We start from the raw sequence: 110,976 nt of genomic DNA, 5'->3' as shown, positions 1-110,976 counted from the left end.
CGTTCTGGGGTGCCGCGCGCCAGGATCCGGCCCTGATGAGCATGGCGCCCGCGGCCGCCCTCGGCCAGTTCCTTTTTGTCTCAATGGCCTTCCTGGCCCTGATCTATGCCCACGTGACCTCGGATTTTTCGGTCCTCAACGTCGTCGAAAACTCCAGCACCATGAAACCACTCATCTACAAGATCAGTGGTGTCTGGGGGAATCACGAAGGCTCGTTGGTCCTTTGGGTCTGGATCCTTTGCCTCTTTGGTGCCGCCGTGGCGGCGCGCGGCCATAACCTGCCCGATAGCTTCAAGGCCAGGGTGCTAGCCATTCAAGGGCTGATCGGCGTCGCTTTCCTGGCCTTCATCCTCTTCACCTCCAACCCCTTCGCCAGGCTCACACCGGCGCCGTTCGAAGGAAACGGGCTGAACCCCATCCTGCAAGACCCCGGCCTCGCGATCCACCCGCCCATGCTCTATCTGGGCTATGTCGGCTTCTCGATGGCCTATTCCTTTGCGATGGCGGCGCTGATCGAGGGCCGGGTCGACCCCGCCTGGGCCAGATGGCTGCGGCCATGGACGCTCGCTGCGTGGACCGCGTTGACGCTCGGCATCGCGCTGGGCTCCTGGTGGGCCTATTATGAACTCGGCTGGGGCGGCTTCTGGTTCTGGGATCCCGTCGAGAATGCCTCATTCATGCCCTGGCTGGCGGGTACGGCATTGCTGCACTCGGCCATCGTCGTCGAGAAGCGCGATGCCTTGAAGAGCTGGACGATCCTGCTCGCGATTTTGACCTTCTCGCTCTCGCTGCTCGGCACGTTTCTCGTCCGCTCGGGCGTCCTCACCTCGGTCCATGCCTTTGCCACCGATCCGTCGCGCGGCCTGTTCATCCTCCTCATCCTCATCGTGGCGATCGGCGGCTCGCTCGCTCTCTACGCCTGGCGGGCGCCAACCATGGAAGGCGGCGGGATGTTCGCGCCGATCAGCCGTGAAAGCGGCCTCGTCCTCAATAATCTCCTCCTGGCCGCTGCCACTGCCACTGTTCTTTTGGGCACGCTCTATCCGCTCATCCTGGAGACGACGACTGGCGCCAAGATCTCGGTGGGCGGCCCATATTTCCAGGCGACCTTCATTCCCTTGATGGTGCCCCTCATTGCGGCCGTCCCCATAGGCGCGATGCTGGCCTGGAAACGGGCGGACCTACCGGGCGTGCTGGCCAGACTTAAGCTGGCCGCCGCGGCCTCGCTCCTCGTGCTCTTGGGTGTCTGGGCAGTGCGGGACGGCAGCAGCGTCATGGGACTGCTGGGCTTTCTCATGGCGGCTTGGCTGGTCCTGGGCAGCCTGACGGAGCTGGGCCAACGCATCGGCCTTGGCACCTTGCCGCCCGGCCGCGTTCTCGGGCGGCTTCGCGGCCTGCCTCGCTCCGCCTTTGCCATGGTGATCGCGCATGCCGGCCTTGGCGTCCTGATAGCCGGCATGACGGCCGTGTCGACCGGCCAGACCCAGCGGATCTTGACGATGAGCGCTGGCCAGACCGTCGATCTTGCGGGCTATCAGGTGCGGTTCGATGGCGTCGAGGATGTGGCCGGTGCTAATTACCGCGCTCAGCGCGGCCAGTTTACGTTGCTCTCGGCGAGCCGTGTGGTGGCGACGATCAATTCCGAAAAGCGTACCTATCTAGTCGAGCGCATGCCCACGACCGAGGCCGGCATTCGCACGACCCTCCTGGGTGATACTTATCTCGTCCTCGGCGACGCGCTCTCTGCCGGACGCTGGAATGTGCGTATGTACTATAATCCCCTGGCCGTCTGGATGTGGCTCGGCGCCGGCATCATGGGCGTGGGTGGCCTCGTCTCCTTGAGCGACCGAAGACTTCGCGTCGGCGCGCCCCAGCCAGCGGCCAAGCCCTCGACCGCCGCGCCGGCCCGGGCCTGACTGGAAATTCGATGGCCATCACGCATCGACCGGAAGCGACGGATTTGGATCGCACCCCGAAGTCGCGCTGGCGCTGGCTCTTCCTGCTGCCGCTTTTCGTTTTCGTTGGCGTCGGTGGCTTCCTGGCGGTCGGACTGACGCGCGATCCAGAGAAGCTGCCCTCAGCGCTGATCGACAAGCCGGTCCCGGCCTTCGACCTGCCGCCGCTGGCCGGACGAGAAGATGGCGGCTTGAAGACCGCTGATCTCGGCCATGGCCAGGTCATGCTGGTCAACGTCTTTGCCTCCTGGTGCATCCCCTGCAAGGTCGAGCATCCCATGCTCATGCGGCTGGCTAAGGAAGGCATCCCCGTCGTCGGCATTAACTACAAGGACAAGCCCGAGGACGTGGCGCGCTTTTTGGCCGAGATGGGCTCGCCTTATCAAAAGATCGGTGCTGACCGCGACGGCCGGGCAGCGATTGACTTTGGCGTCTATGGCGTGCCCGAGACCTTCATCATCGGCAAGGACGGCAAGATCGCTTATCGCCTGGCCGGCGCCATTCAGGAGCGTGAGCTGGAGGAGAACATCCGGCCGGTCCTGAAGGCATTGACGCGATGAGCCGGCTTCTGCGGGCCGTCCTCCTGGTCCTGGCCCTCTGGCCCATCGGCGCGGCCTTGGCGATCGACGCCGACGAACTTCTGCCCGACCGCGTCCAGGAGGCGCGTGCGGAGAGGTTGGGTCAGGAATTTCGCTGCCTTGTCTGCCAGAACGAATCGATCGAGGAATCAGGTGCCGATCTGGCACGTGATCTTCGGCGCATCGTGCGCCAGCGCATCGTGGCGGGCGACAGCGACCAGGCCATCCGCGACTTCCTCGTTGCCCGCTATGGCGACTTCGTCCTCTTGAAGCCACCTTTTCGGCTGGCAACCATCTTCCTCTGGCTCGGCCCCTTCATTCTCGTCGCATTGGGCGCGGCCCTGGCATTCGTCGCGCTGCGCCGGCGTCAAGGCGCGACATTGCAGACGCAGCCTCTCGACCCAGCGGAGCAGGCTGAGCTCGATCGACTCGTCCATGCCGGCGGTGAGACCAGGACCTCATGACGCCGCTCATCTTGACCCTAATCGCCCTCAGCCTCGTTGCCGGTGGCCTGCTGCTGCTCCCCTTCTGGCGCCAACGCATCCATCTCTCGACGAGGGAAAGCGAACTTTCGATTTATCGCGACCAGCTCCGCGAGATCGAGCGCGACCTCGAGCGTGGCGTTCTGCAGCCGACCGAGGCGGAGGCGGCACGGATCGAGGTCGAGCGCCGCCTTTTGAAGGCTGGACGTCGGGCGTCTGCTCCCGAACCGGCAAGTCCGAGCCGATCGAGAGGCAGCCTTGGCGTCGGGCTGGCCCTGGCCGCAGCGGTGCCGGTGCTGGCGGCCCTCCTTTACGCCGATATCGGTCATCCCGACCTTCCCGACCAGCCGATCGCCAGCCGCGGACGACCGATCGAGGATCCGCAGCTGGCCCAGATCAAGGGCATGGTCGCCGGATTGGAACAACGGTTGCAGGCCAAGCCCGACGATCTTGATGGCTGGCTGAGGCTCGGCCGCTCGAAGATGGTCCTTGCCGACCTTGAAGGAGCGATTGCGGCTTACCGCCGGGCACAGAGCCTGTCGCCCGACCAGCCTGACATGCTGGCGGGGCTGGGCGAGGCGCTGGCCAGGCGCGCCAACAGCGTAACCCCGGAAGCCCAGGCGACTTTCGAGCATCTCCTCGTCGTCCAGCCGGGCGACCCGCGCGCACTCTATTTTATCGGGCTGGCGCACGCCGAAAGCGGCGATCGCCCGGGGGCCGTTGAGCGCTGGCGGCAGCTCTTGGCGGCAGCGCCGGCCGGAGCATCCTGGCGTGCCGACATGGAGGCGTCGATCCGCAACGCCGCCACGCAATATGGGATCGCGCCCGACACCATCCTGGCCAACCTGCCCGCGCCCCCGCCGCCGAGTACGCCCTCACCGGATGACGAAGCGCGACGGCTGGCTTCCTTGCCGCCCGATCAGCGCAACGCCGCCATACGAGGCATGGTGGACCGCCTACAGGCGCGACTGGAGCGGGAGGGCGGGGATGCGACCGGCTGGCAGCGACTAGGGCAGGCTCGGGCGATGATGGGCGACAAGGAGGCGGCCAGCGCCGCGTTCGCCAAGGCCATGGCCCTGGCACCCGACGACCCGACTATTCCTTTGGACTACGCGCAGTCGCTGGTTGGGCCGATCTCGGCACAAACCAAGCTCCCTGAGGTTGGTGACGAGGCCGCCCAGCTGTTCTCAAAGGCGATATCGCTCAATCCCGACCAGCCGGCGGCACTCTGGTTCCTGGGTGTGCATGCCTTGCAAGAGGGCGATCAGGCCGAGGCCCGGCGCAAATGGGAGAAAACGCTCTCGCTGCTCGATCCGAAAGCGGCAGACTATGCCGCGGTCAAACAGCGATTGGACGCCTTGGGCGGCTAGGCGCCGCGCGCTAACGTTCTTTTAGGCGCGGCAGCAGCTCGGCGAAATTGCAGGGCCGATGGCGGATGTCGAGCTGGCTGCGAAGAATGCCGTCCCAGCCATCCTTCACCGCACCAGTTGAACCGGGCAGACAGAAAATATAGGTCCCGCCGGCAACCCCGGCATCCGCCCGACTCTGAACGGCGGAGGTGCCGATCTTGGCATAGCTCAGCATACGGAAGAGCTCGCCAAAGCCGGCGATCTTCTTTTCAGCCACGTGGTCCAGCGCCTCCGGCGTAACGTCACGCCCCGTGACGCCCGTCCCGCCGGTGGTGATCACCACCTCGACCATGGGATCATCGATCCAGCGCCTCAGCTGCGCTTCGATCAGGACCGCATCATCCTTCACGATCGCGCGCGCGGCCAACTGGTGGCCATCCCCCTCAAGACGGGCGACGAGCGTGTCGCCGGAGCGATCGTCAGTCAGACCGCGCGTATCGGAAACGGTCAGGATGGCAATCCTGACCGGTCGGAACGGCCGGCTCTTATCGATAGGATCCGATGCTGGTGTCGACATTCTGTATCCGATAGCCACCGCCGCCGCTGTAGCCGGCCATCTGCGTTGCCGGCTGCGTCACATCGGGCTCGGGCCATTTATTCTCAGCAAGTGCCCGCAAGGAAGGATGCGGCTGGCCCATCTGCTCACTATAGGTCCAAAGATTGAGCAGCACCTTTTTTACGTACTGCCTCGTCTCGGCATAGGGAATAGCCTCGATGAAAAGCAACGGATCGTCGCTTGCGTCGGCAAGCGGGCCGTCCATCCAATTGCCGACCGCCCCGTCTCCGGCATTGTAGGATGCCAGGAGATGGATGAGGCTAACCCCTGCCGTCGGGCTCTCCAGCAGGCGCTGAACATAGGCCTGGCCAAGATCGAGATTCTTGCCAGGATCACGCAGGGACTTGGCTCCCTTGTAGCTGATGCCGGCCCATTGGGCGACACTGCGCGCCGTTGCAGGCATCAGCTGCATGAGCCCCCGCGCACCTGCCCGGCTGCCGGCATTGGGCCGAAAGCCGCTCTCCGCGCGCATGATGGCAAAAAGCAGCGCCCGATCGATGGCAAAGCCCGAATCCGGGACATAATCCGGCATCGGGAACGCGCTGGGATCGGACCGGACCGCAACATGCTCGAGCGTCACCTGGTTGACCCGGCTGCGGGCACCCGGCAGTTGCAGCGTTTCGGCCAGCGCCGCAACGGCTGGCGCACGATCCGACGGCAAATGGGCGGCAAGGCCGCGCAGCTCTTCATCGGCCAGATCCGGAAGCCCCAATTTGGCCAGGGCCACGGCCCGCTGCGCGGCAGGCTCATGCGTCACGCCCGCCAACGCATTGCTTCCGGGTAGTCCGGCCTGGCCCGCGGGCGAGAGAACGGGGCCGCCCAGGAGAGCCTGGGCCACCATCCCGTAAAAGTCCTGGCTGGCGCCGACGGCAATGTCGAGCAACCTTACGACCTGCTGCGGCCTGCCCGAACGCATGTCGGCGCGCGCCGCCCACACCGCCGAGGCCGCCCGCTCCTCGCCACCGAGGTCGGTACGCTGAGCCATGGCGCTGAAGAGTTGCGCGGCGCTCTGGTAGTTACGGGCGCGCCACGCATCAAGGCCCGCCTTGAAGGCGGCCCGGACCTCTCGATCCCTACTGTCTAGCGGTCCGGGCAGGTAGGCACCGCTATTCGTCACGGTATTGGCGACATTGTTGCTCAGAGGGGCTGGCGGCGCCATGGCGCCACGCGGCCGCATCTGCAAAGCGCTTTGATAGACGGCACCTGCCTCTGGCAGATCGCCATATCGTTGCAGCCAGGAGACGAGTTCGTCGTAGCTGGGCTTGTAGCCGCGGCTGACGAAGACCATGGCCTGGACATGGCCTTCCAGCAGGCGGTTCTGGATGCCTGCCATTAAGGGAGCAACGCGAGACACCTGTCCGGCGTCGAGGAGGGCGAAGATATCGCGATACCGCGCCAGATCGGCATCGCTCAAGGGCGACGTCAAGCGATCGAGGCCGCGCGTGACGACGACGCTTTGAACACGCGCCGCCGGTCGGGCATCAGCGGCGAATGCGTGATCGATGGGGCCAGCAGCCTGCCAGACGAGCAATCCGGTCGCGGCCATCAACATCCTGGCACCCCATCTAGGGCTGTCGGCTCTTTGCATGGGTGTCGGTGTTTCTCTTTTGTATTCTCTTCCGGGATCATGGCTCGGGATCTTCGGTCCCGCTCGGTCAGGAAAGCGTCGGACCTCCCTCCGGCTCGGTGTCGTGCGACGGCCGGGGCAACGGCCGAGCATGCCGGGGCGATGTCTTTTGCATCCCCTCCTGGCGATGGCTGAGCAGGCGGGCGACCTCTTGGAGATCCCGCCAGGCAAGGCGTTTCTTCAGCGGCTCGCGAAGCAGAGTCGCTGGGTGAAAGGTGGCGCGGGCGGCTATATCGAGTCCGCCTGTGCCATAGCGATAGGCCCGACCGCGCAGGCGGCTCTCGCCACCCTCGGCCGCCAGCAGGGCACGGGTTGCCGGGCCGCCCAAGGTCAAAATGAGATCTGGGGAGAGCAACTCGATCTGACGCTCGACGAACGGCCTGCAGATTTCTATCTCAACGGCCGACGCGGGCCGGTTGCCGGGAGGCCGCCAAAAGACGGTATTGGTGGCCCAGACATTCTCGGGCGAGAGACCGATCGAGGCCAGCATGCGCGTCAGGAGGAGGCCGACGTCGCCGGCAAAGGGCCGCCCTTCGAGATCGTCCTCGGTGGTGGGCGTGTCGCCAACGATCATCAAGCGCGCGCGCGGCGTGCCGATGGCGTAGCAAAGATGCGAGGCGGTGGATTTCAAGCCGCAGCCGTCAAACTCGGCAAGAAGATGGCCGAGTTCGTCCAGATCGCGCGCGCGGGCAGCCCGATCCCTTGCCTCTTCGATAGCAGCGGATGCAAGGACGGGCGCGGCCGGTCGGACGGGTGCCGGTGCCGGCCGCAGGGGGACATGGGGATCGAGGAGACAATCATCGACGCCCGCGATCGCCTGCCATTCGAGCCAGGCGGCAAATCCTGCGGTCGTTTGAAAGGAGGTGGGGTCGAGCGGATCGGCGACCAGCAGACCGACCAAGCCTTGCAGGCTGTCGACACTGGCGAACCCTTCCGTGAGCGCGGGCGGCATCATCGCGTCCGTGGCACGGCTTTGTGCTTCCCCCTTGCATGACACCATCGATTCCCCATCGCGAAGCCTCTTCTGGCATCAAACGATTGTGGTCGATGACTGTCCTGGACGATTAGCGCGCGACGGGCCTACGTCGCCGCACCTCCGAATGGTGGCACCCGGCAGCCCCATGCTGCCGGACACAGGAAACAAGACAAACAGCGCCCGAAAAGGGCGCTGCTTTCCACGCCGCTTAGATATCGCGATAGGCGAGCGGACGGCCTTCGCGATCGGTGATCAGCTTACCACCCTCGTCCTGCGCAGCGATGTAGCGGCCGTGACCAACCGCGGTGCCCACATAAAGAGCGGGCTTGACCTTCTTGCCGTCGAACATCTTGGCCTGCTGAGCGGGACCGCGCGCCGAGGGATCGTTCTTGCTCTTTGACGTCTTCAACATGATCTTTAAACAACTCCGAAACGCACGCCATCGAATTGCCGGCGGATCCGTCGGCCCAAGGCCGGCTCCGTGCGCTCAAGGCGGCTCTGCTGGTACTCACCGTCGTTTGACCAAAAGCGGCTTCTGGGTCAAGTCTTTAAGAGCGTCGGTGCGCGATGCGCTTTTGCAACAAGCTCGCCGCAAGCGCCGCTTCCGGTGCTATCTCTGACCTATTTGATCGCGAGTGAAGCAACCGGCATGGCTCCCCTTCTCAAGCGTCCCGACGTTGCCTTCCGATCCCCGGCCCATACGGGTGCGCTCGGGCGTGACGGATTCCAGGCAACGACAACAGGGCGGCGGCGATCCGTGGCGCTCAGCCTGGCACTTGCCTGCCTGCTCGTCGTGGGCGTGGGCTGTACCGACGGACAATCGGCCGGATTGCAGCTGATCTCGACCGGCGACACCAGCAAGCCCTGGCCGGACTCCACCGCCGGCAACTACCTGGTCGGCCAGTTCGCGATGGAGCATGGCGACCTTGTGACGGCGAGAGAGTCGCTGGACAGGGCGCTGACGGCCGATCCCGATAATCAGGAATTGCGGCATCAGGTCTTCGCGGTGGGGCTGGCCCAGGGCAGCTACGACGAAAAGGCGGCATCCTCGCTCCTGGCCCTCGATCCGAATGCCGAGGAGGCAAGGCTCGTTCTCGCTCTCGGCAACGTCAAGCGGGGGCAGTTCGCCGCCGCGGCTACGATCTTCGAAGCGATCGGCAATCGGGGCGTTGCCGCCATCGCGGCACCGGTCATGCGCGCCTGGGCTCTTTATGGCGCCGGCCAGAAAGACGCCGCTCGAGCACTGCTTCGCGAGACCAAGCCCGACGACGGCTTCGAGGGACTGCGTGCCTACCACCTGGCGATGATGGACGCGCTGGACGGCAAGGTCGATGCCGCGCGCGACCAGCTGAAGGCGCTGCTCGTCGGCGACCGTCCATCGCCGCTGCGAATCGCCATGAGCCTGACCGGCCTTGATGTGCGGCGAGGCGATAAAGGCGGGGCCCTCCAGGCGCTCCAGGGCCAGATGCAATTCTATGAGGAGAACTCGGCGATCGAGGAGGCGATGGCACGCGTACGCGAAGGTCAGGAGCCGCCCGTCGCCATCAGGGACGCGACCTCGGGCATCGCCGATACGTTGATGAGCCTGGCTGCGGCACTGCAGGACCAGCAAGCGGTCGGCCAAGCCCTCATCTATGCGCGATTCTCGGCCTATCTCGACCCCAAGGCGGGCGATACGCTGGCTTTGATCGGTCGAGCTCTGCTGGCGCGCAATGACGGCGACGGCGCGATCGCCGCCTTTGATCGCGTGCCCAAGGAGTCGCCCTTCGCCTGGGATGTCGAACTCTTGAAGGTGGCGACGCTCGACCAGATCGGCCAGAGCGACAAGGCGGAAGCGATGCTGCGGCAGATGGCGCAGGACCGTCCCGAGCGGCTGGACGCGCTGATCACGCTGGGCGACATGCTGCGCCAGAAGGAAAAATTCACCGAGGCCGAGCAGGCTTACACGCAGGCAGTCCAGCGACTGCACGACCCGAACGCGCAGGACTGGCGCCTCTTCTATGCCCGCGGGATCACCTACGAGCGCACGGACCGCTGGCCCCAGGCCGAGGCGGATTTCAAGAAGGCACTCAAGCTTCAGCCCGACCAGCCCTATGTCCTGAACTATCTGGGCTATAGCTGGGTCGACAAGGGCATCCATCTGGAGGAGGGGCGCCAGATGCTGCGCAAGGCCGTCGAATTGCGGCCCGATGACGGATTCGTCGTCGACAGCCTGGGCTGGGCCTATTTTCGACTGGGCGACATCCCCCGCTCGGTTGCCTATCTGGAACGCGCTGTCGAGTTGCAGCCGGGCGATGCCACGATCAACGACCATCTGGGTGACGCCTATTGGCGGGCCGGACGCGAGCGGGAAGCCCGCTTCCAATGGCATCGCAGCCTGTCGCTCAATCCGACCGCCGAACAGACGGCCGACATCGAGAAGAAGCTCAATGACGGTCTGCCCCGGCTGCCGGACAACAAATCCTCGCGCGGCTGAGACAGGGGCTGGCCGTGATCCGCGAAACCGCGCGCGCAAAGATCAATCTCGACCTCCACGTCCTGGGCCGGCGACCGGATGGGCGGCACGATCTCGACAGTATCACCGTCTTCACGGCCCTGGGCGACGACATGACCTTCGAGCCCGCGGCCGACTACCGTCTGCAGATCGACGGTCCCTTCGCCCCTAGTCTTTCGCCCGGCGCCGAGAATCTCGTCACCCGTGCAGCGTTGGCCCTTGCGGCATCGGTCTCCCGTGCCCCGGCCGTGCGGATCGGCCTCCTGAAGCATTTGCCCGTGGCATCGGGCATCGGCGGCGGCTCCGCCGATGCGGCCGCCACGCTGCGCGGCCTTCAGGCCCTCTGGGGCGTCGAGGCGCCGGCTCTTCACGATCTGGCCCAGGGGCTAGGCGCGGACGTGCCAGTCTGTCTATCCCAGCGGCCCGCTCGCATGGAGGGCGCAGGCGAACGCTTGACCCCCATAGCGGCCCCTTCGCTTCCCATCGTCCTCGCCAACCCGGGACTAGGCGTCGCGACCGGGCGCGTCTTTGCGGCGCGGCGGCCCGCAGAGGGCGGTCCGCGACCCCAGGCCACGCCTCCGCCGGATGATGCCGCCGGCTTCGTGCGCTGGCTCCAGGCCGGACGCAATGACTTGGCGGCGCCAGCCATACGGCTAGCCCCCGCGATCGCCGACGTCCTGACGGAAATCCAGGAGCTCCCCGGCTGCGCGCTCGCCCGCATGTCCGGCAGTGGTGCCACCTGTTTTGGTCTCTTCCCGACGCCGCGGGCTGCCTCGGCCGCTGCCATGCGTCTTGCCACGCGCCACCCCGAATGGTGGGTCCAGGCGACGCGAACACTGGCCGAATGATCCACACCTTCACCGATTTCGGCCCGAACGGCCCCTATCTGGGTCAGATGATCGCCGTGCTTCGCCGGCTGGCGCCGGAAGTTCCGGTGATCGATCTTTTAAACGACGCGCCGGCCTTCGAGTCGCGCCTCTCGGCCTATCTCCTGGCCGCCCTCATGGCCCGGATCGAGCCGTCCGACATCGTGCTGGCGATCGTCGATCCGGGCGTTGGGACGGCGCGACAGCCGCTGGCCATCGAGGTGGACGGACGCTGGCTGGTCGGGCCGGACAATGGCCTCTTCGAACTCGTGCTCCGTCGCGCAGAGAGCGCTCGGACGCACGCCATCGCCTGGCGGCCGGTGGAGCTTTCGCCAAGCTTCCATGGCCGGGATCTGTTTGCGCCGGTCGCAGCCGATCTTGCGCGCGGGCAGACCGCCAAGCTCGCACCGGCCAGCCCCAGGCGCTTTGCCGACTGGCCCGACGATCTGGCGGCCATCGTCTATGTCGATCGCTATGGCAATGCCATGACGGGCATGCGGGCCGAGGCCATGCCGGAGGATGGCACGCTTCGCGTGGGCGCGGACTGCCTGGCCAGGGCACGTGTCTTCGGCGAGGTGCCGCCGGGTCAGGCCTTTTGCTACGTCAACGCGCTGGGTCTGATCGAGATCGCCATGAATGGTGCCTCCGCCGCCGAGCGGCTGGGCCTCTCGCTCGGCATGAGCGTGACGCCAGGGCACCAGGCGAGAGCTTGACCGACCAGCCGCATTGCCTGCCACAGCAGACGGGCCGGTTGCTGGTCCGGCCCGGGATCGTGCTGGGTGACGATGCCACGGGCGCTCAAAGCGAGCGTCGCGAGGTGAAGGCAGGCTCGAGCTCAAGGATTAGGCCGGCAGCACCGAGCCGGTGATCAGGAAGAAGCCCTAGGCTACCCGGAGTTCTGCCGTATTCAGTGCCATGAAACGTGCGAACTCAGGGCTGTGCTGCAACCTCGCCGAAGCGCTTCCAGCGATAGACAAGTGCTGAGATCGCCCAGGCGAGCACAAAGATGCCTGCCATGAGGAAGCCGAAATCGGCGAGATCGTCCGACAATCCGGCGATCATTGCCCAAAAACCGCCCTCAAGGCCGAAATAGTCGGCCAGCAGGGAGAAGCCCTGGATGAGGCCGATGACGAGGGCGACCACGACCGACACGGCGGTGATCGTCAGATTGTACCAAAGCTTGCGCATCGGGTTGACGAAGGCCCAGCCATAGGCCTCGACCATCAAGATGCTGTCCAGGCTGTCGACGAGGGCCATGCCGGCTGTGAAAAGACAGGGAAAGATCAGGATGTCGAGGGGCGAGAGCCCGGCCGAGCCCTGCGTCGCGGCGATGCTCAAGAGACCGATCTCGGTCGCCGTGTCAAAGCCCAGCCCGAAGAGAAAGCCCAAGGGATACATGTGCCAGCTTTTCCGGATCGCGCGAAAAAGCGGCCGGAGCAGCCGGGCCAGGAAGCCCCGCCCGGAGAGCAGCATGTCGAGGCTTTCCTCATCGACCGCGCGACCCGCCGCCGCCTGCTGGAAATTGCGCCAGACGCCCTTCAGAATAACGAGATTGGCAAAGCCGATCATGAGGAGAAAGAACGTCGAGACCGTCCCGCCAATGAAGCCGCCAAGGCTGCCGAAGCTCAAGACCTGATCCTTGAAGGTGGCGGCCGTCAGGGCGATCACGAGGCAGGCGAGGACGACCACGCTCGAATGGCCAAGCGAGAAGAAGAAGCCGACGCCGATCGGCCGCCGGCCTTCCTGCATCAGCTTGCGGACGACATTATCGATGGCGGCAATGTGATCGGCGTCCATGGCGTGCCGCAGGCCGAAAACCCAGGCGAGGAGGGCGGTGCCCATCAAGGCCGGCTGGTCGGCGAAGGCCGCATAGGCCCAAAGCCAGGTCAGAAGGTTGGCTGGGACCAACGCGGTGATCATGAAGGCGGCCCGCCAGCGGGTCGCGGCCACCCTTTCGGCACCAGCTATCCGGGCGGCGCACTTCATGCGGAACTCCGTTTCCCCGCGCCTGAAGGCCCGGTTTCATACGATTTGATCGTTTCCTCATAAAGGCAAGTGCCATGCCAAGACGGTTGCGGCAAGCGTGGTTGACCGATGGTCGCCCAAGCCTGATGGATGTCGGCTGATCATCGCCGCAAGGAGGCCATCGGATGCAGCGGATAACGGTCAGCCTCGACGATGAGACCGCGGCAATCCTGGATCGTCACGTAGCCGCCAGGGGCTATGCCAGCCGCTCGGAGGCTGTGCGCGATCTCGTGCGCGACCATGTCGGCCGTGACGAAGCCTCCGGCCAACGGCCGGCGATCGGCATCTTGAGTTACATGTTTGATCATGAGCGGCGCGATCTGGCGCGCAAGCTGACCCACACGCACCACGACCACCATGTGCTCAACCTCTCGACCCTGCATCTCCATCTTGACCATCATCTCTGCCTGGAAGTGGCAGTGCTGCGCGGTGCCGCCATGGAGATCCAGAATCTCGCCGACCAGGTCAGCAGCGAGCGCGGCGTGCAATTCGGCGACTTGCGGCTGATCGCGCGCGATCCGGCTGGCGATCGATCGACGATCCTGGAACCTGTGAACGCCCCTCGGCCGGGCGATTTTAAGAGAGCGACATGAGCCTTTCATCCGTGCGCGATTTCCTGAGCGAGCGAGCCCCGGACCTCGCAATCATCGAACTCCCCGTCTCGACGGCGACCGTGGCCGAGGCGGCGTCCGGCCACGGCGTGGCGCCGGCGCAGATCGCCAAGACCCTCTCGCTTCGCATCGGCGAGAAGGTCATCCTCGTCGTGACGCGTGGCGACGCCAGGCTGGACAACCGCAAGATCAAGGACGCCTTCGGCGGCAAGCCCAGGATGTTGGCAGCGGACGAGGTTGCGATCCTGACGGGCCACCCGGTGGGCGGCGTCTGTCCCTTTGGGCTGGCAAGCCCCCTGCCCGTCTATTGCGATGTCTCGCTCAAGTCATTCGACGAAGTCATTCCGGCGGCGGGTTCGACCAATAGCGCCGTCCGTCTCTCGCCCATACGGCTGGCCGCCCTATGCGAGGCTAGCTGGGTCGATGTCTGTCAGACCCCGGTCTGAGATACCCGACCGCCGTCTTGTACGTGGCCGGGCGACCAGCGCGTCCAATGCATCCGCGTTCGCCCGCGCCCAGCCATAGAGGAGGTCGATCGGCTGGACGAACCGGCGGCCGAGATCGGTCAGGCTGTAGTTCACGGCCGGGGGCACAGTCCCATGCACGTGCCGCAGGACCAAGCCGCCTGCCTCCATATCGCGCAGGGTCTGGGTAAGCATCTTCTTGGAAATGCCCGGCAGGCTGCGCAGGAGAACGCCCGTCCGCGCTTCGCCCGCCAGCTCTTTGTCCAGGACGTGGAGGATCATGCTGGTCCATTTGCTGGCGAAGATCTCGAGGACGCGGCGCGGCGCACAGTCTTCGCGCCATTCATGGTCCGGTGAGCCTGCCTGCATGGTGGTTACCCGATGGTGTCTATGATCCGTTCGGGTGCCTTCTAGATCCAGCGGGCCGCAAGCACTACGTCGTAGCCTCAATCGAAGCGGAGGAATGCGCATGGCAGAGAATGCCCTGATCATCGGCGCCAGCGGTATCATCGGCAGCGCTGCCGCCAAGGTGCTGACGGAAGCGGGCCTTGAGGTGACTGGGCTGGCGCGGCGGCCCGTGCCGCAGGCGGGCGTGACACCGGTTGCGGCCGACCTGCTCGATCCGGACGGTCTGAAGTTGGCCCTCCAGGGGGTCAAGCCATCGCTCGTCATCCTGGCAAGCTGGCTGCGGCAGCCAACCGAGGCCGAAAATATCCGCGTCAACGCCGCCATGGTGCGGAACGCCCTTCAAGCCCTTCGCCCCGCGGGCTCGGTCCGCCATGTGGCCCTGGTGACGGGCCTGAAACACTATCTCGGCCCCTTCGAGGCCTATGGTAAGGGGACCTTGCCGCAGACGCCCTTCCGCGAGGAGCAGGGCCGGCTTGCCATCGACAATTTCTACTATGCCCAGGAGGACGAGGTTTTCGCTGCCGCCAAGGAGGACGGTTTTGCCTGGAGCGTGCACCGGCCGCATACGGTGATCGGCAAGGCCGTCGGCAATGCCATGAACATGGGCACGACGCTTGCGGTCTATGCCACGATCTGCCGCGAGACCGGACGGCCGTTCCGTTTTCCCGGCGTGGCTACACAATGGACGAGCCTCGTCGACATGACAGATGCGCGGCTTTTGGGCCAGCATATGCTCTGGGCGGCAACAACCCCGGCAGCGGCGAACGAGGCCTTCAACGTCGTGAACGGCGACGTCTTTCGCTGGCAATGGATGTGGGAGCGGCTGGCCGGCTGGTTCGGCATCAAGGCCGAGCCCTTCGACGGGACGGTACGGCCGCTCGAGCAGGTGATGGCCGAGGATGGCCCCATCTGGCGCGATATTGCCCGGCGCTACGACCTGGCCGAGCCCGCTTTGGACCGGCTGGCCTCGCCCTGGCACACGGACGCCGATCTCGGCCGGCCGATCGAAGTGGTAACCGACATGTCGAAGAGCCGCCGACTCGGATGGACGGGCTACCAGTCGACCGACGATGCGTTTTTTGCCTTGTTCGAACAACTGCGCCGCGACCGGCTGATCCCTTGAGCTCCTCCCGATGACGGCCCGACCGATCGTCCTCCATCCCGACCCCCGCCTGCGTCAGCCCTGTGCGCCCGTAACAGCGTTCGACCCCGAACTTCAGGCCCTCTCGGACGACCTCCTCGAGAGCATGCGCGCCGCCGAAGGGGTTGGGATCACCGGCCCGCATGTAGGCGTGCTGCAGCGAATCACCGTGATTGACCTGGGTCAGGGGCCTGTCACCTACGTCAACCCGGCGATCCTTGAAGCCAGCGCCGACAGCGCACGGTTCGAGGAGGGCAGCATCTCGATGCCGGGCGTGCGGGAAACCATTCTGCGCCCTGCCCGCGTCCTTATTGCCTATCAGGATCTGAGCGGGGCGACTCACCGATTGGAGGCCGAAGGTTTTCTCGCCTGCTGCCTTCAGCATGAGATCGATCAGTTGGACGGCGTCTTCTGGCTGGAGCGGCTCTCAAAGCTCAGGCGTGATCGCCTCATTAAGCGCTATGAGAAAATAGCGCGTCGGGGCCCGCCCTAGGCGCTCCTCTTGCCGCGCCTGCCCTTCTTCAAGATCGGCAGCATGCGCGCCAGATAGAGGCCCGTATGACTGGCTTCGGCGAGAGCAATGTCCTCGGGCGTGCCCTCCGCAACGATGCGGCCGCCGCCCGAGCCGCCCTCGGGACCGATGTCGATGAGCCAGTCCGCCGTCTTGATCACTTCGAGATTATGCTCAATCACAACCACTGTGTTGCCCTGGTCGACCAGGGCATGCAGTACTTCGAGCAGCTTGCGGACGTCCTCGAAATGCAGCCCCGTCGTGGGTTCGTCCAGGATGTAGATGGTTTGACCGGTGGCCCGCCGCGCCAACTCCTTGGCGAGCTTGACGCGTTGCGCCTCGCCGCCCGAGAGCGTCGTCGCCTGCTGGCCGATCTTGACGTAGCCAAGGCCCACCTTGAGGAGCGTCTCGATACGGTTACGCACCGACGGCACGGCCTTGAAGAACTCGACGGCGTCCTCGACGGTCATGTCGAGCACGTCGGCGATTGACTTGTCGCGATATTTGACCTCGAGCGTCTCACGGTTGAAGCGCTTGCCCTTGCAGACGTCGCAAGTGACGAAGACGTCGGGAAGGAAATGCATCTCGATCTTGATGACGCCATCGCCCTGGCAGGCCTCGCAGCGGCCCCCCTTGACGTTGAAGCTGAAGCGGCCGGCCTTGTAGCCGCGCGCTTTCGATTCCGGCAGCTCGGTGAACCAGTCGCGGATCGGCGTGAAGGCGCCCGTATAGGTCGCGGGGTTGGAGCGCGGTGTGCGGCCGATGGGCGACTGGTCGATGTCGACAACCTTGTCCAGGAACTCGACGCCTTCGAGCGCGTCGTGCGGACCCGGTAAAGCACGGGCACCGTTCAATTTCCTGGCCAGGGCCGGATAGAGCGTGTCCAGGACGAGCGAACTCTTGCCGGAGCCGGAGACGCCGGTGACGCAGGTGAAGGTGCCGAGCGGAAAGCGCGTCGAAACGCCTTGGAGATTGTTGGCGGTGGCGTTCGTGATTTCCAGCCACCGACCCTGCTTGGCGGTTCGCCGCTTGGCCGGAATGGGCACCTCGCGCCGGCCGGTCAAATACTGGCCGGTCAGGCTCTCGGACTTGGCCATCACCTCTTCGGGCGTGCCCTCGGCCACGACCAGGCCACCATGCACGCCGGCGCCAGGCCCCATGTCGATCAGATGATCGGCCATGCGGATGGCGTCCTCGTCATGCTCGACGACGATGACCGTGTTGCCGATGTCGCGCAGGTTGCGCAACGTCTCGAGCAGCCGGTCATTGTCGCGCTGATGCAGGCCGATCGAGGGCTCATCCAGCACATAAAGGACGCCTGTCAGGCCCGAGCCGATCTGCGAGGCCAGGCGGATGCGCTGGCTCTCGCCGCCGGAGAGCGTGCCCGAATCGCGCGCGAGCGTCAGGTATGAAAGGCCCACATTGTTAAGGAAGCCCAGGCGCTCGCGGATCTCCTTGAGCACGCGCGTGGCGATCTCGTTCTGCTTGGCCGAGAGCTTGGCCGGCAGCGCCTCGAACCAGTCGGCCGCATCGCGGATCGACATCCCCGTCACTTCGCCCACATGCAGCCTGTCGATCTTGACGCAAAGCGCCTCCGGCTTCAGGCGGTAGCCGCTGCAGGCCTCGCAGGAGGAGGAACTCTGATACTTGGAGAGTTCCTCGCGCATCCAGACCGAGTCGGTCTCGCGCCAGCGCCGCTGCAGGTTGGGGAGCACGCCCTCGAAGGGCTTGTCGGTCTTGAGCCGCCGGAGCCCGTCCTCAAACTCCAGCGGCACGGGCTCCTTGCCCGACCCATGCAGGATGACGTCCCGCACCTTCTCCGGCAGCGCTCGCCAGGGCGTGGTCGTGTCGGCGCCGTAATGCTTGGCGATCGACGCCAGGGCCTGCGGGTAATACATCATCGTCTGCGACGCCCAGGGCTCCACCGCGCCCTGGTCGAGGCTCTTGTCCTGGTCGGGTACAACGAGCTCGGGATCCATCAGGAGTTTGCGGCCCAGGCCGTCACAGACCGGGCAGGCGCCATAGGGATTGTTGAACGAGAAAAGCCGGGGCTCGATCTCGGGCAAGGTGAAGCCCGAGACCGGACATGCGAACTTTGCCGACATGACCGTGCGCTCGCCCGAGCCCGCATCCATGATGACGAGCTGCTGGTCGGCAAGGTTCAGCGCCGTCTCGATGCTCTCGGCCAGACGCTGCGCGCTGTCCTTGTCGGTGACGAGGCGGTCGACCACGACCTCGATCTCGTGCTTCTTCTTCTTGTCGAGGGCCGGGACGTCCTCGACATCGTAGAGCTCGCCATCGACGCGCACCCGCTGGAAGCCCTGGCGCTGCAGGTCGCGCAATTCCTTGCGGTACTCGCCCTTCCGGCCACGCACGATGGGCGCCAGAATATAGAGGCGCGAGCCTTTGGGGAGCGCCATGACGCGGTCCACCATCTGCGAGACCGTCTGCGCTTCGATCGGCAAGCCCGTGGCCGGCGAATAGGGGATGCCGATACGCGCCCAGAGCAGGCGCATATAGTCGTAGATCTCGGTCACCGTGGCGACGGTGGAGCGCGGGTTCTTCGAGGTCGTCTTCTGCTCGATGGAGATTGCGGGCGAGAGGCCCGTGATCAGATCGACATCCGGCTTTTGCATCAGTTCGAGAAACTGGCGCGCATAGGCCGAGAGGCTCTCGACATAGCGGCGCTGGCCCTCGGCATAGATCGTATCGAACGCCAGGCTCGATTTGCCCGACCCCGACAAGCCGGTGATGACGACGAGCTTGTGCCGCGGAATGTCGACGTCGACACCCTTAAGGTTATGCTCGCGCGCGCCGCGGATGCGGATAAAGTCGTCCATGGGCAGGTCCGGCGATGATCGGGATAGCCGGAGCAGACCGGCATCGGGGCAACCCATAGATGCGCCCGAGGGCGGGCGAGAACAAGGCCGCCCAGCCGCATCGCTCGCAACCTGGCCCAAGCCTCGCCGTTAGGAAGACCCAAAGCAAGGAGTCAGGTCCATGGGTTTGATTAGTTTCATCGAGAGTGCCGGTCGCCTTTTGAGCGCGGGGCATGAAAGTAAGCCCGACGCCGTGCAGGACGAGAGCAAGCCGGCACCGCCGCCGCCGGAAGCCAGCTCCATCACCGAGGAACTGATCCGACTGGGCCTGAAACTCACCGGACTGAACGTCACCGTCGATGGCAAGACCGCCAAGGTGACGGGCGAGGCCGCCGACGCCGAGACGCGCGACAAGGCGATCCTGGCAGCGGGCAATGTAGCCGGCATCGCCGCCGTCGATTCCAACATCAAAACAGCGGACAATGCGCCCGAGGGCAGCTTTTATACGGTCAAGAAGGGCGATACGCTCTCCGCCATCGCGAAGTCGGTTTATGGCAAGGCCAGCCTCTACCCCAAGATCTTCGAGGCGAATCGGCCGATGCTGAAGGATGCCGATCACATCTATCCCGGCCAGTCCCTGCGCATACCGCCCGAAGCTTGATTTGGAGCCGGCCCCTCGAGCGCGAGATCGAGGGGCCGGCCGCCATTAGAAGGCCAGCTGCACGCCGCCGATACCGAACACGCCACCATTGTCGGAGGTGTTGTCGCGGTTGTTGAAATAGCCGACCTCGGTACCGACCGTGAGGCCCGGTGCCACCGGCACGGAAGCCGCGCCATAGACAGCCAGCGGCTCGGGATCTCTACCGTTAGGCGTGCCGTTGGGATCGCCAACGCTGCTCGAGATCACCTGACCATAGACGAGCGAGAGATTGACCGGCCCGACATCCGTCGTGGCGCCCAGATTGTAGAAGGTCTGCTTGGCACCTGGCTCGAAGACGAAGGTGCCGATGTAGCCACCATCATTAAGGTCGCCATCATCGCCTGCCGCCGTCGAGAACGGCCGGGCACCCTTCGTGTGACCGATCGCACCGCCGAATGTGACGCCGTAGAGGCTGAGATCAATGCCGCCCGCGATCTGGTTATAGTCGCGGCTCCGTCCGTCATCCGAGGAGAAGCGGCCGACGGCACCGGTCACTGAAGTCTTGATGCCCAGGGCGCCGAACTGATTGGTGTAGGCAAGGCCGCCTTCAACCACGTCCTGCACGTCGCCTTCGTCATTGGTGGTCTTGATGTCCTGGCCGCCGCTATTGGTGCTGGGGGTCAAGCTGACGCCCAGTTGGAAACCGCTGAACGACGGCGAATAATAGACGAGCTTGGTCGCATCGGAGGTGTTCGTGCCGAAGGCCAGGACACCCTGATCATCCGCCGAGCCGATGCCGTCGAGGCCGCCGGTGAAGCTGTTGAGGGGCTGTGCGCCGGTCACCATCTGCTCGACGACGCCGTTGCCGTCGCCTACGCGCACCTCACCGAACTTGCCTTTGACGAAGACATAGGTCTCATCGGCATTGTTGTTGGTATTGGTGTCGGACTCGAGCTGGACGACGGCACCGTATTCCAGACCTGTATTGGCGTCCTTGTAGGTCGGATAAATGTAGATCTCGTTATCGGTGAAGAAGTCGTAGGTGCCGTTCTTGCCGCCACCTGCCTTGTTACCGATGTTGCCAAAAATGCTATACCAATTGGAATAGCCGCCGACGCCAATATCCAGGGCACCCAGCGGCTTGACCTCGGCTGCCTTCACCGTCGCGGTCGACGCGACAATCGCGGCGCAGACAATAGCCGAATGGCGAAGAAGCGCGCTCTTCATTCTCATCGTTTGATCCTATGCCGTCCGCTATCGGACCTTCCGGCGTCCAGGGACAATGGTCAGCCGTCATTCTGGCCGGGCGGGCTTAAGGGTTACGGTTACTTGGTTAAAACCTGGACACGACATGCTCTCTCACATCGCATGCTCGCTCCGCTCTGCATGATCGCTCACAAAGCCTTCGCATCAAGATGCCAGCCGGCCGTTGGCCTACGTTCGATGGCAAGTGTTACGCAGACGCAACGACTAGTATGAGGAACCGACCAGCTCGCGCGCCGGGCGAGGTTGCCAAATTCGTAACCTTGCGCCATCTCCCGAGCCGCCGGCCCTTCGGGACTAGGCATTGCCCATGTATTGGAGTTAAGGATCCGTCATGCACCGCATGCTAGTTGCCTTGGCTATCCTGCCGCTGCTTGCCGCCTGCAGCGGCGATCGTACGCCCGCGGGCGACGGCGGCCCGGTGCAGGCGGCGCCAGAGGGCGAGCGTGCCGCCCGCTTCGCCTGTGACGACGGCAGCTCCCTGAACGTGCAGTTCGAGAATAATCGAGCGCAGGTGACAACGTCGTCCGGCAACGAGCTCGTCCTCCCCGAGCAGGTCACCTCGTCTGGCTTCCGGTACTCCTCCGGCCAGCACGAATTACAGGGCAAGGGCGACAATGCGACCTGGACCATAGCCGCCCAGAAGACGACGAATTGCCGGGTGGTGAAATCAGGCTGAGGCTTTTGTTAGCATCGTGAGGAGGGACAAGCAGCGACACTGCGGTCTATAAGTGTCAGACCTTTAAGCGATCGTTGGGAACAGCCATGGCAGGCAGCGTCAACAAGGTGATCCTTGTCGGAAATCTCGGACGTGATCCTGAGATCCGCTACACGCAGAGCAACCAGAAAATCGTCCATCTCTCGATCGCGACGTCGGAGAATTGGAAGGACCGCCAGTCAGGCGAGCGGCGCGAGAAAACCGAGTGGCACCGCGTCGTGATCTTCAACGAGAATCTGGCGGACATCGCCGAGCGCTTTTTGCAAAAGGGCCGGACCGTTTATGTCGAGGGTCAGCTCCAGACCCGCAAATGGCAGGACCAGAACGGCCAGGACCGCTATTCGACCGAGATCGTGCTCTCGCGCTTCCGAGGCGAACTGACGCTTCTCGGCGGCGGCCGCGGCGATGAGGGCGGTGGCCCAATGGGTGACGACATGGGCGGCTTTGGTGGTGACTACGACGATGCCGGCCCGAGCGGCGGGGGTTATGCGGGTGGTCGTAGCCAGCCGGCACGCGGCGGCGCGCAGCCAGCGGGTGGAAGCCAATCAAGGCGGCCCAGCGTGGCCGACGACCTTGACGACGACATCCCGTTCTAGGCAGGCCGGACCCGCGCCGTCCACCCGTCGGCTTCAGCCTTGCATGTTTTCGGAGTTGCCCTGCCTTGAGCCTGTCGCCCGCCAAGCCCGTGCCCGTCTTCGATGGTCACAATGACCTGCTCTACCGGCTGTTCATCAGCGAAGCCGAGGACCCTGTCAGCGTGTTCCTGCAGGGCAATGGCGAGGGCCATCTCGACCTGCCGCGCTGCCGGCAGGGCGGTTTTGCCGGAGGCATGTTCGCGATCTTCGTCCCTTCGACGGTCTTTACCGATCCCGCCGAACTGACGAAGGACAAGTCTGCTCGCCTGCCGCCGACTCCGGAATTGCCGGCGGCACAGCAGGCAACGATCAAGATGGCGGCCCTGCTGCTCCGCATTGAGGAGCGGGCACCTGAGGATTTCAAGGTTTGCCGCAGCGCGGCCGATATCGAAACGGCGATGCAGAGCGGCAAGATCGCCGCCGTCATGCATGTCGAGGGCCTGGAGGCGGTGGGGCCCGATCTCTTCATGCTCGATGTTCTTCATGCCGCCGGCCTGCGGTCACTCGGCCCCGTCTGGAGCCGCCCCAACATCTTCGGCCATGGCGTCCCGTTCCGCTTCAACAGCACGCCCGACACGGGCGAAGGGCTGACGGAAGTCGGCAAGGCTCTGATCCGCCGCTGCAACCAGCTCAAGATCCTGATCGATCTCTCGCATCTGAACGAACGCGGTTTTTGGGACGTCGCTGCCTTAAGCGACGCGCCCTTGGTTGCAACCCACTCCAACGTCCATGCGCTCTGCCCCCATGCCCGAAACCTCACGCCCCGGCAGTTGGCGGCCATCCGCGAGAGCCGCGGCATGGTCGGTGTCAACTTCGCTACCGCGTTCCTGCGCGACGACGGCCGGACCGAGCCTGAAACGCCGCTTGAGGACATTGTTCGTCATTTGGCTGCCCTGATCGAAGCCTTGGGCGAGGACCATGTGGGTCTGGGTTCCGACTTCGACGGTGCGGCCATTCCCCGGCCTTTGCGCGATGCGGCCGGGCTGCCGGCGCTTTTGGAGGCCTGCAGCAACGCCGGCTTCGGCGCGGCGCTTATCGAGAAAATCGCGCACCGGAACTGGCTGAACCTCCTGCGCCGCACCTGGGGCGAAGCCGCCTGAGGAATCAGGCGCGGTCCTGGAAGAAGGCGGCGATCAGCCGGGCCGCCTCGTCGGGATTTTCGCGATGCGCGAAATGGCCCACGTCGGCGATCGGGGCCAGATCGAGGTCGGTAAAGATCTCGCCCAGGCGATCGGTCCAGGCATAAGGGAAAATCGGGTCGTTCATGGCCCAGCGCACGCAAGTAGGCAGCGTGATCGGCGGCAGAACCGGGCCGTCGCCTCGCATGGCGGCGATTCGGCTCGCATGCGCCGCCTGATAATAGGCAAAGCCGCCCGCGAGGTTGCCCGGCTCCATGTAATTGTCGACGAAAGCCTCGAGGACGTCGTCAAAGGCATCCTTGCGATGGGCCCAGTGCCTGAGAAAATGGCCGATATAGAGGCGACAGGACTCACGCGAGGCACCGACAAGGGCCGGCGCCATGGGCATCTGATGAAAGGATTGATACCAGATCTCGTTCAGCCGATCGGGGGTGCCGGCGCGCGCGCCGATGCCCGGATGAAAGAAGCCGAAAAAGAACAGCCCGTTGAACCGCTCGGGCGCGAGCCTCGCCAGCGGCAGCATCACGGCGCCGCCGACATCGTGGCCAACGATACCCGGCCGCTCGATGCCCATGGCCTCCAGAAGAGCCAACATGTCAGCCGCATGCTCGGCCGCACCCCAGGGACCGGCCGGCTTGCTGCTGGCGCCAAATCCCCGCAGGTCGGGGGCGATCACCCGGAACCGGTCACCCAGCCTCTGCATGACCGGTTCCCAGGTGAGCCAGAATTCCGGCCATCCATGAAGGAGGAGCAAAGGCGCTCCCTCCCCCGCCTCGGTCACATGAAAACGACCATCCCTGACCGCGATCTCGGCGTGGCGAATGGCGATGCTGCTCATGAGGCTGCCCCTTCTAGGGAGGTGGCGACGAAGTGGACGGCGGCGCTGGCGGTGACGATGGGGCCGCCGCGCCTGGCAGATTCCCAGGCGAGAACACATTGGCATAGGGATTGGTCGGCTGGCCAGCGGCCGACGGCGAGGACGTGGCACTTGGGGATGGCGGCGTTGCGGGCGGCGCCGGGTTGGCCGGCCCCGGGAGGCTGCCGCCGCCAAACACGCCGCTGTAGGGATTAAGTCCCCCGCCTGTCGAGGGCGGGCTCGTTGGCGGCGGGGGTGGGGCGGGCGTGGTCTCTGACGCGGGAGCGGCAGGGGTCATCTGCTGCATCAACTTTTCCTGCAAGGCACGCTTTTCCTCCAGGATCCGCGCCGTGCAGACCGATGAATCGTATCGTCCGCCGGCGACGACGGCAGCGGCGATCGCCACCAGGAGGATAAGGGCGACGAAGGCCGGATGGCCGGCGATGCACAGAATGGGATTACCCATGATGCGAGCGCGGGCACGGCCACCCGAGAGGAGAGCGTGACGGCGTCGCCCATGGACTTCGTTGATGATGGCGGCGACGAGCGTGATGGCGATGATGATGACCGCCACGGCCGAGATCGAGGGGTTGATGCCGTAGCGCACCTTCGAGGCCAGGACGGTCGTGAAGGTGCTTTGCGCCCCGATCGTGAATGCCGTGGTATTGTAGTTCTCGGCCGAGGACAGGAAGGCCAGCACCGCCGCCGACGCGATGGCGGGGCGCAGGAAGGGAAGGAGTACCTTTCGGAAGGCTTGGCCCGGCGTGGCGCCAAGATCGAGTGCGGCTTCGGTGAGGCCGAAATCATAGCGCTGCAGCCGGCTTGTGAAGACCAGCATCGAGTAGGCGGCGATGAAGGTCACCTGGCCCAAGATCGACAGGAAAATGCCGTCGGTCAGGAATTCCAGGTCGCCCAGGCGATAAGAGAGCCAGTTCCAGAAGATGATCGTCGAGATGCCGATGACGACCCCCGGCAGCAGGATCGGCACGATCATTACCGTATAGAGGATCGAGCGCAGGCGGTCGGAAGCCTCCGCCAGCGCCAATGCGCCGGCAAGGCCGACCGGCACGGCCACGATGATGACGCCCGCGCCGATGATCATGGTGTTGAGCAGGCCGCTCAGCAGCATGCGGTCGCCGGCCAATGTCCGAAACCAGTCCGTGGTGAAGCAATCCCAGGGCGAGATCCTCGGAAAGACGGACGAGTTGAAGGCGGTGATCACCATGATCACCAGCGGGCCGAAGAGAAAGGCGAAGAAAAGGGTGATGAACAGTGCCGTAAGCAGCACATTCAGGCCTTTGCCGACATTCATTTGCCGATCGCCCCGAACGGCACCTTGAAGACCCGCATGCCCAAAAGGACGAGCGCCATGCAGACGACGAGGAGGATGATCGCGTAGGCGGAACCGCGCGGCCAGTTGAGCGCGTCATTGAACCATTGATAGACGAGCTGCGTGAACCACAAGGACGAGGGACCGCCCAGGATCTGCGGTGCCGCCAGCGCACCGGCCGTCAGCATGAAGACCATGGTAGCGCCGGAGGCGAGGCCGCCTTTGGCGAACGGAAGGACCACGCGACGATGCACCTGCAGCCAGGAAGCCCCCATGTCGCGTGCCGCTTCGATCTGGTTGTGGTCGAGCGCCTCGACGGCGTTGTAGATCGGGAAGATCATCAAGAGGATGTAGGCATAGGCGAGGCCCGCATAGAGGGCGACGTTGGCGCGGATGAAATCGAAGGGAACGTCCCAAAGACCCAGCGCCATGCCTGTCTCGTTGATCATGCCGGTCGTGCCGAAGAGAATGCGAAAGGCGAAGGCGCGCAGGATCTCGTTGACCCAGAAGGGGACGATCAGTCCTAAGACTATGAGCCGCGCCGACATGCCCTTGGCCGAATGGGCCAGGATGAAGGCGATCGGATAGCAGATGCAAAGGTCGATGATGGTGACGAAGAGGGCGACGCCGATCGTGCGCGCCAGCACCCAGAGATCGACGCTGTTCAGGCCGTCGCCGTTGCCGAAAATGAAATAGGCATAGTTTGAGAGGGTCCAGACGTCCGCCGGGCCGCCCTGCTCGGCTGGAGGCAGGTTGAAGCGGAAAGATTGGGTGACCATCGCGATCTGCGGCAGGACGACCAGGACGAAGAGCCAGAGCGTCATCGCACTGCCGATGAAGATTGCCACGCCTAGACCATGCCGATGAGCGACCCCGGCGAAGAGCTTGCCCATCGAGCTAGGCCTTTGCCATCGGACCGCTCGGCAGGACCGATGCGATCTCGGGATCGAAGCTGAGTTCCAGTCGGTCGCCCGGCGCGAGGCTGGCGGGCGTGCCCTCGTTCATGAGCGTCAGACGGAGCTGCGCCTCCTCCGCCTCCAGGCGGATATGACGGGTGCTGCCTTCGAACTCGATGTCGATGACGCTGGCTGGAAGACGATTAAAGCTCTCGGCGGTAGCGAGCTTGAGCTGCTCGGGCCGGATGAAGATCGTGCACGCGTCGCCTGGACGGTAACGGCGATTACCGCCGGCCAGGCCGAAGACCCGCCGCCCGGATGGCAGGTCGAGGGCGACGACGTCATCTTCCTGCGCTCCGACCTTGCCATGCAACGCATTGGTCTCGCCCACGAAGGAGGCAACAAAGCTCGTGCGCGGCCGGTCATAGATGGCAGCCGGTACATCGATCTGCTCGATCACGCCAGCGCTCATGACGGCCACGCGGTCGGACATGATGAGCGCCTCGCCCTGGTCGTGCGTGATGTAGATGAAGGTCAGTCCGACCTGCTTTTGAATGGCGCGCAACTCCGTGCGCATGTGCTGGCGGAGCTTGAGGTCGAGGGCTGAGAGCGGCTCGTCGAGCAGGAGGATATCGGGCTCGACGGCTAGGGCTCGGGCGATCGCCACACGCTGGCGCTGGCCGCCGGAGAGCTCCTGGACTTTCTTGTCGCCCTGGCCGGCCAAGGCGATCAGTTCCAGAAGCTGGTCGGCACGCCGGCGGCGATCGCGCTTCGATACACCCCTGACCTCAAGGGGAAAGGCGATGTTGTCGGCCACGGACATCAGGGGAAATAGGGCGAGGTTTTGGAAGATCAGCGCGGTCGGGCGCTTGTTGGGGCCGATCCCGCGCATGTCCTTGCCGCCGATCAGGACACGGCCGGCCGTCGGCTCGACAAAGCCCGAGATACAGCGGAGCAACGTGGTCTTGCCACAACCTGAAGGGCCCAGAAAGGAGAAGAATTCGCCCCCAGCAATCGAGAGGTCGACATTGTCGACAGCGGTATAGGAGCCGAAGCGGATGGTGACGTGGTCGAGATTGACGGTTTTTGTCATGCGGCCTTGCGTCTAGGGAGGGCTCAGCAATCAAGGCGGCGCGCTACGTACCAGGCGCCTATGCCGCAGCACCGGAGCGCTGCGGCATGTCTCACCAGGGACGCTGGCTCAGGCGGAGAGGAACGAGTTGACGAACTCGGTGCGCGCGTCGGCGAACCAGGGGGCGGCCGGCGGCCAGGGATTGAGCTTGGCGAGCGCGTCACCCGGATAGGCGTCGGCGAAGTTCTTGGCATAGGCCTCGCCGGCGTATTTCTCCGCCCCGAGGACGGGCGAATTATAGCCGTGATGCTGGATCGCCTCGCCCGCCAGAGCCGAATCGTAGGATGCCTCGATGAAGGCGTAGATCTGGTCGATGTTCTTGGCCTCCTTCGGTATGGCCATGCCATCGACCCAGGCCAGGGCACCTTCGACCGGCGCCCGGTACATGACGGGCTCGCCCTGCGTCTTTAGCGCCAGAGGCGGGCCGTCCCATGTCTGGGCAACGATGACACCCTCGTTCAAGAGCCCGTTCTTCTGCGCGTCGGCGTCGTTCCAGAGCACCTTGATGTTCTTCTTCTTGGAAATGCAGAACTTCGTCACCTCGCTCCAGACCTGCTTCATCTTGTCCTGGTCCTGGAAGGCGGCCCACATCGAGCCCGGCGCCAGCTTGCCCAGCCGTTCGAGGCCGAGCCCGGCACCCACGAGGCCGGACTGGGCGCGGACCATGGCCTTGCCGGCGTTCTTGTCATCCCAGGGATCGAAGAACGAGGGGAACTGGCCGTCGGGCTTGAACTGGTCGATGCGCCAGGCGATGCCCTCGGTGCCCCACATGTTGGGCAGCCAGTGCGTGCCGCTCTTGTCGAAATTCCAGGCATTCTCGCCGATCTTGGCCATGGCCGGGTTAACGTGATCGATCGGCACGCGCTTCATGTCGAAGGGCTGGAGCACGCCCAAAGGTTGATAGAGGAGAGCGCGGTCGCCGGTGGGCGAGACCAGGTCGAAGCCGCGACCGCCATCGGCCTTGAGCTTGTTGATGACCTCCTCGTTGGAGCCGATGCCGGTATGGTTGATCTTGATGCCGGTCTTCTTGAGGAACGCGTCCTTGAAGCTGTCCGGCAGATAGTCCGACCACATCAGAATGTTGATCTCGCCCGACGAGGCAAGGGCCGCGGGGCTGACGATCGCGGGCATCGACAGGCCCGCGCCCAGCGCTGCCGCACCCTTCAGGACCTGGCGGCGCGAAGCCCCCGCACCCGCGCTTGGGGAAACCCGGCTGGCACTGGCCGCCGACGGTTGGTTGGTCGACATCTTGAACGCGTCTCCTTCGCTTCCCTTAGCCCCCGCGGCAGCCGGGCTCTTATCGATTATATCCGCCATGACCGTGGAGCAAGAAAGATACCACAGGCCTACCGCTTGACCCGGTCGGCGTCATGAAGGACAGGAAGTGGTGCGGATCGCGGAGGGACGGGACAGGCCGATGAAAAGCTACGATGTAGCGATCGTCGGAGCCGGCATTCTCGGCCTCGCCCACGCCTATGCGGCGGCGAGGCGGGGTCAGCGGGTCGTCGTCCTGGAGCGCGATGCGCAGGCAAACGGCGCCTCAATACGCAATTTCGGTTTCGTGACGGTCACCGGCCAAGAAGCGGGCGATTGCTGGGAGATGGCAAGGCGCGCGCGTCGGGTCTGGGGCGAGCTTTGCGCGCAGGCCCGCATCCCCATCCTGCAGGAAGGGCTCGTCGTCGCGGCAAGACTGGAGGAAAGCCTCCCGGTCCTGGATGCGTTCTTGGCCGGTCCGATGGGCGAAGGCTGCCGCCGGATCGGCCATGCCGAGGCGGCGGCCATGATCCCCGCCCTTAGGCCCGAGGCCGTGCGCGCAGCCCTCTTCAGCCCGCACGAGGTGCGCGTGGAATCGCGCGAGGCCATCCCGCGCCTCGCCGCCTTCCTGGCCGAGCGGCTGGGCGTCGACTTCAAGTGGCGCACCGCCGTGCAGGCGGTTGAGACCGGCAGGCTCTGGACATCGGCCGGCGAGATCGCGGCCGCGCGCATCGTCGTCTGCCCGGGCGACGATTTCAGCTCGCTCTTCGCCGATCGGCTGCAAGCCTACAATCTCACCCGCTGCAAGCTGCATATGCTGCGTCTGGAGCCACAGCGCCCCGTCCGCTTCCAGACAGCACTCATGTCCGATCAGGGCCTCGGACGCTATCTAGGCTATGCCGACCTGCCGGAGGCGACCCCGCTCAAGGCACGCCTCGATCGCGAGTTCGCCGCCTTGCGGGCCAATGGCGTGCATCTGATCGTCACCCAGTCGGCCGATGGCAGCCTCGTCGTCGGCGACAGCCATCATTACGCGCCGACACCGGATCCCTTCGCGCCGGAAGCGGTCGATCGGCTGATTCTCGACGAATTCGAGGCCGTGCTCGACCTTGAGGGCTGGAGCGTGCGCGAACGCTGGGTTGGCACCTATGCCTCGGCCAAGGACAGCTGGCGGCTGACCGACAGGCCGATGGACGGTGTGCGGATCGTCATCGTCACGGCCGGGTGTGGCGCCTCGACGGCCTTTGGCATCGGCGAGGAAACGATCGCGGCCCTCCTCGACTAGGAACCGGCTGCCTCAGGCGGTGCTGCTGTCGGACAACGCCGCCAGCCGGGCCTTGATCCAGGCACGCACGAAGGCGTTGGTGCGCTGGGCCGGTCGGCCACCCAGGCGGTTAAAGGCATGCGGTGCGTCCGGTGCCGTCACCAGGAGGGCATTGCCCGACTGGCTTTGCCATTTGGTGTGCAAAAAGAACGTGTCGTCCTGCAAGGGATCGTTGGTGCCGACAATCATGAGGGCGGGGGGCAGTCCGTGCAGGTCGGCGTAGAGCGGCGAGATGGCGGGATCGCGCAAACGGTCGAGGTCGCGCAGCCCGGTAACGGCGGGCACCAGGTCGGCCAGGGTCGGACCATGGAGGATCAGCGTCTCGGGGCCGGCCCGCCGGGCACTGGGCGTGCCGGAGAGATCATAGGCGCCATAAAAGAGGACGAGACCGGCCAGCCGCTCGATAGCGGCCTTGTCGCGCAGGCGAAGCGCTGTCGAGAGGGCCAGATGGGCGCCGGCGGATTCGCCGCCCAGCGTCAAGGGGAGGCCCGCGAAGTCCGGCGAGGCCAGGACCCAGGCCAGGGCCGTCTCGCAATCGTCGATGACTTCTGGCAGGCGCACGCGCGTGGCCAGCCGGTAATCGACCGAAACGACGGCCACGCCGCATTCCTTGACGATCGGCAGGTTGATCGGATCGTCCATGGCGGCCGAACCGATCGTCCAGCCGCCGCCATGGATGTCGACATGCACGCCCTGCAATGGACCCGGGGCCTTGAGAATGCGCACGCGCGCCTGGCGCCCGGCGATCGTCACCACACGCGTCTCGACACTGACGCCGGTCGGGCGCACCCGACGATCGGCCACCAGGGTGCGCAACCGGACCAAAGCCTGCGTCCAGGCACGTCGCCAGCCGGTCAGGCGCACGCGCGGCGCACGGCGCAGGATTTGGTTCAGCCGGTGAAACGCTTCGCGATCCGCTTCATCGAACGTAAGCGCCACCGCACCGCGCGTCTCGGCTGCCAGGGCCGCGGGCGCCCCCTTCAGCGACGCAGCCTCATCCATCGAGGAGATGCCGCCTGAGGGCCGGGACCTTGAGGGCCGAAGCAATGGTCGCCCAAAGGGTCAGCTCTGTCGGGCCCTCCGTCGCCCTGGGCTCGCCAGGAACGGCAGCGGCCGGTTCCGGGCCGGGATCGATCCCTGCATGACCCTTAAAGCCTCGTCCCATTCAAGCCCTCATACCCATCCGCCATCGACGATATAGCTTTGATTGGTACAGGCCGATGCCTCGTCGGAGGAAAGGAACAGCGCCACTCTGGCGACCTCGGCCGGCAGCAGCCGGCGCTTTAGGCATTGGCGTTGCATCAGTTCCTCTTCGCCTGCGGGCGTCAGCCATTTCCCAAGCTGCCGCTCGGTCATGATCCAGCCGGGAGCGATCGAGTTCACCCTAATATTATAGGGGCCGAAGTCCCGCGCAAGCGAGCGTGTCAGGCCCAGGACCGCAGACTTGGCGGCCGTGTAGGCAGCCATGCCGCCTTGCCCGATCATCCAGGAGACCGAGCCGAAATTGATGATCGACCCGGCCTTTGCCGCCTGCATGTCGGGCAGGACGGCCTGGGCCGCGAAGAACTGATGGCGGAGATTGACGGCGATCCGATCGTCCCAGAACTGGGGCGTCACCTCGAGAGTCGCGTGGCGCTCGTCATGCGCGGCATTGTTGATCAGGATCTGGATCGGCCCGAAGGCGGCCCTGATGTTGGCGATCGCCTGCTTCAGCGCATCGATGTCCTTCAGATCCGCATGCTCGAAACGGACCCGGCCGCCGCTGGAGGTCAGCTTGGCGGCCAGCGCCTCGGACGGCGCGTCCGCGATGTCGATGAACCCGACATTGGCGCCCTGGCCCGAAAACGCCTCGACGATCGCAGCGCCGATGCCTGAGCCGCCACCCGTGACCACGACCGTCTTGCCCTTGAGGTCGTCATATGTCGCCGCCATACTGATCTTTCCCTTGATTGGCGCGGCCTTATGTCTGCCGCTCGCAGGACCTCCTAGCAGGTTTATCCGAGGCGGCGGAGAGGGATTGACGAGGGGCAACGGCGCACGATCCGCCGACCCGGAACGCAGGAGGAGGCGCGCATGGCATGGGACGACAAAGGCCGCAAGCTTGTCGCCCGTATCACCGCAGCCGGCCTTGCAGGGGCGGTGGAAACCGAACTCCTCAAGAAGTTCTGCGCCTATGCGGTCGATCTCGGCATTCCGCTCAGCCGCGCGCATCTGGTGGTCGACACGCTGCACCCGATCTATGAGGGCCGCATCTTTCGCTGGAGCCGGGAGGAAGGCCTGGGTCCCATCAGCGAGTATGGTCGCACCGACGACGATCCGGAGATCCTGGAACGGTGGCAGAAGAGCCCGCTCTACCACCTCATCGAGACTGGCCAGACCAGCCTGCGCCTCGATCTTTCGGGCGACGATCCGAACGGGTTCTCGATGATCGACGAGCTCCGCGACGGCGGCCATACCGAATATGCGGCCCTCTGCCACCGCTTTGCGGCCGAGCGCGCCATCGGCGAGATGGATTGCATCCTCTCCTCCTGGTGCACCGATGCCGAAGGCGGCTTCACCGCCGAGCAGTATGACGCGCTGGAATCGGCGACAGCCTCCCTGGCGCTGGCCATCAAGAGCGCATCGCTTGCAAGGATCGCCGATACGCTGGTCGAGACCTATCTCGGCCGCGATGCCGGCCACCGGGTGCTGGCCGGGCGCATCAGCCGGGGCGTGGCAGACAAGATCTTCGCGGCCTTGTGGTTCTCCGATCTTCGCGGCTTCACGGCGATCAGCGATTCCTATCCACCTGAGGCGCTCATCCCGCTCTTGAATGACTATGCGGACGCCGTCGTCTCCTCAATCCACGAGGCAGGAGGCGACGTTTTGAAGCTGATCGGCGACGGCACGCTCGCGATCTTCACGCATCCCGACCCGGCCGCCGCCTGCAAGGCGGCCCTGGTGGCCGAGGACCTGGCGCAGGAGCGGGTGCAGAACCTGAACGCACGCCGGGCCGCGGCCGGTCTGCCCTGGACGGAACTCTATGTCGGGCTGCACGTGGGCGAGGTCTTCTACGGCAATATCGGCAGTGCCGAGCGGCTGGACTTCACGGTGGTCGGTCCGGCGGTGAACGAGGCCAGCCGGATCGCCACCATGTGCCGCTCGGCGGAGCGCAACCTCCTCCTCTCCTCCGCCTTCCAGACGGCGGCGCGCGAGGCCGACCGGGCGACCCTGGTCTCCGTCGGCCGCTATGCGCTTCGTGGCGTCGAGCGCCCCCAGGAGCTCTTCACCCGTGACCGATCACCGAAGTCCTTGCCCCGGGACTGAGCCACTCAACCGGCCGCCAGTTCGCCAAGCGCCAACTCGGCGATCTGGCGCTCCAAGGAAGATTGGCCGCCCTCGATCAAGCTTCAGGCCGCGAAGAAGCCCATGCCCCGCTTCAATCTATCGCAACAGATGGACGCGATCGAGCGACGCCATGCGGCTGACCTGTGCTAAGCGCCGGACCGGACAAAATGCCGGGGCAGTGTCGCCACAGGTGACGACGACAGGTCGACGTCCGGATTACCGAAGATATCGAGGATGTCGGCATGGTCGATGTCGCCACGTAGCGCGACCTCCTGGCCGGACTCCCCAGGAGTTGCCGGGCCAGCAGGGCCGCCTGCGACATCCAGAAATCCCCGTGATCGGCTACGGCATCGAGATCGGCGAATCAGGTCGGAGCGGTGGCAGGAAAGCAGGTGCCGGACCTTGCCCGTGCAGCCTTTGTACGACCTCGACGATCGCTGCCGTGGCATGCTCCAGGAGCAGGACATCGCCGTCGATCGCCAGAACCGGAGCGGCACCCTGCCCAGCAGTCCATCAGCTTCCCGCCCCGCCGCTCCTCCGCCACGCAGGCGACCTTGAGCATGGCGGGTCGGCCGGCGCGCCGCACGGGTTGGAGCAGACTGGTCCGCGTGGCCCGGGCCGGGCCACCGGCCGCCAGGTTCCAGCGCAGTCGATGCCGCTCCGGGACGAGTTCGGGCGAGGCATCAACGCACAAGAGCGTGCTGCCCGTGACGAAGCATCATCCGCTCGATGTTTAAAAGAACGCAATCACGGGGGGCCAGTCTTTCCCTTGGTTGACGAACCCGCCGTCGGGACAAAAACGGCCAGGCCGGCAATGGATGCCGGCGCGTCCGCAACCTGACGAGCTATCCTTGCTCTTTGTTCGGCCCATTTCCTTCATCGCCGCGCCGCTTGCCGGGACCGGCCATGCTATCTCTTGGCGAGGTCTTCCGGTTTTGCCACCCTGCGGTTGCAGCCGGCACGATTTCAGGTCCGCCCCGGACACGAGCGAGGATGGTGGTCTTATGAACGATTGGGTGGATGGCGATTCGGCGGCCGAGGATCCGTTCGCCGGAGGGAAGGCGCTGCCCCGGCGCCCAGCGCGACTGGAGTTTCCGGCCTGGCGCTGGGACGGACGCGCTCTGGCCGAGCGGCCGGAGCTGGTGGGCGAGGAATGCGCGACCGCCCTCGTCTTCAACGGCGTCAACTATGCGGTGATGATGATGACGCCGGCCGACTTCGAGGATTTCGGCCTGGGCTTCGCGCTGGCCGAGGCCGTGGTCGGTCGCCAGCAGGACGTGCTGGCCCTGGAAGTCCAGGACGTCTCCTTGGGTGTGGAAGTGCATGTAACGATCCCCGAGGCACGCATGAGCGTCCTCGAACAGCGCCAGCGGAGCATGGCTGGAGGCACCTCTTGCGGACTTTGCGGCGTCATCGGCATCGAGCGGGCACTACGGCCCCTGCCCACCAGCACGAGGCCGCTGCCGGTCAAGGCATCCGCCATCGCCAGGGCGCTCGACGAGCTGCCGCGCATGCAAAAGCTGAATGCCGGCACGGGCGCCCTCCATGCGGCCGGCTATGCCCTACCCAGCGGCAAGGTGCTCATGGTGCGCGAGGATGTGGGCCGCCACAACGCGCTGGACAAATTGATCGGCGCTGCCGCCAAAGCCGGATTGTCGCCAGCCGAGGGCTTCGTCGTCCTCACCAGCCGCTGCAGCACCGAGATGGTGCAAAAGACCGCGACGGCGGGCTTTTCCCTTTTGGCCGCTGTGTCGGGACCGACGGCGCTGGCTATCCGGCTGGCCGAGGAAGCCGGCCTGACGATGGTGGGCTTTGCCAGGCGGCAGGGTTTCAACGTCTATACCTGCCCGGACCGCGTGCTGGCTGGCTGAGGTTTAATGCGGAATTAATGCTGCAATAGCATCTATTGTTTATTGTATATTTTCCTATCTAACGGCATTTTCATGTTGCCGCTAAATTTTCCTCGACGGCGATTTGCCACCGTCATTTCAGACGCCGCCTAGTGCCCAGGGCGTGGTTAGGCCAGAACCAGGATGCCCGTGCGAACGCGGGCCGGCCCGCCGACCGGCAGCCTTTGCCAGCACGTAATGACTGACTACCGCCCTTTGCTTTTGCCCCCTAATTGCGCCAGCTTCTTGCCGCATTAAACGGATGGAGCGAAGGCATGGCGTTGCGCATCGAGGACTACGCGCTCATTGGCAATTGCGCCTCGGCGGCGCTGGTTGGGCGCGACGGCTCGATCGACTGGATGGGCATGCCGCGCTTCGATTCGGAGGCCTTCTTCGCGGCCCTCCTGGGAACGGCCGATAATGGCCGCTGGCTGCTAGCACCCGCCGATGGCAATCCCTCGACCGCCCGGCGCTATCGGCCGGGCACGCTGGTACTCGAGACCGATTTCGAGACCGACACCGGCAAGGTCCGGATCATCGACTGCATGGGCCGCGACGGTAATGGCAATGTCATCCGCGTGGTCGAGGGCCTGACCGGCAGCGTCAAAATGCAGATGGAGCTCGTGATCCGCTTCGGCTACGGATTGATGATGCCCTGGGTGAGCCGGGCCGAGGATGGCAGGCTGACGGCGGTGGCGGGACCGGAGCGCCTCACCTTGACGACCAGCGTCGAGATCGAGGGCATCGCCATGCGCAGCGTGGCGGAATTCAAGGTCGAGGCGGGAGAGCGCGTCTGCTTCGTCCTGACCTGGACCCCTTCCATCGAACCGCCACCCGAGCCGATCGACGCGCTGGCGGCGATCGAGACCATCACGCGGGGCTGGCAGCGCTGGAGCGCGGACTTCGATCCTGCCCTCTTCGGTCCGCATGCCGAATTGGTCCTGCGATCGCTTTTGACCCTCAAGGCGCTGACCCATTACCAGACGGGCGGCATCGCTGCCGCTGCCACCACCTCGCTGCCGGAGGCGATCGGAGGAGCCCGCAATTGGGACTATCGCTATTGCTGGCTCAGGGACGCGACCTTGACCCTGACTGCCCTCGAGAAGTCGGGCTTTCGCGACGAAGCGCGGCAATGGTGCGCCTGGCTGCGCCGCGCCATCGCCGGGGCGCCGCAGCAGATGCAGATCATGTATGGGCTGGCGGGCGAGCGTCGGCTGCTCGAATATGAGATCCCCTGGCTCTCGGGCTATGAGCACTCGCAGCCCGTGCGGATCGGCAACGCTGCCTCCGAGCAATTGCAGCTCGACGTCTTTGGCGAAGTCATGGGCGCTCTCCATGAAGCGCGGCGGCTGGGCCTGCTCGAGGATAACTGGCCCATGGAACGTGCTTTGGTCGAGCACCTGGAAACGATCTGGGAACAGCCCGATGCCGGGATGTGGGAGATTCGCGGCATGAGCCAGTCCTTCACCTTCTCCAAGGTGATGGTCTGGGTGGCCTTCGATCGAGCTATCCGCAACATCGAGGAATTCGACCTCGAGGGTCCTCTCGAACGCTGGTGCCAACTGCGCGAGCGTCTGCGCCTGGAGATCTTGGAGCGTGGCTTTAACGCGAAGCTCAACAGCTTCACCCAATATTATGGCGGCGAGGAGCTGGATGCGAGCCTCTTGCTGATCCCCGCGACCGGCTTCCTGCCGGCCGACGATCCGCGGATCGTCGGAACGGTAGCCGCCGTCGAGCGCGAACTGCTGCGCGACGGGTTTGTCTTGCGCTACCGCACTGCGACCGGGGTCGACGGACTGGCCGGCGACGAGGGCGCCTTTCTCGCCTGCAGCTTCTGGCTCGTCGACGCCTATGTGGGTCAGGGGCGGATGGAGGATGCGCGGGCCCTCTTCGAGCGACTGGTCGGGCTCTGCAATGATGTGGGGCTGCTGGCGGAGGAGTATGAACCGCGCAAGAAGCGGCAGATCGGCAATTTTCCCCAAGCCTTCTCGCATGTGGCTCTGATCAACGCCGCCTTGAGCCTGCAGAGCGGCCAAGACATCGCCGAGACGATCGCCTGAGGGCGAAGGGAATGGCTAGATCCGCGACCTCGAACCCGCGCGACCTCTTGGCGGCAGCGCAAGAGCTCCACGCCAAAGGTGAGTTCGACGAGGCACTTTCAAGCTACGAGGCAGCGCTCGCCGCCGAGCCTCGCCTGAAGGCGGCCAGGCTCGGCATGACGTCGATCCTGGAGATGGCGCGCGCCGACGGTTTCAATGCCACGCTCTGGCGCCGGCTGGCCGCCTCTCTTGCCGATCGCGACGCCAATCACCAGGCCCTGGCCCGGGCCTCCGCCCACCAGATCCGGCTGCGCCACCGGCTGGACCAGGTACGACGCCTCGACGATCCGTCAGGCGCGCAATTGCTGGCTGCGCTGGCGGCTGAGCCCTTGGTGACGGACTTCCTCAGCCGGACCGTCAATCTCGATCCGGCAATGGAACGCTTCCTCATCCTCGTTAGACGCCATTTGCTCTTTAAGGCGGAGATGGCCCACCCGGCACTCGCGGCCGCCTTGGCACGCCAATGCTTCAATGCCGAGTATTCGCTCTGGGCCGAGCCGGACGAGGAGGCAAGGGCGGCGGAGATCGCGACGGCGCTCGACCCTGAGGCGATCGATCCCGAAGCACTCGTTCGCGTTGCCCTCTATTGCAGGCTGGCCAGTCTGCCGGTGGCAGCGGTCCTGGACGGCCGCCCGCTCCTTGGCTGGCCGGACTGGCTGCGCCCTCTGATCGTTGCCACCTTGAAGAATCCTCTCGAGGAGGAAGCAATCGCTGCCGAGTTGCAAAGTTTCGCGCCGATCGAGAATGCGATTTCCAGGCGCGTGCAGTCGATGTACGAGGCCAGCCCCTACCCTCGCTGGATCACGCTGCCGCCGCTGCCCGAGATCGACCTTCTAACCGAGCTCGCACGCCGCTTTCCCTTCATGCAGGCACCGAGCCAGCCCGAGGCCGGCCGCCTGCGCGTCCTCTCGGCCGGCTGCGGCACCGGCCAGCATCCTTTGTCGCTGGCGCGCAATTATCGCCGCGTCGAGGTGACGGCCTTCGATCTGTCGCGCGCCAGCCTTGCCTATGCGATCCGCCAGGCGCGCGGCCTGCGCATCCAGAACGTCACCTTCCTTCATGGCGACATCCTGAACGTCGCCGCCCTGGAGCGCCGTTTCGACGTCATCGAATCGGTCGGCGTGATCCATCACATGGACGATCCCAAGGCCGGGCTGCGGGCGCTGGCGGGCGTGCTGGAGCCGGGAGGCGTCATCAGGCTCGGGCTCTACAGCGAGGCCGCCCGGCGCCAGATCGTCAAGGCCAGGGCCAGGATAGCGGCACTCGGCCTGGCCGATGGCGGCCCTGCCTCGATCCGCCGTTTTCGCCACCTGCTCTTTACCGATCCTACCTTCGCCGATCTGGCCGACCTCGCCGGCTGGGACGATTTCTACGCCACGAGTGCGGCCCGCGATCTGATGTTCCATGTCCAGGAACACCGCTACGACGTGCCGGGCATCGCCGATCTCCTGGCCTCGGCGGGCCTCTGCTTCCTGGGCTTCGAGTTCATAGCGGGCTTCAGCGGTTCGGTGGCACCCGCGGCCAGGGTACGGGCACTCTATCGCCAGACCTTTCCAGACGAGCCCACCTGCAGCGATCTCGGGCATTGGGCAACCCTTGAAGCGCGCCAGCCTGAGATCTTCCAGGGTTTCACCCTTTGGGCGCAAAAGCCGCGTTCGTGAGTACCACAGGAGCGGGACCGAGACGGAGACGCCAGGCGAGAGCCCGCAACGGCCGCAAACGTCAGCGCGCCACCGATCATCGCCCCGGGCTACGGCATCTCGGCAAGGAGCGGCCGGCCCCAAAGCAGTCTCAGCACCACGAGGAAGAGGAGGTGGCTCAGGCTCTGCGAGCTCAGGCTGAAGGGAACAAGCATGACGAGCTTATGGGCATCGAGCGACGTGCGGGAGTCGAAGAGCAAGCCGGCGAGGGCGCAGACAGCAGGAAAAGCCCGGCATCAAGGGCCTGGATGCCTGACAGGCGGCCAGCGATAATGCCTCGCTGACGACCGAGAAAGGCTAGGATTCCGCGTGACCGGCAAGATCGTTATTTACGGCATCAAGAACTGCACGACGATGCAGAAAGCGCGTGCATGGCTGGACGAGCACGCCATCGCCCATGCCTTCCACGACTACAAGACGGCCGGCATCGATCGGGCGAAGCTCGCTGCCTGGGCTGGGGAGGTCGGCTGGCAGACGCTGCTCAACCGGGCCGGCACGACGTTTAAGAAGCTGCCCGAGGCGGCGCGTGCCGATCTTACCGAGGAGAAGGCTCTGGACCTCATGCTGGCCCAGCCCTCGATGATCAAGCGCCCGGTCCTCGAAACCCCGAACGGCCTTCGCGTCGGCTTCAAACCCGATCTCTATGCTGCCACGTTCGTCTAGAAAGCGGCCTCGGCTGCCTCTTCGCCGTCCGAGATCTGGTCCGCAAAGGCTATCGCGCTGTCGGACTTAAAACCGATGGGTCGGCGCCGGATTGCCTCTTGGATGATCCACGCCGCTGCGTGAGCGGCAGGTGCGGGCCGAGCGCACCGCTGACGCGGGCCGCGTCGTCTATTGGATCAAATGGTGCCCAGGGGCGGAATCGAACCACCGACACCGTGATTTTCAGTCACGTGCTCTACCGACTGAGCTACCTGGGCGCCGCGCGGGGTTATAAGTGGGCCCTCGCACACTGTCCAGCCTCTCCGGCCTCAAGAAAACGGGACGATCATCAAAGCGCCGCCGTCCCGTCGAGATAAAGCCGTTCAGCGAATTTCCGATTCGCGCCGCTATCGTTCATGGAGCGGATCCTGTCGAAGACGGACCGCCCCACCCTTGGCCTGTCGTGAAGGCCGAACCACCAGCGACGCTGGCGAACATGTTGCAATCCCGGCCGTCCAGGAACCGCCCATTATTGAGATGGAAGCTCGTGGCGAACGCCTTGCCTGCTCCAGGCCGCATGGCCGAACGCACGCTGCATCCAACGACGCATCAAGCACCCTCGGCGCGTCAGCCATGCGTATTCAGCGCCTCCAACCACTCATTGTGCAATGCAACAATTTTCGGGTTGACTCATCGCGCCGCAGCGCGAAAGTTCGATGACACCGAGGTTACAATCACTTCACCGCAGCGTGCGGCAAGGGAACTTCGATGGCCAATTATTGTTCGAAGGAACCCGGGTCGGACCCTTGAGGCGGTCTGCCGTTGGTCGCGCTTATGATCGTGTCATGAGGAGGCAGGGTGTCGATGCTGCAGTCCACCAAAGTTACCAAGCCCGCCTCGTCTCGTCCGGGCATGATCTGGAAAGACGCGCTGACGATGCTCTGCCGGCAATTGCAGGCGGACGGTCTGACCCGCGAGCGCGCGACCGAGCTCAGCGAGAGCGCCATCATCGCCTGCGCCTTGCAGTACGAGCCGCGCGACGTCGACGAGGCGCTGCGCCTGGCGCTCGATACCGCTAAGACCTGCTAGAGCGAGCGGTCCCCGACGGGCTTGATCCAGAACTGCATCGGTTTTTCGCTTTCTGCGGTCTCGTCGAGATCGCGCCAGGACATCGTGCCCACAGCACCTTCCAGCTTCGTGAAGCCGCGCCGCTGCCAGAAGAGGTCGAGTGGCTTGTAGCCCGCCGGTCGGCGCGGATGGTCCAGAGGCCGGACGACGCCGCAAAAAACCATATGGGTAAAGCGCCCGAGGCTGGTGGCGTGTGTCTCGCGTTCCTTGAAGAAGCGCACGCCGATGCCCCGCCCGCGATAGGGCTTCAGAAGAACCGATTCGCCGAAATAGAAAATCGTCCTGGCGGAAAATCCCGCTTGTTCCAGCGGCATCTGCAGGCTGGGCGGCTCGGCTGCGAGCGGCAGGCCGGTCGCCGCTCCTACAAGGCGGTCGCCATCAAAAGCGCCGACGATGAGGGCGTCGATCGTCTCGCCATAGATTTCGAGGTAGCGGCGCTCATAGTCCAGCGATCCCTCATAGAGATAAGGAAAGTCGCGAAAGACCGCGATTCGCAGCTCTGCCAGGGCATCCAGATGACGCTTTAGATCATCGCCCACTAGGCGCCGGTACTGGATCTCGTCCATCAGGTCACCTGCACGGTCTTCATGGACGCAAGGCCGGGTCGCTCGCACGCTTGCCGGCCGATAGGAATGGTGGAGCCGATGGGAGTCGAACCCACGACCTCTAGAGTGCGATTCTAGCGCTCTCCCAACTGAGCTACGGCCCCGTGCGGCGCGATCTATGGGAAGGACCGGTCCCTGTCAAGGCGCGAGCTCCCGCCAGATCCGGCCGGTGTCTCGCAGGGCAGTGAATTAAAACATGGTGAATTCGCACCCGAGATGCCCTTGGGGCCGCTGGTCATCGTGCGTGCCGGGGTGGAGTTACGGGCGAACGCCTCTATAGTGCGCCGCACCGCCGGACACGTGCGGCAACGTTCAAGCAAGTGAAGACGACCGCCGCATGATCGCCCTCGCCAATCTGATCAATACTGTCATCTCGATCTATATCTGGCTGCTGCTGGCCTCGGTGGTCCTGAGCTGGCTCGTGATGTTCAACGTCGTGAACACCGGCAACCGAATCGTCTACCAGATCGGCGACTTTCTCTATCGCATCACCGATCCGGTGCTGCGGCCGATAAGGAACATCCTGCCGAACCTGGGCGGCATCGACATCTCAGCCATCGTCTTGATCCTCATCCTCTATTTCGTGCGCGACCTGATCACCGAATATCTCATCTTCGGTTGAGCGCCGGACGAACACCCCGGTGACGACCGGGCCGATCGAAGTCCGGGCCGGGCATGTCCTCCTGCATCTCAAGGTAACGCCCAAAGCGCGCAAGGCCGAGATCGGCGGCCTGATCAGCGATGCCCAGGGCCGCCCTCGCCTCGTCGTCAAGGTCACGGCCCCGCCCGACCAGGGCAAGGCCAATGCTGCCGTCCTGGCGGCCCTGGCGGCACGGCTCGGCCTCGCGATATCGCGCCTCGAGCTCGTCCGCGGTACCACGGCGAGGGAAAAGACAGTCGAGATCGAGGCCGAGCCCCAATTGATCGCCACTGCCCTCGGCCTCGACGTGGAATGAATGAGACTAAGAAAGTCTCGGTCCTTTTATCGAATGCGACTATTTCTAGTTCCATCAATGCTTGAATGGGCCAAGGCCTGACGCATGCAGGGGGGAACGGGTCGATGTCCGAATCGGAGTTCGACGATGCCTATGGGCGGAGTACGCCTTTGCCGTCCGAGCCGCGACGTGCCTACACGCTGCCGGCGGTCTGGCTGCACTGGCTGACGGCGATCCTGGTCATGGCGACACTGCCTGTCGCCTGGATCATGAGCTCGCTGCCCGATAACGACCCCCGCGCCGACACCTATTTCACGATCCACAAATCCCTGGGTGTCACGATCTTCGTCCTCGTCGTCCTGCGGCTCCTCTGGCGCGCCATCAAGCCCGCGCCGGACCTGCCGCATGACATTCCGCCCTGGCAGGCGCTAGCAGCGCGTATCAATCACTGGCTGCTCTATGCGATTCTGCTCGTCATGGCGCTGAGCGGCTACCTGCTCACCGTCGCCGCCGGTTACCCACTCAGCTATTTCGGGCTCTTCGACGTGCCGGGCTTCGGCAAGTATGAGACGTTGGCGAACGTAGCCGATACCCTGCACGTCCTCGGCCGCTTCCTGGTCTATCTCTTCGTGGCCGTGCACATCCTGGCCGCCATCTGGCATGTGGCCGTCCGCCGCGACGGTACGCTCAATCGCATCCTGCCCCCGCAGCGCTGAGGGGGCGACCAGGGCCTCAGAAGCTTCGGCCGCCGCATCCGGCCCACGCATCACTCAACAAAGCCGGTGTTCGGCCGATGGGACGCTTTTGCGTCTGAGCCGGAGGGTCCGTGTGGAGGCAAACCCACATTGCCGTCCGCCATCGGATCCAACGTCGGCAAGCATCAACGCGTCGCTGATAGCGGAGTGGGACGCGGCGAAACTGCGGTGGCGGAGAAACTTGATGGGCAGCCAGCGTGCCCTGTCATCAATGACAGCCGGAATTCACTCGGACAGCTAGAGCTTTTGGGGGAGCGCCCTTCCAGGATCCCGACAAAATCCAGGGTCTGTCGTGAGCCTACATCGGCGGCACGACGCCGCCCTTCTCGACAACGATGCGCCTTGCCTTGAAAGCGCCCTCTGCGCTTCTCTCGGCCACGACAAAGACGGCCGCACCCGCCACCAGATCCGCCGTACTGGCCGGCACGGGCCGCACGATCGGCACACCGGGCGGCACGTTGACGGTGGTCTCACCGCCTTTGTAGGCCAGCTTCAAGGAACGGCCATCGACACCCTGGACGGCCGCCTGGACCGTCGCATTGGTCATGCTGCTGCCTGGAGCTAGGTCCCAGTCATAATGGCCCTCACCCGTGCCGCGCGCCGCCTCTGGAAAAATCACGACCTCCATGGCGCGCAACTCGTTGCCGTTGCCCGGCATGGCAGCCGTGCCAATGAAATCGCCGCTCTTGATGTCCGCCAGGTCAGCCCGCACCAGCGTGTTGATGCTGGTCGACGGATCGATGGCGACGACGGGATGGCTGCCGTCCCGGGCGGCGATCGTCAGACTGGCGGTGGAGACGTCCTCGATCGTGCCGCGTAGACGCACGGGCGGCGGGGCCGCGATTGCCGTCGCACTCGCCGTGAGACAAAGGATCAAGCCCATCAGCAAGCTGTGTCGGCGCTTCATCTTGGAGCCTCCCTGGACTTTCTAGGTCAGATATGGGCCGCGTTACGTCGCCCCGCCACCCGCGCCCGCCGATGGCAGGCCCGCGTCGGACGAAGATGCCCGATCATCAGGGCATGGCGGGCGACAGGCGCCCGCCAAGGCGCAACGGCTCGACGCGCAGTGCGAGGCCGGTCTTGTCGTCGGTCTCGACGAGGACGGCGCAGAGAGTGGCCTCACCACTGGCGGGCTCGAGCTTCGGGCCGGGAAGGTCGGTGGTCCATCGATGCAGGGAGGCTGCTTTGTCCATACCGATGACGCTGTCATAGTCGCCGGTCATGCCGACATCGGTCATGTAGGCCGTCCCCCTGGCCATGATGTGCGCGTCCGCTGTCGGCACGTGGGTGTGCGTGCCAGCCACCAAGGAGACGCGGCCATCACAGAAATGGCCGATCGCCATTTTCTCGCTCGTGGCTTCGGCATGAATGTCGACGAGGATGGCATCCGCCGTGCCGCCCAGGATATTACGGCGTAATTCGACCTCCAGGGCGCGAAACGGATCATCGGCCGGCTTCATGAACAGCCGGCCCAGGACCTGGATGACGACCAGCCGCTTGCCCCGCGCCGTCTGCAGCGTGGCCGTACCCTTGCCGGGAACGCCCGGCGCCATGTTGAGCGGCCGGACGATGCGGGGCTCGCCATTGATATGGTTGATGAGGTCGCGCTGGTCCCAGGCATGGTTGCCCAGCGTCAAGATATCCGTACCGGCCTTGAGAAACTCGTCAGCGATGGCGGCGGTCAGGCCATAGCCTCCGGCCGCGTTCTCGCCATTGACCACAGCCGCATCGAGCTTGAGGCGGCTGCGTAGGTCGGGCAGGTGCTCAAGCAAGGCTGTGCGCCCGGCCCTGCCGACAACGTCGCCCACATAGAGAATGCGCAAATCCGTCCGTTCCTTCCGGCCTTAACGAATCCAGGTGAAGCCCTGTTCGGTGCAGACGCCATCCAGGGTCTCGTCCGCCGCTCCGACCGGCAGTTGATCCATCCATTGGAGCGCGTAGCCGTAGCCGATGGCCTTGAGGTTCGGCTCGACCTTACGCCAATGGGCGAGCGTCCGGTCGTAAAAACCGGCACCATAGCCCAGGCGATTGCCCTTGAAGTCATAACCAAGCAGCGGGACGATGATGATCTTGGGATGCGCCGCCGCGGCATCGGGCAGGGGCTCGTGAACGCCGAAGGGGCCGGGCCGCAGCTCCGTGTCCGGCTCCGTGAGATGGAGGGCCAGCGCCTCGCCCGGCCGGATCTGGCGGGGCAGGGCGATGTTGCAGCTCCTGGCGCGCAGGCAGGCGATCAGAGGGCCGGCATCTATCTCCTCAGGAAGCGCGTGGAAGACGGCGACGGTGGCAGGCAGGAAGTCCGCCAGGGCCTCGACGAGATGCTGGGCGGCCTGACGGCTCGCCATGGCACGCTCTTCCGCGGCGATCGTGCGGCGCCGGGCTCGCAGAATTCGTCGCGCGGCCGCCTTCGCAGCGGCTTGATCGTCAGACATGGGCAGAACCTGTGCCGGAAAGACGTTCATAGCGACCGGCATGCGCTGCCCGTCGGCATGCCAATGAAAGGGGTGGAGCCACCATGGCCGTTTGCATCCCGCTCATCCCTGGGACCTGCTCAGCAGGTGGGCGCCGTTTGCCCTGACCACGGTCAGGGCAGGAACAGCTCCCTTAGGAACGAATTAGGCCCAGAGCATTAATGTGGATACCGGACAAACCGGGCAGCCCCGAGCGATCAGTTAGGTATTCTCGAGAGCTACTGCAAGCTGTTCCAGACGGGCCGCCACACGATCGATGACCGACGCGGCCTCCTCGCTCAGCCCGTCGGGCGGACCGCCCTCGCCGCCGCTTCGCCAGCGCTGCAACTCGGCATAGAGATCAAAGAGCTCGTCGGTGATGAAGAGGCCCGTCAGCATCAAGAGCTCGCTACCGCCGGCCTTGGGCGTGCCTCTGGCGATCTCGGTGGCCTTGCTGTCGATATAGGCGGCAAGCTTCCTGACGCGAGGCTCCTCGCCATCGCCGCATTGCACCTGATGACGCCGCCCGGCGATCGAGATCTCGATCAACGGCATGCTGGGCCTACTCCCTTTTTTGGCGCCACGCGGCGAAAACGATCATTCATCGCTCATCTCGCCAAGTTCGCCAATGACCCGGTCCAGCCGGCGCTCAACCTCACGGGACGCGGTCTCGAGCTTGGCATGCCGCTCGATCACGCCCGAAAGCTCCCGCCGCAACCCATCGCATTCGGCACGCAGCAACTCACAGTCCCGTGCATAGGCATCTCGCTCCGCCCGGATCTGCCCTCCAGGCGTAGTCCGGCTCTTGCGCACGGCCGCTTCGATCCGCGCCACCGCAGCCTGGAGCCGCGTTTCCGCCCGCATGAGGGCCTGGCTGGTCTGGCCTTTGCTCAAGTCCTTGCTCGTCCGAGAAATTCCGCCAAGGCCAGTCCTCGCATCGCCGCCGCTCTCCGTCAATTGGCCGATGAGCGACGCGAATGCGACGCGATCTGATCAATGAGCGGCGCGATCACGAGCCCGAGATGCGGGTCAGCCGCATTTCATTGATACCTGACCCGTCATTTCGGGCAGTTGATTTTATCCTCATCTGGCCCACAGTCCCCGGCCGCAAGCGGAGTTACCGACGATATGATTAAAGGGAGAGTGCGATGAGCGCGCCAACAAACGGAACGGTCGTCACCCATGACGAGCTGGCAAATTCAATTCGCGCGCTGGCCATGGACTCGGTCGAGAAGGCCAATTCGGGTCATCCTGGCATGCCCATGGGCATGGCCGACATCGCCACCGTCCTCTTCACCAAGCATCTGAAGTTCGATCCTGCTGATCCGCATTGGCCCGACCGCGACCGCTTCGTGCTCTCGAACGGCCACGGCTCGATGCTGCTCTATTCGCTCTTGCACCTGACGGGCTATCCGCAGATCACGACCGAGGAGCTCAAGAATTTCCGTCAGCTCGGCTACCGGACGGCAGGCCATCCCGAATACGGCCACGCGGACGGCATCGAGACCACGACCGGCCCCCTGGGGCAGGGCCTGGCCACGGCGGTTGGCATGGCGCTGGCCGAGCGGCTCATGGCTGCCGAGTATGGCGAGGACCTGGTCGACCATTATACCTACGTCTTTGCTGGCGATGGCTGTCTCATGGAGGGCATCAGCCACGAGGCCTGCTCGCTGGCCGGGCATCTGAAGCTCTCCAAGCTAATCGTCCTCTATGACGACAACGACATCTCGATCGACGGGTCGACGGCGCTGGCCTTCACCGACGATGTGGTCGAGCGCTTCAACGCCTATGGCTGGGCCGCCGTGCGCATCAACGGCCACGACGCCGACGCGATCGACCGGGCGATCGCCACCGCCAAGAACTCGGACCGGCCGACCCTGATCGCCTGCAAGACGATCATCGGCAAGGGCGCGCCCACCAAGGCGGGATCGGAGAAGTCGCACGGTGCGGCGCTCGGACCGGACGAGATCAAGGGCTGGCGCGAGGCCGCGCACTGGCACTACGCACCTTGGGAGATTCCCGAGAAGATCTATGCCGCCTGGCGGGCACCAATCAGCCGCAACAGGCAGATCCACGAAGAGTGGGCGCAGCGGCTGGCCAAATTCGACCGGAAGGCCGAGTTCGAGCGGCGTATCGCTGGCGGCCTGCCCGAGGGCACGGATAAGACGATCGCCGACTATGTGGCCAAGCTGAAGGCGGACAAGCCCAAATGGGCGACCCGCAAGGCCAGCCAGGAAGCTCTCAAGGTGCTGACCGCGGCGATCCCGGAGATGATCGGCGGCTCGGCCGACCTCACGCATTCGAACCTGACGAACACGCCCTCGACCACGCCGCTCGAGCTGCCGACCTTCAAGGGCCGGTATGTGAGCTACGGTGTGCGCGAGTTCGGCATGGTGGCTGCCCTGAACGGCCTGACGCTGCATGGCGGCGTCATCCCCTACGGCGGCACCTTCTTCATCTTCACCGATTACGCCCGTTCGGCGATCCGCCTTGCGGCCTTGATGGGCATTAGGACGATCGTCGTCGCGACGCATGATTCGATCGGCCTCGGCGAGGACGGGCCGACGCATCAGCCGATCGAGCAGTTGGCCTCCTTCCGCGCCATGCCCAACGTCTTGATGCTCAGGCCGGCGGATGCCGTCGAGACGGCGGAGTGCTGGCAGATCGCGCTGGAATCGACGAAGCGGCCGAGCATCCTGGCACTCTCGCGCCAGGAAGTGCCGACGCTGCGCACCGAGCCCGGGACGGAAAATCTGTCCCGCAAGGGCGGCTATGTGATCTACGGCAAGAAGGACGATCGCGAGCTGACGATCCTTTCGACCGGCACGGAGGTGACGATTGCCATCGCCGGGGCGAAGCTGCTCGAAGAGAAGGGCCTGAAGGTGGCCGTCGTCTCGCTGCCCTCTTTCGAACTGTTCGACGAGCAGGACGAGGACTACCGCGCGCAGGTGCTGGGCAAGGCACCCAGGATCGCCATCGAGGCTGCCTCGACCTTTGGCTGGACCCGCTATGTCGAGACCGACAAGCACGTGATCGGCATGCGCAGCTTCGGGGCCAGCGGACCGATCGACAAGGTCTACAAGCATTTCGGCATCACCGGCGAGGCGGTGGCCGAGCTCGGTTTGAAAGTCGCCAAAAACTGAGAGGCTAACCATCCCTCCAGGCGGGATTGAGCCCGCCTGGAGGGATGGCGGCAGGCCTAGCGAATACTGCTGGGCAAGTGACGACACGCGGCTTTCAGGGCGGCGGGCGAGAGAAAGTAAACGGGAGATCTATCGATGGCACTAAAGGTCGCGATCAACGGATTTGGGCGTATCGGGCGCGCCGTGCTGCGCGCCATTGTTGAGAACAACCGCACTGACCTTCAGGTCGTAGCGGTTAACGATCTGGCACCGCCGGCCACGAACGTGCACCTGCTCAAATATGACAGTGTCCATGGTCGTTTCAAAGGCCAGATCAAGTTCGAGGGCGACACGGTTGATGTCGGCCATGGGCCGATCAAGCTGCTGGCCGAGCGCTCGCTCGACAATCTGCCCTGGAAGGATATGGGCATCGACCTCGTGCTGGAATGCACTGGCATCTTCGCAAGCAAGGAAAAGGCATCCGGGCATATCAGGGCCGGGGCCAAGCGCGTTCTCGTTTCAGCACCAGCGGACGGTGCCGACCTCACGGTCGTCTATGGCGTGAACCAGGACAGGCTTTCGCCCGAGATGCAGGTCATTTCGAACGCGTCCTGCACGACCAATTGCCTGGCACCGGTCGCGAAGGTCCTCAATGACGGCGTGGGCATCGAGCGCGGTCACATGACCACGATCCACTCCTACACGAACGACCAGCATCTCCTGGACGTGTTCCACAAGGATCTGCACCGGGCTCGCGCCGCGGCTCTCTCGCAGATTCCGACCTCGACCGGCGCCGCCAAGGCCGTGGGTCTCGTCCTCCCCGAGCTCAAGGGCAAGCTCGACGGCGTAGCGATTCGCGTGCCGACCCCCAATGTCAGCCTGGTCGATCTCACTTTCGTGCCCAAGCGCGAGACCACGGTCGAGGAGATCCAGGGCCTGATCAAGACGGCGGCCGAGGGTTCGCTCAAAGGCATCCTCGACTATCACGAGGAACCCTTGGTCTCGATCGACTTCAACCACGCCCCGGTCAGCTCGACCGTTGACCTCAAGAACATCAAGGTCCTCGAGGGCAAGCTCGTGCGCGTGTCGTCCTGGTATGACAATGAGTGGGGCTTCTCCAACCGCATGGTCGATACCTCGGTCGCCATCGGCAAGCTCTGACCATCTTGTGGAACCCGGCTCCTCGCGCGAGAGGCCGGGACCCAAACGAATGACGGCCCCCCTCTCGACACCGGCGATCCGGCCCCTCACCTCGCTTGACCATCTGGAGGCGCTGGCAGGGCTGCTAGTCGAGACGGTCGCCAGCGGCGGTTCGGTCAATTTCATGTATCCCATGGCCGAGGCCGACGCCCGAGAATTCTGGCGCGGCTCGCTGGCGGCGGCTGCGCGCGGCGAGCGCGTCGTCCTTGGCGCCTTCATCGACGACCAGTTGGTGGGCACGGTCACTCTTATGCTCAGTTTTCCGCCCAACCAGCCCCATCGCGCGGAAATCGCCAAATTGATGATTCTGGTTGCGTTCCGGAATCGCGGCATCGCCTCCGCGCTGATGCGAACAGCCGAGACGATCGCGCGCGAGCGCGGCAAGACTCTCCTCGTCCTAGACACTGCCGAGGAGGGCGGTGCCGCCCCCCTCTACGCCAGGCTGGGCTATGTAAAGGCCGGCGCGATACCCGACTTCGCCTTGAAGCCCAAAGGCGGGCTGACGGGCACTATCCTCTTCTGAAAGCGGCTGGGACGGCTAGAAACTTAGTCTAGCGGCCGGCCATGGAGAGGAAGCGAACCTCCTGGATGTCGAGCTCGCGAATGAGCTTGCGGCGGACCTCGTCATTGATGCGGCGACGACGTGCGGCGCGCAGGATCGTCTCGCGCTCGGCGCGGACAGCGGCCAGGCGCAGTTCACGCTCGATCTCGACGAGGCGCCGGTTAGTCGCCGCGTCCGTCTCGCTGGCAGCGGTCCCTTCCAGCCGGCGACGATAGAGATCCATCAGCCGGGCGCTGACCTCGGCATAGAGGTCGGTGTCCTGCCGGCCCTCCGCCATCGCGTGCTGCTCCTTGCCGATCGCCTGGATCGCCGCCTCGGCTGCCTGCACGCGCATGGCTGCCTCCTGCGCTGCGAGTTCATTCTCCTCCGGCAGATGGAGATGGCGGATGAGCGGCGGCAGGAGGAAGCTCGCCGCGACGAGCGTGAGCAGGATCACGGCGGCGGCCAGGAAGATCGCCAGCTCGCGCGCCGGAAAGGGCGACCCGTCCGGCAGGGTCAGCGGCAAGGTGAGGATGCCGGCCAGTGTGACGGCCCCGCGCACGCCGGCCACCGAGGCCGCGAGGAGGAGAAAGACGGGCGGTTGCGGCGCCGGGACGCCCCGTCGACGGGAACGAAACACCGTAATGCGCAACGACGACCATACCCACGTGAACCGCAGCGCTGCCAGCGCCAGGACGATGATCAGCGCTACGAGGGGCAGCGGCCAGCCGATATGATCACGGCTCTGCGAGAGAGCGGCCGTGAAGATGCCGGGCATCTGCTCACCCAGAAGCACGAACATGACGCCGTTGGTAGCAAACCGGATGGCGTCCCAGACGGCGAGGCTGCGTATGCGCGTACCGGCGCCCTGGTCGCCCATGAGTTCGGCATAGCTCATCGTTATGCCCGCAGCGACGACCGCGAGGATGCCCGAGCCCCCAAAATGTTCCGCCAGGAGATAGACGGCGAAAGGAGTGAGAACGCTGATCAGGATATGGCTGCCGCTCTCCTCGCCAAAATGGCGCCTGATCCAGGCGGCGACCCTGGTGATCAGAAGGGTGACGCCGATGCCGAGCGCGATACCGACCAGCGAAAGCCAGAGAAACAGGCTCAACGCCGAGCTCAAGGAGAAGCCGCCGGTCAGCGCGGCGATCACGGCCACGCGCATGCAGACCAGGCCGGAGGCATCGTTCAGGAGGGCTTCGCCCTCGAGAATACGCAGCATTCGCGTGGGCACCTTGATCCTTCCGGCGATCGCCTGGACCGAGACCGGGTCGGTCGGCGAGACACTGGCGGCCAGCGCGAAGCAGACGGCCAGGGGCATTACCGGGAGCATCCAATGGATGAGGGGGCCGAGACCTAGAACGGTAAAGACGACGAGGCCCAGCGCCAGCTTCAAGATCGTCCATTTGTCGCGCAGGAGACCTTCCCTTGGGATCTGCCAGCTATCGGCGAAGAGAAGCGGCGGCAGGAAGGCCAGGAAGAAGACCTCGGGGTCGAGCTCGACGCGTAGCGCGCCGAAGGAGCCGATCAGTGCCCCAAGCGCGATCTGCACGAGCGACACGGGCAAGGGCAGTGCAGCCGGTAGCATGCGGGCGATCGTGCCGCTGGCGACGACCGCCGCGAGCAGGCCCAAAATGATCGTGATCGACTCCAGAATTATTCTCCTTGGGCTCGAACGGGGGACTCAGGTCGTACTAAAGCCCCAGCTTATGATGAAATCGTGCACGCCCGAGGCCACGAACTGAACGGCGATGCACATCAAGAGAAAGCCCATGATCTTGGTCAGCGCCAGGACGCCGTTGCGGCCGAGGACGCGGGCGATGCTGAAGGAGGAAGCCAGGATCAGCCACGCGACGAGGAGCGTGAGGGCGATGCCCAGGATGATGACGACATAGCCAAAGATCTCGTGATCGGCTGGAATCTGCGAGCCATAGCTGAGCACGGCCGCGATCGAGCCCGGCCCCGACATGCTGGGCATGGCCAGGGGTGTGAAGGCGATGTCCGGCTGATCATTCCGCTTGGCGGCCTGGGCCGTCTCCTCGGAGGGATGGCTCGCATTCTCGCCCGAAAAGAGCATGCGAAAGCCCAGCGCCATGATGATGAGGCCGCCAGCGATGCGGATGCCGGCCAGCGAGATGCCAAAGAGGGCGATGATCGCATTGCCCGCCAGGAGAAAGCAGACCAGGATCGCGGCCGCGTAGAAAACCGCCATGCGGATCTGACGCGACCGCTCCTCGGGCGAGGCGTCGCGCGTCAGGGCGATCACCAGGGGCACGGTACTGAAGGGATTCATGATCGGCAGAATGCCGAGTGCGACCACGCCCACGTAATAGGGCATGAGGATGAATAAGTCGGACATGCGGGCGATCTCGCCAGAAGCCGGCGGCCGAGGCAAGCTCGGAGCGCCAAAGCTTAGTCGGCCGCGGCGGAAAAAGGGAAGCCATGCGCACTAGTCTTGTCTTCGTGGCGGCGGCCCTGCTCGAGATCGCCGGCTGCTTTGCCTTCTGGTCGTGGCTGCGGCTGGACCGCTCGCCCCTTTGGATCGTGCCCGGCATAGTGGCGCTGGTGCTCTTCGCCTGCCTTCTCACTCTGGCCGGGAGCGAGCTTGCCGGCCGCGCCTTTGCCGCCTATGGCGGCATCTATATCGCCACCTCACTCCTCTGGCTCTGGGCCGTCGAGGGCGTGCGGCCAGAGCGGCCGGACCTGCTGGGCGCCCTCCTTTGCCTGGCCGGCGCCGGGATCATTCTTTCAGGCGCGCGCTGGTCCTGAGGTCAGGAATGCCGCCCGTTCGGGCAGTGGGGTCGCCAGTCACATGGACACGGGCGGGGCTAGCGCCTACGCCCTTTTGCCAAGAACAGGTGTTCGGAGAATAGGAAATATGGCCGATTTCAAGAAGCTGGACGGGCTGGACGCCAAGGGCAAGCGCGTCATCGTGCGCGTCGATTTCAACGTGCCGATGGCCGATGGCCGGGTGACCGATGCCACCCGCATCGAGCGCGGCGCCCAAACCTTGAAGGAATTGGCCGGCAAGGGGGCCAAGGTCATCGTCATCTCGCATTTCGGCCGGCCCAAGGGCCGCGTCGAGAGCTCGATGAGCCTGAGGCCCATTGCCGAGACCCTCTCACAGGTCCTGGCCGGCACGAAGGTGGCCTTCGCCGATGATTGCGTCGGCCCTGCGGCGGAGGCCGTGGTCGGCGCGCTGAAGGACGGGGAGATCGCGCTGCTTGAGAATCTCCGCTTCCATGCGGGCGAGGAGAAGAACGACCCGGCCTTCGCCAAGGCGCTGGCCTCGCTGGGCGACATCTATGTCAACGATGCCTTCTCCTGCTCGCACCGGGCGCACGCCTCGGTCGTCGGCATCACGGCGGATCTACCGGCCTATGCCGGCCGGCTGTTGCAGACCGAGCTCGAGGCGCTGGAGAAGGCGCTGGGTGGTGCCGCCCGCCCGGCGGCGGCCCTGGTCGGCGGGGCCAAGGTCTCGACCAAGCTCGATGTCTTGGGCAATCTCCTGGACCGCGTCGACAAGATCATCATCGGCGGCGGCATGGCCAATACCTTCCTCCTGGCCGAGGGGCTCTCGATCGGCAAGTCGCTGGCGGAGAAGGATCTGACGGCGAAGGCCAACGAGATCGCGGCCCAGGCCAAGAGCCGGAGTGTCGAGCTCGTGCTCCCGTCTGATGGCGTCGTCGCCACCAAATTCGAGGCGAACGCACCCTCCAAGACGGTCTCGGTCAGCGAGGTCGGTGCGGACGACATGATCTTGGATGTCGGCCAGGTGTCGATCGATGCGATCGAGAAGACGCTCCTGGCCTGCAAGACGCTGCTTTGGAACGGACCGCTTGGCGCCTTCGAGATCCCGCCTTTCGACAAGGCGACGGTGGCGGTGGCCCAGACGGCGGCGAGGCTGACCGAGGAGGGCAAGCTGACCACCGTGGCCGGCGGCGGCGACACGGTGGCGGCCCTGGCCCATGCGGGCGTGCTCCATAAATTCTCCTACGTCTCGACAGCCGGCGGCGCTTTCCTCGAATGGCTGGAAGGCAAGGAATTGCCGGGCATCACCGCCCTGCGGCAGGACTGACCCGATCAAGGTCGCCTTATGCTCACCGTTCGTATCCATGATCTCGAGCAGGGCCGGGCCGTCCTGGACCTAGCAGCGGCCAGGGGTACCACGGTGCGGCTGGCGACGGCCGAGGGCGCCCTCTCCTATCTGGGCGTCGGTTATGTCCGAGCCTTGGAAGAGGCGCTGGGTGTCCCCCTCCTGGCTGATTGCGGCGACGAGGCCGGCACCCTCATGGCGGGCCTGCGCACCGGCCTTGCCTGGCTTTGCTATAAGGGCCAGCCAGCGATCCTGGCGCGGCTGCGGGACATGGCAGCCCAAAAGGGTGCTCTTGTCCTGGACGCGATCCCCGAGCCCGTCATGGCCCTCGAGGCGCGCGACCGAGGGGCCAGACGCCTTGCCCTCTATCTGGCGGCGCTACCAGGCGAGCAGGCGCCGGCCGAGAACGGTGCCCGCCAGGGTCACGAGCAGGATCGCCAGCCCATACCAGACGGCAACGAAGAGGCCTGAATCCGCCCGGCAGGCGATCGTATAGCCAAGCGCGCTGAGAAGGCCTGCCAGGAGGCCGGCCGCGCCACCGGCGTAACCGGGCCGGGCCGGCGCCTCGTGGCGCAAGGTGATGAAGATCAGGACGAAGGGCAGGAGCGCCAGCCCCAGGATTGCCCCGAGGCAAAAGAGCGGCGAGGTCGGCCCGCGCCCCCAGAGCGAGCCAGACGGGTCGAGGGCTGCCCCCAGAAGGAGCAAGACGAGCCCGGGCAGAAGTGCCTGAATGACCGGACGACCGCGCTCCGGCCGGGCGGCCGCCAGGGCCAGCGTCAGCGCCCCCAGCGCCAGGGCCAGGACCGCGCCGATCTTGAAAATCTGCCTTGTCGTCGCAAGGCTGGCCATGAAATCCGGCCGCACGCCCAGGAGGGAGGCCGCCAGCAGCGCCACGCCGCCCAGCGAGACCAAAGCCGCGAGGCAAAGGCGGCGGCAAAGCGGCCAGGGCTGGACGGCTTGGCCCGACTGGGCGGCCAGCTTGGCCATCAGCTGGTCGGTCGCCTCGGGCGTGCTCATGAACCGATATCCTTGAGCGCCTGGACAGCACGGCCGCGGATGCGCGCGAGCGCCCGATGGAAGAGAAGGCGCACGGCACCGTCGCTGATCGACAGACGCCGGGCCGTGGTCCCGACCGAAGCGCCCTCGATCGCCAACGCCCGAACGACGTCGCTCTCCTTGTGCGGCAGGTCGGCCAAGGGCTTCTCCTTGTCGATGAGCCGAGCGTCCAGGTCCTCGATCGGTGCTGCGATCGCCTCGAACCACTCCGCCACCTCGGGCACGTAGCGGCGCCCGGCCTCGCGCCGCACGCGGCGCGTCACATCCATGAGCTTGTAGCGGACGATGCCGGCCAGCCAGGGCGTGAAGGGCCGGTCCACCTCCCAGGTGTGGCGCTTCAGGTGAATGCCCAAGAGCACCTCCTGCAGGATGTCCTCCGCGAGGTCCGGCCCCTGCCCCAGTCGGGCAAGGCGCTGGCAAAGGCGCGGCCGCAGATAGGCCGCCACCTCGCCCAACAGCCAGGCATAGGTGGCGGCATCGCCCCGTCGCTCGGCCCGCATCGCCGCCGACCAGCTCTGCTCCCAGTCATCCATGGACCACCCATTCGCCGCCCGGCCCCGTCACGCAATGCGCCAAGCCGGCGCGGCCGGGTCAGGATCGATCACGAACGCGTGAGACCCGTGCGATCGCCGCTGCCGGCGCGAATAGGCATTCGGACCGCACTTGGCGGCCGCTCGCACGTGAACCCATGGAAGTAGAGCGCATGACCCCGATCGACACCATCCCCGCGCCCGGCCAGGCAACAGATGGCATCCGTGCCAGCCGGCGCGGCTTTGGCCTGGCGCTGGCTGGACTTAGCGGCCTTCTCGCCCTGGATGCCGGCACCGCCCATGCGGCAAGGCCGGCATCCGCCGGGCACGGCATCAAGAACGCGGTCCTGGTGCACGGCGCCTATGCCGACGGCTCCTGCTGGAGCGACGTCATCGGTCGGCTGCAGCGAGCGGGCCTGAATGCCACAGCCGTGCAGAACCCGCTGACCTCGCTGGCCGACGACGTCGCCGCCACGCGGCGCATCCTCGATCTCCAGGACGGCCCGACGGTCCTGGTCGCCCATTCCTGGGGCGGCACGGTGATCAGCGAGGCGGGCGTCCACCCGAAGGTGGCCTCGCTGGTCTATGTGGCGGCGCGCGCGCCGGACGCCGGCGAGGACTTCGCGTCCCTGGCGGCACGCTATCCAAAGCCGCCAGCCAGTGCCGGGCTCGTCCATGCGGGCGGCTTTGCCCAACTGAGCGAGGCTGCCTTCCTCGAGGATTTCGCCGGTGACATCGAGCCTGCCAGGGCACGCGTCCTCTATGCCTGTCAGGGCAGGATCGCTGACACGCTCTTTGATGCCAGGACCACCGAGGCAGCCTGGCACTCGAAGCCGTCCTGGTATGCCGTCTCGACCAACGACCGGACGATCTCACCCGAGTTCGAGCGCTTCCTTGCCGCCCGCATGAAGGCCAAGACCATCGAGCTGCGGGCCTCACATCTGTCGCTGATCTCGCATGCGCGGGAAGTGAGCGACCTCATCATCGAGGCCGCCGCCTAGCTGCAGTGCCGGGGACCTACCGACGGCATGGGCGGCGGAGGAAACTTCCGTCAGAGGAACTGGCTTGACGGTGATGGTCGGCCTGTGATCCATGAGGCGAATGGGATGCAAGACCCATTTTCGAGGGAAAATGGGCTACAAGACCCATTTTCGGGGCAGGATAGGCCGTGAGGCCCATCTTCGGGGACTGCGCCGAACATCGTGCCCAACTGATCCTCGAAACCGGACCATGAGCGAATATGAAGCTTTGCCTGGCGTCGATCAGTCTATTCTTGGTCGCGGCAGCCGTCATGCCGACGGCGGTATCGGCCGGATGTGGTTTTGGCGACATCAATGCGACGAATGCTAATGTCGCGATCGTGGAGCCCGCCAAGCTGCACTTCGTCGAGGACGATGCACTCGTCAAAGGCTGTCCCAACGAGAGTGCGGGATGTCAGTCGAAAAGCTATCTCGTCAAAGGCGACGTTGTGCTGACCGGCGATGCGCAGGGGGCCTATGTCTGCACGGGCTACGTCACAGCCAACGGCAAGGCTCTGAATGAATGGCTGCCGATGGCGGCCTTGGAGACCGCCCCTGCTGATGTGCAGCGTCCCCGGGACTGGGTGGGAACATGGACGATGTACGATAACGACATCGTCATCCAGTCCAAGGGCAACGGCTTCGCGATCCACGGCGATGCTGTATGGCGCGGCGGCAGCGTCCACACCGGCAATCTCGACGGTGTGGCCAGTCCTGTTAATGGCGCCATCGCCTTCACGGTGGGCGATGGCGAGACGCTCCCCTTCGAAGCCGGCGACGAACTCGACTGCCGGGTGAACATGGTCCGGCGCGGCCCCTATCTCCTGGTCCGGGACAATGATCAGTGTGGCGGGGCAAACGTGACCTTCACCGGCTTCTACCGGCGCAGCCTGCTGGCCAAACACTGAGCAGGTATCGTCGGCCTGGGCACGCCCCGAAGCGTCTAATCAACCCGCCGCCATCGCCGCGAGTAGTCAAATTGTCCCCTTCCTCGCCATCGGCGGGGGCCGATCCTTGCCGGCTGGCAGCTTCGCCGTTGGCCGGTTTCGCGGGATTCGGCGAGCGCGGAACACGCAAGACGGCAGGTCTTCCGGGCGTCGTTCGGACCGGGCACGATCACGGTTGTCGGGCAGCTGGCGGAGAGCGCCGAATTTTCCCCAAGCCAGCGGTTCCACTCCTCGACCGGCCGCGCGTCGGCCGGTACGTCCTCGGCGACAACTTGCCTGGGCGTCCCTGAGCTCAAACGGGGCGGCCGGGATCAGCAGTCGAGGGCAAATCTCACCTTAGCCTTGCACCTCGCGCCAGGCGGCGATGATCGCGTCCGCCGCTACGGCGATCGATTGGGTCGAGATCGGAAAGCTGATCAGCGAGAGTCGCATGATCCAGCGGTCCCGCCAGAGCGCGCCGCCGGCGAAGCATCGGCCCTGCGCCTGCACGCGCGCGATTGTCCGCCTGGTTGCTTCATCGCCCGTAATCCCGGGCTCAGCGTCGCCGAAGCGGACAGCCACCTGGTTCAAGACAACCTCGTTCAGGATCGTGATGCCGGGCTCGGCGGCCAGCCTTGCCGCCATGGCGTGGGCAAGGCTGCAATGGCGCTCGACCATGCGGGCGATCCCGGCCCGACCCAGATGGCGAAGCATGGCGAAGGTCGCAAAACCGCGCGCGCGACGCGACAGCTCGGGAACATAGTGCGAAGGATCGCGATCGCCGGCCTCGCTGGTCGGCAGGTAGCTGGCAGCCGTCGTCAGGGCGCGGCCGTGTGCGACCGCGTCGCGGACGATGGCAAAGCCGCTGTCGAAGGGCAGCTGGAGCCATTTATGGCCGTCTGTGGCCCAGGAATCCGCCTCGTCCACGGCCTGCGCCAGATGGCGATAGCGGGGTGTCGCACGCGCCCAGAGGCCGAAGGCGCCATCGACATGCACCCAGGCGTTCGGATGGCGGCGCGCTATCGCGATGATGGCCGGATGGGGGTCGAAGGCACCTGTATTGATCTGACCCGCCTGGGTGACGACGATCAAAGCCGGCCAGTCATGGGCGGCACGGATGGCGGCCTCGGCTGCCTGGGGGAGCATCGAGCCCTGAGCGTCCGTGGCCACCCTTTGCAGTTGCGCCTCGCCAAAGCCCAGATAGCGCAGGGCCGAGAGGACAGTGGCGTGCGCCTCTTCTCCCAGGAGGACACGGATGGGTGGCGCGCCGAACTGGCCCTTCTTGGCGAGATCGTAGCCAAGACGCCGCAACAATTCCTGGCGGGCGGCCGCCAGGGCCACGCTGTTGGCGACGCTGGCGCCGGTGACGAAACCGACCGAGGCCTCTGCCGGTAGTCCCAGAATGTCGAGCAGCCAGCCGGCCGACACGGTCTCGGCCGCCGCCGTCGCCGGGGCTGCCAGATGGTTGCCGGCATTCTGGCCCCAGCCCGAGGTCAGCATGTCGGCCGCCACGCCGACCGGATGCGAGGCACCCATCACCCAGCCAAAGAAGCGATCGCCGGTGACGGCGTGGAGGCCGGGGGTGGCCCGCTTTGCCAGGTCGTCGATGACATCGCGCGCGGGCTCACCCGTCTCGGGTGTCGGCCCGGCGAAACTGGCGAGCGCGGCCTTATAGTCGTGCGCAGGACACTGGGGGCCTGCCGCGACGCCTTCGCGATAGTCGGCCACGAGCCTTGCCGCTCTGGCAAACAGGTCGTAAGATAAATTATCATCCATTTCGTTCCCCTCCACGTTGAAATCTTAGGCAAATGATCCGTTCGGCACCGATCGAGAACGCGGATTTCCCTCTGTGTGGGCGGCGTGAGGTGTCGCGCGACACGGTAATTTCTATGCCATGTGCGTCACGCGGAGCCAGCCAGCAGCAGCGCCGGTGGTCGGGTATAGGTGCCTCGTGTAGAAAACTGCGAAACGCGGATAGAGGGAGTGTTGTATGACAACGATCACGCCGAAGGTGAAAGAAATCCTTTCGTGGTACGAGAGCGAGAATCCTGGCGTTAAAGCGAATCTGTTCCGGCTGCTGACCACCGGGAAGCTCGCTGGCACGGGCAAGCTCGTGATCCTCCCCGTTGACCAGGGCTTTGAACATGGGCCGGCCAGGAGCTTTGCCTCCAATCCGGACGCCTACGATCCGCATTATCTCTACAAGCTGGCGATCGAGGCGGGCCTTAATGCCTATGCAGCTCCCATCGGCTCCATCGAGCAGGGCGCCGAGACCTTTGCCGGCCAGATTCCGTTGATCTTGAAAGTCAACAGCGCCAACAGCCTGACCTCGGGCAACATCGGCGATCAGGCGGTGACGGCCTCGGTCGACGACGCGCTGCGTCTTGGCTGCTGCGCCATCGGCTTCACGATGTATCCAGGCTCGGATTCCTTCTACGGCATGCAGGAAGAGCTGGCGGAGATGTCGAAGGAGGCCAAGGCCAAGGGTCTGGCGACCGTCGTCTGGTCCTATCCGCGCGGCGGCAAGATCAGCAAGGAAGGCGAGACGGCTCTCGATATCGTGGCCTATGCCGCGCACATGGCGGCCTTGATGGGTGCCAACATCATCAAGGTGAAGCCGCCCAAGGCGATGATCGATCTCGACGCCGCCAAGGCCACCTACGAGAAGGCGCGCGTGCCGATGGAGACGCTGGCCCAGCGGATCGAGCATGTCATGCAGGCCTGCTTTGCCGGCAAGCGCATCGTCGTCTTCTCGGGCGGCGAGGCCAAGGGTACCGATGCGCTGGTGGACGAGATCAGCCAGATCGCCAAGGGTGGCGCCAACGGCTCGATCGTCGGCCGCAACGCCTTCCAGCGACCAAAGGCCGAGGCGCTCGAGTTGTTGAGCCGCATCGTCCAGGTTTATGCGAACGCTGCGTGAGCCGCCGAGACTCTAAGAAGCGCAAGACGGAAAGCCGCGAGCCGGACGGTCCCTGGATCGATCCTGCCGAGGCGCCCCCCAGGTTGATCCTGGTGGCGCCGGCCGGAATCGATCCGGCCTTTGCGGCCAGCCTGGACGTCATGCTGAAGGCAGCCCGTCCGGCTGCCTTCGTCCTGGCGCCGAACGCGCTGCCGAGCGAGGACCGCCTGGAGGCTATCTCGGCCATCAAGACCGCGTGTCATGCAGCCGAGGCCGCCTTCCTCCTGGCCGACGATGCGCAAGGCGTCATCGCGACCGGGGCGGATGGGGCCGAGCTGGAGGGAGCGGACGGGCTCTTGCGGGCGCGCCAGGTCCTGGGCGCCGAGCGTCTCCTTGGGGCCGCCTGCAAGTTCAGCCGGCACGATGCCATGAGCGCCGGCGAGGCCGGAGCCGACTTCGTGCGTCTGGGCGCGGTCGACAGCCAGGCCAGCATCGATGAGCTGGCCGAGCTCGCCAGCTGGTGGTCGGAGCTCTTCGTCCTGCCGGTGGCGATCGCGGCCCCTCCGAACGTCGCGGCGATCCGGACGATCGCTGAGGCCGGGGCCGATTTCATCACACTGGGCGGCCCGCTTTGGGCGACGCCGTCGCTGGACGTCTTTCTCGCGGAGGTGGCCAGCCTTCTTTCCTCCACCAAAAAATCGGTTCCATGAAGATCAACGTCAACGAGCTCAAGCCCGGCTACATCATCGAATACAAGGGCAAGCTCTGGGCGCTCGTGAAGGGCGACCATGTCAAACCAGGCAAGGGGCCGGCTTATCTGCAGGCCGAGCTGAAGGCGATCCCCGAGGGCACCAAGCTCAATCAACGCTTCAACACCTCCGAGACCGTCGACAATGTCGAGCTCGACCAGGCGGACCACCAGTTCCTCTACGCCGAGGGCGAGGACCAGCTGGTGTTCATGAACCAGGAGACGTTCGAGCAGATCACGCTCTCCAAGGCCATCATCGGCGAGGGCGTGGTCTTCCTGCAGGAAGGCATGGTGGTCAAGGTGAAGAGCCATGACGGCCAGCCGCTCATTGTCGTGCTGCCTGACAAGGTCACCTGCACGATCGTCGAGGCCGATCCGGTGGTGAAGGGGCAGACGGCCGCTTCCTCCTATAAGCACGCCATCCTCGATAACGGACTGCGCGTCCTCGTGCCCCCGCATGTCGAAAGTGGCACGCGCATCGTCGTCAACACGGCTGACGGAGCCTATATCGAACGGGCCAAGGCCTAGTTTCGAGATTTCAGCCCCGCAAGCTTAGGGGCTAGGTGGACAAGGCATGGCTGAGCTATGCCTGTCGCCTGCTCTCCCGCTCTTTCAACCGATCGAGATCCGCCCTATGCCGCTGCCCAGCGCCAATCTTAATATCATGATCCGCGCGGCCCGTGCCGCAGCCCGTTCGCTGGTACGCGACTTCAACGAAGTCGAGCAATTGCAGGTCTCGGTGAAGGGACCGGGCGACTTCGTCAGTCGTGCCGATCAGGCGGCCGAGAAAATCATCGTCACCGAATTGCAGCGGGCCAGGCCGGATTACGGCTTCCTCCTTGAGGAAGGCGGGACGATCGAGGGTGCCTCCAGGCATAACCGCTTCATCGTCGATCCCCTGGATGGCACCTCCAACTTCCTGCACGGCCATCCGCACTGGGCGATCTCGATCGGCCTGGAGCAGCATGGCGAGGTGACGGCGGGCCTCGTCTATGACCCGATCAAGGACGAGATGTTCACAGCCGAGAAGGGCAAGGGCACCTATCTGAACGAGCGCCGGCTGCGTGTCTCGCGACGCAAGGAGATGAACGAGGCCATGGTCGCCTGCGGCCTGCCGGTGCTGAACTGGAAGGCGCGCGAGAAGGGCTTTTCCCAGCAGATGGAAAAGGTGGCCGACGAGGTGGCGGGCCTGCGCCGCAACGGGGCTGCTGCCCTGGACCTCGCCTGGATCGCCGCTGGGCGCTTCGAGGCCTTTTGGGAATATGGCCTGAAGCCCTGGGACCTGGCGGGTGGCCTCATCCTCGTGCGCGAGGCGGGCGGCCGCGTCGGGCGCCTCGAGGGCGACGACGAGATGTGGGAGCCGGGGACGATCGTGGCGGGCAATCCCGATATCTACGACAAGATGCGCCACCTGCTCGAGCCGGTAACCCCCGGCCTGTGACGGCCAGAGTCCCGGCAGTTCTCCTGGCCGGGCTTTCGGCCTGCAGCATGCTGCTGGCCTGCGCGCTGCCGGACGGGGAGTCGCCCGTGACCGCGCCGGCCGATCCCGGAATTGCCCGCGCGGCGGTGGCCAAGGGCTATGGCGGCCAGGCGGTGGCCGATCCGGATCTGGCCCGGGACGAGGTGCGCTGCTACATCGCCTATATCGAGGTAGCAGCCAGCATCGCCGGCGAGGCGCAGGAGGCCGCGGCCGACCTCATCGCCCAGGCGCAATTCACGCTCTATGCCGCCTATGTGGTGGAGCGGGCCACAGGCAAGGATGACGCGCAGGCGCTGGCCAGCGTACGTGGCCTGCGCGCGGATAACCGCGAGGAAGTTGGCAGGCTCGCTCGCTCGCCGGCAACGGCGAACCCGCTTTTGCGCCGGTGCGACAGCCGTCGGACGGCCAGGCTCGTCGCCATCAAGCCCTTCACGATACCACCCTTGAAGGACGCGACGACGGATCGCATCTGATCCACCCCGGCGGCAGCGGGCAGGCGTCGAGGCAGATCGCCCCCCTGCGACGGCCGAGCCAGGGTCGCACTCATCGTGTCGAGCGCGCCGAGAGGCGCTCTTCTCTGGCGGGCTAGGCCGATCGCGCATCGCCCAAGGGGCCTGCCGATGGTGCTGGCGCACGTTCCAAGGGCTCGTCCTGGGACTGCGGATCGCCCTCGCCCGGCGTTCGCAGCCCGTACTGCACGAGGAGTGCCAGGAAGGCCATGATAGGCATCGAGAGGCCGATGGCGACGGCAGGGTCGGCGAAGAGCGAGCTTGCGAGCCAGGAGCCCAGGAGGCCGCCGCCCATCTGCAAGAAACCCGCGAGCGCCGAGGCCGAGCCCGCCATCAAGGGAAAGCCCGCCAGGGCCGCCGTCGTCGCCCCGGGGGTCACGAGCGAGATGCCAAAGGCCCAGATCACCGAGGGAATCATGACCACCGGCAGGCAGAGCGGCAGGCAGAGGAGGCAGATCGCGAAGGCGGCACCGCTCAAGGCTACCATCCAAAGACCGAGCGCGAGGACCATCGCGTAATCAAAGCGGCGGAGCAGCCGCCCTGTCAGGACCGAGCCCACTCCGTAGGCCACGGATTGCATGGCCATGGCGAGGCCGAACTGGGGAGGGCTCAGGCCGACGCGCTGGATGAGGACGAAGGGCATCAGCGGAGCGAAAGTGTAGTAGCCGCCCACGGTCAGCGCTAGAAGAAGGCCCGGGCGCATGAAGCGGCGCGATGTGGCGAGGGTCAGGTAGTTGCGCATGACGCGGGCCGGCCGGGCGGCACCGGGATCGGGCCGGCGATTGGTCTCGCGCGTCCAGAAGATGAGGACCAGGATCGCCAGGACCCCATAGAGCGCCATGACGACGAAGATGGCGTGCCAGCCGAGGAAGGTCAGAATGAGGCCGCCCAGCGTGGGCGAGATGCCGGGGCCGATCGCCAACATGAGACCGATCAGGTTCATGATGCGGGCAGCGGCGGCGCCGGTGAACTGATCGCGGACGAAGGCGCGCGAGATGGTGATTCCCGCGGCCACGCCCACGCCTTGCAGGACGCGACCCACCATGAGGATGCCGATCGTCGGGGCCAGGATGGCGATCAGGCTGCCAAGCAGGTAGACCGCATAGAAGCCAATCGCGACGGGCCTTCGGCCATAGGCATCAGAGAGCGGACCGCAGGCGAGTTGGGCGAAGGCAAAGCCCAGGAAATAAACCGTGATCGTCAGGCTGAGCGCTGCCATCGAGGTGTGGAAGATCCCCGTCAGCATCGGCAGCGCCGGGCTGTAGAGCGACAGGCTGACCGGGCCCAGGGCCACGATCAGAGCGCCGATCAACGCCGTGCGCCGCTCGCTCATCGGCGCGTCCGGTCGTTCCACTCGCATGTCTTTGGAGTCTCCAAGCCGGGCTGGACAAAGGCGCCAGCCCCCATCCCCAGAAGACGACGAAGCCCCCCTCGCATGTAGCCGTCAATAGGCTAAAGGCGGGATAGCGGGCCGGCAGGCACGGCCCGGCCAGAGAGTGGCGCGAGTGTTGCTTCCCGAACGTTCGCGCTCCTGGCCGGGAGACTGCCGAGGCTCGGTGTCACGGCGCTTCAAGGCGGCAACTGGAGCGGAACGCAGGCCGCCCGCCAACCGCCGCCCGGCCGCAAAATATCAGCGGGAGGAGATCAATGGTCGTGTCCAGCCAAACCAGCCCCGACAAGGGAACCATCGCCACGCCCGCGGAGGTAGATCGAACGGCCTTGAAAGCGGTCCTGGGTGCGGCCGTCGGCTATGCGATGGACGGGTTCGACCTCCTGATCCTCGGATTCATGCTGCGCCCCATCGGCGCCGATCTCGGCCTGTCGCCGCCAGAGGCGGCCTCGCTGGTCACCGCCACCCTGGTCGGCGCCGTCATGGGCGGCATCGGCTTTGGCATGCTCTCCGACAGGCTCGGCCGCGTTCGCGTCCTGACCTGGACGATCGTGCTCTTTGCCGTCTTCACCGGGCTCTGCGCGCTCGCACGCGGCTATTGGGATCTCCTGGCCTATCGGACCGTGGCCGGCATGGGCCTGGGCGGCGAGTTCGGCATCGGCATGGCGCTGGCGGCGGAGGCATGGCCCGCCCACAAGCGGGCGCGCGCCTCTTCCTACGTGGCGCTGGGCTGGCAGGCGGGCGTGCTGGCGGCCGCCATCCTGACACCCCTGCTCCTCCCCGTGATCGGCTGGCGCGGCATGTTCACGCTGGGCGTCTTCCCGGCATTGGCGGCCTACGCGATCCGCCGGGCACTGCACGAGCCCGACCTGTTCCTCGCCAGGAGGCGCAACGCGCCCAAGGAATCAGCGCTCGGGTTGCTGGTCGCCGATGGCCGGACGGCCCGGACGAGCCTTGGCATGGTCGTGCTCTGCTCGGTGCAGAATTTCGGCTATTACGGGGTCATGATCTGGATGCCGAACTACCTGGCGCAGCGCTTCGGCTTCGCGCTCACCCAGTCGGCTGCCTGGACCGCCGTCACGATCCTCGGCATGGCTCTTGGCATCTTTGCCTTTGGCCACGTCGCCGACCGGCTCGGCCGCCGCCCGGCCTTCCTTGGCTACATGGCCATGGCCGCCTTGACCGTGCTGGTCTACGCGCAGCTGACGGCACCGTTTCACCTCCTTCTCGGCGGGGCGGTCATGGGCTTCTTCGTCAACGGCATGCTGGGCGGCTATGGCGCGCTCATCAGCGAGCTCTATCCGACGGCGGCCCGTGCCACGGCGCAAAACGTCCTCTTCAATATCGGCCGGGCCGTCGGTGGCTTCGGGCAGCTCATCGTCGGCGCCATCGCCGCCGCCTGGAGCGTCCAGGCGGCGATCGGCCTGCTGGCCGCCCTCTATTTTCTCGACATAGTGGCGATGTGGACGCTGATCCCGGAGCGGCGCGGCAGCGAGCTCCCGTGAGCCCGAATGCGACGCCAGCCTGGATGGCGCGCTTGCTCCTCAGCCCAGTTTGCGAAGGCGAGCGAGTGCCCGGGGGGCCACGTCCGCCAGCGCCTCGCACGGGAACCAGCGCGCGGCCTTGACCTCTTCCTCCTGGGCGACGAGCGGCGCCCCCGGGTCGGCCAGGAAGAGATAATGCAGATCGTGGTGCACGTGCGGGCCCTCGCCCCGCGCGGCCTTGCCCGGCACGTCGTGGCTGTCAATGTTGAAGGGCAGATCCTGCCCGTCATGCCAGGGATGCAGGCGGAGCCCGGCCACACCCGTCTCCTCCACCGCCTCGCGCGCGGCCGACTCGAAGAAATGCGCCGCCGGTTCATAATGGCCGCCCGGCTGCAGCCACCGGCCGATCGTCCTGTGGTCGATCATCAGGACCTGCGAGCGGTCCGGCGAGACGATGATGGCGCTGGTCGTCAGATGGCCGGGCAGCGTGCGGCGATCATCGAGCGCGTGCCGCTCCGCGATCTGCCAGCGCAGGAGGGAGAGATATTCGCGGGGCTCGGCCACGCTCGCCAGATAGTGGCTGACGACCGCATCCAGCCTGGATAGAAAAGTCATGCGCGAACTTCGCTCCTATGCCAGCTCGGTTCAGGCCCGAAGTAGCGCAAAGGACGCAGGCGTGCCAGGACGTCCGACGCGCGTGCCGCATGGCGAGCCGGGTGTTTGAGCGAACCAACCGGGCGATCCCGCTCTTGCTTGTAAGATATTATTCCTATATACTTCTCGCATGCTGAACAGCTCCACATCCGCGCGCGCCCGCTACGCCTTTCACGCGAGGCGTGATCGGCGGCGGGCGGCGCAGGCTCTGGCCGCGGGTCGCGGGGTGGCCGAGGTCGCGGCCATCGAGCGGGTCTCGCCGATCGAAGTCGAGGCGCTGCTTCGCGACGAGGGCTTCAAGGCGCTGCTTGGCCACTATCGGGCCGTCGCCCACCTGCCGCATGCGGCACGCATCGACCGGCTGATGGGCCAGGCCCTGCAGCTCCTGGAGCTGGCGGTCGAGAGCGGTGATCTCAGGGTCGCCATGTTCTGCCTGGCCGAGGGCAAGTCCGGCCGCGATCCCGCCCGGAGCGTGGCCTCGCACGTCACCCGCCTGATGGAGGACGAGGCCGGCCGGCAGGCGCCACGACCCCTGCATCGGCCGCCCGTCGCGGCGGCCGGATCGCCGACCGGTGTCAGGCCGGCCGGAATCGACGATTTCGCCCATTGCGCCGGCACCAAGGCGACGATGGAGGAAGCCGAGGCGCAGGCTCTGGCCGATGCGCGGTCGCTGGCCTTGGCGCATCGCCGCACGCTTGGCCGGCTGGCCGACAGGCTGGCTGGCGAAGCCGAGCGCGCCGGCACGATCAGCCCCGAGCGGCTGCGGGCGGATGCCGAGATCCGCGCGGTCGCCCGCCACTACCAGGACCGCCCGGCGCAAGGCTTCGTCGCAGCCGAGCGGCTCGATCGCTATCGCCGCGAGATTCGCAAGGGCAACATCCTCCCCATACCCCGCCCGAGCGGCTAGCCGGCCCGGCTGGCGCGATTGCCCGAGGGAACCGCTCAAGCAGCGCGAAGCGCGGTAGCCCGAGGAAACCGCAATTATCCGCCCGAACCTTGGCGATCCTGCCCAGGCGGCCCACACTAGAGGGGTGCCCATAGTGCAGGAGGTGTCATGCAGGTCCGAGGTGATTTCATCGAGCTGATCGGCAACACGCCGATGGTCAAGCTCAAGAAAGCATCGGCGGCCACGGGGTGCCTGATTTTGGGCAAATGCGAGTTTCTCAACCCGGGTGGCAGCGTCAAAGACAGGGCGGCCCTGGCGATCATCCGCGATGCCGAGGCCAGGGGCACGCTGCGACCGGGCGGGGTCATCGTCGAGGGCACGGCAGGCAATACCGGCATCGGTCTGGCCCTGGTCGGCAATGCGCTGGGTTATCGTAGCGTCATCGTCATGCCGGAGACGCAAAGCCAGGAGAAAAAGGACATGCTCAGGCTCTGTGGCGCCGATCTGCGCCTAGTGCCGGCACTGCCCTATGCCGATCCCAACAATTACGTGAAATATTCGGGCCGGCTCGCGGCCGAGCTGGCGACCAGCGAGCCGGCTGGGGCGATCTGGGCCAACCAGTTCGACAATGTCGCCAACCGGCAAGGACACTATCAGACCACCGGTCCCGAGATCTGGGCGCAGACGGAGGGGCGGATCGATGCCTTCACCTGTGCCGTGGGCTCGGGCGGCACGCTGGCCGGTGTGGCGCTCTACCTGAAGGAGCAAAAGCCCGAGATCCGCATCGTCTGCGCCGACCCCATGGGGGCGGCACTCTACGAGTATTACAAGCATGGCGAGCTCAAGGCGGAGGGCAGCTCGATCACCGAGGGCATTGGCCAGGGACGGGTCACCGCCAATCTTGAGGGTGCACCGATCGACGATGCGGTGAGGATCAAGGACGAGGAGGCTCTGCCCTGGATCTTCGATCTGATCCGCGAGGAGGGGCTGGTTCTGGGCGGCTCATCGGGGATCAACATAGCCGGTGCGGTGGCGGTGGCGCGCGCCCTGGGACCGGGCCATACGATCGTGACGATCCTCTGCGACGGCGGGGCACGTTATCAAAGCAAGCTCTTCAATCCCGCCTTCCTTGAAGAAAAGGGTCTGCCGGTGCCGGCCTGGATGAAGGATGGAGTGGCCACATGAGCGCCCTTGTCACGACCGAATGGCTGGCGGCCCACGCCAAGGCGCCCGACGTGCGCATCGCCGATGCCACTTTCTTCCTGCCCAATGCCGGCCAGACCGGGGCACAGCATTATGCGCGCCAGCATCTGGAAAATGCTGTCTTCTTCGATGTTGACGCGATCGCCGACACGGAGAACCCGCTGCCGCACATGCTGCCCACCGCCACGCGGTTCAGCGCCATGGTGCGGCGGCTGGGGCTGGGCGATGGCGTGCGAATCGTCCTTTATGACGCCAACAAATTCCTGGCCTCGGCCAGGGCCTGGTGGATGTTCCGGCTGATGGGGCACCAGGACGTCGTCGTCCTGGATGGCGGGCTGGAGAAATGGCTGGCCGAGGGACGGCCGGTGACCGATGCGCCCGTGCGCCCGGTCGAGCGGCATTTCACGGCGCGCGAGAACAGCCTGCTTTATCGCGACCTCGAACAGATAAGGGAAAATCTCTCGACTGGGCATGAGCAGGTGGTCGACATGCGCCCGGCCGGGCGCTTCAAGGGCATCGATCCCGAGCCCAGGCCAAGCCTGCGCGGCGGCCATATCCCGGGCTCGGCGAACGTGCCCTCCAGCACGCTGGTCGAAGCCGATGGCACGCTCAAGCGCGGGCCGGCCGCGAGGGAGATCTTCACCGCTGCCGGCGTCGCCCTGGATCGCCCGATCGCCACCACCTGCGGCTCGGGGGTGAGTGCTGCCGTGGCGGCGCTGGCGCTCTTTGAACTGGGTCTGCCCGATGTGCCGATCTATGACGGCTCCTGGAGCGAATGGGGTGCGCGTGACGACACGCCGGTCGCCACATGAGGCCATGGCTGGTTCTCCTCGGGGCGGCCCTGCTGGCCGCCTGCGCCGGCCCCGGGCCGACACCGCCCCCAACACCGGCACCGACGGCTCCGCTGGCCGGACCCGCCTCGTCCACGGCCGCGGGCGCGCGCGATCCAGCCGTCCTGGACATCGTGGGCTCGGCCTGGCTCATCCGCACGGCAAGCGACGTGGCCCCGCCGGCCAGTCCCTTTCTCGACCTCTGGATCAAGGCGGCGGGCCTCGATCCGGAGGATGCCTCGCTCATTTATGCGACGACGGGCGACCAGGGTGGCCTCAGCCTCTTCTGTCGCGCCGGGCCGCCGCCCGATGCCGCCAGCCTCAAGGCCGCCACGGCAGGGCTTTCCGCCACCGATCCGGCCGCCGTGGCGGTCCGCTACGCACTGGCGCATCCGGCCTATCTCTATGATGCGAGCATGGCGCTCCTGACGACGCGGCCTGACCGGGCGGCGCGGGACGCCTGTGCCAAAGCCGGAATCGTCTATCGGGAGCTGACGCTGGGGCTGATCCGCTGCGAGAGCGGCATCTGCCCGGCCGTCCTGCTGCTGAAGGAGGATCGGCTGGCAGAGAGTCCGACGGCGCGGCGGCTGCTCGAGGCGCTGGTGGCCCCGCACGGGCTCCTCGCCGACCAGGCATCGCTGGCCGAAGCCGGGATGCTACCGCTCAAGCCGGCCGACCGAGCGCGCATCCAAGGAGCTGTCGCGGCCCTTCTGGCGCGCGACCGGCCCGCTTAGGCGAGCGGCGGGAAATGCGGTGCCACGTCCCGGCTGATGTCTCCCTTGACCCGTGGATCAGGCACGATTTCGACCGCGCGCTTATAGGGACGAAAGCCCATCCGGCGATAAAAATCGATCGCGTTCGGGTGGTCCAGCGTGCAGGTGTGCAGCCAGACTCGGCGGGTGCCGTAGCGCCAGGCCTCCTGGAGCGTGCGGGCCATGAGCCAGCTGCCGGCACCCTTGCCGATCATGGCGGCGGTCAGGCCGAAATAGACGATCTCGACCTCGGGGGAGCGGCGCCGGTCGAGCTCGGCCAGACCCTCGTCACGGCCGTCGATCGAGAGGGCGTAGACCTCCACCAGGGGGTCGTCGAGCTCGTCGCGCAGCAAGCGGTCGGGTGCGTTCAGGCGCGAGACCCAAAGCCACTCGAGGCCGACCCGGCCATAAAGGTCGCGATACCAGCCAAGATCGGGCCGATCGACGCGACGAAGGGCGAATTCGGGCCGTTCGGCCGGGCCCGCCGTCGGCGGGGCGCTCATCTCGAGATAGGTGACGACCGAGACCAGCTTGTCGTTGGGAACGTCGTGGTAGCCGTCGCGATCGAGCTGCATGGGCGAGATAGCATCCTTGCCTTGATGGTCCCTGAAGCGCGAGGCCGCAGGGCCCTGCGGCCGGCACGGGCGGGAGTCCGCCTTTGTCCCTTCGGGCCGACCATCGCTCTAGCGTCGGGCACGCAGGAGAGCAACGTTCGCCGCATGAGTGCGCCGGGGCCGCGGCCAGCGCTTGCCAAGGGCGGGAGGTTGGCGGCACATCGCCGCTTCGTCGTTCAGACGGACGATCCCGGCACAACCATGAACTTCGAGCGATGACCCAGACCGCCGCCAGCACCGATTTTCCCGTCGCCCGCGCCCTGAATCGCGATGATTATCGCACGCTTGTCCTCTCCGCCCTGGGCGGGGCGCTCGAATTCTACGACTTCGTCATCTTCGTCTTTTTCGTCACCGTCCTTGGACAACTTTTCTTTCCCCCGGACATTCCAGACTGGCTGCAACAGCTCCAGGCATTCGGCATCTTCGCCGCCGGCTATCTGGCAAGGCCCCTGGGCGGCATCGTGCTGGCCCATTATGGCGACATGCTGGGGCGCAAGAAGATGTTCACGCTCAGCATCCTCATGATGGCGCTCTCGACCCTGGGCATCGCCCTTCTGCCGACCTATCGCTCGATCGGCATAGCGGCGCCCATCCTCCTCCTTTCGCTGCGCATCCTCCAAGGTGCCGCCATCGGCGGCGAGGTGCCCGGTGCCTGGACCTTCGTGGCCGAGCACGTGCCGGCCAGCCGCACGGGCCTTGCTTGCGGCATCCTCACGAGCGGGCTGACGGCCGGCATCCTCCTGGGCTCGTTGGTGGCCGTCCTCATCAACAAGAGCTTCACGGCTATTGAGATCCTGGAATTTGGCTGGCGCCTGCCCTTCTTCCTGGGCGGCGGCTTTGGCCTGGTCGCGGTCTATCTGCGCCGCTGGCTGGCCGAGACGCCGATCTTCCAGGAACTCAAGGCCAAGAAGGCGCTGGCTGCCGAACTGCCCCTGCTGGTCGTGCTGAAGGGGCATCTCGCGGGCGTCCTGGTCTCCGTGGCGCTGACCTGGCTGCTCTCGGCGGCGATCGTCGTCGTCATCTTGATGACGCCCACGCTCCTCCAGACCCTCTACACGATCGACGCGACCACGGCCTTCATCGCCAACAGCTTTGCGACCTTGTGCCTGTCGGTGGGCTGCGTCCTGGCCGGCCGCCTTGTGGACCGGATCGGCGGCGGCCGCTTCTTCGTCCTAGGTGGTTTGGTGCTGGGGGCGGCCAGCTATCTTTTCTATACGTGGCTGCCGGTGCATCCGGAGATGCTCTTTTGGCTCTACGGCCTGGTCGGGCTCTGCGTCGGCGTGGTGGGCGGCGTCCCCTATGTGATGATCAACAGTTTCCCGCCGGCCATCCGCTTCACCGGCATCTCCTTCTCCTACAATTTGGCCTACGCGATCTTCGGAGGCCTCACTCCGCTTCTGGTAACGCTGGGATTGCGCGTCGACCCCCTGGCGCACGCGCATTATGTTCTTCTGACCTGCGCCATCGCCGTCCTGGTCGGCATCACCCTCCTGGTCGGGCCGCGGCGCAGCGCCGAGGTGGCCCTTGCTGCTAGAGCTCGATGACGAGCCCGTCATGGGCCGGGCGGACATGCGGCGGCAGCCTTGCCGCCCAGTCCGCATAGTCGACTTCGTGGTTCATGTGGGTGAGATAGGTCAGACGCGGACGCAACCGCTCGACCCAGGAGAGCGCTAGCTCCAGATGCGCGTGGCTCGGATGCGGCCGGTCACGCAAGGCATCGACGACCCAGACCTCGACCCCTTCGAGGACTGCGAGGGCGGCATCGTCCAACCAGTCCGTGTCGGTCGAATAGGCGAAATCGCCGATGCGAAAGCCCCAGCTCTCGCCCTTGCCGTGCCGCTGGCGGAAAGCCCGAATCTCGACCTCGCCGATCTGGAAGGGCCCAGCCTTGATCGGGTGCGGCGTGATCTCCGGGCGAAAATAGCCGAAGGCGTCGCGACCGCCCTCGAAGGCATAGTCGAACCGGTGGCGGATGCGATCGAAGACGCTCTGGTGCGCATAGGCGTCGATCGACGTCATCATGACGTTATTGATCGAGCGCAAGTCGTCGATGCCGTGCACGTGGTCGGCATGGGCGTGGGTATAGATGAGGCCGGTCACCCGATCGATCCCGGCATCGACGCACTGCATGCGCAGGTCAGGGCCGGTGTCGAAGAGGATCTTCTCCTCGCCCGTCTCGACGAAGATCGACTGTCGCCGCCGCTTGTTGCGCCGATCGGGCGAGGTGCAGACGGGGCAGCGGCAGCCGATCTGGGGCACCCCCGCCGAGGTGCCGCAGCCGAGAATCGTGACCTTCAACGGGCCGACGCCAGATCGGGCCGCGCGCTGGCGGCGCGATCGAACAGTCGGAAGAAATTGGCGGTGGTCAGCCGCTCGACCTCAGGGCGCTCGATTCCGAGCAGTGCCGCCAGACGGTCGGCCACATGAACAGTGAAGGCCGGCTCGTTCGTCTTGCCGCGCTTGGGCACGGGTGCCAGATAGGGCGAATCGGTCTCGAGCAGGAGGCGATCCCTTGGCATGTCGGCCACCGTCGCCCGGATGGCCTCGGCATTGTTGAAGGTCAGCATGCCACCAATGCCCAGGTAAAAGCCCATCGCCACTGCCCGCTCGGCCAGCGCGCGGCCCGAGCTGTAGCAATGGATGACCCCCTTGAAGGGGCCTTTCTCCATCTCCTCCTCGAGGATGCGGACCGTGTCGTCGTCGGCATCGCGCGTATGGACGATGAGCGGCAGCCCCGTTGTCCGACAGGCGGCGATATGCGCTCTGAAGCTCAGCGCCTGCCGGTCGCGCGGCGCATAATCGTAGAAATAGTCGAGCCCGGTCTCGCCGATGGCGACGATCTTCTCATCGCCCAGGGCGGCCAGAAGCGGTTCCGGCCCCTCCAGCCCGTCATTGCCTGCCTCGTTGGGATGCACGCCGATCGCCGCCAGAACAGCGTCGTGCCGGTGGGCGAGCGCCAGGACGCTGTCCCATTTGGGCCGGCTCGTGGCGATCGTCACCATAAGCTCGACACCGGCCGCCGCCGCGCGCGCCACGACCCCTGCCTCGTCGTCGGCGAACTGCGGAAAATCCAGATGGCAATGACTATCGACGATCACGTCTGCGGTCCTACGACGTCGACAACGCTGGCCTCGGCCGGCACGTCGAACTTCTTGAAGATGGGTACTGGCGCCGGCAGCATCGTGCCCGGCACTAAACCAGCAATTTCCGGGCCGATCTGGTCGAAGGCCCGCTGGTGCAAAGGTATCGCCAGCTGGTCCAGCATCGCCCCGGCCGAGCCCGGCACGAAGGGCGCCGTGACGATGGCCAGATGTCGGATCGTCTCGGCCACGACCCAAAGGACGGTTCGCATCCTTGCCGGATCGGTCTTCCGGAGCGCCCAGGGCGCTTGCGCGTCGACATAGCGATTGGCGGCACCGACGACCTCCCAGATCACCTCCAGGGCCCGGTGCGGCTGCAACTTGGCCATGAGGGGTCGAAGCCTGCCCAAAAGGTCCCGCGCGGCGCCAAGGAGCGCCTCGTCCTCGGGTGTCAGCGGCCCTGGCTCCGGCACCGCGCCCCCACAGTTCTTTTGGATCATCGAGAGGGTACGCTGGGCGAGATTGCCGAAATCATTGGCGAGATCATGGTTCATCCGCCTTGCCATCGAGGCGTGGCTGAAATCCCCATCATTGCCGAAGGGCACCTCGCGCAGGAGAAAGTAGCGCGTCTGATCGAGGCCGTAAGTGTCGACCAGCGCGGACGGCGGTATGGCGTTGCCCAGCGATTTCGACATCTTTTGGCCCTCGACCGTCCACCAGCCGTGCGCGAAGATATGCCGAGGCACCGGCAGGCCGGCACTCATGAGGAAGGCTGGCCAATAGACGGCGTGGAAGCGGAGAATGTCCTTGCCGACGACGTGGAAATCAGCCGGCCAATAGCGGGCATAAAGCCCCTCTTTGTCGTCGGGCCAGCCCAGGGCGGAGATATAATTGGTGAGCGCGTCCAACCAGACATACATCACGTGCTTGGGATCGCCAGGCACGGGCACACCCCAGTCGAAGGTCGTCCGGCTGACCGAGAGGTCCTGCAAGCCGCCCTTCACGAAGCTCAAGACCTCGTTGTAGCGGCTCTGCGGCATGACGAAGTCCGGGTGCGCCGCGTAGAAGTCCAAAAGGCGGTCGCCCCAGGCCGAGAGGCGGAAGAAATAGGATTCCTCCTCCACCCATTCGACCGGTGCGCCCGTCGGCGCCTTGCCGTCGACCAGTTCGGATTCGGCATAGAAGGCCTCGTCACGCACCGCGTACCAGCCGGCATATTTGCCCAGATAGATGTCGCCGGAGGCCACCAGCTTTTCCCACAGCGCGACGCAGGCGGCCTTGTGCCGAGCTTCGGTCGTGCGGATGAAATCGTCCACCTGGTTGCCCATGGTGACGACGAGATCGCGAAAGCGCTGCGAGACCTCGTCGGTAAAGATCAGGGGCGCGACGCCTTTTATCTCCGCAGCCTTCTGCACCTTCTGGCCGTGCTCGTCGGTGCCGGTCAAAAAACGGACATCCCGGCCATCGAGCCGCATGAAGCGCGCCAGCGCATCGCAGGCCAGCGTCGTGTAGGCATGGCCGATATGGGGGCTGTCATTGACGTAGTAGATGGGCGTCGTGACGTAGAAAGCGCTACGCTCGGCCATGCGGCACTCCAGCGGCTGACGGTCCGGATATGTGGAACAGACCGATCTTCGGTTCAACCCGCCTGCGGCAGAGGGCGGCCCGGCGGGAGCAAGGCATCGGCCAGCAGGAGGAAGCTCTGCAACGCATCGAGATTCAAGGCCTCGATGCGCAGGGCCTGGATACGCAGCGAATCCCACGAAGCCAGCAAGGGATCAAGCCCGCGCGCGGCAAGCGTCGAGAGCGCCGGCGCTTCCTCGGGGCTAAGAAGGGGCATGTCCGGCGTCGCGTGCAAGGTGGCGGCACGGCGCAGGAGGGTCGTCAGGGGATCCAGCCCCTGCTCCAAACCATGGGCCTGCACGCGCCGCTGGAGGATCTCGGCAAAGGCGAAAAGCCTGTCGGAATCGCTCGATGCCCCGAAGATCTGGAGGAGAGCCTGGTAATCCGCGAGCCAACCGGTCGCATGGAGCCTGAGCACACGGCCGGGACTGCCTTCGGCCAGAAGGCTCAGCCTCGCCAAATCCTCATCATTCAAGCCGGGGAGCAGTGTCGCAAGCGCTTCGGCCATGGCTGGGGCGTCCAGCGGCTTGAGGCGCATAATGGCGCAGCGGGAGGCCAGCGTGCGCGGCAGGCGGCCTGGCCGCTGCACGACCAGGAGGATGACCACGTCCGGCGGCGGCTCTTCCAAGAGCTTCAAAAGGGCGTTGGCGGCCTCCGTGTTAAGCTCGTCGGCTGCATCAATGAGCAGGACCCGGTGCCGGGCGATGGCGGCCGTCGTGCGAAAGCTCGCCCCGACCTCGCGGATCTGATCGACGACGATCTCGGTGCGCAGCCGTCCACTCTTGGCGGTCTCGCGCGTGATCACCTTGAGGTCCGGGTGGGCATTGGCGGCCACCATGCGAAAGACCGGATGGGCGGGATCTTGGACGTCGCCGCCGCCAATCGCCAGGAGAAGGCGGGCTATGTGATAGGCAGCAGTTGCCTTGCCGATACCTGGCGCGCCCGTCAGCATCCAGCCATGCGCCAGACGCCGGCGCGCATCGAGATCCTGGATTGCCGCCAGTGCCGCCGCATGGCCGAAGAGGTGCGGATTGAGCCTCGGCTCGATTAGGGGACTCTCGCTCAAAGAAGATGGCCGAGACGCCCGGTGACGACGTTGGCGATCTCCGATTCGACCGCCGCCGCAGCCGGCTCGGCATCGACCACGATGATCCGGTCGGGTTCGCTCGCGGCCAGCGTCAGGAAGCCTTCGCGCACCTGTTCGTGAAAATTCTCGCCCTTGGCTTCAAAACGGCTGCCGCCGCCCTCCTGGTGGCGTCGATCGAGCCCGGCCCGGGCATCCAGATCGAGAAGGATGGTAAGATCCGGCCAAGGCAGGCCCAAGAAATCGCTATGCAGCCGGTCGATCAGATCGATCCCCACTCCGCCGACCAGGCCCTGATAGACGCGTGTGGAATCGACGAAGCGATCGCATATCACCCAGGCGCCGCGATGGATGGCTGGCGCCAGCAGCCGTTCCACATGCTCCATGCGGGCCGCATTGATGAGCATGAGCTCGGTAGCAGCGCTCCAGCGATCAGCCGCACCCTCGACCAGCAGACGGCGAATGCTCTCCGCCCCGGGCGTACCGCCCGGCTCGCGCGTCACGACGACGTCGAGATTGGCCGCGCGCAACCGGTCCGCCAGCCGCCCGACCTGAGTCGATTTGCCGGCACCCTCGCCGCCCTCGAAGGTGATCAGCCTGCCATAGGCCATGAGTAAGGAACGCTCCCAAAGCGCGTCATCCAGCAACCGGCAAACAGCCGGTCAGCACAGCATCGACCTGGCCGTCCGTCGCCAGCCTTGCACCCCTACCCCATCGCCCGACATCGATAAAGCCGCCGGAGCAATATTGAAGGGAGGTTAGCCCCGGCCACGATAAGCGGGCACGCCCTGTTCGGGCAGCCAGAGGCCGGTCGGCGGCCGGCCGCTCTGATAGAAGACGTCGATCGGTATGCCGCCCCTCGGGTACCAGTAGCCACCGATGCGGAGCCAGGTTGGCATGATCTCGGCGATCAGCCGCTTGGCGATGCCGACCGTGCAATCCTCGTGAAAGGCGCCATGATTGCGAAATGAGGTCAGATAGAGCTTGAGCGACTTGCTCTCGACCAGCCAGTCGCCAGGCACATAGTCCAGCACCAGATGGGCAAAGTCAGGCTGGCCCGTGACCGGACAGAGCGAGGTGAACTCCGGTGCCGTGAAGCGCACCAGATAGACGGTGCCCGGGTGCGGATTGGGGACCCGCTCCAGGACGGCCTGCTCGGGGCTGGCGGCCGGGGCCGCGGGCCGACCGAGCTGGCTCAAATTCGAGGGATCGCTCACCGCCGAAGGAACTTCGTCATGAGCCGATGCCCGTATAGTAGCCGACAATGCCGGTCAGGCGGCCAAGCATGCCGGCTTTTTGCACATCAGCGCCGGCCACAAGCGGCACCGTTCTTGGCTCGGCACCCTGCGAGGTGATGACGAGTTCGCCCAGCTTTTGGCCCTTGGTGATCGGTGCGGCCACCGGCTCGTCGTAGCGGGCCTTGACCTCAAGCGTGGGGCGCAGATCGGCTGTCATCGTCGCCGTCACCGGCTCGAGCGGCACGGCTGCGACCTTGCTCTCCGCACCCAGCCAGACCGGCACCTCGGCCGCCGTCTGGCCGGCGTCGAAGAGCTTATAGGTCTCAAAGGCACGAAAACCGTATTCCAGCACCTTTTGCGCCTCGTCGCGACGCTCCTTCTCCGAATTCATGCCAGCAAGCACCATGATCAAGCGGTGATTGTCGCGCATGGCCGAGGCCACGAGGCCGAACCCGGCGACGCTGGTATGGCCGGTCTTCATCCCGTCGACGCCGGGAATGCCCATCTGCAGGAGCGGGTTGCGATTGTTCTGCTTGATATTGTGCCAGACAAACTCCTTTTCCGAGTAGAGGCCGTAATATTCGGGAAAGTCGCGGATGATCGCGGATGCGAGCTTGGCCAGGTCGCGCACCGACATGTAATGCTGCGGGTCGTCCAATCCGTCGGGATTGGCGAAATGACTATTGGTCAGCCCAAGATCCTGCGCCTTCTGGTTCATCAGCTTGACGAACTCGTCGACGCTGCCGGAGATGCCCTCGGCCATCACGATGCAGGCATCGTTGCCCGACTGGATGATGATACCGCGTAGAAGGTCCTCGACCTTGATGCGCGAGCCCAGCTCGACGAACATCTTGGAGCCCTGCGTGCGCCAGGCGAGCTCGGAGACGGGCATCTCGTCATCCATCTTGAGCTTGCCCGATTTCAGCCGCTCGAAGATCAGATAGGCCGTCATCAACTTGCTCAGGGAGGCAGGCGGAATGCGATCGTCCGCATTCTTCTCCATCAGCACCTGGCCCGAGGGATAATCGATCAGGATGGCCGCCTTGGCGACCGTGTCGAAGGCCAGGGCCGGACGCGCCAACACGGCCACCAGCAACATAACGAGCAGCGTCAGCCGGCTCTTGCACATGGCGGGATACCTTCTAGGGGACCGAAGCGTCAGCATGGGACATTCTGGGCGCTGGCGACAGCCGGTACCACGAAGGCATTGCCATAGCCCTTGCTCTGCACAACGGAAAGGATGCGATCGGCGCTCTGGTGGTCCTTGAGCGGACCGACCCGGACGCGCATCGCCGCTCTCTGGTTGACGAAGACCGGGTCGGTGCGCACGTCGCCCAGGCCCTCCAAAGCATCTTGCGCCATGCGCACGCGCTCGGTGTCGGCGAAAGCCCCAATCTGGACGAATTGCGGCCCGGAGACACACATGCGGCGCTGGCGCCCATCGTCGACGGCCGCCACCATGCCGGGTGTCGAGCGCGTCAGGTCGCCTTTGGCAGGATTGACCGCGGCCCTCGCGAAATTACGCTCGCTTCGGGGCTGAATGTCGAGCGCCGTTGCCGCCTCAGGATAGCTCGCCTCCTGATAGGCCGGTACGGAAGGGTTCAAGGGCGGTTTGGGGGTGCTTCGCGCGGGGAGTGCTGTCGCGGTGAGGACCGATCGGCCCGGCTGAGCCCCCGGCGACTTCGCGCTGGCATAGACAAGGCCCGGAGGCGGCTGGATGCCGTCGGCCAAGCCTAGGAATTCGACCTTGACCCTGGCCACGCCTTCGCGCTCGTAGCCGAGCTCACGCGCCGCTGCCTGACTGAGATCGATCTCGCGATCCCCATGATAGGGGCCACGATCATTGACGCGGACGACGATCGAGCGGCCCGTATCAAGATCGGTGACCCGGACATTGCTCGGGATCGGCAAGGTCGGGTGGGCGGCGGTGATCTGGTTCTTGTCGAAGATCTCGCCGTTGGCGGTCGCCAGTCCTTGGAACTGGTCGCCATACCAGGACGCAATCCCGATCTTCTGATAATTGGGATCATATTCCGGGTAATACCATTTACCCTTGATCTGATAGGGCTTGCCCAGCTTGAAACCGCTGGGCAAGCGCTTTTGGCTCGCTTGCGCCTCGGCCAGCTTGGCTGGATCGGGTTGCGTCGACGTGTCGCTGGACGAGCAGCCGACCATCGCCAGCAACCCCAGAAGGCCGAAGGCCATGCCGATATGACGGGGCTTCATCTGACGCCCTCTCCTCCAAATTGCAGCTCCCCGGGCAAGAGGAGCCGTCGTCCTTCACCCGGCGGGGACAGCTCTTCGGCTACCGCCCGCAAGGCATTTTCGAGCCGTCTCGGGCCCAGACCTCAAGAATTCGTCGCCGCCGATATCTCATCCGCCAGGAGACCGACCGACAGGGCAAAATAGGTCGACCTGTTCCAGACCATGAGCGTCTTGAAATTCTGGTAGACGAGGTAGGACTGACCGAGCCCATCATCCGTCGTCACGATCCAGGCGTTGATGTCGTCCGTCGGCAGATTGTCGCCTTCGATGGGCCGTACACCTCGGCTGTGCCAGGCGGCAAGGCTCATGCCACGGTCGAGGCCGGTCGGCAGTCCGCGCGGCACGGCCACCTCGCGGCCCCAGATATAGCGCCCGTTCCAGCCGGCTTGCGTGATGTAGTTGGCGATCGACGCCAGGACGTCGGGGGTGCTGTTCCAGATGTCGCGGCGCCCATCGCCATCGAAATCGACAGCGTAGTTCAGATACGTGGTCGGCATGAACTGGCACTGGCCCATGGCACCCGCCCAGGAGCCCAGCATGCCGCCATAGCTGATGTCGCCGCGCTGGATGATCTTCATGGCGGCCACGAGCTCGCGCTCGAACAGCTCCTGCCGGCGTCCTTCCCACGCGAGGGTCGCCAGCGCATTCGGGACGGAAAAACCGCCCGTGAAGCTGCCATAACTTGATTCCACGCCCCAGAGGGCACAGACCACCGAGGGTGCGATATTGTAGCGGGTCCGGATCATGTCGAGCGTGACACGATTATCCTGCAGCTTGCGAATACCGGCATTGATTCGCTGCGCGCTGACGACCCGGTCGCGATAGGTCGCCCAACTGGGCTTGCCGCCTGCCTGACGCTGGTCGAGTTCGATCACCTTGTCGATGGGGCGCATGCCACCCAATACCCGCTCGGCCACGACCGGCTGGATTCCTTCGCGTAGCGCACGCTGTCTGAAGGCCGAAAGCCAGCTGCTCCAATCCTCCGCCCGGACGGGAAGCGGCAGCAGGGCGGTGCTGCCGGCAACAAGGGCTCTGATGATCTCGCGCCGTCCGAGAGCCAAGGGCAAGATTGATCCCATTCTAAAGCATGGCGTCGCCGCCGCTTGCGTACGACCCTTTGATCAAGCGCTACAGGCGCGCGACGACGTGGCGAGCGAGCCGCCGACAGCGACCTGTAAGGTCATTATCTTTGGATCAAGAATGACCCTTTATCAATAGATTATCGGCAGAGTCTTGCATGAAGCTTCATTTGCGCCGTGCACTCATGGGGCCAGCGAAGAAAGGCGCCGGGGCCAAGCCCCGGCGCAAGCAAGGAGGAAACGCCTCTAGAACGCGCCACTAGGCCACGTACGTAGATACTTCCAAAGAAGCGCGAGGATCTCAAGAAGAAAATCAACCCCCGGTTAACATTGTCGCGGCCCGCTACTCGGTCGCGGAAGCGCCCGGGATACTGCTGGGATCAGGCCGGAAGTCGACCAGCCGAAATTCGATCCCGTAATAGATCGCAGCCGTGATCAACGCCGAAAGAACGCTCGTGATGACGAACTTGATGAAGAGGCGTGGCTTGGCCGGGGCGCCCGGATCATGACCCGGCTCCGGCTTCTCCACAGGCTGCGCGCCGAAAGGCAGCACCATGAAGACGACCAGCCACCAGGTGACCACGTAGGTCACCAGCATCTCGTACCAAGTCATCGGGCCTCTTCTCGCGCCAGCGTCGGGCCGGCACCATCCACGCCGCTCCCTCGCCTGGCAAGCCGGACGAAGGCGCATGGAGAAGACTTCAGCTCCAGAGCCCGGCCGCGCGTCCCGGATCGCAGCGGCGCCTCAGTGATCAATTACAAGGTCGCGATTTCGTTCAGCGATCGACCACGAGGTCGCGGCTTTCCTCAGCGATCGACCACGAGGTCGCTCTTTGGCCTCGAGCAGCAGAGCAGCACCAGCCCGGAATCGATCTCGCGCTGGCGGATACCGCCTTGGTGTTTCATGTCGACCTCTCCCTCGAGCAGCTTCGACTTGCAGGTCCCGCAAAGCCCCTTGCTGCAGGATGAGGGCAGGCGCACGCCGCCCTTGCGCGCCGCGTCCAGGACGGTCTGGTCGGCGCGCACCTCAAGGGTCTTGCCGGACTTGGTGAAGGCCACCTTGAAGGTCGCAGCGACCGGTGCCGCCGGAAGCGTCTCAGGCTCGGGCGCAAGTTGCCCCTCGGTGCTGCCGAAGTCGAAGCTCTCCTCGTGGTAGCGCTGCATGTCGAATGCCGCCGACTGCAGCATCGCACGGACCGCCGCCATGTAGGGCGCCGGCCCGCAGGTGAAGACCGTGCGCTCCATGAAGTCGGGTACCGCCAGCCGCAGCATCAGCAGCTGCAGCCGCCCGCGATAGCCGTGCCAGGGCTGACCGGTGCCCGGACCCTCGCAGACCGGCACGAAGGAGAAATGGCGATCCCGGCTGGCCATCAGCTCCAGTTCATGGCGGAAAATAAGATCGTCAGGCGAGCGCGCCGAATGCAGGAAGACAATATCCTGGCCCAATGCCAGATCGTAATAGGCGCGCGCCATCGACATGAGGGGGGTGATGCCGCTGCCGCCCGAGAGAAAAAGATACTTTCCGGCCGGATGCCGCAGGCTGCTGAACTCGCCCATGGGTCCGACCGCCCTTAAGGCCATACCGGGACGCAGATTGTCGTGCAGCCAGTTGGATACGGGGCCGCCCGGCACCCGCTTGACGGTGATCGAGAGAAGGTCCGGCCTAGTCGGCGTCGAGGCGATCGTATAGCAGCGGTTGATCGGCTGGCCGTCGATCTCGAGCTCAAAGGTCAAGAACTGGCCGGGTTCATAGCGAAAGCTGCGCGGCTGCCTCGCCGAAAAGACGAACGTACGAACATCGTGCGTCTCCTGAATTACGGCCCGGCAGAGGAGGATGTCGTCCTCCTCCGACGACCAGACCGGCGGTCGCTCGGCAAGATGGGCGGCGAGGCTGAAGGCGGCGGAAGCGACGACCATCCGATCAGACACCGAGCTGCGCTGCCATGCGGCCGATATACCAATTGCAGAATCGGTCCACCATGTCCTCGGTGTGCACCGAGTAGGGGCCAGGCTCGTAGGCCTGGCTGCGGGCCCCCGCCTGACAAAACCCAACGAGTTCGCTGTCCTGGGCGTTGGTGACGTTCCAGACGCTCTTGAGATTGTCGACGTCATAGTCGATGCCCTGGCGTGCATCCTTGTGCACCAGCCATTTCGTGCGCAGCAGCGAGCGCTCGGCATCGAGCGGGATCACCGAGAAGGTGACGATATGATCGCTCATGAAATGGTGCCAGCTATTGGGCTGGGTATGGAAGGTAAGGCCGCCCAGGCGACGCTCCTGGATGTCGCCCAGCAGCCGCGTGCAGGCGACCTCAGTGTTGTGGGTATGCGATTCGCCAGCCCCGGCCAGCGGCAGGCGTTCGGTCCGATAGCCCGTGATCATGTCGTCCAGATGCTCGACCGGCCGGGCCGGGAAGCCCGCGGCCTCCCACTGATTGTGGAGGCTCTCGACCATGGCGCTATAGCGCTCGACCTCCTCCCGGCCGACCTCGTCCAGTTCCTGTGGCGCGAAGCCGAAGCCATAGGCATAGAGCGGCACGGTAAGCTCAGGATGATTGCCCGCGCAGTGATAGCACTCGCGGTTATTCTCCATCGTGAGCTTCCAGTTGCCGGGCTCGATGATGTCTTCCTCATGGGCCACCTTCGTATCGGCGATCCGATGCGGTGCCAGATAGGGCGACATTCGCTCGGCCATGGCATCGAAGTCGGCTGGCGGCTCGGCGGCCAGACAGACGAAGAGCAGCCCCGCCAGCGACTTCAGATGGACGGGCTTCAAGCTGTGGCAGCCAAGATTGAAGCCCTCCCCCATATGCTCGGCGAAGACGAGTTCGCCATCCAGCTTGTAGGTCCACTGATGATAGCGGCAGACGATATTGCCGACCGTCGTCTTGTAGTCGTGGATCAACCGGGCGCCGCGATGGCGGCAGACATTGTGGAAGGCGCGGACCGCATTGTCGTCGTCGCGCACGATGACGATCGAATCCTCGCCCAACTGCACGGTCATGGCGTCGCCCGGCTCCGGCACGTCGGGCTCGACGCCCACATAGATCCAGTGCCGATGGAAGATCAGATCCATGTCGGCCTTGAAGATCTCAGGCGAGGTGTAGAAAGGCGCCTCCAGGCTGTAGCCCTTGCGCCGCCTTGCGACGAGCGAGCGGATATCCGGCCCCGCAAGCGACGCAGAATCGATGAGCGAGCGTTCGATCGTGTCCAACATGGCACCTCACCCCAGAGCCGCAGCACCGGCTCATCCGTCCGATAACGACGAGGCGCATGCTCGTTTGCGTGGCCCTGGCCCGTCGCAAGCGGACGCGACTGGAATCGTTCTTTTCGCGACAGCGGCGTGCTCGGCGCGTGAAGATTTAGCGAGAAAAGATAATTCTCGTCAGCGTGGCGTCCGCTGGTCTCCGCCCCCACCCGCCTCGAGCGGCCGGCGGGGCCGGACTCAGGCCTCCTCGAGCTCGATCAGGGTCCCCATGAAATCCTTGGGGTGGAGAAAGAGGACTGGCTTGCCGTGGGCGCCAGGCAAAGGCTTGCCATCGCCCAGGACCCTGGCGCCGGCGGCGACCAGGCTTTGCCTGGCGGCCTCGATGTCGGCCACCTCGTAGCAGAGATGATGAATGCCGCCGCTGGGCTGGCGGGCAAGGAAACCCGCGATCGGCGAGGCTGGCCCCAGGGGGGACAGAAGCTCGATCCTGGTGTTGGCCAGCGTCACGAAGACCGTGGTGACGCCATGGTCTTTCTGGTCGACCGGGACGGAGACGCTGGCACCCAGCTGGTCGCGATAGACCGCTGCGGCCGCGTCCAGGTCCGGTACGGCGATGGCCACATGATTGAGACGCCCGATCACCGGACGGCCGTCTCCTCTTCGAGCTGATCGAGCACGTCCTGGGTCAGGCGAGTGAGCTGCACCTCGATCAACGGCCGCCGCTCCCGCGCCAGATCGAGACCCTGCCGCACGGTCGCCCGCACCGTATCGGCGACCCGGCCATCATCCATGACGAGCCTGTCGTCGAGCTGCTCGACCGCCCGCGTGATGGACTCGCCAAGGCGTGGCCGAAGCCGCTCGAAACGATCCGCGTCGACGACGCCAAGGCCGGTCAGCAAGGGGGCCGTCAGGACGCTGCCGAACCCGTCCAGGACGATCGAGACGAAGATCGTACCATGGCTGGACAGTCGGCGACGCTGCCTGAAGAGCTCGTCCTCGGCATCGACCAGCTCCATGCTTTCCTTGACACGGCGGCCCACGGGCACTTCATCGACCACAGCAGCCGGCCCAGGGGCCAACTGGACCATGTCGCCATTGCGGATGACCAGGGCCTGCTCCACCCCCATCTTGAGGGCGAGCCGGCCATGCGCCGCCAGATGCCGCGCCTCTCCATGGATGGGTACGGCGATCCTGGGCCGCACCCATTTATACATCTGCTCCACCTCGTCGCGGCAGGGGTGTCCCGAGACGTGGATGAAATGGTCTTCCTCGGTGATCACCTCGACCCCGGCCGTGACCAGCATATTATGGAGATTGTAGAGGACGCGCTCGTTGCCCGGGATGATCTTGGAGCTGAAGATCGCCGTATCGCCGGGCTCGAGGCGCACGCGGGGATGCTGCCCCGTGGCGATGCGCGAGAGAGCCGCCCGGCTTTCGCCCTGGCTGCCGGTGGTCAGATAAAAGACCTTGTTGCGCGGCAGCGACCCGGCGTCGCGCTCGTCGACCAGTGGCGGCAGGTCCTTGAGGTAGCCCACCTCCTTGGCGGCCTCCAGCATGCGGCGCATCGAGCGGCCGACGACACAGACCTCACGACCGGCCCGATGGCCGGCGATGATCGCCGTCTCGAGCCTTGCTATGTTGGAAGCGAAGGTGGTGAAGACGATGCGGTTCGGCAGCGTCTTCATCAGCGCGATGAGGCTGTCGCGGACCTCGGCCTCCGAGCCCGACGTACCCGGTGCCAGGATGTTGGTGCTGTCGCAGAGCATCGCCAGCACCTTCTCGCTGCCGAGCTTGGCCAGTGCCTGGGCATCGGTCTTCGGACCCACCATCGGCATGGGATCGAGCTTCCAATCGCCGGAATGGAAGATCTTGCCGTAGGGTGTGTCGATGACGAGGGCCGCAGCCTCGGGAATCGAGTGCGTCACATGGATGAACCGGCACTCGAAGGGCCCCACCTTGAAGCTCTCGCCATCGCCGACGACGTGAATGAGGTTACGCACATCGACGCCTTCCTCGGCCAGCTTGCGCCTGAGGACGGCAGCGGTGAAGGGCGTACACCAGATCGGGCATTTGAGCCTGGGCCAAAGATGCGGCATGGCGCCCAGATGGTCCTCGTGCGCATGCGTCAGCACGAGACCCTCGAGATCGTCGCCCAGCCCCTCGGCAAAGCCGATATCGGGGAGCACGATCTCGACGCCGGGCAAACGCTCGTCGGGAAAGGTCAGCCCGAGATCCACCATCATCCAGCGGCCGCTCATGCCATAGAGATAGACATTCATGCCGATCTCACCGACGCCGCCCAGCGGCACGAACAGGAGTTCGTCGCCCCCCTCGCCCCAGGCGGCGACCTTGGCCGATGTCTTGACGTGGCGGCTCATCGCGCACCTCCGGCCGCGAGATCGCTTTGCTGGTCGATCTGAGGACGATATCGCTCGTAGAGTTCGAGCAATCCCGCCATCGTCAGATCGCGATCAATATGGGCGAGCACGGGGGCGCGCCTGGCGAATAGCGGGGCGAGGCCGCCGGTAGCAATAACTTTCATAGACGTACCGTACTCTTCCTCGATCCTGCGGACGAGTCCTTCGATGAGTCCAACATAACCCCAAAAAATTCCCGATTGCATGGCGCCTACCGTCGACTGGCCGATGACCCGAGGCGGCGGCTCGATGGCGATACGCGGCAGCTTGGCCGCAGCCCTGTGCAGGGCCTCGATGGAAAGATTGATCCCCGGCGCGATGACGCCACCCCGATAGGCACCCTCGGCGTCGACGACATCGAACGTCGTGGCCGTGCCGAAATCGACGACGATCAGGGGTGGCTGGTAGCGGCTGAGTGCCGCCACCGCGTTGACGACGCGATCAGCACCGATTTCGCGTGGGTCCGAAAGGAGGATGCGGATTGGATAGTCCAGGTCCTCTCCGACGACGAAAGCCCTGCGGTTGAAGAAGTCCCGGCTCATCCAGCGGAGCGGCATCACCGCCTGCGGCACAACGCTCGAGATCAGGACCGCGCCGACCTCGCCATGAGCCAGGCCCTTGAGCTGCATCAGCTGGATCAGGGCCACGGCATATTCCTCGGCCGTGCGATCGCGCACGGTGGAGAGCCGCCACTGCCCGATCGACTGCCGGCCGCGATAAAGCGCGAAGACCGTGTTGGTGTTGCCTACGTCGATCGCCAGCAGCATCGACACCTTCCCAATAAGAAACAGCGCACGGCGGGCAAAGCGCCAGCCGCGCCGGCCACAATAATGACCGAAGCTGCCTTAATTAGTTATCTTCGTCGCGCTGAGAAGATGGCTGGATGCGTAGGCGCCAGAGCTTATTGCTGCGCCTCGATATTGATCGTCAGGGTGCGCCGCATCAACGGGCTGCCACGACCGGTCATGGGCCGGACGGAATGCCATGAATTGAACGTCTTGACGAAGACGACCGCCTGATTCGGCACGAAATCGTAGGTTGCGAGCACGTCCATTTCCTCGAAACCGGCCTGTTGGTTACGCTGATTATAGCGATGCCGATCGTTCTTCGGCCGATTGACGTCGGTGCCACCGCCAAATTCGGCATTCCACTCCCCCGGCGACACCATCGTCACGACGAGGGTCACGATCTTGCCCGGCGCATCGGTATGCGGGATGACCGAGCCACCATCGGCCGGCAGCATCGAGAACTCCATCCTCGAGGTGAGGGGCGCCTGACCTGTATGAATGCGTCCCCGTCGCAGATTGCGCAAAAGCTTCTTTAGCGGGTTCGTTCGCGCCTTAAAGCCGAGATCGACATGACGCTCGCGCAAGCTCTGCAGCACGGTCTCGATAAAGTCAGCGCTGATGATCCAGCGATTGAACGCGCGCCAGCGCGGATGGCCGGCGACGAACTCCTTGAACTGCCGCCCATTCCAGTAAGGGTTGAGCGCCAGTTTGTTGCCGACTTTGGACATGTCCGCAAAGAGTTCGCGCGGCGGATAGTCGGCCACTAATTCACGATACAGCGTCTCGTCCATCACGGGGCAGACGGCGCCAATCGGAAAAGGATCATAGCGCATCTCGAGACGGCTGAAATCGAGGAACATGATCGATGCCTCCTCTTCGAAATCTCCTAAGACACAGCCTCCCGGCCGCGTCCGATCTCTCCCGCAAGTCCAGCACACGACGAAAGGAACTTCCAAGCCTCAGTGCTGGAAGACGATTTCACCGGCCGTGAAATGCTCCATGGCTCCGCCGTCGAATTCAACCAGTATGGCGCCGTCACCGGCGAGATCGGCCAGCCTCCCCTCGCGCTCACGCTCGCCTTGGCGGATCTTTACGAGTTGGCCAATGCCCATGGCCGCTGTCAGCCAGGCTTCGCGCAGCGCCGGAAATCCACCCTCCCGCCATTGGCGCAGCCGGCCGCGGAAGCATCCGTCGAGGACGGCCAGAAAGGCCTCGGGCGACAAGGCGGGCAGCCCCGCGGCCCGCAGCGAGGTCGCGGGATAAGGCAGATCCGCAGGCGCACTCTCAAGATTGACCCCGATGCCGATCACCAGCCAGCATCCCTGCCCGTCCATCGCACCCTCGACGAGGATGCCGGCCAACTTGGCGCCATCGATCAAGACATCGTTCGGCCATTTGAGACGGGGAGCGAGCCGGCCGCCCGATAGCTCATGGATCGTTTCGGCCACGGCCAAGCCGGCCACCAGCGACAAGGTCGACGCAGTGGCCAGATCGGCCTCCAGTCGAAGGATGAGCGAGCCGTAGAAATTTCCCGGCGGCGAGCGCCAAGGCCGCCCCAGCCGGCCCCGCCCGCCCGACTGGCTGCGGGCAACGATCCAAAGGTCGGCGGGCTCGCCAGCCAGGGCCGCCTCGCGCGCCAGATCGTTGGTGCTGCTTGCCTCCTCGAGGAGGCGAAGCCGATAGGGCGCGCTCACCGCAGCGCGGTCACCCGGCTGGCGGGTGCGGGGACATTTGCGGCACCAGACGCCGGCGTTACCAGCGATGCCGCCGCCGAACCGGCTGCCCTCGTCACCGGCCCCGGCACCACGATGAAGAAGAGGATCAAGGCGGCCGCGATCACCGAGACGGCATTGAGTGCCGGATGGGGCGTGTTATCGAAGGCAGCAGCTGGATCGTCAAAATAGATGATCTTAACGATGCGCAAGTAGTAATAGGCGCCAACAACACTCGTGAGCGCGCCGAAAAGCGCCAGCCAGAGATAGCCCGCGTCGACGGCCGCCATGAAGACATAGAGCTTGCCGAAGAAGCCGGCCAGGGGCGGGATGCCGGCCAGGGAGAACATGAAGATGGCAAAGCAGGCAGCCATCATCGGCCGACTGGCCGAGAGCCCGGCCAAGTCGGCGATCGTCTCGATATAGCGTCCGTCGCGCCGCATCTTGAGAATGCAGGCAAATGTGCCCACGGTCATGACGACATAGATCGCCATGTAGACCAGGACGGCGACGACGCCCTTCTCGGTGCCGGCGGAAAGGCCGACGAAGGCGTAGCCGATATGGCCGATCGAAGAATAAGCCATCAGCCGCTTGATGTTGGTCTGGCCGATGGCGGCAAATGCACCAAGGAGCATCGAGAGGACGGAGATCAGGATGACGACCTGCTGCCACTCGACCACGTGATGACCAAAGGGCTGCATGAGCACCCGGATGAGCAGTCCCATGGCGGCGATCTTGGGGGCCGAGGCGAAGAAGGTCGAGACTGGCGTCGGCGAGCCCTCATAGACGTCGGGCGTCCACATGTGGAAGGGCACCGCACCCAGCTTGAAGGCCAGACCCGCCAGGATGAACACGATGCCGACCACCGTACCGACCGGGAGGCGCCCATCGACACTGAGGGCGCGGCCGAGTTCGCCGAACATCAAGCTTCCGTTGAAGCCGTAAACCAAGGAGCAGCCATAAAGAAGCATGCCCGAGGCCAGCGCCCCAAGGATGAAATATTTCAGGCCAGCCTCGGAGGAGCGGACCGTGTCACGGTTGAAGGCCGCCATGACGTAGAGCGGCAGCGAGGTCAGCTCCAGCGCCATGTAGAGGGCAAGAAGGCTGTTGGCCGAGACCATCATGCTCATGCCGAGCGTGCTGAAGAGGGCCAGGACCGGGTATTCAAAGCGCTCGATGCCCGCATCGCGCATATAGCCGTTGGCGACGATGAGGCTGCCAGCTGCACCAAGGAAGATCAGCATCTTGAAGAAGGCGGCAAAGCCGTCCTCGACGAAATGCCCGCCCATTGCCAAGACCGTGGTCCGGCTAAGTGCCAGCGTCAGGAGTGCAGCCAGGATCAGCGAGATCACGGCCAGCACCGTGACGATGCGCGCGCCTTCCTTATCTTTAAAGGCACCCACGACGAGTAACGCCAGGGCCGCCAGAAAGAGCACGATCTCGGGCAAGAGCGGCGTGAGGTTCAAGGCCAGGCCATCGGTCATCGCGCGGACTTTCGAGAGAAGTTGCTCATCGTGCTGCCAGAGATGCGGGTGCGCTCGCACCCAAAGCCAAATGCGGCGCGTTCGGGGCCTGCTCGAAGGCGGTCGAGACATGGCTCACCAGGGCGTCGACCGAAGCATTCATCGGCGCCGTGAAGATCGAGGGATAGATGCCCATAACGACGGCCAGAATGATGAGCGGGGCAAAGGCCACGACCTCGTTCAACCGCACGTCCTTGAGCGCCTTAAGATTTTCCTTGGTCAACGCGCCAAAGACCACCCGGCGATAGAGCCAGAGCATATAGGCGGCTCCCAGGATCAGGCCCGTGGCGGCAAAGAACGACACCCACTGATTGAACTGGAAGATGCCGACAATCACCATGAGCTCACCGACGAAACCCGAGGTTCCAGGCACGCCTACGGCGGCGAAGGTGAAGAAGAGGAAGATCAAGGCGTAGAAGGGCATGTTCTGCGCAAGGCCGCCATAAGCGTCGATGTCGCGCGTATGGAGGCGATCATAGACGACACCCACGCACATGAAGAGTGCCGCCGAGACGACGCCGTGGCTCAGCATCTGCACGATTGAGCCCTGAATGCCCAGGGAGTTCGGCGTGAAGCAGCCGATCGTCACGATGCCCATATGAGCAATCGAGGAATAGGCGATGAGCTTCTTCATGTCGCTCTGCACGAGGGCCACGAGCGAGGTGTAGACGACCGCTACCGCCGAGAGCGTGTAGATAAGAGGCGCGAAATAGGCCGAGGCGTCGGGCAGCATCGGTAGCGAGAAGCGGAGGAAGCCATAGCCGCCGAGCTTCAGCAGCACGCCCGCCAGGAGCACGGAGCCCGCCGTCGGCGCCTCGACATGCGCATCCGGCAGCCAGGTATGGAAGGGCCACATCGGCACCTTGACGGCAAAGGAGGCGAACATCGCGATCCAGAGCCATTTCTGCAGCGTCGGATCGAAGCCATAGACCATCAGGCTGGGAATGTCGGTGGTTCCCGCCTGCACGTACATGGTGACGACGGCGATCAGGAAGAGCAGCGAGCCCAGGAGCGTGTAGAGGAAGAACTTGAAGCTCGCGTAGATGCGCCGCTTGCCGCCCCAGATCCCGATGATGAGGTACATCGGGATCAAGATGCCCTCAAAGAAGATATAGAAGAGGACGAGGTCGAGCGCGCAGAAGACGCCCACCATCAGCGTGTCCATGACCAAGAACGCGATCATGAACTCCTTGACCCGGACATGCACCGAGAACCAGGAGCCGATGACGACGACGACGGTCAACAAGGTCGAGAGGAGCACGAACCAGAGCGAGATCCCGTCGATCCCCATCCGGTAGCTGATGCCCAGTCCCTCGAACCAGTCAGCCCGTTCGACGAACTGGAACCCTGCCTGGGCGTAGTCGAAATTGGCCCAGATCATCAGCGAGAGGATGAAGGTGACGAGCGAGGTCCAGAGGGCCACGCCACGCGCATTGCGCGCGACCGTTTCCTCGTCGCCGCGAATGAAGAAGATGAAGCCGGCACCGACCAGAGGCAGGAAGGTGACGAGCGAGAGAAGAGGCCAATCGCCCATGGATTCCACCTAACGCTGCAGGAACAGATACCAGCTGACGAAGACGGCAACGCCGATCAGCATGACGAAGGCATAGTGATAGACATAACCGGTCTGCAGCCGCGCGATCCTGAGGGCCGTGCCCCAGGTCGTTCCGGCGACGCCGTCGGGGCCGAACCGGTCGATGATCCCCTGGTCGCCGCCATGCCAGAGCCCGCGGCCCAGCGCCAGGGCGGGACGAACGAAGATCCGGTCGTAGAGTTCGTCGAAATACCATTTGTTGCGCAGGAAATTGTCGAGCGGGCGAACCGCTGCAGCAATTTTCGGCGCCGTGCCAGGCATGGCGATATAGAAGACCCAGGAGAGCCCAAGCCCGAACGCCATGGCGAAGAACGGTGCCAACGACACCCAGAGCGGCACCTCGTGCATGGCGTGCAGCACGTGGTTCTCCGGGCCGGTGAAGATCGCCCCGCCCCACCAGTTACCCTCGGGCTCGACCATGCCGAAGGCGACGAAGCCCGCAATCACCGCACCCACGCCCAGCACCATCAACGGCACCGTCATGATGGGCGGGCTCTCGTGCACATGCTCCATCGTATGATGGTCGGCACGCGGCTCCCCATGGAAGGAGAGGAAGATGAGGCGGCCCGAATAAAAGGCGGTCAGCACCGCGGCCAGCACGCCCATCCAGAATGCATAGAGGTGGAAGCTGCCGTTCGAGGCATAGGCGGCCTCCAAGATCGCATCCTTGGAGTAGAAGCCGGCAAAGCCGCCAATGCCCGGAATGCCAAAGCCGATCAGCGCCAGGGTGCCGATCCACATCATGGCGTAGGTGAGCGGGATCTTCTTCCAGATGCCGCCCATCTTGCGCATGTCCTGCTCGTCAGACATCGCATGGATGACCGAACCCGCACCCAGGAAGAGGAGGGCTTTGAAGAAGGCGTGCGTCATCAGGTGGAAGACGCCCGCCTGATAGGCCCCGACTCCGCAGGCGAAGAACATGTAGCCCAGCTGCGAGCAGGTCGAGTAGGCGATGACCCGCTTGATGTCGAACTGGGTCATGCCGACGGTCGCGGCGAAGATGCAGGTCGTGGCGCCGATGAAGGTGACGAAGGCCAAGGTGGACGGCGCGAATTCGAAGACCGGCGAGAAGCGCGCCACCAGGAACACGCCGGCCGTCACCATGGTGGCCGCATGGATCAGGGCCGAGACAGGTGTCGGGCCCTCCATGGCATCAGGCAGCCAGGTGTGAAGGCCGATCTGTGCCGACTTGCCCATGGCGCCGATGAAGAGCAGCAGCGTGATGATGTTGAGCGTCTGGAACGTGCCGCCGAAGAGAACGATCTGCGTGTCGGCTAGCGAGGCCGCCTTATTGAAGATGACGTCGTAGGAGACGCTGTCGAAGACCAGGAAGAGCGCGCCGATGCCCAGCATCAAGGCGAAGTCGCCGACGCGGTTGACGATGAAGGCCTTCATGGCGGCAGCGCAGGCCGAAGGCCGCGTGTACCAGAAACCGATCAGCAGATAGGAAGCGACGCCCACTCCCTCCCAGCCGAAGAAGAGCTGGATGATGTTGTCCGAGGTCACCAGCATCAGCATGGCGAAGGTGAAGAGCGAGAGATAAGCCATGAAGCGCGGCTTGCTCGGATCATGGCTCATATAGCCGACCGAGTAGACGTGGATCAGAAAACTGATGAAGCCAACGACCAGCATCATGATCGTGGAGAGGCTGTCGATCCTGAGCGACCAGTCCGCCTCAAGGCCGCCGACGCTGATCCAGGTGAACCAGTGCACCTTGAAGGCGGGCTCGCCCATGTAGGTGAAGACGCCGATCCAGGCGCAAAGGGCGGTGATCGCCATCAGGCCGCAGGTGATGATCTGGCTGGCCCTGTCGCCCAGATAGCGGCCAAACAGGCCAACGATCAGGGCACCCAGTGCCGGACAGAGGACGAGGATGGTGTGCAGCATGTCCCTTGTCCTCAACCCTTCATCAGGTTGATGTCGGCAACCTCGATCGTGCCGCGATTACGGAAATAGACGACGACGATAGCAAGTCCGATCGCCGCCTCGCCGGCGGCCACGGTCAAAACGAACATCGTGAAGATCTGACCCGCGAGATCGTGCAGATAGGCGCTAAAGGCGACGAAATTGATGTTCACCGCCAAGAGAATCAGCTCGATCGACATCATGATGATGATGACGTTCTTGCGGTTCAGAAAGATGCCAAAGACGCCGATCGTGAAGATGACAGCCGCCAACGTCAGATAATGCGACAGGGGAATGGTGCTCGTCATATGCCCTCTCCGCTCTTCACCTTGACCAGTTGCACGGTCTCGCTGGGCTTGCGGTTCACCTGGCGCGAAATGTTCTGCCGGCGCACGCCCACGCGTTCGCGCAGCGTCAGCGTAATGGCGCCGATGATCGAGACCAGGAGGATCAGCCCCGCCGACTGGAAGAGGTAGAAGTAGTTTGTATAGATCAGCATCCCCAAGGCCTTGGTGTTGGGGATGCCCGTCGGCGTCGCGTTGATGCCGGCTGCCTGCACGGCAAGGTCGGTGCCGCTGCTGACCGCCCAACTCGTACCGACCAGGATCAGCTCGACCAGAAGAATGACGCCGATCAAGGCACCGATCGGCAGATATTGCAGGAACCCTTCGCGGAGTTCGACGAAATTGATGTCCAGCATCATGACGACGAACATGAAGAGAACAGCCACAGCCCCCACATAAACGACGACCAGTACCATCGCCAGGAACTCGACGCCGATCAGAATGAAGAGGCCGGCCGCGTTGAAGAAGGCCAAGATCAGGAAGAGCACCGAATGCACCGGGTTCTTCGAACTGATCACCATCACCGAGGAGGCGACGGTCACGATCGAGAAGATATAAAAGATGAAAAGCTCGACCGTCATGCGAGGCCGTCCCTTACCAGTGCGCCGGGCATCTCTCTGTCCATTCTTAAAACAGGCCTCGTCCTAGCGATAAGGCGCGTCGGCGGCGAGATTGGCGGCGATCTCCCGCTCCCAGCGCTCGCCGTTCGCGAGCAGCTTTTCCTTGCTGTAGAAGAGCTCGGCGCGCGTCTCCGTGGCGAACTCGAGATTCGGGCCCTCGACGATCGCATCGACAGGGCAGGCTTCCTCGCAAAATCCGCAATAGATGCATTTCGTCATGTCGATGTCGTAGCGGGTCGTCCGCCGGCTGCCGTCCGCCCGGGGCTCGCTCTCGATGGTGATCGCCTGGGCCGGGCAGATGGCCTCGCAAAGCTTGCAGGCAATGCAGCGCTCCTCCCCGTTGGGATAGCGGCGCAGCGCGTGCTCGCCGCGAAAGCGCGGACTGAGCGGGCTCTTCTCGTAGGGATAGTTCAGCGTGACCTTGCGCTTGAACATGTAGCGCAGCGTCATGAGGAAACCCGTGACGAGTTCCTGCCAGAGAACGGTGCGCGCGACGCGGTCGAGAGCCAGCATCGGAACCTCAGCGAAGGTAGGAGAGGAAGGGAGCGGTCATGGGCTGACCAGACCGAAAGAGACGAGGACACCCGCCGTGAGGACGACCCAGACGAGCGAGAAGGGAAGGAAGATCTTCCACCCCAGCCGCATCAGTTGGTCGTAGCGATAGCGCGGCAGCGTGGCGCGGGCCCAGATGAAGATGAACAGCATGAAGCAGATCTTCAAAAGGAACCAGACGAAGCCGGGAACCCAGGTGAACGGCCAGAAAGGCAAGGGCGAAAGCCAGCCGCCCAGGAACAGGATCGAGGCGATCCCGCTCATGAGGATCATGTTGGCATATTCGCCGAGGAAGAAGAGGGCGTAGCCCATCGAAGAATATTCGATGTTGAAGCCCGAGACGAGAGCCGCCTCGTCTTCCGGCAGATCGAAGGGATGCCGGTTGGTCTCAGCCAGCATCGAGACGATGAAGAGCATGAACATCGGGAAGTGCCAAAAGGCGAACCACCCGTAATGACTCTGAGCCCTGACGATGTCGGAAAGATTCTGCGAGCCCGCGGTCAGGATGACGGAAATGATGATGAGGCCGATCGAGATCTCGTAGGAGACCATCTGCGCCGAGGACCGCATCGCGCCCAGAAATGCGTAGCGCGAATTGGAGGCCCAGCCCGCCATGATGACGCCATAGACGCCAAGCGAGCTGACGGCAAAGAGATAGAGGATGCCCACATTGATGTCGGCCAGCACATAGCCGTCACCGAACGGAATGACCGCCCAGCCGATCATCGCCAGGATGAAGGTCACCATCGGCGCCAGAAGGAAGATGAAGCGGTTCGATCCCGAAGGAATGATCGTTTCCTTCAAGAACAGCTTCAGCCCGTCCGCCAATGGCTGGAGCAGCCCGAACGGTCCGACAGTCATCGGTCCCTGGCGCAGCTGCATGGCGCCGATCACCTTGCGCTCGGCCAGCGTCAGGTACGCAACCGCGCCCAGAAGCGGCAGGACGATGCAAAGCGTCAAGATCGCATAGATGACGACGTTATAGACGCCTGTCAGGAAGCCGCCCTCAGCCATGGGTACCGGTCGCCTTCACGTCATGGCCATCGACGAAGAGCCTGGAGCATTCCTGCAGGATGCCCGACGCCCTCGCGATGGGGTTGGTGAGATAGAAGTCCTCGATGGCCGGCGCGAAGGCCTGGTTGACGACGTCGCCGCCAACCGGGATCGCCCCGGTCCACGCAGCCGGGACGACCTCGTCGATCCGGGCCAGCGTCGGCGCCAGTTCGGCCATCCGACCGCGTACCTCCGGCAGCGCGTTCAGCGGGATCGTATGTCCCAACACCTCTGAGAGCGCCCGGAAGATCTTCCAATCCTCCTTGGCTTCGCCGGGCGGGAAGATGGCGAGCTTGGAGCGCTGCGGCCGTCCTTCCATGTTCACATACGTGGCGTTCTTCTCGGCATAGGCGGCACCGGGAAGAATGACATCGGCCACCTTGGCGCCGGCGTCGCCGTGGCTGCCCACATAGATGACGAAACTCTTTTCGAGACCGGAAAGATCGACCTCGTCGGCGCCGACCAGGAAGAGGACCTTGATCTCGCCCGAGCGCGCGGCCGCCAGCATGCCCGCCACGTCCAGGCCACCCTCGCCCGGCACCAGGCCGAGTTCGAGGCCGCCCACGCGGGAGGCCGCCGTGTGGAGAATGTTGAAGCCGTTCCACCCGGCATCCGGACGGACGATGTTGAAGGCCGCGGCGAAACGATGGGCCAAGGCTAGGACGGCGCCGCCATCCGCCCGTGCATAGGCGCCGGGCCCGACGATCATCGCGGGCTTGCTGGCTGCGCGCAGTACGTCGGCGAAGGCGATCTGCGAGCCAAGGCCCTGATCGATCATCGCCGTCAGCGTCTCCGGGCCGGCGCCCAACTCCTCGACCGGATAGGTGAGATCGAAGGCGGGGCCGACGCGCCCAACCTTGAAGCCACCCTGCCGATAGCGCTTACGCAGCCGGGTATTGACGAGCGGCGCCTCCCAGCGCGGGTTGGCGCCCACCAGCAGCACGGCATCCGATTCCTCGAGCCGGCCGATCCCGGTATTGAAGAGATAAGAAGCGCGATCGCCGCTCGTGAGCTTGGCGCCGTCCTGCCGGCAATCGACGTTCGGCGAACCCAGAGCCGAGGCCAGTTCCTTGACCAGGACCATGGTTTCGGCATCGACGAGGTCGCCCAGGATAAAGCCGACCTGCTGGCCCGGCACGCCGTCCAGCCCTTCGCGAATGGCGCCGAAGGCACCCCGCCAGTCGGTCGGCTGGAGCTTGCCCTCCTTCTTCGTCATCGGCACGTCGAGGCGGCGACGCTTCAAGCCGTCATAATTGAAGCGCGTCTTGTCCGAGATCCATTCCTCGTTGACGTCCTCGTTCAGGCGCGGCAGCACGCGCATGACCTCGGGCCCGCGCGAGTCGAGTCGGATATTGGCACCGACGGCGTCCATGACGTCGATCGATTCGGTCTTCTTCAGCTCCCAGGTCCTGGCCTTGTACTCATAAGGCTTGGAATTGAGCGCACCCACCGGGCAGAGATCGACGATATTGCCGCTCATCTCGGAGGTAAGCGCCTTCTCGACCCAGGTCGTGATCTCCATGTGCTCGCCGCGCTGGACGGCACCCAGTTCCTCGACGCCGGCCACCTCGTTGATGAAGCGGATGCAGCGCGTGCAATGGATGCAGCGCGTCATGTGCGTCGAGATGAGCGGGCCCAGATATTTGTCGGTGACCGGCCGCTTGTTCTCCTGGTAGCGCGAGTGATCAGGCCCGTAGAAGAGCGTGATGTCCTGAAGGTCGCACTCACCGCCCTGATCACAGATCGGGCAATCCAGCGGATGGTTGATCAAGAGCATCTCGAGCACGCCCTTGCGTGCCTTGTGCACCATGGGCGTGTCGGTCTTGATCACCATGCCATCGGCGGCCGGCATGGCACAGGAAGCCACCGGCTTGGGCGACTTTTCCATCTCGACCAGACACATCCGGCAGTTGCCGGCAATGTTCAGCCTTGGATGGTAGCAGAAGACGGGGATCTCGCGGCCCGCGGCCTCGCAGGCCTGGAGCACGGTGGAACCCGGCGGTACCTCGACTTCCTGACCATCGATCGTAAGCTTGGGCATGACTACTCTATTCCGCTGGTCAGGCCGCCCTCGGCAGGCGCGCTGCGTATTCCTTGATGCGACGTTCGACCTCGGGCCGGAAATGGCGCATCAACCCCTGGATGGGCCAAGCGGCGGCATCGCCGAGCGCACAGATCGTGTGGCCCTCGATCTCTTTGGTGACATCAAGGAGCATATCGATCTCCTCGAGCCTTGCCTCGCCCCGCACCATCCGCATCATGATTCGCCACATCCACCCCGTGCCTTCCCGGCATGGCGTGCACTGGCCGCAGCTCTCGTGCATGTAGAATTTCGAGAGGCGGGCGATGGCGTAGACAATGTCGGTGGACTTATCCATGACGATGACGCCGGCCGTGCCCAGGCCAGAGCCCTGCGCACGCAAGCTGTCGAAATCCATGAGCACGTCGTCGCAGACATGCTTTGGCATCAAGGGAACGGATGAGCCACCCGGAATGACTGCCATGAGATTGTCCCAGCCGCCGCGCACGCCGCCCGCATGCCGCTCGATCAGCTCCTTGAGCGGCAGGCCCAGGGCATCCTCGACGACGCAGGGTTTGTTCACGTGACCCGAGAAGCAATAAAGCTTGGTGCCTGTGTTCTTCTCGCGGCCGATGCCGGCGAACCAGGATGCGCCGCGACGAAGGATCGTCGGGGCGACCGAAATCGATTCAACATTGTTAACTGTGGTCGGACGCCCATAGAGACCGACGGCGGCCGGAAAAGGCGGCTTTAGCCGTGGCTGGCCCTTCTTGCCCTCCAGGCTCTCGATGAGCGCCGTCTCTTCGCCGCAGATATAGGCACCGGCACCGCGATGCAGGAAAACATCGAAATCATAACCGGACCCACAGGCATTGCGGCCGATCAGGCCGGCCTCGTACGCCTCGGCGATGGCGCCGTCCAAGGCCAGGGCCTCGGAGATGAACTCGCCCCGGATATAGATGTAGGCGGCTGTGGCCCCCATGGCGAAGCCGGCGATCAGGCAGCCCTCGACCAGCTTATGCGGGTCGTGGCGCATGATCTCCCGGTCCTTGCAGGTGCCAGGCTCGGATTCATCGGCATTGACGACCAGATAGGCCGGCCCGCCATCGCTCTTCTTGGGCATGAACGACCATTTGAGCCCGGTCGGAAAGCCGGCACCGCCGCGCCCCCTGAGCCCGCTGGCCTTCATCTCGTCGATAATCCAGTCGCGACCCTTCAAGAGGATCTGCTTGGTCGAATCCCAATCGCCGCGCGACTTAGCGGCGTCGAGCCCCGGATCATGCTCGCCATAAAGATTGGTGAAGATGCGGTCGCGATCCTGCAGCATCAGCTCCCCTTCCCCTCGCCGGCGGCCTCGTCCTTGGGCGTCTCGTCAAGCGAGCGCTTCCAGGGCTTGACCGGCTCGAGCAGCGTCGTCTTGCCGCCCTCCGGCATGGAGGCCTTGCGCTTCTTCGACCCGGGCTTCGGCTGCTCGCCGCGCTTGAGGGCCTGCACGATCGCACGTGCGTCGTCGTAGCTCAGGTCCTCATAAAATTCGTCATCGATCCAAAGGACCGGGGCATTGGCGCAGGCCCCCAGGCATTCGAACTCACGCAGGAAGAACTTGCCGTCCGCGGAGCTCTCGCCGATGTCGCAGCCGAGCTCGTCCTTGCAGGCACGTACAATGTCGTCCGAGCCGCAGAGCCAGCAGGGCGTGGTCGTGCAGACCCGCACCTGAATCCGGCCGACCGGCTCGGTGTTGTACATGTCGTAGAACGAGGCCACCTCGTAGACCCGGATCTTGGGCATGCCGAGGAAATCGGCCAGATAATCGAGTGCCGCGCGCGGCAGCCAGCCGCCATGCTGCGCCTGGGCGACGTGCAAAAGCGGCAGGATGGCGCTGGCCCTGCGTGGTTCCGGGTATTTGGCCAGCACCACCTTGGCATGCTCGAGATTGGCCTCTGTGAAGGCGAAGCTCTCAATATCGGGTGCCATCTCGCCGTGCGGCGCGCCGGGTAGACCGTGACCACTCATGCGCGGCGACCCTTGTCCAGCATGTCGGCCACCTTGCGCAATACCTGGCTGGCCGTGCTCGAGGGACGGCTATAGCCGTCCGCTGCCTGACCGGCCGGGCCGGCGGCGGTGCGCGGCCGGTAGCGCTCGCGTATCTGGTTGCCCTTGACGATCGTCAACGCCGCGACCGCCAAAGGAGCCAGTTTCATAAGGGTCCCGAGCTTGCTCATCGGTCGATCTCCCCAAAGACGATGTCGAGCGAAGCGATGATGGAGACGATGTCCGCCAGCATGTGCCCCTTGCCCATGAAGTCCATGGCCTGGAGATGGACATAGCCAGGCGAGCGGATCTTGCAGCGATAAGGCTTGTTGGTGCCGTCGGAGACCAGATAGACGCCGAATTCGCCCTTGGCGCTCTCGACGGCACCGTAGCTCTCGCCGGGCGGCACATGCACGCCTTCGGTGTAGAGTTTGAAGTGATGGATGAGTGCTTCCATCGAGCGTTTCATCTCGGCACGCCTGGGCGGCGTGATCTTCTGGTCCTGGATGCGCACCGGCCCTTCGGGCATCTTGTCCAGGCACTGGCGCATGATCTTGAGCGATTCGCGCACTTCCAGCATGCGCACCAGATAGCGATCATAGCAGTCGCCGTTGCGACCGACCGGGATGTCGAACTCGACCTGGTCGTAGGCCGCGTAGGGCTGCGCCTTACGCAGGTCCCAGGCCACGCCCGAGCCGCGCAACATCGGTCCTGAGAAGCCCCAGTCCAGCGCCTGGTCCGGCTCGACGATGCCGATATCGACCGTCCGCTGCTTGAAGATGCGGTTCTCGGTCAAAAGATTGTCGAAATCGTCAAAGGCCTTGGGAAACTCGTCCAGCCACTGATAGAGACGCGCCACCATGTCGGCCGGCAGGTCGCGATTGACGCCGCCAAAGCGATAGTAATTCGCATGCATGCGCGCGCCGGTGATGGCCTCGTGGAAGGTCATCAGCTTTTCCCGCTCCTCGAACATCCAAAGGAGCGGGGTCATGGCGCCGATGTCGAGCGCCATCGTCGTCAGATTCAAGAGATGGTTCATGATCCGCGTCAGCTCGTCCAGGAGCGTGCGAATCCAGAGGGCGCGGGCGGGCGGCGTGATCTCGAGGAGCTTTTCGACCGCCAGCACATAGGCATGCTCCTGCATGAGCATGGCGCAATAGTCGAGCCGGTCGAAATAGGGGATGTTCTGCAGGTAGGGCCGATACTCGATCAGCTTTTCCGTGCCGCGGTGGAGAAGCCCGATATGCGGATCGGCGCGCTCCACCACCTCACCGTCCATTTCGAGCACAAGGCGCAAGACCCCGTGCGCAGCCGGATGCTGCGGCCCGAAATTGATGGCGTAGTTCTTCATCTCGATATCGGGCATGGCCCTGTTACCCTCGCCCTGCTGGCCGCAACGTCAAGACACGGCCCTTGAGAGTTTCCCCGCGCCGCCGGCTCAAGGCGCGCCACCCGCGCCACCGTCCGGCAGCTTTGCCTTCTCGTCGCCCGGCAGGAGGCCGCCCTCGCCCTCCCAGGGGCTGAGAAAGTCCCAGCTGCGGAAATCCTGGCGCAACTTCACCGGCTCGTAGACGACCCGCTTTTGCTCATCGTCGTAGCGGACCTCGACAAAGCCGGTGAGCGGGAAGTCCTTGCGCAGCGGATGCCCCTCGAAACCGTAATCGGTGAGGATGCGACGAAGGTCCGGGTTGTCGGCGAAGAGAATGCCGTACATGTCCCACGCCTCGCGCTCGAACCAGCCGGCACTGCTATAGACGCCGACAATCGAGGGAACCGGCGTCATCTCGTCGGTCACGACCTTGAGACGCAGGCGGCGATTATGCTTGAGCGAGAGCAGATGGTAGACGACCTCGAAGCGCTGTTCGCGGTCTGGATAATCGACGCCGCAAATGTCGACCAAGACCTTAAAGAGCATGGCCGGATCGTCGCGAAGGAAGCGCACGGCCTCCAAGAGCACCGCAACATCAAGAGTCAGCGTCACTTCGCCCAGAGCGGCTACGCCCTCGGCGATTGGACAAGGGAACCGCTCCTGGAGAGTCTGCAAAAGTGCCGCTGCGGGCCCGACAGCCTCCTCTACGTCCGTCGCCATGCAATCTCCAAGACGCTTATAACCGCGCACGCGGAATAACGACCCCAACCCTGCTCCCTGGCTCCAGCCAGAAGCGATGCCGCAGGCCCAAGACAATCATCAGCGATCGATCGTGCCCGTGCGGCGAATCTTCCGTTGCAACATCAAGACGCCATAGATCAGCGCCTCGGCCGTGGGTGGGCAGCCGGGCACATAGACGTCAATCGGCACTACTCGGTCGCAACCACGCACGACCGAGTAGGAGTAATGGTAATAGCCGCCACCATTGGCGCAGCTGCCCATCGAGATGACGTAGCGGGGCTCCGCCATCTGGTCATAAACCTTGCGCAGAGCCGGCGCCATCTTGTTGCAGAGCGTGCCGGCGACGATCATCACGTCTGCCGAGCGCGGGCTCGGACGGAAGACGACGCCGTAGCGATCCATGTCGTAGCGGGCGGCGGCGGCATGCATCATCTCGACCGCGCAACAGGCGAGCCCGAAGGTCATCGGCCAGAGCGAGCCCGACCGCGCCCATGAGACGAGGTCATTCATCTTGGTGACGATGAAGCCCTTATTGTCGACTTCGCCCTGAAGGTCGTTGAAGAACGCGGGATCGGGCGCGCCAGGCGGCGTCGTCCGGGAAAGCGCCAAGCTCTTAGGCTCGCCTGAGCCGCCGCTCTCGATCATTCCCATTCGAGCGCTCCCTTCTTCCATTCATAGATGAAACCGACGGTAAGCACGCCCAAAAACAGCATCATCGACCAGAACCCCGCCACCCCGATCGCACCCAGCGAAACGGCCCAGGGAAAGAGGAAGGCGACCTCAAGGTCGAAGATGATGAACAGAATGGCTACCAGGTAAAACCTGACGTCGAACTTGCCGCGCGTATCATCGAAGGGCTCGAAGCCACATTCGTAGGCCGATAGCTTCTCGGCGTCGGGACGCTGCCGTGCCACGACCATCGATGCGGTGATGATCACGAAGGCAAGCCCGATGGCGATGCCCAAAAAGATCAGGATCGGCAAGTAGTCGAAGAGATAGCCTTGCATGTATCCGCCCGAACCTCGTCGCGGTCGAGATTGGCCGCGTTTGACGTAGCTCCCGAGCCCGTCGACCCCAAGGGCACCTGCCATGTCGCCTGCCGATGAGTAGGCTGGCGGGCTCGGCGCCCAAGGATCCTCGAACGCGGCGGACCATAGGTCGCTGCATTGCAAAAGCCAAGCACCCCCGCTCTGCCATAGACGGCAGGCACGCTTGCAAGATCAGCGACTTCGACGCTTGACGCGAGCTTTTCGAAATCCAGAACTGGCCGAATGCTGAGCATAGTCCAGGCGCCGGATCCTACATCACGATCACGCAGATTCGATTGATGGCGCTCACGAGGTCCGCCCGGTGGAATCGACAAAGGGCCCGCATGCGCGAAGCATGGAGGCTCGTTCGTCAAAGCTCCGTGAAGCGGTGGCGAGGATGACGGGACTTGAACCCGCGACCTCCGGCGTGACAGGCCGGCACTCTAACCGACTGAGCTACATCCCCGTACTCGGTGCGGGCGGTTCATACTTAGCCGCCGTCATGCTGTCAACGGCCCCGGCCCGCCGGCGGCCCTTAGCTGGCCGCCACATGATACCCGTAGCAGGCCCGATCGGGCCGCACCTTGGCGCGGGTAGCAGGGCACGCAAGGACGGCAGCAGGATCGGTACTGGGCCGGCAAGGGATTTATCGGCGCCCTGAGGCTTTGGAAATGGACGAGAATGGCTCTAAATGCCACCAGACATAATAAAGACGAACAAGATGCGCGTCTCGCTTTTCATCGCCTGTTTCAACGACACGCTCTTTCCATCCACGGGCAAAGCCGTCGTTAACGTCCTGGAGCGGCTGGGCCATGAGGTCGACTTCCCCATGGAGCAGACCTGTTGCGGCCAGATGCATTTCAACTCGGGCTACCAGGAGGGCCTGGCTCCCCTGCTGCGACGCTTCGTAAACGGCTTCGACAGCGCCGAGGCCGTCGTCTGCCCGTCCTCCTCATGCGTCAACATGATCCGCGCGCACTATCCAAAGCTTGCCCGGGAAAGCGGCGACGCCTCACTGGCCGCAGCCATTGAGGCACTCGTTCCCCGGGTCTTCGAGTTTGCCGAGTTCCTCGTTCGGAGGCTGGGCGTCACCGATTGCGGCGCCTATTATCCTCATCGCGTCACGTATCATCCGACATGTTCGTCGTTGCGGGCTTTAAAAGTCACCGAGGATGCGATGGCTCTTCTCAAGGCCGTGCGCGGCCTGGACCTCGTCGAATTGCCGGAAGCCACCGAGTGCTGCGGCTTTGGCGGCACTTTCGCGGTCAAGAACAGCGACGTCTCCTCGGCCATGCTGGCCGACAAGATCGCCTGCATCCAGCGTACCGAGAGCGAGGCCGTAACGGCCCTCGACAATTCCTGCCTGATGCACATGGAAGGTGGCCTGCACCGTCTGCGGACGGGCGTGCGTGCCATCCATCTGGCGGAAATCCTGGCATCCACCGAGGATCAGCCGCCCCAGGCAAAGGCGGAGCCCATGCATCCGGCAGGTGTTTCCCATGGCTAGAACAGACGGTCCCTCGATCACCGGCGAGGCGTTTCCCGAGGCCGCCCACCGGGCGGTCGCCAATAGTCAGCTCAGGCGCAATATCCGCAAGGCGACGCAGACCATTCGCGCCAAGCGTCGGCTCCGGGTCGGCGAGGTCGACGACTGGGAGGACCTGCGCGAGCGCGGCCGCGCCATCAAGGCGCACACCTTGGCCAATCTCGACACCTATCTGGTCGAGCTCGAAGCCAACGTGACGGCGGCAGGCGGCCATGTGCATTGGGCAAGGGACGGCTCGGAGCTGAACCGCATCGTCGAGGGAATCGTCAAGGCCACCGGTCACACCGACGTCATCAAGGCCAAGTCGATGACCTCGGACGAGACCGGACTGAACGAGCATCTCATCAAGTCCGGCATCACGCCGATCGAGACCGATCTGGCTGATCTGATCGTCCAGCTCGGCCGCGACCGGCCCTCGCACATCCTGGTGCCGGCCATTCATCGCAACCGCGCCGAGATCCGCGAGCTGTTCATCAGGAAATTCGGCCGCCCGGAGCTGTCCGACCGGCCGGAAGACCTGGCGGCGGCGGCGCGCGCCTATCTGCGGGAGAAGTTCCTGACCGTGCAGGTCGGCTTTTCCGGTGCCAATTTCGCCATCGCCGAGACGGGCTCGATCTGCCTCTTTGAAAGCGAGGGCAACGGGCGCATGTGCACGACCATGCCGCGCACCCTGGTCTCGATCATGGGCATCGAGAAGGTGGTGCCGCGCTGGAGCGACATGGAGGTCTTTCTCCAGCTCCTGCCCCGGTCCTCGACCGGCGAGCGGATGAACCCCTACACCTCGATCTGGTCGGGCACGACGCCGGGCGACGGGCCCGAGGAATTCCACCTCGTCCTTTTGGACAATGGCCGCAGCGACATGCTGAAGGAGGAGGTGACGCGCCAGACGCTGCAATGCATCCGCTGCAGCGCCTGCCTCAATATCTGCCCGGTCTACGCCCACACGGGCGGCCATGCCTATGGCTCGATCTATCCAGGCCCCATCGGCGCCATCGTCACGCCGCAGATCTACGGGACCGAGAAGGCGGGCTCGCTGCCCTTTGCCTCGACGCTTTGCGGCGCCTGCTACGAAGTCTGCCCGGTCAAGATCAACATCCCCGACGTCCTGGTCCATCTCCGCGGCAAGGTCATGGCGGCCAAGGCGGCCGAGGGTGGCTGGCGCGCCAGGCTGGCGCCGGAGCGGCTGGCCATGCGGATGGCACTGGCCATCTTCGACAATCCCCGGCGCTTTGCCTGGCTGCAAAGGGCGGCGAGGCTGGGCCAAAAGCCCTTCGCCAGCGAGGGCTTCATGACGAGCCTGCCCGGCCCGTTTTCGGCCTGGACGGCGATGCGCGACATGCGCGCCATGCCCAAGGAGAGCTTTCGGGAATGGTGGCAGCGGGAGCGCCGGCCGTGAGCGAGGCAAGGGACGCGATCCTGGCGCGAATCAAGGCCGCCGTCGGGGAGCTGCATGACGCTCATCCGATGACGCCCCCTCCCCCGCCCGGCCCCCAGGACGAAGGCGTGCCGGCCGATCTGTTGACGGCCAGGCTCAAGGAATATGGCGTCGAGGTTGCCCGCTGCGGCGAAGCGGACCTGCCAGCGCTCATCCAGAGCCGGCTCGAGGCAAGGGGCTCCAGCCGCGTGGCGGTCCCGCCGGGCCTGCCCGAAGCCTGGCGGCCGGCCGGAGCCATCGTCGATGACGGCCTGTCGGCTGCCATGCTGGACGGCTTGCATGCCGCCATTACCGGCTGCACCGTGGCGGCCGCCGCGAATGGCGCCATCATGCTCAACGCCGCCGCCGACCAAGGTCGCCGCGCGCTCACGCTTTTGGTCGACCACCATCTCTGCATCGTGCGGGAGGAGCAGATCGTCACCACGGTAGCGGACGCAATGCAGCGGCTGCTGCCGCATCCGGGCCATCATGCGCCGGTTACCATCTTCGCCGGACCCTCGGCCACCTCCGACATCGAGCTCAACCGCGTGGCCGGCGTGCACGGGCCCCGCAAGCTCGACGTCCTGATCGTATCCTAGAAGTCGCGCGGGCGACCGCACCTTGCGCTGGCTGAGCCTGGGGTTCCTGGCCTCTGCCACACCAGGGCGCCGCGCGAACGAGAGACGCTCAGTCGCTTAACGTCGCCGGCGAGCGGACCTGGTCGGTCTCGCAAAAGGCCGGTGCCGGTCTTGCCAGCGTGTCGAGTAGGGCGCGGCCGCGGGCGTAGCGACGCAGGATGCGCAGATGGACGAGGGAGCCCCGTACCCGCTTCCTGATGTCGATAGCACCCAGGTCCTGGGCAGCGGCATAGCCGGCCAGGTGCCCGCGCGCCACGGCGGATTCGAACCCGGCAATGCCGGCCGCGTCGCCAGCCACCAGCACGGCCGCCACGCTGGTCCTGCCCCAGACATCGGCATCGGGCTGCCAGCAGGCGCGGGCGGCGTTCCAGCCCAGCCGACAGCCGGCTAGGCGGCAGACCGCGAGATCGGGGACCAACCCCTGATGCAGGAGCACGAGGTCGGCTGGCGCCACCATCCTGCCGCCGCCCTTGCGCTGCCAGACGACCTGCTTGCGATCCGCCTTGCTCTCGATGGAAAGCGCCCCGGCAGGTTGTACGACCTTCACCTTGCGACGGACACGAAGCTGCATCTTGAGCTCCGCCTGGATGTCGGGCTGCGTCAGAAGGCCGAAGGGCGAACGGGCGACCAGCCGCCAGAGGCGACCGGGACTGGTATCGAGGACGAGAGCCGGCGGACGCTTGGCATCGATCATCCGCCCTGCCAGATGCCAGAGCAACGGACCGCATCCGGCCAGAACGACCTCCTTGCCGATGGCCTGCTCGAGCAGGCGATCGGCGGTGGTCAGCATCGAGACGCCCGGCAGGGTCCAGCCCGATATCTCCATCGGCCGCTCGATCGCGCCAGTGGCGACGATAACGCGCCGCGCCCGGATACGCCGGGATTGGCTGCCGACGCAGACGGTCAGGGCCATGGCCGCCGCGGTCTCCGCCTGGCCTTCCTCGGCCGGCAGATTCTCCAGCGCCGTCAGCCGGGCACCCGCCAGGTGGTCGGGATTGGTCGAACGGTAGGCATCGATCTCGGCCCGGACATCCCGCCACGCATGATCGCCGCGCCCGCCCATGACGGGCGACGCCTCAATGACGACCACCCGCAGTCCCGTCTCGGACGTCGTGATGGCTGCAGCCATGCCAGCAGGTCCGGCGCCGACGATAGCGACGTCGTATTGACTATGGAGCTCGTCGAGAGATTGAAACAGCCGCATCGGGAGGCCTTAGCCGTTCCGCTGCTTCATGTCGACGGCGTCAACATGGCGCATGTCGCGCTTACTGGACTTTCACGGCCCTGCTAGGCCGCGGGCGCCAGCCGGTCGCGCATCGCGCCCCACCAAAGTCGGATCGTCACTCCCAGCGGCCAGAAGCGATGGAACGGATAGGTGGTGATGGGGCTCACCGGCAGGCAAAGCTCATCCAGCCCCGTACCCGTCAGGCGCCGGGCGACCTCAGCACCCGTGGCGGTCGCCATCGCCACGCCGCGGCCATTATAGCCGAGCGCGGCGATGAGGCCCGGGGCCGGCTCGTGCAAATGCGGATAATGATCCTGCGTTATGGCGAGCTGGCCGTTCCAGAAATGCGTCCAGCGCACGTCTTTCAAGGTGGGCCAGAGCCGGATCGCATAGTCGGTAAGACGGCGATAATCGATCGGATCGCCCGTGTCCCTCGAGACGCTCCGGCCGCCCATCAGAAGGCGACGATGCGCGTCCAGGCGGTAATAGACCGTAAGGTCGGCGATCTCGAAGAGTACACTGCCTTCCGGTAGGATGCCCTGTGCCTGCGCCTCGCTCAAAGGCTCGGTGGCGGCGATCGCGGAGAAGACCGGGATGATCGAGCGGGCAAGGCCTGGCCAGAGCGCGTCGCTATAGCCATTGGTAGCCAGAACCACGCGCCGGGCGCGAAGGGTCCCCGAATTCGTCGCCAGCTTCCAACCATCCGCCTCGCGCGCGAGGGAGACTGCCGAGGTCCCGCCATGGATCTTGGCTCCGGCATTGTGGGCGGCCTCGGCCAGGCCCCTCGCATAACCCAGCGGATTGAGCTTGCCGCCGCGCCGGTCGATGAGACCGCAGGCATAGCGATCGGAGCCGGTCCAGACCTTGATCTCCTGCCGATCCAGGTAGCTGACCGGCGCGCCGTGCAGGGCATAGTCCCTGGCCGTGCTCTCGATCATGGCGGCGCCGGGGCGATTGAAGGCGGCCCGCAGCGTGCCGGTCTCCGCCACCTCGCACTGGATCTGATGACGCCGCACGATGTCGAAGACGCGTGCCGGCGCCCCGCCGGAAAGCTCGATCATGCGCCGCCCCAACGCCTCGCCGTGATCCTTGATGACCGCAGAGGGATCGTGCTTCAGGCCCGGATTGACCTGCCCGCCATTGCGCCCCGAGGCGCCCCAGCCAGGCTCGCTGGCCTCGATGAGCGTGACGTCGACACCCTGCTGCGCCAGATGCAGCGCCGTCGAAAGGCCGGTGAAGCCGCCGCCGACAATGGCGACGTCGGTGCTGCGATCGCCTGGCAGCGGCGGCGTCGGCAAGGCGGC

112 protein-coding genes, 3 tRNA genes and 1 other RNA gene (2 of these 116 running past the window's edge) are annotated in these 110,976 nt (G+C 64.9%); 47 read left to right on the top strand and 69 right to left on the bottom strand.

Going from position 1 to position 110,976, the window contains the following annotated elements:
* The 4 genes in view from CFB17_RS00805 to ccmI are tightly spaced (at most 11 nt apart) and all read left to right on the top strand, a layout consistent with a single transcriptional unit that may run on beyond the window.
* Positions 1-1,916, top strand: the 3' portion of a protein-coding gene (locus CFB17_RS00805) for a heme lyase CcmF/NrfE family subunit (RefSeq protein ID WP_088559498.1). It extends 70 nt beyond the left edge of the window; 1,916 of the gene's 1,986 nt are visible here — the last part of the coding sequence; its start codon lies off the left edge, out of view; it ends in the stop codon at positions 1,914-1,916.
* Between the two features lie 11 nt (positions 1,917-1,927).
* Entirely contained in the window at positions 1,928-2,515 is a 588-nt protein-coding gene (locus CFB17_RS00800; protein ID WP_088559497.1) for a DsbE family thiol:disulfide interchange protein, read from the top strand.
* Positions 2,512-2,997 (top strand): cytochrome c-type biogenesis protein, encoded by a 486-nt coding sequence (locus CFB17_RS00795; RefSeq protein ID WP_088559496.1) that lies wholly within the window; start codon positions 2,512-2,514, stop codon positions 2,995-2,997. Before CFB17_RS00800 ends, CFB17_RS00795 begins: the two co-directional genes overlap by 4 nt.
* Positions 2,994-4,385 carry a c-type cytochrome biogenesis protein CcmI gene (gene ccmI / locus CFB17_RS00790; protein WP_088559495.1) on the top strand — a complete coding sequence of 464 codons (1,392 nt, stop codon included), beginning with the start codon at positions 2,994-2,996 and terminating at the stop codon, positions 4,383-4,385. Before CFB17_RS00795 ends, ccmI begins: the two co-directional genes overlap by 4 nt.
* 10 nt (positions 4,386-4,395) lie before the next feature.
* Here the strand turns inward: ccmI and moaB are convergent, their stop codons facing one another.
* The 4 genes from moaB to CFB17_RS00770 form a co-directional block, all read right to left on the bottom strand.
* The gene (moaB, locus tag CFB17_RS00785) at positions 4,396-4,941 is read right to left on the bottom strand and encodes a molybdenum cofactor biosynthesis protein B (RefSeq protein WP_088559494.1); all 546 of its coding nucleotides are present in this window, start codon (positions 4,939-4,941) and stop codon (positions 4,396-4,398) included.
* A complete protein-coding gene (locus CFB17_RS00780) occupies positions 4,910-6,526 on the bottom strand; it encodes a lytic transglycosylase domain-containing protein (protein ID WP_165769348.1) in 1,617 nt (538 codons plus the stop codon). Before CFB17_RS00780 ends, moaB begins: the two co-directional genes overlap by 32 nt.
* A gap of 109 nt (positions 6,527-6,635) precedes the next feature.
* Positions 6,636-7,559: a uracil-DNA glycosylase gene (locus tag CFB17_RS00775; RefSeq protein ID WP_165769347.1), complete on the bottom strand. Its 924-nt coding sequence runs from the start codon at positions 7,557-7,559 to the stop codon at positions 6,636-6,638.
* A gap of 232 nt (positions 7,560-7,791) precedes the next feature.
* Positions 7,792-7,995 carry a hypothetical protein gene (locus tag CFB17_RS00770; protein ID WP_088559491.1) on the bottom strand — a complete coding sequence of 68 codons (204 nt, stop codon included), beginning with the start codon at positions 7,993-7,995 and terminating at the stop codon, positions 7,792-7,794.
* Positions 7,996-8,232: 237 nt separating this feature from the next.
* Here CFB17_RS00770 and CFB17_RS00765 point away from each other — a divergent pair, with 237 nt between their 5' ends.
* From CFB17_RS00765 to CFB17_RS00755, 3 genes are read left to right on the top strand one after another with little or no spacing between them, the layout of a single operon-like run.
* Positions 8,233-10,059: a tetratricopeptide repeat protein gene (locus CFB17_RS00765; RefSeq protein WP_088559490.1), complete on the top strand. Its 1,827-nt coding sequence runs from the start codon at positions 8,233-8,235 to the stop codon at positions 10,057-10,059.
* A 14-nt stretch (positions 10,060-10,073) separates the two neighbouring features.
* Entirely contained in the window at positions 10,074-10,925 is an 852-nt protein-coding gene (locus CFB17_RS00760) for a 4-(cytidine 5'-diphospho)-2-C-methyl-D-erythritol kinase (protein WP_088559489.1), read from the top strand.
* The gene (locus tag CFB17_RS00755) at positions 10,922-11,656 is read left to right on the top strand and encodes an SAM hydrolase/SAM-dependent halogenase family protein (protein ID WP_088559488.1); all 735 of its coding nucleotides are present in this window, start codon (positions 10,922-10,924) and stop codon (positions 11,654-11,656) included. Before CFB17_RS00760 ends, CFB17_RS00755 begins: the two co-directional genes overlap by 4 nt.
* A 217-nt stretch (positions 11,657-11,873) precedes the next feature.
* Here the strand turns inward: CFB17_RS00755 and CFB17_RS00750 are convergent, their stop codons facing one another.
* Entirely contained in the window at positions 11,874-12,929 is a 1,056-nt protein-coding gene (locus CFB17_RS00750) for a HoxN/HupN/NixA family nickel/cobalt transporter (protein ID WP_088559487.1), read from the bottom strand.
* 164 nt (positions 12,930-13,093) lie between these two features.
* Between CFB17_RS00750 and nikR the strand changes: the two genes are divergently transcribed.
* Positions 13,094-13,561 (top strand): nickel-responsive transcriptional regulator NikR, encoded by a 468-nt coding sequence (gene nikR, locus CFB17_RS00745; protein WP_088559486.1) that lies wholly within the window; start codon positions 13,094-13,096, stop codon positions 13,559-13,561.
* Positions 13,558-14,025, top strand: a complete 468-nt coding sequence (locus CFB17_RS00740; protein ID WP_088559485.1) for a YbaK/EbsC family protein — start codon at positions 13,558-13,560, stop codon at positions 14,023-14,025. Before nikR ends, CFB17_RS00740 begins: the two co-directional genes overlap by 4 nt.
* Here the strand turns inward: CFB17_RS00740 and CFB17_RS00735 are convergent.
* Positions 13,981-14,412, bottom strand: coding sequence for a winged helix-turn-helix transcriptional regulator (locus tag CFB17_RS00735; RefSeq protein ID WP_088559484.1), 432 nt, complete (start codon positions 14,410-14,412; stop codon positions 13,981-13,983). The genes CFB17_RS00740 and CFB17_RS00735 overlap by 45 nt on opposite strands.
* A 100-nt stretch (positions 14,413-14,512) precedes the next feature.
* On the opposite strand from CFB17_RS00735, the gene CFB17_RS00730 reads away from it, so the two are divergent.
* Entirely contained in the window at positions 14,513-15,574 is a 1,062-nt protein-coding gene (locus CFB17_RS00730; RefSeq protein WP_088559849.1) for an SDR family oxidoreductase, read from the top strand.
* A 10-nt stretch (positions 15,575-15,584) separates the two neighbouring features.
* Positions 15,585-16,085 (top strand): peptide deformylase, encoded by a 501-nt coding sequence (locus CFB17_RS00725; protein ID WP_088559483.1) that lies wholly within the window; start codon positions 15,585-15,587, stop codon positions 16,083-16,085.
* Here the strand turns inward: CFB17_RS00725 and uvrA are convergent.
* Positions 16,082-18,943, bottom strand: coding sequence for an excinuclease ABC subunit UvrA (uvrA, locus tag CFB17_RS00720; RefSeq protein WP_088559482.1), 2,862 nt, complete (start codon positions 18,941-18,943; stop codon positions 16,082-16,084). The two genes, CFB17_RS00725 and uvrA, sit on opposite strands and share 4 nt — an antisense overlap.
* Before the next feature lie 160 nt (positions 18,944-19,103).
* Here uvrA and lysM point away from each other — a divergent pair, with 160 nt between their 5' ends.
* Entirely contained in the window at positions 19,104-19,583 is a 480-nt protein-coding gene (gene lysM / locus CFB17_RS00715; protein ID WP_088559481.1) for a peptidoglycan-binding protein LysM, read from the top strand.
* A 45-nt stretch (positions 19,584-19,628) separates the two neighbouring features.
* Here lysM and CFB17_RS00710 read toward each other — a convergent pair whose 3' ends face one another.
* The gene (locus tag CFB17_RS00710) at positions 19,629-20,795 is read right to left on the bottom strand and encodes a porin (protein WP_088559480.1); all 1,167 of its coding nucleotides are present in this window, start codon (positions 20,793-20,795) and stop codon (positions 19,629-19,631) included.
* A gap of 364 nt (positions 20,796-21,159) precedes the next feature.
* Between CFB17_RS00710 and CFB17_RS00705 the strand changes: the two genes are divergently transcribed.
* From CFB17_RS00705 to CFB17_RS00695, 3 genes are all read left to right on the top strand, one after another.
* Complete coding sequence (locus CFB17_RS00705) at positions 21,160-21,504, top strand: MliC family protein (protein ID WP_088559479.1); 345 nt, start codon at positions 21,160-21,162, stop codon at positions 21,502-21,504.
* Positions 21,505-21,590: 86 nt separating this feature from the next.
* Positions 21,591-22,139 carry a single-stranded DNA-binding protein gene (gene ssb / locus CFB17_RS00700; protein ID WP_088559478.1) on the top strand — a complete coding sequence of 183 codons (549 nt, stop codon included), beginning with the start codon at positions 21,591-21,593 and terminating at the stop codon, positions 22,137-22,139.
* Between the two features lie 71 nt (positions 22,140-22,210).
* Positions 22,211-23,278 carry a dipeptidase gene (locus CFB17_RS00695; protein ID WP_088559848.1) on the top strand — a complete coding sequence of 356 codons (1,068 nt, stop codon included), beginning with the start codon at positions 22,211-22,213 and terminating at the stop codon, positions 23,276-23,278.
* A gap of 4 nt (positions 23,279-23,282) precedes the next feature.
* Here CFB17_RS00695 and CFB17_RS00690 read toward each other — a convergent pair whose 3' ends face one another.
* From CFB17_RS00690 to CFB17_RS00670, 5 genes are all read right to left on the bottom strand, one after another.
* Positions 23,283-24,155: an alpha/beta fold hydrolase gene (locus CFB17_RS00690; protein WP_088559477.1), complete on the bottom strand. Its 873-nt coding sequence runs from the start codon at positions 24,153-24,155 to the stop codon at positions 23,283-23,285.
* A 13-nt stretch (positions 24,156-24,168) separates the two neighbouring features.
* On the bottom strand, positions 24,169-25,485 hold the full coding sequence (locus CFB17_RS00685; protein WP_088559476.1) for an ABC transporter permease: 1,317 nt from the start codon (positions 25,483-25,485) through the stop codon (positions 24,169-24,171).
* Positions 25,482-26,396 carry an ABC transporter permease gene (locus CFB17_RS00680; RefSeq protein ID WP_088559475.1) on the bottom strand — a complete coding sequence of 305 codons (915 nt, stop codon included), beginning with the start codon at positions 26,394-26,396 and terminating at the stop codon, positions 25,482-25,484. The genes CFB17_RS00685 and CFB17_RS00680 overlap by 4 nt, the downstream gene beginning before the upstream one ends.
* A 4-nt stretch (positions 26,397-26,400) precedes the next feature.
* Positions 26,401-27,492 (bottom strand): ABC transporter ATP-binding protein, encoded by a 1,092-nt coding sequence (locus CFB17_RS00675; protein ID WP_088559474.1) that lies wholly within the window; start codon positions 27,490-27,492, stop codon positions 26,401-26,403.
* 108 nt (positions 27,493-27,600) lie between these two features.
* Complete coding sequence (locus CFB17_RS00670) at positions 27,601-28,779, bottom strand: ABC transporter substrate-binding protein (protein WP_088559473.1); 1,179 nt, start codon at positions 28,777-28,779, stop codon at positions 27,601-27,603.
* A 169-nt stretch (positions 28,780-28,948) separates the two neighbouring features.
* On the opposite strand from CFB17_RS00670, the gene CFB17_RS00665 reads away from it, so the two are divergent.
* Positions 28,949-30,070, top strand: a complete 1,122-nt coding sequence (locus CFB17_RS00665; protein ID WP_088559472.1) for a TIGR03364 family FAD-dependent oxidoreductase — start codon at positions 28,949-28,951, stop codon at positions 30,068-30,070.
* Between the two features lie 12 nt (positions 30,071-30,082).
* Here CFB17_RS00665 and CFB17_RS00660 read toward each other — a convergent pair whose 3' ends face one another.
* Together CFB17_RS00660 and CFB17_RS00655 are read right to left on the bottom strand one after the other, a co-directional pair.
* Positions 30,083-31,111 carry an alpha/beta hydrolase gene (locus tag CFB17_RS00660; RefSeq protein WP_088559471.1) on the bottom strand — a complete coding sequence of 343 codons (1,029 nt, stop codon included), beginning with the start codon at positions 31,109-31,111 and terminating at the stop codon, positions 30,083-30,085.
* Between the two features lie 171 nt (positions 31,112-31,282).
* A complete protein-coding gene (locus CFB17_RS00655) occupies positions 31,283-32,041 on the bottom strand; it encodes an SDR family NAD(P)-dependent oxidoreductase (protein WP_088559470.1) in 759 nt (252 codons plus the stop codon).
* 141 nt (positions 32,042-32,182) lie between these two features.
* On the opposite strand from CFB17_RS00655, the gene CFB17_RS00650 reads away from it, so the two are divergent.
* Positions 32,183-33,415: an adenylate/guanylate cyclase domain-containing protein gene (locus tag CFB17_RS00650; RefSeq protein WP_088559469.1), complete on the top strand. Its 1,233-nt coding sequence runs from the start codon at positions 32,183-32,185 to the stop codon at positions 33,413-33,415.
* 385 nt (positions 33,416-33,800) lie between these two features.
* Here the strand turns inward: CFB17_RS00650 and CFB17_RS20015 are convergent, their stop codons facing one another.
* A complete protein-coding gene (locus CFB17_RS20015) occupies positions 33,801-34,130 on the bottom strand; it encodes an aminoglycoside phosphotransferase family protein (RefSeq protein ID WP_207761875.1) in 330 nt (109 codons plus the stop codon).
* A gap of 310 nt (positions 34,131-34,440) precedes the next feature.
* Between CFB17_RS20015 and fdhD the strand changes: the two genes are divergently transcribed.
* The 3 genes from fdhD (at position 34,441) to CFB17_RS00635 (ending at position 39,085) form a co-directional block, all read left to right on the top strand.
* Positions 34,441-35,307, top strand: a complete 867-nt coding sequence (gene fdhD, locus CFB17_RS00645; protein ID WP_165769346.1) for a formate dehydrogenase accessory sulfurtransferase FdhD — start codon at positions 34,441-34,443, stop codon at positions 35,305-35,307.
* A 293-nt stretch (positions 35,308-35,600) separates the two neighbouring features.
* Entirely contained in the window at positions 35,601-37,385 is a 1,785-nt protein-coding gene (locus CFB17_RS00640; RefSeq protein ID WP_088559467.1) for a glycoside hydrolase family 15 protein, read from the top strand.
* 11 nt (positions 37,386-37,396) lie between these two features.
* Positions 37,397-39,085, top strand: coding sequence for a methyltransferase domain-containing protein (locus CFB17_RS00635; RefSeq protein WP_088559466.1), 1,689 nt, complete (start codon positions 37,397-37,399; stop codon positions 39,083-39,085).
* Between the two features lie 89 nt (positions 39,086-39,174).
* Here the strand turns inward: CFB17_RS00635 and CFB17_RS19060 are convergent, their stop codons facing one another.
* Positions 39,175-39,324, bottom strand: a complete 150-nt coding sequence (locus tag CFB17_RS19060) for a hypothetical protein (protein ID WP_165769345.1) — start codon at positions 39,322-39,324, stop codon at positions 39,175-39,177.
* Positions 39,325-39,433: 109 nt separating this feature from the next.
* On the opposite strand from CFB17_RS19060, the gene CFB17_RS00630 reads away from it, so the two are divergent.
* Positions 39,434-39,787 (top strand): arsenate reductase, encoded by a 354-nt coding sequence (locus CFB17_RS00630; RefSeq protein ID WP_207761874.1) that lies wholly within the window; start codon positions 39,434-39,436, stop codon positions 39,785-39,787.
* Positions 39,788-39,968: 181 nt separating this feature from the next.
* On the opposite strand, the gene CFB17_RS00625 is transcribed toward CFB17_RS00630, so the two are convergent.
* Positions 39,969-40,044, bottom strand: a tRNA-Phe gene (locus CFB17_RS00625).
* A 586-nt stretch (positions 40,045-40,630) separates the two neighbouring features.
* Between CFB17_RS00625 and CFB17_RS00620 the strand changes: the two genes are divergently transcribed.
* Entirely contained in the window at positions 40,631-40,855 is a 225-nt protein-coding gene (locus CFB17_RS00620; RefSeq protein ID WP_088559465.1) for a hypothetical protein, read from the top strand.
* Here CFB17_RS00620 and CFB17_RS00615 read toward each other — a convergent pair.
* The gene (locus tag CFB17_RS00615) at positions 40,852-41,460 is read right to left on the bottom strand and encodes a GNAT family N-acetyltransferase (protein WP_088559464.1); all 609 of its coding nucleotides are present in this window, start codon (positions 41,458-41,460) and stop codon (positions 40,852-40,854) included. The two genes, CFB17_RS00620 and CFB17_RS00615, sit on opposite strands and share 4 nt — an antisense overlap.
* A gap of 67 nt (positions 41,461-41,527) precedes the next feature.
* A tRNA-Ala gene (locus tag CFB17_RS00610) sits at positions 41,528-41,603 on the bottom strand.
* Between the two features lie 233 nt (positions 41,604-41,836).
* On the opposite strand from CFB17_RS00610, the gene CFB17_RS00605 reads away from it, so the two are divergent.
* From CFB17_RS00605 to CFB17_RS00595, 3 genes are all read left to right on the top strand, one after another.
* On the top strand, positions 41,837-42,121 hold the full coding sequence (locus tag CFB17_RS00605) for a YggT family protein (protein WP_088559463.1): 285 nt from the start codon (positions 41,837-41,839) through the stop codon (positions 42,119-42,121).
* A gap of 19 nt (positions 42,122-42,140) precedes the next feature.
* Positions 42,141-42,455: a DUF167 domain-containing protein gene (locus tag CFB17_RS00600; RefSeq protein ID WP_165769344.1), complete on the top strand. Its 315-nt coding sequence runs from the start codon at positions 42,141-42,143 to the stop codon at positions 42,453-42,455.
* 104 nt (positions 42,456-42,559) lie between these two features.
* Complete coding sequence (locus CFB17_RS00595) at positions 42,560-43,150, top strand: cytochrome b (RefSeq protein WP_165769343.1); 591 nt, start codon at positions 42,560-42,562, stop codon at positions 43,148-43,150.
* Between the two features lie 337 nt (positions 43,151-43,487).
* On the opposite strand, the gene CFB17_RS00590 is transcribed toward CFB17_RS00595, so the two are convergent.
* From CFB17_RS00590 to CFB17_RS00565, 6 genes are all read right to left on the bottom strand, one after another.
* Positions 43,488-44,096, bottom strand: a complete 609-nt coding sequence (locus CFB17_RS00590; RefSeq protein WP_133063804.1) for a hypothetical protein — start codon at positions 44,094-44,096, stop codon at positions 43,488-43,490.
* 106 nt (positions 44,097-44,202) lie between these two features.
* Positions 44,203-45,012, bottom strand: a complete 810-nt coding sequence (locus CFB17_RS00585; RefSeq protein WP_088559459.1) for a TIGR00282 family metallophosphoesterase — start codon at positions 45,010-45,012, stop codon at positions 44,203-44,205.
* Positions 45,013-45,033: 21 nt separating this feature from the next.
* Complete coding sequence (locus tag CFB17_RS00580; protein ID WP_165769342.1) at positions 45,034-45,618, bottom strand: 5-formyltetrahydrofolate cyclo-ligase; 585 nt, start codon at positions 45,616-45,618, stop codon at positions 45,034-45,036.
* 71 nt (positions 45,619-45,689) lie between these two features.
* Positions 45,690-45,850, bottom strand: a non-coding RNA gene (gene ssrS, locus CFB17_RS00575) — 6S RNA.
* 8 nt (positions 45,851-45,858) lie between these two features.
* The gene (locus CFB17_RS00570; protein ID WP_088559457.1) at positions 45,859-46,191 is read right to left on the bottom strand and encodes a cell division protein ZapA; all 333 of its coding nucleotides are present in this window, start codon (positions 46,189-46,191) and stop codon (positions 45,859-45,861) included.
* Positions 46,192-46,233: 42 nt separating this feature from the next.
* Entirely contained in the window at positions 46,234-46,530 is a 297-nt protein-coding gene (locus CFB17_RS00565; protein WP_088559456.1) for a DUF4164 family protein, read from the bottom strand.
* 254 nt (positions 46,531-46,784) lie between these two features.
* Here CFB17_RS00565 and tkt point away from each other — a divergent pair, with 254 nt between their 5' ends.
* The 3 genes from tkt (at position 46,785) to CFB17_RS00550 (ending at position 50,481) form a co-directional block, all read left to right on the top strand.
* Positions 46,785-48,779, top strand: a complete 1,995-nt coding sequence (gene tkt, locus CFB17_RS00560) for a transketolase (RefSeq protein WP_088559455.1) — start codon at positions 46,785-46,787, stop codon at positions 48,777-48,779.
* Positions 48,780-48,914: 135 nt separating this feature from the next.
* Positions 48,915-49,919, top strand: a complete 1,005-nt coding sequence (gap, locus tag CFB17_RS00555) for a type I glyceraldehyde-3-phosphate dehydrogenase (protein ID WP_088559454.1) — start codon at positions 48,915-48,917, stop codon at positions 49,917-49,919.
* A gap of 49 nt (positions 49,920-49,968) precedes the next feature.
* Positions 49,969-50,481 (top strand): GNAT family N-acetyltransferase, encoded by a 513-nt coding sequence (locus CFB17_RS00550; RefSeq protein WP_088559453.1) that lies wholly within the window; start codon positions 49,969-49,971, stop codon positions 50,479-50,481.
* Between the two features lie 28 nt (positions 50,482-50,509).
* On the opposite strand, the gene CFB17_RS00545 is transcribed toward CFB17_RS00550, so the two are convergent.
* Both CFB17_RS00545 and CFB17_RS00540 read right to left on the bottom strand, forming a co-directional pair.
* Positions 50,510-52,135, bottom strand: coding sequence for a Na+/H+ antiporter (locus tag CFB17_RS00545; RefSeq protein WP_243389648.1), 1,626 nt, complete (start codon positions 52,133-52,135; stop codon positions 50,510-50,512).
* Positions 52,136-52,186: 51 nt separating this feature from the next.
* On the bottom strand, positions 52,187-52,861 hold the full coding sequence (locus CFB17_RS00540; protein WP_088559451.1) for a MarC family NAAT transporter: 675 nt from the start codon (positions 52,859-52,861) through the stop codon (positions 52,187-52,189).
* A gap of 83 nt (positions 52,862-52,944) precedes the next feature.
* Between CFB17_RS00540 and CFB17_RS00535 the strand changes: the two genes are divergently transcribed.
* From CFB17_RS00535 to CFB17_RS00525, 3 genes are all read left to right on the top strand, one after another.
* Positions 52,945-53,271: a YnfA family protein gene (locus CFB17_RS00535; protein ID WP_088559450.1), complete on the top strand. Its 327-nt coding sequence runs from the start codon at positions 52,945-52,947 to the stop codon at positions 53,269-53,271.
* A 109-nt stretch (positions 53,272-53,380) separates the two neighbouring features.
* Entirely contained in the window at positions 53,381-54,580 is a 1,200-nt protein-coding gene (locus CFB17_RS00530) for a phosphoglycerate kinase (protein ID WP_088559449.1), read from the top strand.
* A gap of 18 nt (positions 54,581-54,598) precedes the next feature.
* Positions 54,599-55,069 carry a hypothetical protein gene (locus CFB17_RS00525; protein WP_088559448.1) on the top strand — a complete coding sequence of 157 codons (471 nt, stop codon included), beginning with the start codon at positions 54,599-54,601 and terminating at the stop codon, positions 55,067-55,069.
* On the opposite strand, the gene CFB17_RS00520 is transcribed toward CFB17_RS00525, so the two are convergent.
* Together CFB17_RS00520 and CFB17_RS00515 are read right to left on the bottom strand one after the other, a co-directional pair.
* Positions 54,977-55,615 carry an NrsF family protein gene (locus CFB17_RS00520; RefSeq protein WP_088559447.1) on the bottom strand — a complete coding sequence of 213 codons (639 nt, stop codon included), beginning with the start codon at positions 55,613-55,615 and terminating at the stop codon, positions 54,977-54,979. The genes CFB17_RS00525 and CFB17_RS00520 overlap by 93 nt on opposite strands.
* The gene (locus tag CFB17_RS00515; protein ID WP_088559446.1) at positions 55,612-56,187 is read right to left on the bottom strand and encodes a sigma-70 family RNA polymerase sigma factor; all 576 of its coding nucleotides are present in this window, start codon (positions 56,185-56,187) and stop codon (positions 55,612-55,614) included. The genes CFB17_RS00520 and CFB17_RS00515 overlap by 4 nt, the downstream gene beginning before the upstream one ends.
* A gap of 170 nt (positions 56,188-56,357) precedes the next feature.
* Here CFB17_RS00515 and CFB17_RS00510 point away from each other — a divergent pair, with 170 nt between their 5' ends.
* Both CFB17_RS00510 and CFB17_RS00505 read left to right on the top strand, forming a co-directional pair.
* The gene (locus tag CFB17_RS00510) at positions 56,358-57,185 is read left to right on the top strand and encodes an alpha/beta fold hydrolase (RefSeq protein ID WP_088559445.1); all 828 of its coding nucleotides are present in this window, start codon (positions 56,358-56,360) and stop codon (positions 57,183-57,185) included.
* Between the two features lie 239 nt (positions 57,186-57,424).
* The gene (locus CFB17_RS00505; RefSeq protein ID WP_088559444.1) at positions 57,425-58,111 is read left to right on the top strand and encodes a hypothetical protein; all 687 of its coding nucleotides are present in this window, start codon (positions 57,425-57,427) and stop codon (positions 58,109-58,111) included.
* Positions 58,112-58,486: 375 nt separating this feature from the next.
* Here the strand turns inward: CFB17_RS00505 and CFB17_RS00500 are convergent, their stop codons facing one another.
* Positions 58,487-59,905, bottom strand: a complete 1,419-nt coding sequence (locus CFB17_RS00500) for a pyridoxal phosphate-dependent decarboxylase family protein (RefSeq protein ID WP_088559443.1) — start codon at positions 59,903-59,905, stop codon at positions 58,487-58,489.
* 214 nt (positions 59,906-60,119) lie between these two features.
* Between CFB17_RS00500 and CFB17_RS00495 the strand changes: the two genes are divergently transcribed.
* The 5 genes from CFB17_RS00495 to CFB17_RS00475 all read left to right on the top strand — a co-directional run bounded on the left by CFB17_RS00495 (position 60,120) and on the right by CFB17_RS00475 (position 63,729).
* The gene (locus CFB17_RS00495) at positions 60,120-61,049 is read left to right on the top strand and encodes a class I fructose-bisphosphate aldolase (RefSeq protein WP_088559442.1); all 930 of its coding nucleotides are present in this window, start codon (positions 60,120-60,122) and stop codon (positions 61,047-61,049) included.
* Positions 61,046-61,738 (top strand): thiamine phosphate synthase, encoded by a 693-nt coding sequence (locus CFB17_RS00490; protein ID WP_088559441.1) that lies wholly within the window; start codon positions 61,046-61,048, stop codon positions 61,736-61,738. Before CFB17_RS00495 ends, CFB17_RS00490 begins: the two co-directional genes overlap by 4 nt.
* Complete coding sequence (gene efp, locus CFB17_RS00485; protein WP_088559440.1) at positions 61,735-62,304, top strand: elongation factor P; 570 nt, start codon at positions 61,735-61,737, stop codon at positions 62,302-62,304. The genes CFB17_RS00490 and efp overlap by 4 nt, the downstream gene beginning before the upstream one ends.
* A gap of 106 nt (positions 62,305-62,410) precedes the next feature.
* A complete protein-coding gene (locus CFB17_RS00480; RefSeq protein ID WP_207761902.1) occupies positions 62,411-63,217 on the top strand; it encodes an inositol monophosphatase family protein in 807 nt (268 codons plus the stop codon).
* Positions 63,214-63,729, top strand: a complete 516-nt coding sequence (locus CFB17_RS00475; RefSeq protein WP_088559439.1) for a hypothetical protein — start codon at positions 63,214-63,216, stop codon at positions 63,727-63,729. The genes CFB17_RS00480 and CFB17_RS00475 overlap by 4 nt, the downstream gene beginning before the upstream one ends.
* A gap of 112 nt (positions 63,730-63,841) precedes the next feature.
* On the opposite strand, the gene CFB17_RS00470 is transcribed toward CFB17_RS00475, so the two are convergent.
* Positions 63,842-65,125 carry a multidrug effflux MFS transporter gene (locus CFB17_RS00470; protein WP_088559438.1) on the bottom strand — a complete coding sequence of 428 codons (1,284 nt, stop codon included), beginning with the start codon at positions 65,123-65,125 and terminating at the stop codon, positions 63,842-63,844.
* 287 nt (positions 65,126-65,412) lie between these two features.
* Here CFB17_RS00470 and CFB17_RS00465 point away from each other — a divergent pair, with 287 nt between their 5' ends.
* Positions 65,413-66,660 (top strand): MFS transporter, encoded by a 1,248-nt coding sequence (locus tag CFB17_RS00465; RefSeq protein WP_088559437.1) that lies wholly within the window; start codon positions 65,413-65,415, stop codon positions 66,658-66,660.
* Between the two features lie 39 nt (positions 66,661-66,699).
* Here the strand turns inward: CFB17_RS00465 and CFB17_RS00460 are convergent, their stop codons facing one another.
* Entirely contained in the window at positions 66,700-67,254 is a 555-nt protein-coding gene (locus tag CFB17_RS00460) for an NUDIX hydrolase (RefSeq protein ID WP_088559436.1), read from the bottom strand.
* A gap of 169 nt (positions 67,255-67,423) precedes the next feature.
* Between CFB17_RS00460 and CFB17_RS00455 the strand changes: the two genes are divergently transcribed.
* The 4 genes from CFB17_RS00455 to CFB17_RS00440 all read left to right on the top strand — a co-directional run bounded on the left by CFB17_RS00455 (position 67,424) and on the right by CFB17_RS00440 (position 70,946).
* Complete coding sequence (locus tag CFB17_RS00455) at positions 67,424-68,200, top strand: hypothetical protein (RefSeq protein WP_088559435.1); 777 nt, start codon at positions 67,424-67,426, stop codon at positions 68,198-68,200.
* 147 nt (positions 68,201-68,347) lie between these two features.
* Positions 68,348-69,364: a cysteine synthase A gene (locus CFB17_RS00450; protein ID WP_088559434.1), complete on the top strand. Its 1,017-nt coding sequence runs from the start codon at positions 68,348-68,350 to the stop codon at positions 69,362-69,364.
* Positions 69,361-70,194: a 3-mercaptopyruvate sulfurtransferase gene (sseA, locus tag CFB17_RS00445; protein WP_088559433.1), complete on the top strand. Its 834-nt coding sequence runs from the start codon at positions 69,361-69,363 to the stop codon at positions 70,192-70,194. Before CFB17_RS00450 ends, sseA begins: the two co-directional genes overlap by 4 nt.
* Positions 70,191-70,946: a hypothetical protein gene (locus tag CFB17_RS00440; RefSeq protein WP_088559432.1), complete on the top strand. Its 756-nt coding sequence runs from the start codon at positions 70,191-70,193 to the stop codon at positions 70,944-70,946. Before sseA ends, CFB17_RS00440 begins: the two co-directional genes overlap by 4 nt.
* On the opposite strand, the gene CFB17_RS00435 is transcribed toward CFB17_RS00440, so the two are convergent.
* Positions 70,943-71,539, bottom strand: a complete 597-nt coding sequence (locus CFB17_RS00435; protein ID WP_088559431.1) for a GNAT family N-acetyltransferase — start codon at positions 71,537-71,539, stop codon at positions 70,943-70,945. The two genes, CFB17_RS00440 and CFB17_RS00435, sit on opposite strands and share 4 nt — an antisense overlap.
* 254 nt (positions 71,540-71,793) lie before the next feature.
* On the opposite strand from CFB17_RS00435, the gene CFB17_RS00430 reads away from it, so the two are divergent.
* Positions 71,794-73,122, top strand: coding sequence for an MFS transporter (locus CFB17_RS00430; RefSeq protein WP_088559430.1), 1,329 nt, complete (start codon positions 71,794-71,796; stop codon positions 73,120-73,122).
* On the opposite strand, the gene CFB17_RS00425 is transcribed toward CFB17_RS00430, so the two are convergent.
* The 33 genes from CFB17_RS00425 to CFB17_RS00265 all read right to left on the bottom strand — a co-directional run bounded on the left by CFB17_RS00425 (position 73,109) and on the right by CFB17_RS00265 (position 105,315).
* Positions 73,109-73,876: an MBL fold metallo-hydrolase gene (locus CFB17_RS00425; protein WP_088559429.1), complete on the bottom strand. Its 768-nt coding sequence runs from the start codon at positions 73,874-73,876 to the stop codon at positions 73,109-73,111. The two genes, CFB17_RS00430 and CFB17_RS00425, sit on opposite strands and share 14 nt — an antisense overlap.
* A complete protein-coding gene (locus CFB17_RS00420) occupies positions 73,873-74,676 on the bottom strand; it encodes a TatD family hydrolase (protein WP_088559428.1) in 804 nt (267 codons plus the stop codon). The genes CFB17_RS00425 and CFB17_RS00420 overlap by 4 nt, the downstream gene beginning before the upstream one ends.
* A complete protein-coding gene (metG, locus tag CFB17_RS00415; RefSeq protein ID WP_088559427.1) occupies positions 74,673-76,244 on the bottom strand; it encodes a methionine--tRNA ligase in 1,572 nt (523 codons plus the stop codon). The genes CFB17_RS00420 and metG overlap by 4 nt, the downstream gene beginning before the upstream one ends.
* A gap of 53 nt (positions 76,245-76,297) precedes the next feature.
* On the bottom strand, positions 76,298-77,347 hold the full coding sequence (locus tag CFB17_RS00410; RefSeq protein WP_165769341.1) for a DNA polymerase III subunit delta': 1,050 nt from the start codon (positions 77,345-77,347) through the stop codon (positions 76,298-76,300).
* Positions 77,344-77,976: a dTMP kinase gene (gene tmk, locus CFB17_RS00405; RefSeq protein ID WP_088559425.1), complete on the bottom strand. Its 633-nt coding sequence runs from the start codon at positions 77,974-77,976 to the stop codon at positions 77,344-77,346. The genes CFB17_RS00410 and tmk overlap by 4 nt, the downstream gene beginning before the upstream one ends.
* A gap of 147 nt (positions 77,977-78,123) precedes the next feature.
* Positions 78,124-78,582, bottom strand: a complete 459-nt coding sequence (queF, locus tag CFB17_RS00400; protein ID WP_088559424.1) for a preQ(1) synthase — start codon at positions 78,580-78,582, stop codon at positions 78,124-78,126.
* 16 nt (positions 78,583-78,598) lie between these two features.
* The gene (locus CFB17_RS00395; RefSeq protein WP_088559423.1) at positions 78,599-79,732 is read right to left on the bottom strand and encodes a D-alanyl-D-alanine carboxypeptidase family protein; all 1,134 of its coding nucleotides are present in this window, start codon (positions 79,730-79,732) and stop codon (positions 78,599-78,601) included.
* Positions 79,733-79,761: 29 nt separating this feature from the next.
* Complete coding sequence (locus CFB17_RS00390) at positions 79,762-80,829, bottom strand: septal ring lytic transglycosylase RlpA family protein (protein ID WP_088559422.1); 1,068 nt, start codon at positions 80,827-80,829, stop codon at positions 79,762-79,764.
* A 122-nt stretch (positions 80,830-80,951) separates the two neighbouring features.
* Complete coding sequence (locus tag CFB17_RS00385) at positions 80,952-81,935, bottom strand: lytic murein transglycosylase (protein WP_165769340.1); 984 nt, start codon at positions 81,933-81,935, stop codon at positions 80,952-80,954.
* 355 nt (positions 81,936-82,290) lie between these two features.
* On the bottom strand, positions 82,291-82,560 hold the full coding sequence (locus CFB17_RS00380) for a DUF1467 family protein (protein WP_088559420.1): 270 nt from the start codon (positions 82,558-82,560) through the stop codon (positions 82,291-82,293).
* Between the two features lie 194 nt (positions 82,561-82,754).
* On the bottom strand, positions 82,755-83,864 hold the full coding sequence (locus CFB17_RS00375; RefSeq protein WP_088559419.1) for a hybrid-cluster NAD(P)-dependent oxidoreductase: 1,110 nt from the start codon (positions 83,862-83,864) through the stop codon (positions 82,755-82,757).
* Between the two features lie 4 nt (positions 83,865-83,868).
* Complete coding sequence (locus tag CFB17_RS00370) at positions 83,869-85,161, bottom strand: aromatic ring-hydroxylating oxygenase subunit alpha (RefSeq protein WP_088559418.1); 1,293 nt, start codon at positions 85,159-85,161, stop codon at positions 83,869-83,871.
* Between the two features lie 228 nt (positions 85,162-85,389).
* On the bottom strand, positions 85,390-85,794 hold the full coding sequence (gene mce, locus CFB17_RS00365; protein ID WP_088559417.1) for a methylmalonyl-CoA epimerase: 405 nt from the start codon (positions 85,792-85,794) through the stop codon (positions 85,390-85,392).
* Entirely contained in the window at positions 85,791-87,530 is a 1,740-nt protein-coding gene (locus CFB17_RS00360) for a ribonuclease J (protein WP_088559416.1), read from the bottom strand. The genes mce and CFB17_RS00360 overlap by 4 nt, the downstream gene beginning before the upstream one ends.
* Positions 87,527-88,336 carry a type III pantothenate kinase gene (locus CFB17_RS00355; protein WP_088559415.1) on the bottom strand — a complete coding sequence of 270 codons (810 nt, stop codon included), beginning with the start codon at positions 88,334-88,336 and terminating at the stop codon, positions 87,527-87,529. Before CFB17_RS00355 ends, CFB17_RS00360 begins: the two co-directional genes overlap by 4 nt.
* A 134-nt stretch (positions 88,337-88,470) precedes the next feature.
* Positions 88,471-89,217, bottom strand: a complete 747-nt coding sequence (locus CFB17_RS00350) for a hypothetical protein (protein ID WP_088559414.1) — start codon at positions 89,215-89,217, stop codon at positions 88,471-88,473.
* 99 nt (positions 89,218-89,316) lie between these two features.
* Positions 89,317-90,051 (bottom strand): biotin--[acetyl-CoA-carboxylase] ligase, encoded by a 735-nt coding sequence (locus CFB17_RS00345; protein WP_165769339.1) that lies wholly within the window; start codon positions 90,049-90,051, stop codon positions 89,317-89,319.
* On the bottom strand, positions 90,048-91,553 hold the full coding sequence (gene nuoN / locus CFB17_RS00340) for an NADH-quinone oxidoreductase subunit NuoN (RefSeq protein ID WP_088559412.1): 1,506 nt from the start codon (positions 91,551-91,553) through the stop codon (positions 90,048-90,050). The genes CFB17_RS00345 and nuoN overlap by 4 nt, the downstream gene beginning before the upstream one ends.
* A gap of 25 nt (positions 91,554-91,578) precedes the next feature.
* Positions 91,579-93,126 (bottom strand): NADH-quinone oxidoreductase subunit M, encoded by a 1,548-nt coding sequence (locus CFB17_RS00335; RefSeq protein ID WP_088559411.1) that lies wholly within the window; start codon positions 93,124-93,126, stop codon positions 91,579-91,581.
* Positions 93,127-93,135: 9 nt separating this feature from the next.
* Positions 93,136-95,073 (bottom strand): NADH-quinone oxidoreductase subunit L, encoded by a 1,938-nt coding sequence (gene nuoL, locus CFB17_RS00330; protein ID WP_088559410.1) that lies wholly within the window; start codon positions 95,071-95,073, stop codon positions 93,136-93,138.
* Between the two features lie 11 nt (positions 95,074-95,084).
* Positions 95,085-95,399, bottom strand: a complete 315-nt coding sequence (gene nuoK, locus CFB17_RS00325) for an NADH-quinone oxidoreductase subunit NuoK (RefSeq protein ID WP_088559409.1) — start codon at positions 95,397-95,399, stop codon at positions 95,085-95,087.
* The gene (locus CFB17_RS00320; RefSeq protein WP_088559408.1) at positions 95,396-96,016 is read right to left on the bottom strand and encodes an NADH-quinone oxidoreductase subunit J; all 621 of its coding nucleotides are present in this window, start codon (positions 96,014-96,016) and stop codon (positions 95,396-95,398) included. The genes nuoK and CFB17_RS00320 overlap by 4 nt, the downstream gene beginning before the upstream one ends.
* Positions 96,017-96,079: 63 nt before the next feature.
* Positions 96,080-96,568, bottom strand: coding sequence for an NADH-quinone oxidoreductase subunit NuoI (gene nuoI / locus CFB17_RS00315; protein WP_088559407.1), 489 nt, complete (start codon positions 96,566-96,568; stop codon positions 96,080-96,082).
* Between the two features lie 36 nt (positions 96,569-96,604).
* Positions 96,605-97,621 (bottom strand): NADH-quinone oxidoreductase subunit NuoH, encoded by a 1,017-nt coding sequence (gene nuoH / locus CFB17_RS00310; protein WP_088559406.1) that lies wholly within the window; start codon positions 97,619-97,621, stop codon positions 96,605-96,607.
* Positions 97,614-99,701 carry an NADH-quinone oxidoreductase subunit NuoG gene (gene nuoG / locus CFB17_RS00305; protein ID WP_088559405.1) on the bottom strand — a complete coding sequence of 696 codons (2,088 nt, stop codon included), beginning with the start codon at positions 99,699-99,701 and terminating at the stop codon, positions 97,614-97,616. The genes nuoH and nuoG overlap by 8 nt, the downstream gene beginning before the upstream one ends.
* Before the next feature lie 19 nt (positions 99,702-99,720).
* Positions 99,721-101,007 carry an NADH-quinone oxidoreductase subunit NuoF gene (nuoF, locus tag CFB17_RS00300; RefSeq protein WP_088559404.1) on the bottom strand — a complete coding sequence of 429 codons (1,287 nt, stop codon included), beginning with the start codon at positions 101,005-101,007 and terminating at the stop codon, positions 99,721-99,723.
* A complete protein-coding gene (nuoE, locus tag CFB17_RS00295; protein ID WP_243389647.1) occupies positions 101,007-101,693 on the bottom strand; it encodes an NADH-quinone oxidoreductase subunit NuoE in 687 nt (228 codons plus the stop codon). The genes nuoF and nuoE overlap by 1 nt, the downstream gene beginning before the upstream one ends.
* The gene (locus CFB17_RS00290) at positions 101,690-101,902 is read right to left on the bottom strand and encodes a hypothetical protein (RefSeq protein ID WP_088559402.1); all 213 of its coding nucleotides are present in this window, start codon (positions 101,900-101,902) and stop codon (positions 101,690-101,692) included. Before CFB17_RS00290 ends, nuoE begins: the two co-directional genes overlap by 4 nt.
* Entirely contained in the window at positions 101,899-103,077 is a 1,179-nt protein-coding gene (locus CFB17_RS00285) for an NADH-quinone oxidoreductase subunit D (protein WP_088559401.1), read from the bottom strand. The genes CFB17_RS00290 and CFB17_RS00285 overlap by 4 nt, the downstream gene beginning before the upstream one ends.
* A 72-nt stretch (positions 103,078-103,149) precedes the next feature.
* The gene (locus CFB17_RS00280) at positions 103,150-103,800 is read right to left on the bottom strand and encodes an NADH-quinone oxidoreductase subunit C (protein ID WP_088559400.1); all 651 of its coding nucleotides are present in this window, start codon (positions 103,798-103,800) and stop codon (positions 103,150-103,152) included.
* A 99-nt stretch (positions 103,801-103,899) separates the two neighbouring features.
* Positions 103,900-104,466 (bottom strand): NuoB/complex I 20 kDa subunit family protein, encoded by a 567-nt coding sequence (locus CFB17_RS00275; RefSeq protein ID WP_207761901.1) that lies wholly within the window; start codon positions 104,464-104,466, stop codon positions 103,900-103,902.
* A complete protein-coding gene (locus CFB17_RS00270; RefSeq protein WP_088559398.1) occupies positions 104,463-104,828 on the bottom strand; it encodes an NADH-quinone oxidoreductase subunit A in 366 nt (121 codons plus the stop codon). Before CFB17_RS00270 ends, CFB17_RS00275 begins: the two co-directional genes overlap by 4 nt.
* Positions 104,829-105,238: 410 nt before the next feature.
* A tRNA-Asp gene (locus CFB17_RS00265) sits at positions 105,239-105,315 on the bottom strand.
* Between the two features lie 255 nt (positions 105,316-105,570).
* On the opposite strand from CFB17_RS00265, the gene CFB17_RS00260 reads away from it, so the two are divergent.
* Genes CFB17_RS00260 through CFB17_RS00250 form a run of 3 tightly spaced genes read left to right on the top strand, consistent with a single transcriptional unit; the run spans position 105,571 to position 108,408 of the window.
* A complete protein-coding gene (locus tag CFB17_RS00260) occupies positions 105,571-106,356 on the top strand; it encodes a (Fe-S)-binding protein (protein ID WP_088559397.1) in 786 nt (261 codons plus the stop codon).
* A complete protein-coding gene (locus CFB17_RS00255) occupies positions 106,349-107,791 on the top strand; it encodes a LutB/LldF family L-lactate oxidation iron-sulfur protein (RefSeq protein ID WP_088559396.1) in 1,443 nt (480 codons plus the stop codon). Before CFB17_RS00260 ends, CFB17_RS00255 begins: the two co-directional genes overlap by 8 nt.
* Positions 107,788-108,408, top strand: coding sequence for a LutC/YkgG family protein (locus CFB17_RS00250; RefSeq protein WP_207761873.1), 621 nt, complete (start codon positions 107,788-107,790; stop codon positions 108,406-108,408). The genes CFB17_RS00255 and CFB17_RS00250 overlap by 4 nt, the downstream gene beginning before the upstream one ends.
* Positions 108,409-108,496: 88 nt before the next feature.
* Here the strand turns inward: CFB17_RS00250 and CFB17_RS00245 are convergent, their stop codons facing one another.
* Together CFB17_RS00245 and CFB17_RS00240 are read right to left on the bottom strand one after the other, a co-directional pair.
* A complete protein-coding gene (locus CFB17_RS00245) occupies positions 108,497-109,651 on the bottom strand; it encodes an FAD-dependent oxidoreductase (RefSeq protein ID WP_088559394.1) in 1,155 nt (384 codons plus the stop codon).
* A gap of 83 nt (positions 109,652-109,734) precedes the next feature.
* A protein-coding gene (locus CFB17_RS00240; RefSeq protein ID WP_088559393.1) for an NAD(P)/FAD-dependent oxidoreductase crosses the window boundary here: on the bottom strand, positions 109,735-110,976 show its 3' portion. The gene runs 48 nt beyond the window's last position; 1,242 of the gene's 1,290 nt are visible here — the last part of the coding sequence; the start codon falls outside the window, past its right edge — the gene reads right to left on this strand; its stop codon occupies positions 109,735-109,737.

Origin of the sequence: Arboricoccus pini (genome assembly GCF_900187945.1) — a bacterium.
Classification (GTDB): domain Bacteria; phylum Pseudomonadota; class Alphaproteobacteria; order Geminicoccales; family Geminicoccaceae; genus Arboricoccus; species Arboricoccus pini.
Note: the sequence above shows the minus strand (reverse complement) of the source record. Positions and strands in the feature narration are given on the sequence as shown.

What these genes read in the sequence shown, in the direction of transcription:
- CFB17_RS00800 (WP_088559497.1), top strand. Translation starts at nt 1,928, where the DNA reads ATGGCCATCACGCATCGACCGGAAGCGACGGATTTGGATCGCACCCCG.
- CFB17_RS00795 (WP_088559496.1), top strand. Translation starts at nt 2,512, where the DNA reads ATGAGCCGGCTTCTGCGGGCCGTCCTCCTGGTCCTGGCCCTCTGGCCC.
- ccmI (WP_088559495.1), top strand. Translation starts at nt 2,994, where the DNA reads ATGACGCCGCTCATCTTGACCCTAATCGCCCTCAGCCTCGTTGCCGGT.
- moaB (WP_088559494.1), bottom strand. Translation starts at nt 4,941, where the DNA reads ATGTCGACACCAGCATCGGATCCTATCGATAAGAGCCGGCCGTTCCGA.
- CFB17_RS00780 (WP_165769348.1), bottom strand. Translation starts at nt 6,526, where the DNA reads ATGGCCGCGACCGGATTGCTCGTCTGGCAGGCTGCTGGCCCCATCGAT.
- CFB17_RS00775 (WP_165769347.1), bottom strand. Translation starts at nt 7,559, where the DNA reads ATGCCGCCCGCGCTCACGGAAGGGTTCGCCAGTGTCGACAGCCTGCAA.
- CFB17_RS00770 (WP_088559491.1), bottom strand. Translation starts at nt 7,995, where the DNA reads ATGTTGAAGACGTCAAAGAGCAAGAACGATCCCTCGGCGCGCGGTCCC.
- CFB17_RS00765 (WP_088559490.1), top strand. Translation starts at nt 8,233, where the DNA reads ATGGCTCCCCTTCTCAAGCGTCCCGACGTTGCCTTCCGATCCCCGGCC.
- CFB17_RS00755 (WP_088559488.1), top strand. Translation starts at nt 10,922, where the DNA reads ATGATCCACACCTTCACCGATTTCGGCCCGAACGGCCCCTATCTGGGT.
- CFB17_RS00750 (WP_088559487.1), bottom strand. Translation starts at nt 12,929, where the DNA reads ATGAAGTGCGCCGCCCGGATAGCTGGTGCCGAAAGGGTGGCCGCGACC.
- nikR (WP_088559486.1), top strand. Translation starts at nt 13,094, where the DNA reads ATGCAGCGGATAACGGTCAGCCTCGACGATGAGACCGCGGCAATCCTG.
- CFB17_RS00740 (WP_088559485.1), top strand. Translation starts at nt 13,558, where the DNA reads ATGAGCCTTTCATCCGTGCGCGATTTCCTGAGCGAGCGAGCCCCGGAC.
- CFB17_RS00735 (WP_088559484.1), bottom strand. Translation starts at nt 14,412, where the DNA reads ATGCAGGCAGGCTCACCGGACCATGAATGGCGCGAAGACTGTGCGCCG.
- CFB17_RS00730 (WP_088559849.1), top strand. Translation starts at nt 14,513, where the DNA reads ATGGCAGAGAATGCCCTGATCATCGGCGCCAGCGGTATCATCGGCAGC.
- CFB17_RS00725 (WP_088559483.1), top strand. Translation starts at nt 15,585, where the DNA reads ATGACGGCCCGACCGATCGTCCTCCATCCCGACCCCCGCCTGCGTCAG.
- uvrA (WP_088559482.1), bottom strand. Translation starts at nt 18,943, where the DNA reads ATGGACGACTTTATCCGCATCCGCGGCGCGCGCGAGCATAACCTTAAG.
- lysM (WP_088559481.1), top strand. Translation starts at nt 19,104, where the DNA reads ATGGGTTTGATTAGTTTCATCGAGAGTGCCGGTCGCCTTTTGAGCGCG.
- CFB17_RS00710 (WP_088559480.1), bottom strand. Translation starts at nt 20,795, where the DNA reads ATGAGAATGAAGAGCGCGCTTCTTCGCCATTCGGCTATTGTCTGCGCC.
- CFB17_RS00705 (WP_088559479.1), top strand. Translation starts at nt 21,160, where the DNA reads ATGCACCGCATGCTAGTTGCCTTGGCTATCCTGCCGCTGCTTGCCGCC.
- ssb (WP_088559478.1), top strand. Translation starts at nt 21,591, where the DNA reads ATGGCAGGCAGCGTCAACAAGGTGATCCTTGTCGGAAATCTCGGACGT.
- CFB17_RS00690 (WP_088559477.1), bottom strand. Translation starts at nt 24,155, where the DNA reads ATGAGCAGCATCGCCATTCGCCACGCCGAGATCGCGGTCAGGGATGGT.
- CFB17_RS00685 (WP_088559476.1), bottom strand. Translation starts at nt 25,485, where the DNA reads ATGAATGTCGGCAAAGGCCTGAATGTGCTGCTTACGGCACTGTTCATC.
- CFB17_RS00680 (WP_088559475.1), bottom strand. Translation starts at nt 26,396, where the DNA reads ATGGGCAAGCTCTTCGCCGGGGTCGCTCATCGGCATGGTCTAGGCGTG.
- CFB17_RS00675 (WP_088559474.1), bottom strand. Translation starts at nt 27,492, where the DNA reads ATGACAAAAACCGTCAATCTCGACCACGTCACCATCCGCTTCGGCTCC.
- CFB17_RS00670 (WP_088559473.1), bottom strand. Translation starts at nt 28,779, where the DNA reads ATGTCGACCAACCAACCGTCGGCGGCCAGTGCCAGCCGGGTTTCCCCA.
- CFB17_RS00665 (WP_088559472.1), top strand. Translation starts at nt 28,949, where the DNA reads ATGAAAAGCTACGATGTAGCGATCGTCGGAGCCGGCATTCTCGGCCTC.
- CFB17_RS00660 (WP_088559471.1), bottom strand. Translation starts at nt 31,111, where the DNA reads ATGGATGAGGCTGCGTCGCTGAAGGGGGCGCCCGCGGCCCTGGCAGCC.
- CFB17_RS00655 (WP_088559470.1), bottom strand. Translation starts at nt 32,041, where the DNA reads ATGGCGGCGACATATGACGACCTCAAGGGCAAGACGGTCGTGGTCACG.
- CFB17_RS00650 (WP_088559469.1), top strand. Translation starts at nt 32,183, where the DNA reads ATGGCATGGGACGACAAAGGCCGCAAGCTTGTCGCCCGTATCACCGCA.
- fdhD (WP_165769346.1), top strand. Translation starts at nt 34,441, where the DNA reads ATGAACGATTGGGTGGATGGCGATTCGGCGGCCGAGGATCCGTTCGCC.
- CFB17_RS00640 (WP_088559467.1), top strand. Translation starts at nt 35,601, where the DNA reads ATGGCGTTGCGCATCGAGGACTACGCGCTCATTGGCAATTGCGCCTCG.
- CFB17_RS00635 (WP_088559466.1), top strand. Translation starts at nt 37,397, where the DNA reads ATGGCTAGATCCGCGACCTCGAACCCGCGCGACCTCTTGGCGGCAGCG.
- CFB17_RS00620 (WP_088559465.1), top strand. Translation starts at nt 40,631, where the DNA reads ATGCTGCAGTCCACCAAAGTTACCAAGCCCGCCTCGTCTCGTCCGGGC.
- CFB17_RS00615 (WP_088559464.1), bottom strand. Translation starts at nt 41,460, where the DNA reads ATGGACGAGATCCAGTACCGGCGCCTAGTGGGCGATGATCTAAAGCGT.
- CFB17_RS00605 (WP_088559463.1), top strand. Translation starts at nt 41,837, where the DNA reads ATGATCGCCCTCGCCAATCTGATCAATACTGTCATCTCGATCTATATC.
- CFB17_RS00595 (WP_165769343.1), top strand. Translation starts at nt 42,560, where the DNA reads ATGTCCGAATCGGAGTTCGACGATGCCTATGGGCGGAGTACGCCTTTG.
- CFB17_RS00590 (WP_133063804.1), bottom strand. Translation starts at nt 44,096, where the DNA reads ATGAAGCGCCGACACAGCTTGCTGATGGGCTTGATCCTTTGTCTCACG.
- CFB17_RS00580 (WP_165769342.1), bottom strand. Translation starts at nt 45,618, where the DNA reads ATGTCTGACGATCAAGCCGCTGCGAAGGCGGCCGCGCGACGAATTCTG.
- CFB17_RS00570 (WP_088559457.1), bottom strand. Translation starts at nt 46,191, where the DNA reads ATGCCGTTGATCGAGATCTCGATCGCCGGGCGGCGTCATCAGGTGCAA.
- tkt (WP_088559455.1), top strand. Translation starts at nt 46,785, where the DNA reads ATGAGCGCGCCAACAAACGGAACGGTCGTCACCCATGACGAGCTGGCA.
- gap (WP_088559454.1), top strand. Translation starts at nt 48,915, where the DNA reads ATGGCACTAAAGGTCGCGATCAACGGATTTGGGCGTATCGGGCGCGCC.
- CFB17_RS00550 (WP_088559453.1), top strand. Translation starts at nt 49,969, where the DNA reads ATGACGGCCCCCCTCTCGACACCGGCGATCCGGCCCCTCACCTCGCTT.
- CFB17_RS00540 (WP_088559451.1), bottom strand. Translation starts at nt 52,861, where the DNA reads ATGTCCGACTTATTCATCCTCATGCCCTATTACGTGGGCGTGGTCGCA.
- CFB17_RS00535 (WP_088559450.1), top strand. Translation starts at nt 52,945, where the DNA reads ATGCGCACTAGTCTTGTCTTCGTGGCGGCGGCCCTGCTCGAGATCGCC.
- CFB17_RS00530 (WP_088559449.1), top strand. Translation starts at nt 53,381, where the DNA reads ATGGCCGATTTCAAGAAGCTGGACGGGCTGGACGCCAAGGGCAAGCGC.
- CFB17_RS00525 (WP_088559448.1), top strand. Translation starts at nt 54,599, where the DNA reads ATGCTCACCGTTCGTATCCATGATCTCGAGCAGGGCCGGGCCGTCCTG.
- CFB17_RS00520 (WP_088559447.1), bottom strand. Translation starts at nt 55,615, where the DNA reads ATGAGCACGCCCGAGGCGACCGACCAGCTGATGGCCAAGCTGGCCGCC.
- CFB17_RS00515 (WP_088559446.1), bottom strand. Translation starts at nt 56,187, where the DNA reads ATGGATGACTGGGAGCAGAGCTGGTCGGCGGCGATGCGGGCCGAGCGA.
- CFB17_RS00510 (WP_088559445.1), top strand. Translation starts at nt 56,358, where the DNA reads ATGACCCCGATCGACACCATCCCCGCGCCCGGCCAGGCAACAGATGGC.
- CFB17_RS00505 (WP_088559444.1), top strand. Translation starts at nt 57,425, where the DNA reads ATGAAGCTTTGCCTGGCGTCGATCAGTCTATTCTTGGTCGCGGCAGCC.
- CFB17_RS00500 (WP_088559443.1), bottom strand. Translation starts at nt 59,905, where the DNA reads ATGGATGATAATTTATCTTACGACCTGTTTGCCAGAGCGGCAAGGCTC.
- CFB17_RS00495 (WP_088559442.1), top strand. Translation starts at nt 60,120, where the DNA reads ATGACAACGATCACGCCGAAGGTGAAAGAAATCCTTTCGTGGTACGAG.
- efp (WP_088559440.1), top strand. Translation starts at nt 61,735, where the DNA reads ATGAAGATCAACGTCAACGAGCTCAAGCCCGGCTACATCATCGAATAC.
- CFB17_RS00480 (WP_207761902.1), top strand. Translation starts at nt 62,411, where the DNA reads ATGCCGCTGCCCAGCGCCAATCTTAATATCATGATCCGCGCGGCCCGT.
- CFB17_RS00470 (WP_088559438.1), bottom strand. Translation starts at nt 65,125, where the DNA reads ATGCGAGTGGAACGACCGGACGCGCCGATGAGCGAGCGGCGCACGGCG.
- CFB17_RS00465 (WP_088559437.1), top strand. Translation starts at nt 65,413, where the DNA reads ATGGTCGTGTCCAGCCAAACCAGCCCCGACAAGGGAACCATCGCCACG.
- CFB17_RS00460 (WP_088559436.1), bottom strand. Translation starts at nt 67,254, where the DNA reads ATGACTTTTCTATCCAGGCTGGATGCGGTCGTCAGCCACTATCTGGCG.
- CFB17_RS00455 (WP_088559435.1), top strand. Translation starts at nt 67,424, where the DNA reads ATGCTGAACAGCTCCACATCCGCGCGCGCCCGCTACGCCTTTCACGCG.
- CFB17_RS00450 (WP_088559434.1), top strand. Translation starts at nt 68,348, where the DNA reads ATGCAGGTCCGAGGTGATTTCATCGAGCTGATCGGCAACACGCCGATG.
- sseA (WP_088559433.1), top strand. Translation starts at nt 69,361, where the DNA reads ATGAGCGCCCTTGTCACGACCGAATGGCTGGCGGCCCACGCCAAGGCG.
- CFB17_RS00440 (WP_088559432.1), top strand. Translation starts at nt 70,191, where the DNA reads ATGAGGCCATGGCTGGTTCTCCTCGGGGCGGCCCTGCTGGCCGCCTGC.
- CFB17_RS00435 (WP_088559431.1), bottom strand. Translation starts at nt 71,539, where the DNA reads ATGCAGCTCGATCGCGACGGCTACCACGACGTTCCCAACGACAAGCTG.
- CFB17_RS00430 (WP_088559430.1), top strand. Translation starts at nt 71,794, where the DNA reads ATGACCCAGACCGCCGCCAGCACCGATTTTCCCGTCGCCCGCGCCCTG.
- metG (WP_088559427.1), bottom strand. Translation starts at nt 76,244, where the DNA reads ATGGCCGAGCGTAGCGCTTTCTACGTCACGACGCCCATCTACTACGTC.
- tmk (WP_088559425.1), bottom strand. Translation starts at nt 77,976, where the DNA reads ATGGCCTATGGCAGGCTGATCACCTTCGAGGGCGGCGAGGGTGCCGGC.
- CFB17_RS00395 (WP_088559423.1), bottom strand. Translation starts at nt 79,732, where the DNA reads ATGTGCAAGAGCCGGCTGACGCTGCTCGTTATGTTGCTGGTGGCCGTG.
- CFB17_RS00390 (WP_088559422.1), bottom strand. Translation starts at nt 80,829, where the DNA reads ATGAAGCCCCGTCATATCGGCATGGCCTTCGGCCTTCTGGGGTTGCTG.
- CFB17_RS00380 (WP_088559420.1), bottom strand. Translation starts at nt 82,560, where the DNA reads ATGACTTGGTACGAGATGCTGGTGACCTACGTGGTCACCTGGTGGCTG.
- CFB17_RS00375 (WP_088559419.1), bottom strand. Translation starts at nt 83,864, where the DNA reads ATGGTCGTCGCTTCCGCCGCCTTCAGCCTCGCCGCCCATCTTGCCGAG.
- CFB17_RS00370 (WP_088559418.1), bottom strand. Translation starts at nt 85,161, where the DNA reads ATGTTGGACACGATCGAACGCTCGCTCATCGATTCTGCGTCGCTTGCG.
- CFB17_RS00360 (WP_088559416.1), bottom strand. Translation starts at nt 87,530, where the DNA reads ATGAGCCGCCACGTCAAGACATCGGCCAAGGTCGCCGCCTGGGGCGAG.
- CFB17_RS00355 (WP_088559415.1), bottom strand. Translation starts at nt 88,336, where the DNA reads ATGCTGCTGGCGATCGACGTAGGCAACACCAACACGGTCTTCGCGCTT.
- CFB17_RS00350 (WP_088559414.1), bottom strand. Translation starts at nt 89,217, where the DNA reads ATGTTCCTCGATTTCAGCCGTCTCGAGATGCGCTATGATCCTTTTCCG.
- nuoN (WP_088559412.1), bottom strand. Translation starts at nt 91,553, where the DNA reads ATGACCGATGGCCTGGCCTTGAACCTCACGCCGCTCTTGCCCGAGATC.
- CFB17_RS00335 (WP_088559411.1), bottom strand. Translation starts at nt 93,126, where the DNA reads ATGGGCGATTGGCCTCTTCTCTCGCTCGTCACCTTCCTGCCTCTGGTC.
- nuoL (WP_088559410.1), bottom strand. Translation starts at nt 95,073, where the DNA reads ATGCTGCACACCATCCTCGTCCTCTGTCCGGCACTGGGTGCCCTGATC.
- nuoK (WP_088559409.1), bottom strand. Translation starts at nt 95,399, where the DNA reads ATGACGAGCACCATTCCCCTGTCGCATTATCTGACGTTGGCGGCTGTC.
- CFB17_RS00320 (WP_088559408.1), bottom strand. Translation starts at nt 96,016, where the DNA reads ATGACGGTCGAGCTTTTCATCTTTTATATCTTCTCGATCGTGACCGTC.
- nuoI (WP_088559407.1), bottom strand. Translation starts at nt 96,568, where the DNA reads ATGCTGGCTCTCGACCGCGTCGCGCGCACCGTTCTCTGGCAGGAACTC.
- nuoH (WP_088559406.1), bottom strand. Translation starts at nt 97,621, where the DNA reads ATGGCTGAGGGCGGCTTCCTGACAGGCGTCTATAACGTCGTCATCTAT.
- nuoG (WP_088559405.1), bottom strand. Translation starts at nt 99,701, where the DNA reads ATGCCCAAGCTTACGATCGATGGTCAGGAAGTCGAGGTACCGCCGGGT.
- nuoF (WP_088559404.1), bottom strand. Translation starts at nt 101,007, where the DNA reads ATGCTGCAGGATCGCGACCGCATCTTCACCAATCTTTATGGCGAGCAT.
- nuoE (WP_243389647.1), bottom strand. Translation starts at nt 101,693, where the DNA reads ATGAGTGGTCACGGTCTACCCGGCGCGCCGCACGGCGAGATGGCACCC.
- CFB17_RS00290 (WP_088559402.1), bottom strand. Translation starts at nt 101,902, where the DNA reads ATGAGCAAGCTCGGGACCCTTATGAAACTGGCTCCTTTGGCGGTCGCG.
- CFB17_RS00285 (WP_088559401.1), bottom strand. Translation starts at nt 103,077, where the DNA reads ATGCCCGATATCGAGATGAAGAACTACGCCATCAATTTCGGGCCGCAG.
- CFB17_RS00280 (WP_088559400.1), bottom strand. Translation starts at nt 103,800, where the DNA reads ATGGCGACGGACGTAGAGGAGGCTGTCGGGCCCGCAGCGGCACTTTTG.
- CFB17_RS00275 (WP_207761901.1), bottom strand. Translation starts at nt 104,466, where the DNA reads ATGATCGAGAGCGGCGGCTCAGGCGAGCCTAAGAGCTTGGCGCTTTCC.
- CFB17_RS00270 (WP_088559398.1), bottom strand. Translation starts at nt 104,828, where the DNA reads ATGCAAGGCTATCTCTTCGACTACTTGCCGATCCTGATCTTTTTGGGC.
- CFB17_RS00260 (WP_088559397.1), top strand. Translation starts at nt 105,571, where the DNA reads ATGCGCGTCTCGCTTTTCATCGCCTGTTTCAACGACACGCTCTTTCCA.
- CFB17_RS00255 (WP_088559396.1), top strand. Translation starts at nt 106,349, where the DNA reads ATGGCTAGAACAGACGGTCCCTCGATCACCGGCGAGGCGTTTCCCGAG.
- CFB17_RS00245 (WP_088559394.1), bottom strand. Translation starts at nt 109,651, where the DNA reads ATGCGGCTGTTTCAATCTCTCGACGAGCTCCATAGTCAATACGACGTC.